Below are 105,480 nucleotides of genomic sequence, written 5' to 3'. Positions count from 1 at the left end.
GAGCCTCCATTGCAAAAAGGTTATTGCGAGCCGCAACAAGCGGGAACGCGTTAAATTTTTGGGACGTTGAATAACGATCCCGTATTATAACCGAGCTTGGAGGCTCCGGTTTCATAGCTTATCTGTGATTAATAGTTTTGTATCTTAGCCTGCCTCGCCATAATCCCTTAGCGGCCCGCAGCCATTTTACGATTTTCTCATCGCGCATAAATCGCTGTTCAGCAAAAAAGATGGAAAATTAACCGCTGATTTCACGGATTTTCGCAGATTTTTTCCCCTAAACCTTATACCCTACACCCTAATTCCTCTTGACAATCACGATAAATCAGGTATCATGTTTATTAGAGAAAAGGAGATTTTTTAGGAGGAAAATAAGATAAAGAGGTTACTGATTTTGATATGCCTGTTAGCTTTATCATCCGCAGCAAACGCTACTCTATCGCTGGTAGTCGATGGTCAGGAGGTCGGCTCAGAAATAACTTTAACACCGGGCGAAACTGTCTGGATTGGTACATACGCAGATATTCCGCCTAATTATGTTCATTATGCAGCTTTTGCCGCTTATGTTATTATGGACACCACACCATTAGGCAGTTGGACGGGGGCCTCTAAGGTTTACGTTCCTCCTGCCGCACCGGGTGTTGCAGGCTGGACTTACTATGGCACCACTGTTGACCCTGCTATGGACGCATGGTTTGAGGATTACACACTGCCAGGTTTTTATGATCTAGGCGGCCCAGGCCTTTATGGTGAAGTAGAATTTCGCTGTGATGCCCCCGGCGATGTCTTTATCAATCTCTACGACGATGCTTTTGATATGGTTGATACGCTCACCATCCACCAAATACCCGAACCGGCAACTTTAATTTTACTTTCTCTCGGCGGTTTGGTATTGAGACGAAAACATTAAAAAACAATCAATTTAACTAAAGGCCGGTTGTAATTCCGGCCTTTTTTGTTTCTTCGCCACGAAGATTTGAAGAACCACGAAGAAAAATTTATATGATAAAAAAGTATTATAACACTTCGTGTCCTTCGTGGTGAAGGTTTCATCTCGAGCTTAATATCATAAAAACGCCGGCCAAAACCCCGCTTAAGGCGAATGCTTTGTAGCCGGGCCGAAGATCTTTAAACAGCAGCACACCGCCCAAAAATGAAACCACTATACAACTGCATCTAAGTGTAGATAGTATCGCAACTAATGAGCCTTGATAGGTCAGTGCCTTAAAATATACGAAGTCGGCTCCTATAAGGAAAAAACCGATTAGCGGAACACTCCATCGCCAGACAAACGGGGCATAATTTTTTCCCTGTCGAAGTTTTGATATGAATACTGCCGGCGCCAGCAGCACGACCAGATATATAAAGAACCATGCCTGTACCAGCAAAGGCGAAAAGCCGCGAGTTTGAATTAAGTATTTATCGTAGAGTGCGCTGCAGGTTCCAATTAAAGTCGCCAAGACAATGAACCAGACCCATTTATCTCTCGAAAACCGGATGCCTTCTTTACTGCCTATTACGGAAAACAGATAATACGAAGCGAGCATTGTCCCCAGCCCTATAAACTGCATCATGGTGGGATGTTCGTGGAATATGAGCATCGCGCCGAGCAGTGTCCATAAAGGTCCTGAAGTGCCTATCGGCGTGGCAATCGATATCGGAAGATGTTTTAACGCCGAAAAACTAAACATCCAGGCACTAAAGGCAATCGCGGATTTGATAAAAAGATACAAATGGTCTTTCAGCGATGCCGATGGAATATACAAACCTATCCGTGTCATATATTCAGGCGATAGTCTGGACAGGACAATCGCCAGCACGGTTAGCCCCGTCGCGCAAATCGAAGAATAAAACAGAACCGGCAGAACGGCGTTTTTTTGAAGCGAATGTTTTTTGCTTATGTCGTACAGCCCGAGAAACAAGGCTGAGAAAACACCAAGATATAGCCACATATATTTTTATCGATTCCGAAAAACCAAATGCATTTTTATGATAACTGTCCGGGTAAATACTAAAACCTTATATTATATAGTACGAAGACGAGATAATCAAGAAGCAATTTGTGAAGTAATGAATCTTTTATGTCTTTAATGTTGCAGGGTATTTGCAAGAAATGGCTGATTTAGTGCAAATAAGGATAAATATATGTAGTTTATCTATATTGTCTATTTATAATAATTTTAAAAAAAATATTTTTTTTAGTTTCTTAATTGCAATTTCTGACGGCATGCTTATACTTGCCTATTCGTTTTTGAAGAAAGTGTTGCAGGGAATCCCTTTGCATTTTTTGCTAAGGGATGTTAGATACAATCGTTTCAGCACTGATAACAGTGTTAATGTGCAGTTGAGAAAAACAGCGGAATGGTTTTTTATCTGTTTCGGCTGGAAATTGTTTCGGCTGAAAACGTATAAACAAGGTTTCGTTGAGTTTGCTGGTGTGTAGCATCCGCTGCTGTAGCTCAGTCGGTAGAGCGCGTCCTTGGTAAGGACGAGGTCACGGGTTCAAATCCCATCAGCAGCTGATTTGAAAACAGGGCTTGTATCGGCAGGCTTAGTTGTTAAAAGCCGATGAAGGCTTAAAATATAAAACGATAAGAGTATTTTTCAACTATTATAAAGACTTAAAGACAAGTTGGAGGTTAGTACAATATGGCTAAGGCAGTATTTGAAAGGAAAAAACCGCACGTTAACGTTGGAACAATCGGACACGTTGACCATGGTAAGACTACTCTTACCGCTGCGATGACAAAAGTTATGGAGCTCAAGGGCTTGAGCAAATTCAAATCTTATGACGACATTGCCAAGGCGTCAGAGTCTCAGGGCAGACGTGACCCGACAAAGATTCTTACTATCTCCACTGCTCACGTTGAGTATGAGACGGAAAATCGTCATTATGCTCACGTTGACTGTCCCGGACACGCTGACTATGTAAAGAACATGATTACCGGTGCCGCTCAGATGGACGGTGCCATCCTTGTTGTAAGTGCTTATGACGGCCCAATGCCTCAGACTCGCGAGCACATCCTGCTCGCTCGTCAGGTAAACGTGCCTAAAGTCGTCGTCTTCCTTAATAAGGTTGACCTTGTTGATGACCCGGAACTTCTCGAACTCGTCGAAATGGAAGTCAGAGACTTGCTCAACAAATATGAGTTCCCGGGCGATGAAACACCGATTATCAGAGGCTCTGCCAATGTCGCTATGAATGCTACAAAGATTGATGACCCTGCCTGTGCACCGATTGTTGCACTGCTCAAGGCGATGGACGAATACATTCCAATTCCGGTACGTGAAGTTGACAAGCCTTTCCTTATGCCCATTGAAGATGTGTTCAGTATTAAGGGTCGTGGTACAGTAGGTACCGGCCGTATCGAACGCGGAATCGTAAAGGTTGGCGAAGAAATCGCCATCATCGGTTTGAATAAGGAAACACGAAAGACTGTCGTTACTGGCGTTGAGATGTTTAACAAGACACTTGACCAGGGACAGGCCGGCGATAACGTTGGTTTGCTTATGAGAGGTGTTGAGAAGAATGAGCTTGAACGCGGCCAGGTTGTTGCAGCTCCGGGTTCGATTACTCCTCACACTCATTTTGATGCGGAAGTGTACGTTTTGACTAAAGAGGAAGGCGGACGTCATTCACCTTTCTTCCCGGGATACAAGCCCCAGTTCTATTTTAGAACCACTGATGTTACCGGCAGCGTCAAAGCGATTAAGAGCCGTGAAGGCAAACCTGCTGAGATGTGTATGCCCGGCGACAACATTGCGATGGAAGTTGAGATTATTTCTCCTATCGCTATGGAAGACGGACTCAGGTTTGCTATCCGTGAAGGCGGCAGAACTGTTGGTGCTGGCGTTGTTATTAAGGTTATTAAGTAACTATTTTGAAATAAAATGGCAGTTCCGACACATCGGAACTGCCGTTTAATAAATGTTTAGACAGGGCAAAAATGGCCAAAGCGAAAAAAAGAGAAGATGTCTGGCTTGAGTGTAAAGAGTGCGGAAGCAGGAATTACCGTACTCAAATTAATGTTGCGCAGGGAACTCCGAAGCTTGAATTGAAGAAATTCTGCAAGAACGAGCGGAAGCGGACGGTTCACAAGTTAAGACGTAAATAGCCGCTGTCTAATTTGTAGTGAAGCGACGAGAGACGCTTGGGAAATATATAATAGGCCAGTAGCTCAATTGGCAGAGCGTCGGTCTCCAAAACCGAAGGTTGGGGGTTCGATTCCTCCCTGGCCTGCTTTCTTAAAGCCGGCGGGGCTGAGGAAAGATAATTAAGATATGGCGGGGAAATAACGAGACTGGAAAGTTGAAGAATACGATAAACGATAGCGGATTTATCTGTTTAAAATTTGAGGGTTTTGATGCTGATAGAAAAATATAAATGGGGTCAGGGCAAAGATACCCGACTCTACAGTGCGGTGGCAGTAGCGGTTTTGGCGGCTATCGGATGCTGGAGACTTTATGATAAACTTCAGGCATCACTGGATGCGACCCAGACAATGGGAGTGTGGATAAGCGCTACAGTACCACTGGGAGTTTTTGCAATAACCGCAGCGTTTCTTTACTGGCTGGTGAACCGGCCGGCAGTTGCGGACTTTTTGATAGCATCCGAAGGCGAACTCAAAAAGGTAAGCTTTAGCTCAAAACGTGAAATTACAGTGTCGACATTCGTAGTAATTGTCGTTGTGGTAATAATGACAGTAATGCTCGGTTTGGCAGATTTCTGTTTTGATTTGTTTTTCACGAACGTTATAGGGATTTAGAATCTTTTTACCCCTAAGGGGGAGGACGCCGATTTATCGGGGTTCGGGATAAGTGATATTTTATGCGATGGTATGTATTAAGAGTAGCCTCCAACAGGGAGGAGCAGGTTAAAGATACGCTTGTGCGTAAGGTTACGCTGGAAGGCCTTGAAAGCGTTATCGGCAGAGTCGTTGTGCCTGTCGAACAGGTCAAGCGTATTCGCAGCGGAAAACAAAAAGTACATAAGCGTAAACTCTATCCCGGTTATGTCTTTATGGAGATTGAGCCCGGAGAAGACGGCAAGATAAGCGAAAAAGCCTGGTTCCTGATAAAAGAGACGGTCGGGGTAGGCGATTTTGTCGGCACCGAAGGTTTGCCTGTTCCGATGAGCGATATGGATGTCGCCAAAATATTGAGCGAAGTTGAAAAAGTCGGCGAACAGTCTACAGCGAATATCAAAGTTGATTTTGTTAAGGGCGATGTCGTTAAAATACGCGAAGGAGCATTCGAAAATTTCGAAGGCGCCGTCGATTCAATCGATTCCGAACGTGGGGTCGTGAGAGTAATAGTTACGATATTCGGCAGAAGCACACCGCTGGATATAGAATATTGGCAAATAGAAAAGGTATAAGATGGCAAAACAAATAACAGGCAAGATAAAATTACAAGCGTCCGGCGGCAAGGCAACACCAGCACCGCCAATAGGACCCGCTCTGGGCCAGCATGGCGTTAACATCGGTCAGTTTGTTCAGCAGTTCAATGAAAGAACAAAAGACCTTGACGGCCTGACGGTTCCAGTGGAAATAACAGTTTATGCCGACAGGACATTCGAATTCATCGTGAAAAGCCCACCTGCGGCAGTACTGCTTAAGCAGGAAGCCCAGGTAGCCAAGGGAAGCGGCACGCCGAACAAGGAAAAAATTGGCAAGGTGACCAAAGAACAGGTTAAAAAAATCGCCGAAAGAAAAATGAAGGATCTTAACGCCTTTGATGTAGACCGTGCATGCAAAATTATCGAAGGCACGGCAAGAAGCATGGGCATTGAGATAGAGAAATAAAAAGAAAACCGCTCATTTACATTCGCGGCTCTGTTGAGTTGCGGATAATTAGGGCGAATTTTAAATTTCGTAAAGCTTACCACGGCTGACAGTGGGAGCGAAAGGTTTTAAAACTTTTTTTCGCGGAGAATAAAAAATGAAAATAAGAAGAAGTAAACGGTACAAAGCGGCGGCAAAGGATTTGCCCCAAACACCGCTCAGTCTGGCCGAGGCGATTAAGAAGGTTAAATCCTTTAATCCGACCAAGTTCGACCAGAGCATCGAATGTGTAGTGCATCTGGGAGTAGACTCCAAACAGGCAGACCAGCTTATTCGCGGGGCTATTTCGCTTCCTCACGGTATTGGAAAGAGCAAGAAGGTAGTAGCGTTCTGCGAAGACTCCGATATCGAAGCAGTCAAACAAGCCGGTGCCATCGAAGCAGGCTGCGATGAACTTATCAAGAAGATTACCGGCGGGTGGATGGATTTCGATGTGGCAATAGCTTCGCCCAAGGTAATGGGCAAAGCCGGCAAGCTCGGCAAAGTGCTGGGCCCACAGGGTAAAATGCCTTCTCCCAAGAATGGTACGGTTACGCTGGATGTTGTTACGGCCGTGAAGGAATTCGTGGCCGGTAAAACAGAATTCAAGAACGATACCGGCGGCAACGTTCATACAGTTGTCGGCAGACACAGTTTTGATGATGGAAAACTGGTTGATAATATTCGTGCATTTATGGAAGTAATGAAAAAGCTGAAACCTTCATCGGCCAAAGGGACTTATATCAAGAAGATATCCATTTGTGCGACGATGAGTCCCGGCGTAATGGTAGATATTTCCGAATTTTAATCTAACCCGTCTTAGACGGGCGAGTTTTTTACAGGTGCAAATATGGGTAAAAGCGTAAAACAACTTCTAACGGACGAGCTTCAGGGTAAATTTACAGGCGTAAATGAATTTCTGGTTCTCGATATTACCGGCGTTGACGGGATTACCAATAATGAATTACGAGGTAAGCTCCGCGACAAGGGTATAAAACTTACAATGGTCAGAAACGCGGTAATGCGTCAGGCTATGAAAATGCTCGAGCAAACCGCGGCGATGGACCTGTTTACAACGGGTTCATGTACAGTCGCTTACGGCGGGGACAGCATAGTAGATTTGGCAAAGGAAATCGAGTCGATTTCCAAGAAGGTCTCGATACAGTTCAAGAGTGCATATGTTGAAGGCACAGCTTTAAATGCCGACGGCGCAAAGGGTCTTGCGAAGATGAAAAACAGGGTCGAGCTTCAGGGAGAGATTATTATGCTTGCCAACTCTCCCGGCAGGAGACTTGCGTCAGCGATTGGTTCACCTGCGGGAATTATCGCGGGCTGCATAAAGACTATTGCCGAAAAGGAAGAGAAACAAGCGGCATAATTTATAATTGAAATGAAACCAGCTTTTACGGTTGCCTCGAAAGGGTTAAACGGGACAGCGTAGTTCCGGCTACCGGAAAGCGAAAAAATTTACTGGAGTAATTAAAATGGCAGATGAAACAACAAAAGAGTTTAGTCCTGAAATCAAACAGCTCGGTGACGCGATTGTCAAGTTGACACTGATGCAGGCAAAAGAACTGGGCGATTACCTGAAAGAAGTTTACGGGATAGAGCCGGCAGCAGGCGGCGCGGTTATGATGGCAGGTCCGGCAGGCGGCGGCGAGGCAGCAGCGGTAGAAGAAAAAACAGCCTTCGACGTTATCCTCAAAGCGGCAGGCGACAAGAAAATCCAGGTTATCAAGGAAGTACGCGCACTTACAGGACTTGGCCTTAAAGAGGCAAAGGACCTTGTCGAGGGTGCCCCGAAGCCGGTTAAAGAAGGTCTCAGCAAGGACGAAGCAGAGGCTGCAAGAAAGCAGCTCGAATCAGCCGGTGCTGTTGTCGAAATTAAATAAATTGAAAATTTAAGAATGAAGAATGAAGATTTACGGATACGTCTCGGACGGGACCTGTTAAATCTTCAAACTTCAATATTCAATCTTAAATTACTTTACGGGAGTCTGTAATGGGCAAGACAATTCGCAATTTCGGTATGAGTTCGGATGCGATGGATATTCCGAATCTTATCGAGGTTCAGCGATCGAGTTATGAAAGATTTCTTCAGGCAGATACTGCACTTTCCAAAAGGAAGCGTAACGGCCTGGAAGCTCTTTTTCAGGAAATTTTTCCGATAGAGAGCTATGACAAGACGATGAGCCTGGAGTTTTTGGGTTATGAGATGGATAAGCCACGCTATACGCCCAACGAGTGCAGGGAATTGCGGCTTACTTATGGTTATCCGCTGAAGATACGCTGCCGGATGAAGCGCAAAGATGCCAATGATATTCCCGAGCAGGTTGTTTACCTGGCGGAAATACCTGTAATGATTGGCGGCGGCGAGTTTATCATCAATGGTGCCGAAAGAGTCATTGTAAATCAGCTCCACCGTTCTCCGGGCGTCGATTTTCTTATCGAAAGCAAAGAGGGCGACAGAGTTCTGCACGGCGGCAGGATTATACCTGAGCGCGGAAGCTGGATAGAAATTTCCGTTACACGAAAAGACGTATTGATTGTCCGGATAGACCAGTCGAGCAAGATTCCGGCGACGCTGTTTCTGCGTGCAATGAGCGAGCAGTATGGCACGATTGAGTCCATTATACGCCTGTTCCATGAGACAAAGATGGTTTCCGTGGACAAACTCGACCCGCTGATGTGGTCGGTAGGGCCTGTAGTAGATACCGAGTCCGGCGAAATTATCGTCGAAGCGGGCACACAGATTGGCGACAGAATAGGACAAATCGAGAGAAGCTCGATAAAGAAACTGGAAGTAATAGCCAAGTTGGCCGACCCGTTGGTACTGAATACACTGGCGGAAGATGACTGCGAAAGTCACGATGAGGCGCTGCTGAAGCTTTATTCGAGACTGCGTCCGGGAAATCCGCCGAATGTAGAAAAAGCGAAAACGCTGTTTAACGAAAAATTCTACGACTGCGACCGTTATCGGCTCGGCAGAGTAGGCAGATTCAGACTTAACCGCAAGTTCAACCAGAATGTCGACGAAAACGAAATGACGCTTCGGCCTGAAGATTTTATCAATACGATGCGTTATATTTTCGGCCTTCGGAACAGTCTTGGTGTTATCGATGATATCGACCATCTTGGCAACAGAAGGCTTCGGACGATAGACGAGCTTGCAGCGGATGAAATACGCAAAGGTCTTTTGAAACTTCGCAGAACAGTACAAGAGCGAATGAGTATGAAAGACCCGAACACGATAGAACGGATTGCCGACCTTGTTAACTCCAAGAGTGTTTCGAGCAGTATCGAATACTTTTTCGGCAGGGGCGAATTGAGCCAGGTCGTCGACCAGACAAATTCTCTAAGTCAGCTTACGCACGAACGAAGACTGTCGGCATTGGGCCCGGGCGGCCTTAACCGCAAACGCGCCGGTTTCGAAGTTCGTGACGTTCATATAAGCCATTACGGCAGAATATGTCCGATTGAAACGCCGGAAGGCACAAACATCGGATTGATTGCGTCACTGGCGATTTTCTCGAAGATTGACGAATACGGATTTCTTTTGACGCCGTATCGAAAAGCGGAAAAAGGGAAACTTACCGGCGAAGTCGTTTATCTCAGGGCCGATGAGGAAATGGAAGTAACCTTTGCTCCGCCGGGCGCGGTGCAGAAGGGCGCTGACAAACTGAATGAAGGAGTTGTGCTTGCAAGGCGAAAAGGCGAGCTTTCACAGGTTGACAGCAAAGAAGTTGATTATGTCGATATATCCAGCAAGCAGATCGTCGGAGTATCTGCCGCATTGATACCGTTCCTCGAACATGACGACGCCAACAGAGCATTGATGGGCTCGAACATGATGCGTCAGGCCGTTCCGCTGTTAAAGACGGAGCCGCCTCTGGTTATGACAGGTATGGAAGAGCACGTTGCGCAGAATTCGAGCATGGTAGTGCGGTCTCGCAGCGCCGGGGCTGTAACTGCTGTTGACGCGAAAAAGGTAGTTATTAACGATACGGATATTTATGAGCTTGAGAAATTTGTCGGGCTTAACGAAAGAACGTGTCTTAACCAGGTTCCGATAGTTTCTCTGGGCCAGAAGGTCAAGAAAAACGAAATAATCGCAGACGGCGGCGGAACCGGACAAGGCATGCTGGCACTGGGCAAGAATGTGCTTGCGGCATTTATGACGTTCGACGGATTCAACTTCGAGGATGCGATTTTAATAAGCGAAAAACTCGTAAAGGAAGACGTATTTACGAGCATACATATTGACGAATTCAGTGTTGAAGTTCGCGAAACGAAACTCGGACGTGAGGAATTTACCCGTGATATACCCAACGTCGGCGAAAAAGCACTGAGAAATCTCGATGAAAGCGGCATAGTACGCGAAGGTACACGTGTCGATGCGGGCGATATTCTCGTAGGCAAGGTTTCGCCAAAGAGCAAAACAGAACTGACGCCGGAAGAAAAGCTGCTTCATGCTATTTTCGGCAGGGCAGGCGAAGACGTTAAAAACGATTCGCTTGAAATTCCGAGCGGATATAACGGCATTGTTATCAAGACAAGCCGCTTTACCCGCAAGGGCGCCGGCAGTGAAGACCTGAAAAAGCTACATAAGCAGAAAATGAAGGAATACGATGTAGAAATGAAACATCGTCAGAGTACGGTTTTTAAGCAGATGATTGCTGAGATTACCGCCAAAGTTGACGAAGTTAATATGGTTGACCCGACGACACGGCAAAAAGTCGGTGCAAGCGAAGATATGGAAGTTATTAACGAGCAGATTCAGAATTTTGATATTTCATGGGTCAAGCCCGCCAGCATTCGGCCGCAGGTTCAGCCGTTCATCGATAAATATATGCCGAAGATTGCCGAACTTGCCGATGACGCAAAAGCGAAACTTGAACGGATGAAGCACGGCGATGAATTGCCGAGCGGTGTGCTTGAGATGGTGAAGATTTATGTCGCTACCAAGAGAACGCTGAGCATCGGCGATAAAATGGCCGGCAGACACGGAAACAAGGGCGTTATCGCAAGGATTATGCCTGAGGAAGATATGCCTTTCCTTGAAGACGGCACTCCTATCGATATATGTCTTAATCCGCTTGGTGTGCCGAGCAGAATGAACGTCGGCCAGATTCTTGAAACGCATTTGGGCTGGACGGCAAAAGTACTGGGCTTCGATGGGGTAACACCAGTTTTTTCAGGTGCCGGCGAAGAAGAAATCAGAACACTTTTGGCTGAGTCCAATGAACATGTGCTTAAACGAGGCAAGGACCTGAAGGAAAGTAAGAAAGCACCGCCTGCCGATGAAATTTTCGCTCAGATAGGCGATGATATGAAAGTCAGACTTTACGATGGCAGAACAGGCGAGCCTTTCGAGCAGACGGTAACGGTCGGATATATATATATGATGAAACTTCATCATCTTGTTGATGATAAGATTCACGCACGTTCGACAGGTCCGTACAGTTTAATTACGCAGCAGCCGCTTGGTGGCAAAGCCAGAACCGGCGGCCAGAGATTCGGCGAAATGGAAGTCTGGGCTCTTGAGGCTTATGGCGCAGCTTATACGCTGCAGGAACTGCTTACGGTCAAGAGCGACGATATCGAAGGCAGAACGAAAATTTATGAATCTATGGTCAAAGGTAAAAATACGCTCGAGGCCGGCACTCCTATATCATTCGATGTGCTGTGCAGTGAAATTCGCGGCCTTGGCTTGAACATTCAGCTTGAAAAGAAACAAGTAGGCACAAAACGCCTTTAAAAATCAGGAGTAAGCTTAAATGGCTGAAAGTATTTATGACAAAATAAACGATTATGGTTCGGTAAGAATAAGTCTTGCCAGTCCCAATGATATCCGGAGCTGGTCGTTTGGCGAAGTTCGCAAACCGGAGACTATCAATTATCGAACTTATCGGCCGGAAAAGGACGGACTTTTCTGCGAGAGAATTTTTGGCCCGGAACGGGACTGGGAATGCTCATGCGGAAAGTACAAAGGCACAAAGTTCAAAGGCATTATCTGTGACCGATGCGGCGTGAAAGTGACGCACAGCAGGGTTCGCCGAAAACGTATGGGACATATCAATCTCGCTGCGCCTGTAGTGCATATATGGTTCTTCAAAGCGATGCCGTCAAGACTCGGTTCGCTTCTGGCGATGAAGACGGTTGACCTTGAGAAGGTTGTATATTTCCAGGACTATCTGGTTACTGACCCGGGGCAAAGCCCGCTGAAGTTCAGGCAGCTTCTGAACGAAGAAGAATATCGTGAAGCCCTGGCCAAGTACGGCAATTCCTTCAAGGCGACAATGGGTGCAGAAGCCGTAAGAGAGCTTTTGGTAAATCTGAATCTTGAGCAGTTGGGCGGTGACCTCAAAGCCGGTATGAGCAAGACCAACAGCAAACAGAAAATAAAGGACCTCACGAAACGGCTGAAAACAGTAAACGCCGTCAAGGGCAGTCCGAACAAGCCGGAATGGATGGTGCTGGATGTAGTGCCGGTCATACCGCCTGATTTGCGGCCGCTGGTTATGCTTGAAAGCGGCAACTTCGCGACAAGCGACCTTAACGACCTTTACAGAAGAATTATCAATAGAAATAACAGACTTAAAAAACTGATGGACCTTAACGCTCCTGAAGTTATTATCCGCAACGAAAAAAGAATGCTTCAGCAGGCAGTTGACGCGCTGTTCGATAACGGCAGATGCAGAAGACCAGTACTCGGCAGCAACAACAGACCGCTGAAGAGTCTGACGGATATGATAAAAGGCAAGCAGGGCAGGTTCCGTGAAAATCTGCTCGGCAAAAGAGTCGATTACTCGGCACGTTCAGTTATCGTCGTCGGGCCTCATCTTAAACTGCATCAGTGCGGTCTGCCGAAGAAAATCGCCCTTGAACTTTTTCAACCGTTTATTATTCGCGAGCTGAAAGACAGGGGTTTCGCCGATACTATAAAAAGCGCAAAACGAATGCTCGAAAGACGTGACGAGCAGGTATGGGATATTCTCGAAAAGGTTATTCATCAGCATCCTGTTATGCTCAACCGTGCACCTACACTGCATAGAATGGGCATCCAGGCTTTCGAACCGGTACTGGTCGAAGGCAACGCCATAATGCTTCATCCGCTGGTGTGCAAAGGTTTCAACGCCGACTTCGACGGCGACCAGATGGCAGTACATCTGCCGTTAAGTATAGAAGCGCAGGTTGAGACGCATACGCTGATAATGGCAACCAATAACGTTTTCTCACCGGCAAACGGCGCGCCAATGGTCGGACCTTCACAGGATATCGTGCTTGGTAATTATTATATCACCGCTGAAAAAAGTGACGAAAAAGGCGAAGGCATGCTTTTCGGTTCTCCGTTCGAAGCGATAACGGCATACGAACTTGGCAAGGCGAGCATTCACGCAAGAGTTAAAGTAAGGATTGCAAAAGGCAGAAGGGTTGTTGCAGATACCGGTACCAGTAAAAGTACAGGAGTAATTACGACCACGCCGGGCAGATGCATTTTCAATGAAGTACTGCCGAAGGAACTGCCGTTCTATAATATTCTGATGACGCAGAAAACACTCAAACTTGTAATTCATGATTGCTTCGCGATGGCTGACGGCAGGAAGAGCCTCGACCTTCTGGATGATTTGAAGGAACTCGGCTTTAAGTATTCGACGCTGGCGGGATTGAGCTTCGGTGTTATGGATTTGAGAGTACCGCCTGAGAAGCAGGATATTATCGACCGTACACAGAAGATAATTGACCGAATTCATAAAAACTACAATGAAGGCGTTCTTACCGAAGGTGAAAGATACAACCAGGTAATCGATGCCTGGACACATGCCCGTGTAGCCGTAACCGGCGCGATGATGCAGGGTTTGAAAAACGACGTTCGCAAAGGCAAACCGTATTTGAACCCGATATTCCTGATGAGCGATTCCGGTGCAAGAGGCAGCGTCGACCAAATACAGCAGCTTGCAGGTATGCGAGCCCTTATGGCAAAGCCGAGCGGCGAAATTATCGAAACACCAATTAAGTCCAACTTCCGTGAAGGTCTTAACGTTCTCGAATATTTCAGTTCAACACACGGAGCAAGAAAAGGTCTTGCAGATACGGCATTAAAGACGGCAGATTCAGGTTACCTGACAAGGAAACTTGCCGATGTCGCGCAGAACGTAATTGTAAATGAAATCGATTGCGGCACACTCCAGGGCATAACAAAGACCACGCTGTATAAAGGCGAGCAGGTTGAAGTGCCATTGAGAGAGCTGATTATCGGCAGAACCGCACGCGATAATATACGTAACCCGATAACGGATGAAATGATTGTCCGTGAAAATGAAGTTATAACACATCAGGCGGCTGAAAAAATCGAATCGCTCGGTCTTGAGTCGATTCGTATAAGAAGCTCACTGACGTGCGACAGCGCTCTGGGCGTTTGTGCAAAGTGCTACGGCTGGGATTTGGGAACTTCCAGACTTGTCGAAGAAGGTATGGCTGTCGGTATAATCGCGGCCCAGTCAATCGGCGAGCCCGGCACACAGCTTACAATGCGTACGTTCCATACCGGCGGTATCGCATCTCGTGCGATTCTCGAAAGCGACCAGAAGTCGCCGAGAGACGGCGTTATCCAGTATCGCGACCTTAACGTCGTTCCTATAAAGATGGAAGACGGCACAGAACAATTGATAGCTCTTAAACGAAACGGCGAAATGGCGCTGGTCGATGAAAAGGGCAGAGAATACGATAAATTCAAAGTGCCTTATGGCGCTACAATTAACGTAAAAGACGGCGAACAGGTCAAGGCCAGAGCGAAATTGTTCGGCTGGGACCCGCACAGAGTTCCTATTCTCGCTGAAATCGGCGGCATAATTCGTTTTGTCGATGTTGTCGAAGGCGAAACAATGCAGGTCGAAGAAGAGCGCAAGGGCCAAAAAGGCAAACCTGTAGTTATAGAGCATAAAGGCGATAAGCATCCGCAGGTTATTATAGAAGACGAAAGCGGCAAGATACTCGACGTTCATTATCTGCCCGCAAAGGCAAGAATTGAAGTTCTCGAAGGCCAGAAGGTTCAGGCCGGTCAGCTTCTCGCCCGACAGCCCCGCGGCCAGGCAGGTACGCAGGATATTACCGGCGGTCTGCCGCGTGTAACTGAAATTTTCGAGGCACGCAAACCGAAAGAACCGGCAGCAATGGCGGAAATCAGCGGCCGTGTAGAGCTTAAGAGCGATAAACGCCGCGGCAAAATGACCATTATTATCCGCAGCGAAAAGATGGAAAAGGAACATCATGTTCCTCGTGACAGACATTTGAATGTTCATACCGGCGATATTGTAGAGGCCGGCGATCCGCTGACAGATGGTCCTCTTGTTCCGCATGATATTCTCAGGATAAAGGGTGAAGAAGCCCTGCAGAAATATCTGCTGGCCGAAGTTCAAAATGTTTATCGTTCACAGAATGTAGGTATCAACGATAAGCATATTGAAGTTATCCTTTCGCATATGCTGCAGAAAGTTGAAATCGAGACAGTCGGCGACAGCAATTTCCTGCCGGGCGATATTGTGCAAAAACACACATTCCGCAAGACTAACGAAGAACTTGCCCAGGGATTGAAGATTGCCGATGCCGGCGAGACAGACCTTGTAGTCGGTCAGGTTTATACCAAGGCTCAAATAGAGCAGGCCAACGAGAAAGTTGAAAAACTCGGCGGATCACCCGCAAAGGGCAAAAAACCGAGACCTGCGACAGCAAAAACGCTTCTTATGGGTATAACGAAGGCTTCTTTGCAGTCTGAAAGCTTTATTTCGGCAGCCAGCTTCCAGGAAACGACCAAAGTCTTGACTGAAGCGGCTCTTGGTGGTAAAGTAGACGAATTGCTCGGTCTGAAGGAAAACGTCATACTGGGACATTTGATACCGGCAGGCACAGCGTTCAGGCCGCACCTTGAAATGAAGGTAAAACACCTTGCCAAGGCTCCGCTGCCAAAAGAACTGGCAGAGCTTAAGGAAACCCACGATGCCGAAGCCCAGGCTGAAGCGGCTGCAAGAGCGGCGTTAGGATTAGAGTAAATTGAAAATTTAATATTGGAATTAACGTTGTAGGTATAGATATCGGTATCGGTAACGTCATGTTTTTGGTTTTGTTGCAGGTGACGTGAACGAAACCGAGACCTATTAACGCGACTTTACCGTTACCTGTACCGAAAACGATATCTTAATTGGAGTAAATAATGCCAACAATAAATCAGTTAGTGAAACAAGGCAGAGGCGGAAAAGGGAAAAAGCGCGTATCTGATATATCCGGATCGCCGCAGAAGCGCGGCGTGTGCCTGATAGTCAGGACGCAAACGCCCAAGAAGCCGAACTCTGCATTGCGTAAAATCGCCCGTGTAAGACTTACCAACGGCAAGGAAGTTACTGCTTATATTCCGGGCATAGACCATAATCTGCAGGAACACAGCACGGTTCTTATCAGAGGCGGCAGGGTCAGGGATTTGCCCGGCGTACGTTATCATATAGTTCGCGGCACACTTGATTCGGCAGGCGTAGCAAACAGAAAACGCAGCCGCAGTAAATATGGAGCAAAGAAAGGTTAATATATGGCAAAAAAGTTTACAGCTTCGGCCAAACAGTTAAAGCCGGACGCGAAATTTAACAGCAAGCTGGCTGCGAAGTTCATCAACTCGATGATGTGGCAGGGCAAAAAAAGCGTTGCTCAGCAGATATTCTACGACGCGATGGAAGCGGTCAGTAAAAAGATAAAAGACGTCAGTCCGCTCGAGATATTCGAAACGGCGATAAATAACGTTAAACCTCATCTTGAAGTTCGTTCAAAACGTGTCGGCGGTGCGAGCTATCAGGTACCTATGCCTGTAAATCCGAAAAGACAGCAGTCGCTTGCTTTTCGCTGGATATTAGCGGCATCTCGCGGCAAAAAAGGAAGAGGCATGAGTGACAAACTTGCTGCAGAACTGTTTGATGCCTATAACAAACAAGGCGGCGCTATGACAACTCGTGAGAATATCCACAAAATGGCAGAGGCCAATAAAGCCTTCGCCCATTTCGCCTGGTAGTAAACATAAAATAATAAATGCCACGGTTGGATTTGAACATTTAACCGTGGCATTTTTACATTCCGTCCCGATGTTCGGGATTAAAATTGTATTTTATAGAAAGAATTAAGATTTATATATGCCAGAGTCACTAAAAAACATTCGTAACATCGGAGTAATGGCGCACATTGACGCCGGCAAAACCACATTTTCCGAACGCGTTCTATTTTATACCGGCAGAACATACAAAATGGGCGAAGTCCACGACGGTACAGCCGTTATGGATTACCTCGAAGAAGAACAGCAGCGCGGCATTACAATTACCAGCGCCGCTACTACCTGTCCCTGGAAGAATTGGGTCTTTAACCTTATAGATACGCCCGGCCACGTGGATTTCACCGCTGAAGTCGAACGTTCACTTCGTGTTCTCGATGGCGCAATTGCCGTCTTCGACGCATCCGAAGGCGTTCAGGCACAGAGCGAAACTGTCTGGCGTCAGGGCCAGAAATATAATCTGCCGACGATTTGTTTTATTAACAAAATGGACAAGCTCGGCGCCGATTTTGAAATGTCCATTACGAGCATAAGAGACAAACTTGCCGCTCATCCGGTCTGCCTTCAGATACCAATCGGGGCCGAATCGATATTCGAGGGTCTTATCGACCTTATTACTATGAAGGCCGTTTACTACAAAGCCGAAAAGCTCGGCGCAAGCTTCGAAGAGCGCACGATACCGGACGATTTAAAAGACAACGCCGAAAAATGGCGTCACGATATGCTCGAACATCTTGCCGAATTCGACGAGCATCTTATGGATAAATACGTTCACAACGAGCATATTGACGAAGAACTGATACATAAAGCGATTAGAAAGGGCACGCTGATAGGAAAGCTTAATCCTGTTTTTTGCGGCTCCGCTCTGAAATATATCGGCGTGCAAAGACTTCTTGACGGTATTGGTAAATATTTTCCTTCGCCTCTCGACAGGCCAGAGATAATCGGACAAAAGCCCGGCGACGCGGAACACAAGATAAAGCTCAAATGCGACCCGCACAAAAGTTTTGTCGCGCTGGCATTTAAAATAATAAACGACAAGCATGGCGACCTTTATTTTCTCAGGATTTATCAGGGCACGCTAAAGAGCGGCACAAGGGTTTTGAATACGAATCGCAACTGCAAGGAAAACATAACCCGGCTTTTCAAGATGCACGCCGGAAGCAGAGAGATTGTGGATTCTGTCAGGGCGGGCGATATCGTGGCCTGTGTCGGACTTAAGGATACTATTACCGGCGATACCGTCTGTGATACGAAGAGCCCTGTAATACTCGAAAGTATTAAATTTCCTGACGCGGTTATAAGTATGTCGATTGAGCCGCAGAGCGGCGGCGACAGGGACAAACTTTCTATCGGGCTTGCCGCGTTGAGAAAGGAAGACCCAACGTTCCAGTGTAAATATGATACTGAAACTGGACAGACAATAATCAGCGGAATGGGCGAACTGCATCTCGAAATTTTGCAGCATCGTCTCACAAGGGATATGAAAATTAATGTTAAGGTCGGAAGACCAAAGGTTGCATACAGAGAGGCGATAACAAAGAAGGTTGAACAGGAAGGTAAATTTGTTCGTCAGACAGGCGGACACGGTCAGTACGGTCATGTGGTTATTACGGCCGAGCCGTTGCTGGACGAGACTGGAAACTATCTAAAACAGGTAGAATTTGTAAACAAAATAATTGGTGGTTCGATTCCGAGAGAATATATACCGGCGGTTGAAAGCGGTGTAAAAGAGGCGTTTACCAGCGGCGAGCTTGCGGGTTATCCTGTTGTTGGAGCAAGAGTTACACTGATAGACGGTTCATTCCATACCGTCGATTCTTCGGAGCTTGCCTTTGAACAGGCCGCGGTTATTGCCGTTCGTGAGGCCTTCAGAAAAGCCGGAAGTATTCTGCTTGAGCCGATTATGAAACTGGAGGTAATAATACCTGATTCCGATTATGGTGCTATACAGGGCAATATTATAAGTAAGCGCGGAATGATAACGGACTCCCGTATGCACGGTAAGATGAGGACGATTGATGCGAAAGTTCCGCTGTCTGAGATGTTTGGTTATTCGAGCGAATTGCGTGGTATGACCAGCGGACGAGGCAGTTTTGTGATGGAGCCGCTGACATACGAAAAAGTTCCTGAACAAATTTCAGAAAAAATATTAACAGGCTATTGACCTTATTAAATATATCTGGTATAAACCTTAATTCCTCAGCCGTAGCGAGCGTCTCGGTTTTATCGGGATGCGTTCCGAGTTGGGCTGATAAACATATCAGAAGTGAAACTACTGTCGATTGAACGGCCCCATAGCGGTTTAGTCGCAAAAGTATCAGACGATATTGTTTATCTCCTTTTGGATAATTATAGCTGAAAAATGCATATTTTTATGAAAAATGCGCATTTTTAGCCCTGAAAATCTGGAATATAGTTGATTTTTTAGTTTTCCAAGAGTATCCTTCTACGTTTTCGCCTCTGGCAGAGCCAGCGGCAATGGGTTTTGTAAATTCCGACGAATCGGAATTTTGCTTTAAGCTTTTCTTTAGAGAGCTGATATGGCAGTTGAAACAGAAAGAATTCGAATAAGAATGGAAGCGTATGACCCGCGGGCACTTGATACCTCCGCTAAAGAAATAGTGGAACAGGCTCGCAGGACGAATGCTCGTGTAAGCGGTCCGATACCGCTTCCGACGCGGATAGAAAGATATACAGTTCTGCGAAGTCCGCACGTAGACAAGAAAAGTCGGGAGCAGTTTGAGATGCGCACACATAAGCGGTTGATAGACATCTACGAAGCCAACGCAAGGACCGTAGAGGCTCTGAATCGTCTTGTTGTGCCGGCCGGTGTGTTTGTAAAGATTAAGGCATAAATAGATAACAGAAAACGTAAAGTGCATAGTGTACTTTACGTTTTTCTTTTTAAGCGACAGCAAAGAGGTCATTTTAAATTATGATGCTTGTTGGAAAAAAAGTTGGAATAACACAGGTTTATAACGAAGCCGGCAAAATGTGGCCTGTGACCGTTATACAGGCAGGACCCTGTACGGTTATGCAGGTAAAGACCGTTGAGACTGACGGCTATAATGCCGTGCAGATGGGTTTCGACGATGTCAAAGCCAGCCGTATAAAAAAACCTGCCGAAGGTCACGCGAAAAAGGCCAATACTGTTTCTAAAAGATTTATCAGAGAGTCAAGACTTGGCCAGACGCCATCTACATACAACGCAGGCGATGTTGTAACAGTTGAGGCGTTTGCGGAAGTGAAATATGTCGATGTTACCGGCACAAGCAAGGGCAAGGGATTCGCAGGCGTTATGAAGCGGCACGGCTTCGGCGGTTTTCCGGCAAGTCACGGCACCGAGCGAAAACATCGTGCTCCCGGTTCTATCGCAGGTCACACAGCCAACAGAGGCTGGGGCGGACATCCGGCAAAAGGCAAACGCATGGGCGGGCATATGGGCGACGTCAGAATAACAAACAAAAATCTCACGCTCGTAAGCGTTGACGCAGAGAAGAATATACTTGTCGTCAAAGGTTCCATACCGGGGCCTTGCGGCGGATACGTAATAGTAAAACAGAGCAAGGGCAAGAAATAGGTATTTTTTTTAAGCTATATATATGATTACAGTCTCTATACATAATAAAAAGGGCCAGGAAATCGAAAGCCTGCAGGTTGATGAGGCGATTCTCGGCGGACGTGTCAGGTACACACTGCTCAAGCAGGCGATTGTAATGTATCACGCCAACAAACGAGTCGGAACCGCAGCGACAAAAAGCAGAGGTATGATCGAAGGCTCAACGAGAAAGATTTACCGCCAAAAAGGCACAGGTAACGCCCGTGCCGGTACTGTAAGAACAGGCGTTCGCAGAGGCGGCGGTGTGATATTCGCCAAGGTTGCCAGAGATTTCGGGAAAGATATGCCGAAGAAACAGAAAAAACTGGCAATGAATTCGGCGATACTTTCCAAACTCCAGGTTGGAAATATAGTTATTATCGACGAATTGAAGTTCGAACAGCCGAAAACAAAGGATTTCGTGAAAATACTGGGGAATCTGAAAATTGACAGAAGCTGCCTTGTGACGATAGGCCAGCCGGATGTGAATATTTATAAGTCGGCAAGAAATCTGCCGGGCATAGCAGTTATAAAAGTGGCGGACCTTAACGCCGGCGATATATGCAACAGACAGAAAATGCTTTTTACGAAAGAAGCATTCCTGGCGTTGATTGATAAAGATAAGCAGAGCAACTAAAGCTTTTAGCGGATAGTAAAATGGATGACCATGAAATAGTAGTGAAGCCGTTAGTAACCGAGCAGAGTACACATTTTGCGAATGTAAAAAATGCGTACGCTTTCGAGGTGAATGTAGGCGCAAACAAGCCACAGATAAAGGCTGCCATCGAACGGCTGTACAGCGTAAAAGTGAAAGATGTTCGCACTGCCAACCGCAAAGGCAAGAAACGCCGTAAAGGCAGATTTATGGGTCAGAAGTCGGACTGGAAAAAAGCGGTTGTCGTGCTGGACGAACAGTATCATATAGATTTGTTCTGATAGGGTCAGGCAGGTAAATAATTATGGGCATTAGAATATATAAACCTACGTCAAACGGACGACGAAATCAGTCGGTGAACGATTATGCAGAACTGACGGCCGAACGTCCGCAGAAGAGTCTCTGTGTAAGAATAAAGAAATACGGCGGCAAAAACAATCAGGGCGTAACAACCTGTCGTTTTCGTGGCGGCGGCGCAAGAAAGCTTTACAGAATTATCGATTTCAAGCGCAACAAAGACAATATGCCCGCGACAGTAGAGACGGTGGAATATGATCCGAACAGAAATTGTTTTATTTCTCTCGTATCTTATGATGACGGTGAAAAACGATATATTCTTTCTCCGCAGGGGTTGATGGTCGGCCAGAAGATAGAGAGCGGCCAGGTAGTTGAACCACAGGTCGGCAATACTATGCCACTCGGTTCGATACCTGTCGGAGTTGAAATTCATAATATAGAGATGACAGCGGGCCAGGGCGGCAAACTCGTAAGAGGCGCCGGTCTTTCAGCGAGACTGATGGCCAGAGAAGGCGCCTGGGCCACAGTGATTTTGCCCAGCGGCGAAATGAGAATGTTACGGGTTGAGTGCCGAGCGACAATAGGCACATTGAGCAATCCCGATTATCAGAATATAAAGATTGGTAAAGCAGGCAGATGGCGTCATACAGGCCGTCGGCCGCACGTTCGCGGCAAAGCCCAGAACCCAGTCGCTCATCCGATGGGCGGCGGCGAAGGCAGAGCCAACGGCGGAAGACATCCGTGTTCTCCGACAGGTCTTCTTGCCAAGGGCGGCAAGACGCGAAGCCCGCGTAAAACAAGCAACAGAAGAATTGTCCGCAGAAGAAAAACCAATCGCGGCGTACAATTAGTAATATAAGTAAATTAAATTGAATTTGAGGCAATAGGCAATAATGGGACGATCGCTTAAAAAAGGGCCGTATGTAGATGCGAAGCTTTTGCAGAAGGTTGTGAAGCAGATTCAGATGGGCAATAAAGAGCCTATCAAAACCTGGTCACGACGAAGCACAGTTGTTCCGGAATTTGTCGGTTATACCTTTCTTGTTCATAACGGCAAGATGTTTCATAAGGTTTTTATTACAGAAGAAATGGTCGGGCATAAGCTTGGCGAATTTTCATTGACACGTACGTTCAAGGGACATTCGGGCAGTAAAGCGGTAGCCAAAGAATAGGACGAAGCGATGTTAAGCGCAAAAAAGCTTGATAAAATTATTAAATCGACAGGTATAAGCGTAGCGGAGCTGGCAGAGAAGATGGTACGGCCCGGACTGGATAAAGCAAAGGCAATAAGCGCTTTGAAAAATTGGCGCAAAGGATTGCTTAGGCCGATTCCGAGAACAGCGGACGTGGAAGCCATATCAAAGGCGCTCGGCGTCGAAGCTGTAAAGATATCCGAATGGCATTGCTCGGTAAAATACGCTCCTACTTCGCCGCGAAAAGCCGGACTTGTTACGCAGTTGATTTCAGGCAGAAATGCACAGGAAGCGCTCGATTTGCTCAAGTTCACCCATAAACGGGCAGCAGCGATGATTGAAAAGGCGCTGAAAAGCGCGGTAGCGAATGCAGATGAAAACTCGGCAGATGTCGAGAGTCTTTATGTTTGTCTTGCTCGTGTTGACGGAGCAGGCCTGAGAGTCGGCACAAAGAGATGGATAGCCAAGGACAGAGGCAGGGCTCATCGAATCAGGAAAATGGCCAGTCACATTCATGTTGCTGTGACTGAGAAGTAGATATAGAACTCGTTAAACGGCTGCGTTTGACGTAAAAAATGTACGAAAGGAATATATGGGTCAAAAAGTACAGCCAATAGGTTTCAGGACCGGCATAAGATTGCCGTGGCAGAGCACCTGGTTTGCACCTAAGGCTAACTATGGCCAGATGCTGGTAGAAGATCAGCGTATTCGTAATTATATCGATAAGAAATTCAACAAGCAGCCGCCTTTTGCAGCGGTGTCTAAAGTTGAGATAGCAAGAACTCGAAATGAAGTGAAAGTTACGCTTCATACGGCCAGACCTGGAATGGTGATAGGACCTCGCGGAGCTGAAGTTGACAAACTCAGGCACGACCTTGAGGAATTGATTGACAGGCAGGTTACGGTCAATGTTATGGAAATAAGAGAACCATCGCTCGATGCGAAACTGACCGGCGAAGCAGTAGCCGAACAGATGAAGAAAAGGGTCTCTTTCCGTAAAGCGATGAAACAGCAGTGCGAGCTTGCGATGCAGGCTGGCGCAAAGGGAGTAAAGATTATCTGTTCCGGACGACTCGGCGGCGCTGAAATGGCCCGTAAGGAAACACAGATGGAAGGCAGTATTCCGCTGCATACAATTGACGCAGATGTTGATTATGCTTCAGTTGGCGCGGTAACGACTTACGGAGTTATCGGAATTAAGGTATGGATTTATAAAGGTAAATACGGCAGCAGCCACGAAGAACAGGACCAAGGCGTTAAAAAGACGCTTCATAGGCCGCGGTCAACGAGAAGGATGTCGAGACAGGCAGGAACTCCATCAGGCGGTCAGGCCGGTTCAAGCCAGCCGCAGGCGGCGGCCCCTGTAACAGAAACTGCCCCGGCACCAGAGATTAAAAAAACTGAAGCATAACAAACTATAGAGTAAGGAAATATACATGGCACTTATGCCAAAAAGAGTGAAGTATCGTAAAAGCCAGCGCGGCCGAATGAAAGGCAAAGCGACGAGAATGAATTACGTTGCTTTTGGCGAATACGGACTGCAGGCACTGGAATTGAGCTGGATAACCGGAAGGCAGATTGAAGCGGGCAGAGTTGCCGCATCTCACTTTTTGCACAGGTCCGGCAAAGTTTATATAAGAATATTCCCGAGCAAATCCATAACCAAGAAGCCTCTGGAAACAAGAATGGGAAAAGGCAAAGCGGAAGTAGAACAATGGGTTGCCTGTGTAAAGCCGGGAACGGTAATGTTTGAAATCGGCGGTATCGCCGAAGATATTGCCAAGCGTGCACTGGCACGAGTGGCACATAAAATGCCGATTAAGTGCAGATTAGTTACCAGAAGGCATTCAGTTTAAGGTGTAATGATGAAGGCATCAGAGATAAGAGAAATGAGACCGGACGAAAGACAGAGCGAGCTGGAAAAGCTCGAAAAGGATCTGTTCAATCTCCGCACAAGGGCTGAAACAGAAAAGCTCGAGAATACTCAGTTACTGCAGAATATGAGGCGAGATATCGCCAGGTTCAAAACAATTATGAAACAGAGCCAGTTGAAGGGCTGATGTAAATGGAAGGCCAAAGAAAACAAAGAAGAACAGTTCGCGGAGTTGTTATCAGCCGCAGCGGCGATAAAAGCATCAGGATTGAACTGAAATACAGGGTCAAGCATCCTGTATATGGAAAGTTTATCAGGAAGAGTACCAAGCTTGGTGTTCATGATGAAAAAAATCTGGCCGGTATCGGTGATCTGGTTGAGGTTACCGAGTGCAGGCCGATGAGCAAGACCAAGAGCTGGCGTCTGGTACAGATAGTGCAAAAGGCACAAGAGCAAGTTTAACTTTTTCGGTATTAAAGGATAGAGCGTTGATTCAACAGAGAACAATGATTGATATTGCTGATAATTCCGGCGCCAAACGGGCACAGTGTGTTCTGGTACCCGGCCGCAGCGCTTCTCGGCTTGGCAAGTTCACGCGCTGTACCGCGTCGATAGGCGACATTATTTGCGTGGCGTTAAAAAAGTCTCTGCCGACTTGTCAGCTTGACAGGAAGAAAGTTTACAGATGCGTGATAATTCGCACAAAGAGACAGATTCGCCGGCCTGACGGCAGTTATGTAAAATTCGATAATAACGCGGCAGTGATTATAGACGCCGACGGCAATCCGGTAGGAACAAGAATATTCGGCGCCGTAGCAAGAGAATTGAGAGAAAAGAATTTTATGAAAATTGTTTCTCTCGCCAGTGAGGTCGTCTAAATGGCAAGACATATTAAAAAAGGCGATATGGTGGAAGTGGTTGCCGGAGCTCATAAGGGAACGACCGGCAAAGTAATGCGTGTTATGCCTTCGAAAAGCAGGGTTATTGTTGAGGGCGTTAACAGGCGTTATAAACACGTAAAGCCTTCGAGAAAATATCCGCAGGGAGGCAGGATTCAGATTGAACAGTCGTTGCATATAAGCAATATTCTTCCGCTGAATCCGAAGACTTCCAAGGGCACAAGAGTGAAGTTTACGACTGACAGTAAGGGCGTTAAAAAAAGAGTTGCCGTAGATGGCGCTGAAATTGGTATTTTGAGAAAGGCTTGACCGGACAGGTTGTCCGCTAAATTAGAAAGTTTTGCATATGGCAAGGTTGAGAGACTTATATAAATCGAAAGTAATCCCGTCACTGCGGGAAAAATACGGCTACAAAAGCTTCATGGCAGTGCCGAGAATGACAAAGATTATTATCGCTATGGGCGTAGGCAAGGCGACGCAGGACAAGAAATTTCTTGAAAGCGCTTTGCAGGATTTGACGCTGATAGCAGGCCAGAAACCTCTTGTCTGCAAGGCCAAGAAGAGCGTTTCTAATTTCAAGGTAAGAGAAGGTGAGTCGACGGGACTCAAGGTTACGCTTCGCGGCATGCGGATGTATGAATTTATGGACAGGCTGATTAACCTTGCGATACCGCGAGTAAAAGACTTTCGCGGACTTAATCCGAACAGTTTTGACGGCCGCGGCAATTATTCGATGGGTATGAGCGAGCAGACCGTGTTCCCTGAGATTGATTCGGCGAAAGTGGAAAATGTTCAGGGAATGCATATAACGTTTGTAACGACAGCCAAAACGAACGACGAAGCAAAAGAAATGCTGAAACTGTTTGGCATGCCATTCAGGGAGAGTATTTAATGACGACAAAAGCTCTTGTAAATAAAAGTAATAAGAAACCGAAGTTTAAAACGAGGGCTTATACCCGCTGTCAACTTTGCGGCAGAGCCAGAGCGGTTTATAAGAAATTCAAAATTTGCAGATTGTGTCTCAGAAAATTAGCGTCTGAAGGCAAGATACCAGGCCTTAAGAAAGCAAGCTGGTAAGTAAATAAACAAGTTAATAAACGAAATTCAGGTTTGATACAGGAATTGTCAAATGCACAGTGATCCGATAGCGGATATGCTTACGAGAATACGAAACGCCGGCAAGGCTGGACATAGTCATGTTATGATTAAAATGTCCAAGATAGCCCGGGGTCTGGCTCAGGTTCTGCAGAACGAAGGTTATATAACAGGCTTCGACAAGATTGACGATGCCTGCAAACAAGGCCTTTTGCGGATAGAGCTTAAATACGCAGAGGACGGATCGCCTGCGATAAGTGAAATCAAAAGGATAAGCAAGACCGGAAGAAGAGTTTATCTTCCAGTTGACAAACTGCCTTGTGTTCTGAACGGTATGGGCATAGTAATTATGTCAACGAACAAGGGCATTATGACTGACGGACAATGCCGCAAGGAAAACGTAAGCGGCGAAATACTTTGTACGGTGAGCTGATGAGTAGAATCGGAAAAAAAGCAATTAATATACCGTCTGGCGTGAAGATTGAAATGGCCGGCCGAACCGTCAAGGTTAGTGGCCCCAAAGGCAGTCTTGAGATAACGCGTCATCCGCAAATCAGTGTCAAGCTCGATGGCGACGGTAAAAAAATTATAGTTGAAAATACCCGTCCTGAAGGCCGGCTGGAAAGAGCGATGTACGGTACGACCAGGGCGCTGCTGAACAATATGGTAACAGGCGTCAGCAAGGGTTTTGAAAAGAAAATGGAAATATACGGGACAGGCTATAATGTAAAAGAGCAGGCCGGCAATCTGGTTTTGACGGTTGGCTTTGCGAATCCTGCCCAGGTGAAAATACCCAAAACTGTCAAGGTTGTAATAGAGGTACCTGCGACAAAGGGAAATGATACGCCGGCGAAGTTTACTATTACAAGTTACGAAAAGCGTGACCTTGGACAGTTTGCCGCCGATGTCAGAAAAGTACGGCCTCCTGAGCCTTATCAGGGCAAGGGAATACGTTATTCCGGTGAGCATATACGCAGGAAGGCCGGCAAGGCCTTTGCCAGCGGTGCAGCATAATCTGGTTCTGTTTTTTATAATGAGATTTGTTTATGCAGATTGATAGAATACAAAAGTCAAGAATAAGAAGGAAACTTCGAGTCCACAAGAAAGTGCTCGGTACACAGGAAAGACCTCGTCTGAGTGTTTTTCGCTCGAATCGACACATCTATGCACAGATTATAGATGATGTAGCGTCTGTTACGCTTGCATCGGCCGGTACCAGGAGCGGAACGGTTCCTGACAGCCTGAAAAAGACAGGCAATATCGCGGCGGCAAAGATTGTCGGCTCTGAGATTGCAAAACAGGCAATGCAGGTTGGAATCAAATGTGTAAAGTTTGATAGAAATCGGTATCGTTATCATGGCAGAATCAAGGCGCTTGCTGAAGCGGCCAGAGAAGCAGGGCTCGTTTTTTAGTAAGCAAAATTTGGAGATATCGAATTGGCAGAAGAGTTAAAAATATCGAATAGTCCGGACAGCCCTATTGAGGATACGGTAATAAAGGTTTTCCGTTGTGCCAAGGTGGTTAAGGGCGGCAGACGGTTCAGTTTCGCAGCGATGGTAGCTGTGGGCGACCGTACCGGAAGGGTTGGAATCGGTTATGGCAAGGCAAAAGAAGTGCCTATGGCCGTTGATAAAGCTGTAAAAGATGCTCGCAAGAGTATGTACAGAGTTACGCTGAACGGTCAAACCATACCGCATCAGATTATGGGTAAGTTCGGCGCGACAAAAATAACGTTAATACCTGCAAGCCCTGGAACAGGAGTTATTGCCGGTGCCGGAGCCAGAGCGGTACTGGAACTTGCCGGCGTTCACGATGTGCTGACGAAAGTCTACGGCAGTACGACTACAAAGAATGTTGTTAAAGCTACATTAGACGGTTTATTGAAACTTCGCGACCCACAGTCGATAGGGCAGGTTCGCGGAGTTGCTGTCGAACCGGTGAAAAGGTGGTGATGAAGTTATGCTAAGTCATGAAATAACTTCAATAGCAGGCGGTAAAAAACGTCGAAAGAGAATTGCTCGAGGCATCGGCTCAGGTCATGGCAAGACCAGCGGCAGAGGCCACAAAGGCAGTCTAAGCAGAGCAGGCGCCAAACGCAAGCTCGGCTATGAAGGCGGCTCAATGCCTCTGTTCAGAAGGCTTCCGAAGCGCGGTTTCAGCAATTTTAATTTTGCCTGCAGATATGAAGTAGTAAACGTATCGCAACTTGACAGATTCGATGATGGTTCTGTGATTGATGCCAAAATGCTTTTCAATGCGGGACTTGTCGACAGTATCACAAGCAGGGTTAAAGTCCTCGGAGACGGCGAGCTTACAAAGAAACTGCAGGTAATCGCTCATAAATACAGCAAGGCCGCCCATGACAAGATATTGAGCTGCGGCGGAGAAGCTAAAATTGTGGCGTAATAAATTGACAAGGAAGACAAATGTTTAGTGCTGCTGCGAGTATATTTAAGATTCCTGATTTGCGGAACAAGGTGTTGTTTACGATAGCGCTGCTGATAATTTACCGTGTCGGGTTTCATATTTCCATACCCGGCATAGATACGCTTCGATTAATAGGCGCTTCTCAGCAGCGGGACCAGGACAGCCCCATCAGCAGAGCGATGGAACATCTGCAGATGCTTAGCGGCGGTGAATTCCGAAAAAGCAGTTTGTTCGGTCTGGGCATTATGCCTTACATCACCGCTTCAATTATCCTTATGCTGCTGGGCGAAGTTATGCCCTCGCTTAAAAAGCTAAAGGAAGAAGGGCAAACAGGATATAAGAAGATACAGGAGTATACCCGGTACCTTACAGTGCCGATATGCCTTGTTCAGTCGATGATGATTGTGAAGATGATGCGGCCTTACGCGTATCCTGAACTCGGAGGTGCGACAATTGTTCTGGGCGTTGTCGGTATGACGACCGGAACGATATTTCTTATGTGGCTCGGTGAGCAGATTGACGAATACGGCATAGGAAACGGAATAAGTCTTTTGATTATGGCAGGTATCGTTGCGAGAATGCCCGGTACATTAGCCGGGGTATGGCAGAATACCTCGTTTACGGTAGGCGCCGGTACTGCAGCGGGAACTTATGGTCCCGGGAAAATTGTGTTTCTGATAGTAGCGTTCGTGTTTGTTGTCGCAGGGGCGATATTGATAACACAGGGACAAAGGCGAATACCGGTACAACAGGCCAAGCAGATGCGCGGTATGAAAATGTACGGCGGCCAAAGGCATTATCTGCCGCTGAGAATAAATCACGGCGGCGTTATGCCAATAATTTTTGCTTCGAGCTTGATGCAGTTTCCGCCGATAGTTTTCGGCCAGCTTTTGAGTATTCCGAAATTTGCCAACTCGGTAGTACTGGGAAATATAGCGATGTCGCTTCATCCCGGTGCTTATATATATAATGTTTTGTATATCGTTCTCATAGTTCTGTTTTCGTATTTCTGGACAACGGTACAGTTTCAGCCCAAGGAAATGGCCAAGAACCTCCGCAACTCCGGCAGTTTTATTCCCGGCCTTCGTCCCGGACACAGGACGGCCGAGTATCTGGAAACAGTAATGGCGAGAATTACATTTTACGGAGCTGCTTTTTTGGCGATTATAGCGGTTGTACCGACGGTCATCGCTCAGCTTCCGGGACTCGATATTGACTGGCAGGTAGCGTCTTTCTTCGGCGGTACAGGCCTGCTGATTGTTGTTAGTGTATCGCTCGATGTGGTGCAAAGAATAGAAGCCAACCTGATAATGCGAAATTATGACGGTTTCAGTTCAGGCGGCAGGATAAAGGGAGCGCGCGGATGGTAATAATCCTGCTTGGTCCGCCCGGAGCCGGAAAAGGCACACAGTGCAAGCGGATTGTGGAAAAGTACAGGCTGGTTCATTTGTCCAGCGGTGATATTTTGAGAAGCCAGCGAGCTTCTGGAACTGAGTTGGGTAAAAAGGCCGCGGATTTTATGGATTCGGGCCGGCTCGTTCCTGACAAGTTAATAATAGAAATGATGGGCATCGCGATAGAATCGGCAAAAGGCAATTGTGTTCTGGATGGTTTTCCGCGCACAGTCGTACAGGCGGCCGAACTCGATGAAGAGCTGACGCGAAAAGATAAAAAAATAGATGCTGTTGTGAATCTGGTTATTGACGACAGTATTTTGGAAAAACGCATAACCGGCAGACGGAGTTGTCCTGCCTGTGGTGCGGTTTATCATATAGATACGTTAAAGCCCAAAGTTGAGGGCGTTTGTGACAAATGCAGCGGACAAAAACTTGTTCAGCGGACAGATGATAAGCCGGAAGTTGTAAAGAAAAGACTGGAAACCTATCATCAGCAGACTGCTGCAGTGGTAGGTTATTATACTGACAAAGGCTGGGAAGTTTTTGATATAGATGCCGGCAGGTCGATTGGCGAGGTAACGGAATTGATATTTGCCGAGCTCGACAGTCTTGCATCGGTTTGACAGAGAAAATGGCTATAACGCTACGAAGTCGTAGAGAAGTAGAGCTTATAAGAAAAGCCGGCGCGGTTGTCGCCGATGTTCTTTTAAAATTAAAGCAGTCCGCGGTTGTTGGAATGAGTACCGCCGAATTGAATCGTATGGCTGAAGATATGACCGTAAGTGCCGGTGCCCTGGCTCTTTTTAAGGGCGTGAAAAATCCTTACGGCTATAAGGCCTTTCCTGCGGCAGTTTGTACTTCAATCAATGAACAGGTAGTTCATGGAATACCGTCGGACAAAGTGAAACTGCGGGATGGTGATATTCTCAGCGTCGATTTCGGTGCAAAGCTGGCAGGTTATTGCGGTGATGCCGCGATGACATTCGCGATAGGGACCATTGACCGGGAAAAGCAGCGACTTATGGATGTTACCGCTGAAATGCTCGATACGGCGGTTAAGTACAGCAGGCCGGGCGAAAAATGGAGCCAGATAGCAAGACGGATGCAGAATATCGCTAAGTCAGCAGGTTTTGCAGTGGTTACCGATTACGTAGGCCATGGAATAGGTACTCAGATGCATGAAGACCCGAAAGTTCCTAATTTTGTGAGCAGAGAACTTTTGAATCATGACATTGTTCTGCAGGAAGGAATGATTCTTGCCGTTGAGCCCATGGTTAATATGGGAACGAGTGAAGTGGTAACTTTAAATGACGGCTGGACGGTTGCCACACTGGACGGTAGGCCGTCGGCTCATTTTGAGCATACGATAGCTATAACAGAAAACGGCTGTGATGTGTTGACATCAAAATAAACAGCCATATGGGTATATGTCAAAAAAGGATGCGATAATAGTTGAGGGCAAAATTCTCGAAGCCCTGCCGAATGCAATGTTCAGGGTTGAACTGCAGAATGGACATGCGATTATAGCGCATGTTTCCGGCAAAATGAGAATGCATTTTATAAGAATACTTGCAGGCGATACTGTTACGATCGAGATGTCGCCTTACGATTTAACAAAAGGAAGAATAATTCTGCGACATTAGCAGAAAGGTGAGTTATGAAAGTAAGAAGTTCTGTAAAACGAATATGCGAGAATTGCAAAGTCATTCGTCGCAAGGGCGTTGTGCGGGTAATCTGTTCTGTAGACCCGCGCCACAAACAGAGACAAGGCTAAGGCTGTTTTTTTATTGGAGTACTGAATATGCCGCGTATAGTTGGTGTTGATATACCGAATGACAAAATAATATTGATTTCGCTGACGTATATCCATGGTATCGGGAAATATCTGGCGGGAAAGATACTTAACGAAGTCGGCGTAAAGCCGGACGTTCGCGCGAACAAGCTTACCGAAGATGAGGTCAGCAGAATCGCCCAGATAATCGACCGTGATCATCCGGTCGAAGGTCAGCTCAGAAGGCAGGTTTCTCAGGATATCGCCAGGCTCAAGGATATCGGCTGCTACCGCGGTATCAGGCATCGTAAAGGATTGCCTGTCAGAGGTCAGCAGACACAGAGTAACGCCCGTACGAGAAAAGGCAAGAGAAAGACTGTTGCCGGCAAGAAGGGTGTAAAAGAAATACGCACATAATAATATTTGAGGTATTTTTGTTAAATGGCTAAAGGAAAAATAAGAAGAAACGTTGCAAAGGCGATCGTTCATATTCAATCGACCTTTAATAACACGTTAATAACAATAACTGATACCGAGGGTGATACTATCTGCCGTGATTCGGCCGGGACTGTAGGCTTCAAAGGTTCGCGTAAAAGCACGCCTTTTGCCGCGCAAAGAGCCGCAGAGAAGTGCGCCAATGCCGCCAAGCGGTCCGGTGTTCGTGAAGTAGAAGTAAGAGTCAAAGGCCCCGGTTCTGGTCGTGAGTCGGCGGTATCGGCGATGCAGGCGGCCGGTTTGAGAATATCTTCAATTGAAGATGTTACTCCTATCCCTCACAATGGCTGTCGTCCGCCGAAAAGAAGAAGAGTTTAATGCTGAATAGATTTTGGAGCAGATAAAAATATGGGTCGTTATCTTGATTCATCCTGTAAGTTGTGCCGTCGCGAAGGTATGAAGCTGATGCTTAAGGGTATTCGCTGCGAAACCAGTAAATGCCCGATTGAAAAACGTCAGCGTAATGTCGCTCCCGGTATGCACGGCTGGCGCCGCGGCAGAGGCAGTGATTACGGTGTTCGTCTTCGTGAAAAACAGAAAGTTAAACGCTATTATGGTCTTGGCGAAACGCAGTTTATGCGGTACATCGAACAAGCTGAACATACCATAGGCAATACCGGCGAAATTCTGCTCGGTATGCTTGAGAGACGGCTGGATAATGTTGTTTATAAACTGAATTTTGCGCCATCGAGAAAGACCGCAAGACAGTTAATTGCACACGGACATATTCGTATCAATGGTAAAAAAGTCGATATTTCCGATTATGTGGTAAGTATCGGCGATAAGATAACAGTCAAGCAAAGTGAAAAAAGCAAAAAGAGAGTAAAGATGCAATTGGATACAAATCCGAACTTTACTGCACAAAGCTGGCTTCAGCTTGACCCGAAAGAGCCTTCAGCTACAGTTGTTGCACTGCCGACAAGGCAGGATGTTCAGTTGCCGATAGAAGAACAGCTCGTTATAGAGTTCTGTTCAAGATAATATTTTAAAATGAAATGATAACCGGGCAGGTTACAGATAGTGGTTTTTAAAGACAGAGGCCTCTGTCGAAATCGCTGAGAACATTTGCCCATTTTTAGGAGGCCAAAAATGAGAATAACCTGGAGAGGAATGGAACTTCCGACACGTGTTGAACTGGACAGCCAGATTTCAACAGACAATTATGGACTTTTTCGCGTTGAGCCTTTTGAACATGGATTCGGCACGACAATCGGCAACAGTCTAAGACGTGTTCTGCTTTCATCGCTTGAAGGCGCGGCGGTAACCAATGTAAAAGTAGCGGGCGCAGACCATGAGTTTGCTTCGCTGAATGGCGTTAAGGAGGATGCAACCGAGATTATCCTTAATGTTAAGAATATTGTTATCAGGAAGACCTGTCCTGAGAGGAAAGTTATTAAAGTCGTCGCAGACAAAGCAGGCGTTGTAACTGCAGGACAGATTCAGTGCGATCCTTCTGTTGAGATTATAAATAAAGACCTTGTCCTTGTGACACTGACCGAGAATGTAAAGTTCTCGATGGAAATGACAGTTGAAACCGGCCGCGGTTATTCGCCTGCCGGCGAAAGACTTGCCGAGTCGGACAGATTCGAACAGGAAGTCGGCAGAATTGAAATTGATGCCGTTTATTCACCTGTCGTACGAGTACGGTATAAAACTGAAGATACGAGAGTAGGACAAAAGACCAACTACGACCGGCTGATTCTTGAAATATGGACTGACGGCTCAATTACTCCTGAGATGGCTCTTGTCGAAGCAGGTAAAATACTCCGCAAGCATGTCAATCCGTTCGTACAGTACTTTGAAATCGGTGCCGAAACAGTTGAAGAGTCGCAGAGCAGCGAAGTAGAGGAAGAAAGTAAAGTAGATGAACAGCTTACCGAAAAGCTGAAGATGGCGATACAGGAGCTTGACTTAAGTGTTCGTGCAAGCAATTGCCTCGAGTCGAGCCATATTGATACAGTAGGGCAGTTGGCCAGGATGACAGAGGCGGATTTGCTGAAGCTTCGCAGTTTCGGCAAGACAAGCCTTCGTGAGATTGTCCGTAAACTTGCGGATATCGGGCTGTCACTCGGGATGACCGATATTGATTAAAATTAATTGATTTTTGAGGTATGAACTAATATGCGTCATAGAATTGCAGGCGGACAACTTAATCGAACCAGTGCACATAGAGTGGCATTGCGCAGGAATCTCGCTGCCTCCCTTTTTGAGCATGAAACCATAAGTACAACACTGCCCAAGGCAAAGCACGTCAGAAGTTTCGTTGAGAAGCTTATAACTCTTGCTAAGAAAGGCGACTTGATTTCCAGACGCCGTGCAATAGCACAGCTCGGTAATCGTGCTATTGTCGAAGAAGTTGACGGCGAGGTAAAGAAAAAAGGCACTATTATCGGTAAACTATTCAGCGAAATCGGCCCAAGATACCTTGACAGGACTGGCGGATATACGAGAATTATAAAACTGGCCAAAACCCGGCTGGGCGATAACAGCCCGCTTGTTCTGCTGCAACTGGTCGGCCAGGAAAGCCAGCCTGAAGCATCGGAAAAGGGCGGCAAAAAGAAAGCCTCTAAAAAGAAAACCGCGAAAAGCGCCAAGGCTGCAAAACCGAAAGATAAAGAGCAATAGAATAAGTATTGCCTAAGATAAACTAAGGCCGAAAGGCTGAAAATTTCTGATATGGATTGTATATTCTGCAAAATTGCCGCCGGTCAAATACCTTGTTCTAAAATATATGAGGATGAAAAGGTTTTGGCGTTTCTGGATATTGGGCCTGTAAGTGATGGCCATACCCTTGTAATACCAAAACAGCATTATACGAAGATACATGAATGTCCGCCGGAAGTTATGGCCGGTATTTCATCGGTTTTGCCAAAGGTTGCCGCTGCGGTTTTTGCCGCTTCAGAAGCGGATGGCTATAATGTTTTGTGCAATAACGGCAGGGCGGCAGGACAGCTTGTTGAACATTTGCATTTTCATGTGATACCGAGAAAAACCGGTGATGGCGTTTTTAACCATTGGCCGGCGTTTAAATATCCGCAAGGCAAAGCCGAAGAACTTGCTGAAAAGATTCGTGCCAAACTGTAATTGATTTATTTATTGCAGTCTGGTAGATTATAAAATGAAAATGATCGCGGGGTAGAGCAGTCTGGTAGCTCGTCGGGCTCATAACCCGGAGGTCGTAGGTTCGAATCCTGCCCCCGCTATTACATAAGTCACACAGGGACAGACAATTAGGTCTGTCCCATTTTTATGCGCTTATGGCGACTGTAGCAAAATTGTAGCAATAATTGAAGTGTAATTCAGTCGTCAGCCCTGATGGGGCAGGCCATGGTATAGTTTTGTATGGAGTTATTACCATGGCTAGCATTTACAAAAGAGATAAAATTTGGTGGGTGCATTACCTTGTCGCAGGCAAGTCAGTTTGTAAGTCTCTCAAGACTGCAAATGAAAGAGTTGCTTTAGACAAGAAGCAAAAACTTGAAGCATTGGAAATAACAGGCCAGCTTATGCAGCCATCCAATACGCCAGTTGTTACATTTCTTCAGTCATTCTGCGAATACCTTGCCAAGACCAGAACCAAAAAGAGTGCGAAAAATGATTTCTCATATCTTCGCGGGTTCTTCGGGCCATGCTGTCCGGCACTTCACCTTGGAAGCAATGTTCCTAAAAAATTCCGGCGTGAGAATCAGGATTTTCCCATGATTAAAGACAAGCTCAAAAAAAGGCATATCCCTGTCAGAAACCTTGAGGATATATCTTCGGCGATGGTCAGTAATTTTATCCAGGACAGGATTGTTTCTGATAATATAAAAGCCAAGACAGCAAACAGGATGAGAGAAGTTCTTCATAAGATGTTCTCGCATGCGATTGAGCATAACGATTATATATGCCCTGACCGAAGATATAGAAACCCAATCGAGGGAGTAAAAAGGCTGAAAGAAGATTCAAATCCAATCACATGGCTTGAAGATGATGAAATTGCCAAACAGCTTGATGCTTTAAAAGAATATCCTGTGATACACGCACTTGTTGCTGTGTATATTTATGCAGGCCTAAGAAGAGAAGAAGCACTTTGGTTGACCGATGGTGATGTTGATTTGAAGGAGCGGTTTATAAGAGTTGTCGCAAAAAATATTGATGGAGAATACTGGCAGCCAAAAACAAAAAAGAACAGGGTTGTTCCTATAAGCAATGCACTGTATGAAATATTGAGTAAATACGAGCCGCTTATAAAATCTGTTTGGTATTTTCCTTCACCAACAGGCAAGAGATGGGATCCTGATAATTTTTCCCAGACCTTGCAGGAAATAAACGATAAAAAACAGTTGCAGTGGTCGTGCCTTGATTTCAGGCATACATTTGGAAGCCATCTGGCACAAAAAGGAGAATCGCTATATAAGATAGCGGAACTGATGGGTAACTCTCCTGAGATTTGCAGGAAGCATTATGCGGCATTGATTCCTGAAAAGATGCGGGATACTGTTGAATTTGCAAAAAAGCCGTTAGAACAGAAAAGTGAAAATGTTGAGGAAATGTTAAAACAGATTCTTTTAAAACTTGATGGTGATAATTCAAAGCTGGCCTCTAAAATACGATTGGTGAAATAATTTAGTTGATATGTTCCATAGAATCAAGCCAGCCTTTTACTTCCTCCCATTTATAACGTATTGCCCCATTCTTCCCTCTTCCAATACTTACAGGTTTTATTCCGGCCTGTGTAAGCCATCTGCGGACAGATGTCCTGTGTGCATCAAGCATTGCAGAAAGAGATTTTAAGCTGACTGCCAGTCTTTGTGTTTCAGCGTTATTTGTTTTTGTATTTTCCATATTTAAAACTATTCACTGCAACTTGGACAAAATCGGTAACCACATTTAACACAAAATGCGTTGAGTAAATCACCGGTTAGTATATTTCCGCATCTTGGGCATAAAAAATCTGTTGGAATTTCCTTTTCCAAATCTTCAGTTTTGTTTTCTTTCATAAAATATATGCTACCAGATTTCGTATAAAGCCGACGGATGTAACAATTACCAGCCACTTATTTCTGGCTAACACTTTGGTTTTCAGATAGAGAAACCAAAGTGTTTTTTGGGAGGCAAGAAAAATGAAATGCAAATGTAAGTTATGCGGAAGGAAAAAGAGAAATCTGAATTGTTGGGCAATTTTTGTATTCGCTGCGATTCAATAGCAGGGGACGTAATGATTGCAGAATTGGAACAATGTTAAGGATTATGCCAACTTCCTGACGCCCAATGCTTTAAAAATTTCTGTTTGTTTACAGCAGCTTGGAGCAGCGGCCATAGAAAACCGGAAATAGCTTTAATAATTTCTTCTAGGCTTGCAGAAGATTCTGGCTGCCTGTTGCGTTTGATAAATGCGTTCCACTGTGAAATCTTATCAGGATTTTGTGAGAATTGGGACGTCAATGCGGCTGGGATTTCAGCAGGGACTGGTGTATTTCTTCGCTGGAATGTAGCTTTTATTGCATCAAGAAGCAATTGTCCGTTTATCTCAAAAGAGCGACAAATAATCCAAAGGTCATAAAAATCTTTCATCCTGCTGATAGCCATATCAAAAGCAACCAACGCATGAAGCTTTTCAGCGACAACGGTTTCAAGTGGATATGCCTTTATCTGCGGTTTCGGCATATCAAGAAGTGTAGGAAATATAACATTGGCAGGGTTGGGAGTAATCGCATCACCAAAACCAATATCTACCTGCAGTTTTAACTTGGCATTGCCCAGGGAGCCGGAAAAACCAATGCGTTTGCCGGGATATTCCTGTGCCCCGCGGATGTCCTGTATAGTTACAGAAGCAGGGTCGAACTGCAGGCCATCCGGCTGGACAGATATTTCCAATATTTCCTGAAAGATGGTTTTAAGGTAATATTCTGAATCAATGCCAAAACCGAGCAAATCCAAATCACGTGTAGGCCTGTATGGTTTATCCATCCAAAGTGCAAACAGCATAGCGCCTTTAAGAATAAATTGCTCAGCATATGGGGATTGGCTCAAGCGGTAAAGAAAACGCTCAATAGCGTAGCGGATCAGTATATAGTTAGGGTCTTCTTTTTGCTTATGGCTGAGATTGACAAGTTTACGGTGGACAGAATGTGCCAAATTTGAAGGAGTTTTATCTTTTACGCAACTGCTTCCATATAAGGCTTAATGACATTAGTTATCCTGCATATCTTTGCAAATCGCCATATCTCTGCATAAGAGGCTTTTTTTTGTTTGATGCAGTCACGCAGTGCTTCTATGGCAACGTCAAGACCGATTTTATTTCTGTACTTAAAGCAATCAGCAACAGTTTTGGCGGGGCTGTAAATCTTGACTGGAAAACCTTCCAGAATATGTGTCTGAATGCCTTCGGTAAAAGCTTTGCCGGAATTGCGGGCAAACCGGATTGGAATATTTTTAAGCTTGGGCTGCCATGCTTTCGCTTCAATTGTCATCCAGATTTCAGAGGGAAGCTGTGTTGTCAGGCCGTGAAACTGAAGGGCAGACAGAAGGCAGATTACGCCATGAGGGACTTTTCTTGCTGCCATTACAAGGCCATGGTTTTCAGTTGGTTCAATGTCTGTCAGAACATAAGTACCGCGTTCTATCTGTTCCAGTTGGCCGGATTGCACAAGGTCTTTAAGGTGTTGGCGGTGAATGCCCTTAGCTGCCAGGTCTTTGGGCCGGACAACGCCGTCTTTCCGGGCAATTTGAAGAATTATTTGTATTTGTCCTTCTTTGAGCATGACTAAATTATGACAAATCCTCGGAAAATGTCAATATCTTCCGAGTGATTGTACAATGATTTTTAATTTATATCTGTATAGTTCTTAGGCATAAAATTCCAAAAAACGCTTATATTATAGGAATTTTACTTATAAATTGGCTATTTTCGAGAAAAACACTTACAAAAATGCCAAAATCTTAATTGATTTTATGTCAAGAGCTAAAAAGCCCGCCGGATTTATTCCAACGGGCTTATGCTTCAGACAGCGGTAATACTCTTAATCAAAGACTTCTTCTTGTCTTTGGTGTACTACGGATTTGGGAATTTTAGGAGGTTTTGACGGCTTAGGTGGTTTGGGCTAATACACCACAGGAGGCGGATTTGGCAGCCGAATCTGCAAGATTCCTTTTGCCAGCACAGGCAGGGTTTCAAGCTGCCCAGCTTGAGGTTTTTCAGGCATCACAGTTGGAAGATTTACTATCGCAGGCGGCCTGAAAAGTAAAGAATTTACATTTGATTTAACAATTGCTCTTTCTTTAACTATCGTGTCCATATGCTTTTTCCCTTCAAAAAATTATTCAGATTAGCATATGATGCCCCGCTATTCGTTATAGATAAAGGACTTGCGTTAAATCGCAGGTCCTTTTTTTATGGGTTTTTGGGCTGTTTTGTACATTACATGGTGATAAAGAAAGGGGACTTCTGGAAAGTAAACTTCATACTTTTTTGGAGGCAGGTCAGCAACTCGCAGCCATTGCATTGTATGTTTTCATTGATATTAGAGGGCGACAATTTTCCAGAACTTAATAGTTCGCAGGAAAATATTTTATTATAATGTCATAATAGCATTGCCATTGACCGGCGACCGAAGCACCAAGGCCTGTTTCATTACTTCTAACCCATTTGATATGACCGTCTTCGTAAAGAAAATTACCGCCTTCAGGTACGCCTTTTGAGCCTGCATGACTGGAGATTACGATGCCATTATTATACCAGGATGCTGCTTGCCCAGTAATAAATTTTTGTTTTATGTCCATAACAATAGGCAGGTCTCTGTGTTTTTCGCCAATTCTTTTCTTCGATACCCAATAATCGCCGCCGAATACGTTCCCGTTGCGGCCGAAGTTCCATCCACCAGGAAGATTTCCGGTGTCCCATGAAGCTTTGCTTGTCAGGAAATAATATCCGCACAAACCACTATTAAGGACATTATCAGCAGATTCAGGTTTGGAAGGGTCATACGAAGAACGATGCCATTTTTGTGTAGGGCAGTAAAGCACATTGTTTTCGCCTGCTATTATTTTTTTATCTCTTTTAAGAATGTATTTGTCCCAAAACCGTTGAACGATTATTCCGCCATAAGCAATATCGGTACCGGCTTTCCATCCATGTGTTTTACATTCACCGTCGCTGTCCAGGGATGAATTAGCAGGGCACCAGGGACATGAGGTTCCATTATATGGGAAATATCCGTTATTGTCGTTGCCGTATGAAGCAATCGCGATGGTCCATTGACGAAGATTAGAGGCACAAATTGTTCTCTTGGCCAGCCCTCTTGCTTTGTTCAGTGACGGCATAAGAACAGCCAGAAGGATTGCGATTATGGAGATTACCACAAGAAGTTCAACAAGCGTAAATGCTTTACCAGTTCTTTTCATTAATAAGACCCTCAACAAAATAATTATACCTTATTTTAGAACAAAAAGCAAAGCTGTTCAATGGATTAGATTGCGTATTTAATGCATTATATTGTGAAGGGTTATAATCGTGTATAAATCGAGTTTTTGGAGGATGAGTCGTTTTTACGGCCGATAATGATGTGCCTTAAAAAGCATTGAAAAGGAGCTAAAAAAATTCCGGATTTAAGACAAAATAATGCATTAAATAAACAATTATGTCTATGGTAATGTCTGACGGCTGGAACTATAAGCATAATAGATTGCCGCACCTGATGTTTTAATGCAAACAGCCCAACAGGATCCACGGGTTTTAGGAGTACATTGTAAAAAAATATCAATCAAGATTTAGGAGATGCAAAGGATGTGTAATAAATTCCTAATATCAAGTCTGTCCATACTTTTTCTAATTGGGCAAGCGTCAGCGGTTAATGTGTCGTGGGATAATGGAGGAGCGGGAAGTTTGTGGAGCACCGCTTACAACTGGGACACCGATTCGGTTCCGACAAGTTCAGACCACGCCTTGATTAATCTTTCCGGTTCGACAACTCTGATAGACTCATCAGTATCGGCACAATGTAATATGATGTGGGTAGGCTGGACTGGTAATCCCTGTTACTTAAAAATAACAGGCGGTTCGCTCGGCATTCAATATCCTTACGGCGGAGGCTGTTTAATAGGTGTGAGCGACGGCGGATATGGCAAAGTAACAATGACAGGCGGGTCGGTCAGTACCGGCAGCGATATGTCTATTGGGCAAAATTCCGGCAGCACTGGTATTTTTGAAATGTCCGGCGGAACATGGAATTGCGGCGGCTGGATGTATCTGCCTTATCAGGGCAATGGTACGTTTTATCTTCTCGGCGGAACGGTTTATACCGGCGGTCTTTATATGACAAGCCAGGGATGTCTGGATATTTCAAAAGGCGAACTGGTGATCAACGGCGACCAGAGACAAACGATTCAGGAATATCTCGATTGGATCATAGCTTATGGCGGAAGTGACAGGGCTACAGTCAACTACGATTACAATGTAACACACAGCGGCAAAACAACTGTCAGCGCATCAATAACTGCTGGTAATGTTTCGTGGAACGGTAACGGTTGGGATTCTCTATGGAGTACGGGGTTGAACTGGGATATTCATTCCTATCCGGAAAGCGGAGACCACGCGCTTATCAATACCAATAATGCAACTTGCGTAATCGATAGTTCAGTATCGGCACAATGCAGCCAGCTCTGGGTGGGCTGGACGGCAAATCCATGCACACTGCAGATAACAGGCGGTTCATTAGATGTTCTTAACAGCACAAGTGCCGTTATTGTCGGCGTTTCAAGCGGCTCGCAGGGGTATCTAACCGTCAGCGGCGGCACAGTGGATATCAGCGGTGATATGTCTGTCGGTCAGCTTTCCGGCAGTTCCGGAGATATGACAATGACCGGCGGCCAGTTCACTGTCGATGGAGCTTTTTATCTGCCTTACGCCGGTTCAGGAAGTCTCTCGCTTGAAGGCGGGACATTGTCCTGTGGCAGTTTGTCTATGACTTCTGCCGGCAGCCTTGATATATGCGGAGGTATATTGATTCTGGGCGGAGATGCGAGAACTGCAATAGCATCTTACATCGCCAATGGCTGGATTACCGCGTACAGCGGCAATGCAAGAGCGAGTATCGAATACGATTACAACCTGACTAATTCCGGTAAGACCACGGTTTACGCGACAATCGAAGACCTCGGGAAAGCATGGAACCCGAGTCCGGCGATTGACATTAAAGCAGCGACTGATGCTGTTTTAAGCTGGACCGCGGGAGACTATGCGACAAATCATAACGTTTATCTCGGAACGTCTTTCAGTGATGTAAATGACGCGGATACGTATTCACAGTATTGTGTGTCACAAAATCAGCAGGGCACAAGTTATAATCCCGGCGGGCTCAGCACAAGTACGATGTATTACTGGCGAGTCGATGAGCTTAACAGCGGCAACCCATTAAGCCCGTGGAAAGGAAATGTCTGGAGATTCTTTACCGGGCCTCTGGCTGTTTCAGCAAATAAGAGTTCCGTCGGACAATACGACGCGATATTCATTGATATCGGCACATCGGCACAATATACGTCCAACCCGTATAATCCCGACGATATAAAAGTCGATTTGAAAATTACCTGTCCCGATAGTTCACAGCTTACGGTTCCGTGTTTCTATTTGAGCGGTCAATCGGGTGATTCTATGTGGCAGGGACGTTTCGCTCCGAAACAAACCGGTCAGTATTCCTATTATGTGCAGGTATATCTGAATAATTCGCTTAATCAGACTTGTTCGACATACTATTTTACCTCGAATTCTTCCAGTACAGACGGTTTTGTTAAAGCAAATGGAGGTTCTTACTATACCTTCTTACTTGACTCTGGCAGGAGATTCAGAGGTATCGGCGAAAATGTTACAATCAGCCTGCCTGGATATTCATTCGAGCAAATGTTCGATGGACTGGATTCCTACGGCTGCAATTTTGGGAGAGTATGGATTGCAGGTCCTTATGATGAGGAACTCGAATGGAGCGATTTAGGTCTCGGCGTTTATAATGAGCAGACTGCCGAAGATATTGATAATATGCTTGTATCGGCTCGAAATCACGGCATATATATAATGCTTTGTTTCGATAATTTCTATAACATATCAACACAGGACGAAGCCCGCTGGTACGATAATCCTTATAATGACGACAACGGCGGTATGTGCGCGACCGTTTCAGATTTTTTCACCAACTCTTCGGCTAAAGCGCAGTACAAGAAAAAGCTCCGCTATATAGTCGCACGCTGGGGCTACAGCAGCAATCTCGCTGCGTGGGAATTCTGGAACGAAGTTAACGCTGCGAATGTTTTCGAGGGCGTTTCTGCATCAGCTATAACGAACTGGCACAGTGAGATGTCAACTTATCTTAAAGGTTTGGACCCATTCGACCATCTGGTTACAAGCAGTATATCATGTACACAAATCAGCGGTCTTTGGAGCGTAGGCGATCTGGATTTCTCACAGGCACACGATTATGACAACCAGACGGAACTGGACGATATTTACAGCAGAATCGTTTCTTATGAGAGTAGTTACTACAAACCTCATGTAGTTGGCGAGTTCAGTTATGTTTCCACAGAGCCTCGTGATGAAAATCCTGCAGTTATGGAAAAGGAACTTCATATGGGATTGTGGCGAGGCATGTTCAGCCCGACCCCGATTCTGCCTTTAACATGGTGGTGGGATTATCATAAGGACGAAGGACACGATTATCATTTTGAGGCGGCAGCTACTTTCTACAAGGAAATGCTGACTAACAACAGCGACGTTATAACCAATATGAGCGTATCGGCACCTGCAACTGTCGAAAAAATGGGCGTAAAATCAGGCAAAGACAGATTTATATGGGTAAGAAATAAACAGACTTACACCATTTCAAATGTCAGCCTGAGTGTATCGAGTGTAACTAACGATACTTATACCGTTCAATATTACAACACCTGGACAGGCAGCTACTATGATACTCAAAATGTTGCAGTTTCCAATGGAACACTGTCATTGACAATTTCGAGTATGACGGCCGGCCAGGATATTGCCATCTGGATTTATCCCGCTGCTTATGAAAATGGTTATGAATCGTATACCGCAGGATTAGTGACCCAGGGCAACGGCAGTCAAACCGGACTTGGCGTTTATTACGATGGATATATCGGAACCGGAGGTTCTTATGGAGTCTCTGATTCGATAAGTTATGAAGAAAGTAAATCTTTGCAGTTCAATTTCAAAACTCATTATGAATATAGCGCATGGTGGGCGGCTTTGATGCTTAACCTCGGCGACAGTTACGATGGTACAAATCCGACGTATTATGACGACTGGAGCTATTACAGCAAGCTTGAATTTTGGTATAAAGGCAGTTCTTCGAATCCGCAGCAGGATTTGGAAATAGATATAGATTGTGCAGCTAATGGAAGCGTTTGTTACAGGATTCAGTTGAGCGATGCTTCAGTACCAATGTCTCAAAGCACTATATGGAGAAAAGCTACAGTTGACCTGAGTGGAATTCCTGCCAGCGATTTGGCACATGTTTATTTCCTGCGTTATCTTGTTCAGGACTGGAGTAATAATTACGGTTCCAGTGGCGACGGTTCAGGAACGATATATCTGGATAGTTTCAAACTTGTAAAATAAAACTGGAATATCAGGATGATTTTTTCAGGATAGCGGCTGTTTTATCGGCCGCTATCCTTCTTTATTTGATTGTTGAATCAATTTAACAGGGTACAGCTTGACTTTTGAGTGGCAAAAAAAGTATAGTGAATAAATGAATATCGGAGATGGTATGAAAAAGAGAATATTGTGGAAGACTATGTATATAAATATCTTCTTTGTCCTGCTTTTGTGCACTTCCAGGAGTTTTGGATGGATAGAATGGCACTACGCAGGGACAAGTCCTAACTGGAACCAAACCAATAACTGGACGCCGACGGCAGTGCCTACTGCAAGTCAGGACCCGATAATGCGAGGCTACGGCGTGAATGACTACGCTGTCATTGGCAGCGGTATAAACGCTGTTGGCCATATGATGTGGGTGGGCTATAGCGGCAGGGCGGACCTTAATATTACAGGCGGAAGCCTTACGCTGAGCAATCAGTTTCGTTTTGGTCAGGCCGGTGGTATAGGCAACGTAAACGTCAGCAGCGGTACGATTTCAGTCGGAAGCGATATGGTCGTTGGTGACGGGGGAACCGGTGTTGGCACACTCAACATGACTGGCGGCAGTCTCAACCATCTGCTCGGCTGGCTTTACATCGGCTATAATGGCGCTGCGGGTACTATTAATCTCGACGGTGGAACTCTTTCCACTCTAAAGGTTGTAATGGGCACAGGCAGTCCTCATTTGAATATCACAGGCGGCAAACTTGTTATTACTAATACAGATGCCGCGGGCGTTGCAAACGAACTTAACGGTTATATCCAGGCAGGTCAGCTTACTTTTTATAACGGCGACCCTCGTGCTACTCATACTTTTACAGTTAACGGCTCAGGTTTCACCGAGGTTACAGCGAGCCTTCCAAATGCCGAATACGCCTGGAATCCAAATCCCGCCAATCTTTCAGCGGGAGTAAATCTTAATTCAAATCTTACATGGTCTGCCGGAATCGGCGCAATTAGTCATGATGTATATTTCGGAACAAGTTTTGACGATGTCAATAATGCTTCGCGGCAGAGTCTGGATTTCGATGGAGATGGTATTATCAGTTGGTCGGATTTGGATAGAATCGCAGAGCAATGGTTAACTTCATATAATTTTATTGATTTCGCCCAGTTCGCTGAGCAATTTTATACGGAAGCAGTTCCGGAATTTGCCGGTAATCAAACTGCGATGACATTTGACCCCGGTACTCTCAGTGCTGATACGACTTACTACTGGCGAATCGATGAAGTTACAAATTCTGCCACTTACAAAGGTTTTGTATGGGGTTTTACCACAGGCCCGATTATCGCAGCACCTGAAAAAAACAGCGTAAACAAATACGATGCTCTGTTTGTAAATATCGGCAGTTCGGCAACGTGGTCTAACCCATACAATCCGGACGATATACGAGTAGATGCTATTATTACGCCGCCGAGCGGACCTGATATGGTTTTGCCGTGTTTTTATACCGGCGGTCAATCAGGCAATTCGCAGTGGCAATGCCGGTTTACTCCCAGACAGGTTGGAACTTATTCCTATCGTATCGATATTTATCAGTCATCTGTATTAACAGCGTCATCGCAGAATTTTTCTCTTAATGTAAGCGATTCTACGGGCGATGGCTTTGTTCTAAAAAATACATCATCGTATTATACGTTCATTCACGATTCAGGAAAACGTATCCGCGGCATCGGCGAAAATATCGGCTGGGAACAGGGCGGCTATATGTACGACAGATTGTTCCCGCTTCTGAATTCTCTTGGCTGTAATTATGTTCGGCTCTGGGTAGCCAATCCTTACAACGTTCAGCTCGAAGGAGTTGTTTACGGTTTGGGACGATATGACGAACAAATTTCGCAGAGACTCGATAATACGGTAAATCTTGCACGTCAAAATGGAATCTATTTAACGGTTTCGATTGATGGAGCCGGAGAACTTGACCCGAATCCGACGGACCCTTTGTGCGGCTGGCCGAAAAATCCATACAACACGGTTAACGGCGGAATGTGCTCAACGCAGACGGATTTCTTTACATCCACTTCTGCCAAAGCGCAATATAAAAAGAAACTTCGCTACATCATTGCACGCTGGGGATACAGCACCAATGTCGCGGCATTAGAATTCTGGAATGAAATCGATGGAGCATGGGTTCATTATGGCGTTAACAGAGATGCAGTGGAGAACTGGCACAATGAAATTGCGGCCTATTTGAAGAATATCGACCCGTTTGACCACATTGTCACAACCAGTTGCACGGGCTATCAGGATTCCGGTTTCTGGGATATGCCTGACATAGATTTTTCACAAACTCACCCGTATCGGACGCAGCAGGGCAGTACCATATTCGATCCCGTAAATTTCTATAATCTGATTACTAATACTTATGAAAACGTATATGGCAAACCGCATGTGCTGGGCGAATTTGGTTATACGAGCGGCGAACCGACTATCGAAACGCATGCCAATATGGTGGATAATTTGCACCGCGGCCTCTGGTTCGGCATGTTTAGCCCGACGCCGATACTTCCACTGACGTGGTGGTGGGATTATTTTGAACGGAACAATGACGAATCCCAGTTCTCAGTGGCGGCAGCGTTCCTTAATCAGATGATGTCAAGAAACGCAGATATTGTCAGCAGAAGCGCAACTATTGGTAATTCCAATATTACCGTAATGGCCGTAAAAACGATGAACGATCAATTTGTTTTCCTGCGAAATAATTCGAGCAGTACACAGAGCAACAATATGACTCTAACGCTCACCGGTATGACCAGCGGCAGCTATACATACAAGTTTTACAATACAGCGACAGGCGTATGGGGCAGTCCAACGACGAAGTCAACGAGCGGCACAACATTTACCCTGATAGTTCCAAGCATGAGTGGTTATCTGGATGAGGCACTTTGGATTGCACCTAATTTCTAAAGCGATGCTTGACCCCCATTACTGCAAAAATAAAAAAAAAGGGGCAGACACACAGGTCTGCCCCTTAATTATTTGTTTACTTTTCCTGTCTAATCAATCGAACAGGTCCAACCATACCTTCGGATACGGGGTCTCTCGAATTGCCTTTTTCCTGTGTCCATACCTTGGCAACAGGGTTGTCCCATATACGGAAGAAATTGGAAAGTGTGGTTACAACTTTAACTTCGAGAATATTCTTTCCTGCTTTCAATACGCCGGAGGCGTCATAATTATGTTCGCCCCACCAGCGATTGCCGAGGCTTTTGCCGTTGAGCGTGACATCTGAAATACCATAAATGGTACCCAGTGAAAGTAATGTACGCTTAACATCCGAAATTTCAAATTCGGTACGATAAATTGCGGTACCGCTGAATTTGGCAAGGTCAGGATTTTCCCTGAAGTCAACCAATGCGGTAAGCGTCAGTTTGCTTGTGCATCCGCTGACGTGCTTAAGCGTCAAATCCCATGGTGTATCAATCTGGAAATAATCATCAGCATAAACAACGGGCTGTTGTGCAGGTTTTTCAGACAAATCAGGCTCGAAAATAATCAGCAGTGATTCAGCCGGCACAAGTTTGATATCGATTGATGAGCCGTTGTGCGGCATTACCGAACGAGTGCCGGTAATCGGGTCCCATCGCCACGGAGTTTTATCCGCGATATCGAAAGTCGCGGTAAAGGTCTTTGAATTAACAACATCAAGATTGGCAAAGAAGAATATATCTTTGTTGTCCTTTACCTGGTGTATCTGATAGAGCAGATTGTCGGGTTTTGATATCTGGACAGCCGGTTTAATGCCGGTTTTGGCGATATTGACAGTTACCCAATCGAGCCATTCATTCTGCCCGACGCCCGGAATTATAAAAATTCTGTCTCTATATCGCTCGATGATTTCATCTATGGTTTCTTTGGTTTGCCTGCTTCTTTCAGCGGCATTTGTGAGACCCGGAGCGTAACTCGGTGCATGGTCGATGAAGATGATTTTGCCGCCGGCTTCAGCGAAGTCCTTGATGGCTTTTGCGGTTTGCGGTTCGATTGCATCGACGCGGTTCATTATGAGAATTTCATAAGATTGCAGGCCGTAGATAAGTTTTTTGCGGTCGGATTTTGCATCGCAAAGAATCTTTTCATTTACGTAATCGACACAGTAACCGTTCTGATGAATTGCTTCCCACAGGAATGTTTCCCATGAAATCAAAGCGACCTGCGATTTCGAAACGGATTTTTGCAGTACATAAGAAACACGGGCATTGTATGTATTTACTTCCTTGAAATACGGCCACCAAAGTTCCTTTTCATCGATGTACGAGCCGCAGTAGAACCAACCCGGATAACCGGCCTGCGGAGTTGATAAATTGTAACCATGATAATAAGTGTGATTGATGCCGGCCATAAAACTTGTATCAAGGCCAAGTTTTATATCCTGCAGGCGAAGGCAAAATGCTCCGCTGCCGCTGGTCATTGTTTCGCAGCTTACATTCGGTCTGCCGGACAGGTGAGCACCTGAAGAAGTGTATTTATTCGACATACAGCTCCATATACCGAAATTGCGTGGAGACCTTTCCTTTCCGACAGGTATCAGGACTTCAGTTTTTGGAATTTCATATTCCATCGAAATCCATGTTTCGCCCATCGGTCTGTCAGGAACCAGTTTTGCCTCTACCTGGTCAGTTGCATAACAGCCGTACGGTTCGATTCTGCATTCTGTTCCCTGTTTGTGGCACCAGTCATAAAAAGTTGTAAGGAATCGTTCGCTAAACAGCTCTTTCTGAGTTTTCCAAAAATCGTATTGAACTTTGTTGATTATTTCGTTAAAGCCCGGTCCGCCTGATACAGGGGGCCATTCGATAACGAAGGGCAGATACGGTTCAAGTGAATAACCGCGGCGTTTTTCAAATTCCTGTGCCAGGTCCGCAGTCCAGTTTGCGCCGGTAAATTCAAAACTATCACAGTGCAGTGAACGCAGGTTTTCCCCAATCTCTTTGCCGAGGTAAGGCTCAAGTGCTTTTTCGAAGTTTGCCAGGTATTTATCCAAAGCCGGTTTGCTGAGGTGGTCAATCACGGGACCTTCGCCGCCGGGAGCTGAAATATTGACGACAATAAAACCTTCCCGATATGTACCGGTATAAAGAATATGTTCTCCGGCGGGAATTTCGAATTCAACCGAACCATCCGGCTGGATTTTATCTTTCAGCTCTATGCCCGGCTGAAAATCCTTCGGATTTTTTGGAAGGAGCCGTAAAAATTTAATTTCAGGTTCGGAGCCGTGCGTTGTTTCGCCGTACGCTCCGGGCGGTAAAGCCATAAAATCTTTTATATTGCCTTTGAATGTGCCCGGTCCGGCAAGTTCTTTTTTTGCAAGTTTTATAATTTTGATGCCGTCGCCGTCTTCTACAGATGGTCCGCCGAAAGGCCAGCCGGTGCCGACGAGCAAATCAATATACATATCACGTTTTTTAGCGGCTTCAGTCGTAAACTTAAGCATTTTCGACCATTCAGGACTTAGCCACTGCAAGTACTTGTCATCAATTTTAGTCGGTGCGAGCGGGGCCTGAAGGGGGAATATAAGCGCGCCCTGTATGCCTGCATCTTTCAGTACGTCAAGCTCACGGCTGATTTCTGTTTCGCTCAAGGCATTTGCGTTCCACCACCAATATACGTCCGGTCCGACTTCGGAAGGCGGATTGACGAAACCTTCGTAGAATTTATCTGTTTGTTTGGAGGCAAAGGATGTCAGTGCGGCCAAAAAAATGACTGTGAAAACTAAAATTAGGGATGTTTGTTTCTTTCTCATTTCAAATTTTCTCCGATAATAAATTCTGTTTTAATTAATTTTCTCTCCGGGCTTGAAGAACTCAATTTCCCAAAGAGAAACCCCTTGTTCGAAATATCTTGCTTTTTTACCTGCAAGTTTATCTGTTTGGTGTTTTTTCTTATCTGTTCCGACAATCAGCGGATACCAGCTTCCGTCTTTTCTTAATAACTGCGGCTCGGACCAGCCTGCCGGATTGTCGAGATTTTTATTGAACGATATATAAATCCCTTCCTGCCAAAAATTAGGGTCAATGGCATGATTCAGAATCATCACGTATGATTGCAGATATGTATTCCAGTGTACCGAAGGCCCCCAGAACGCATCGGGCTTTGTGCTGTGCCAATCGCCGACTGCGGGGAATATAGGACTGTTCCTGCCGTTGATGCCGGGCTGGGTCCATCCGTTGTCGCACCATCTCCATACTTTTCCGCCCGGTTGTTTTCTGTCGTTATACAGCATGCGAGCCGTGGAGATGCCTTGCTGCTCAATATCCCCGCCATATGTGCCGAAAAGAAAATAAATATATTCTTTTTTCTGATCGACAATTACCGAACAATCTCCTGAACCGCCCGGGAAATATTTATTTAGGGTATCGCAGTTGAAACTATTCGGCTCGTCGTCTATGACAAACCCCATATCAAACCAGGTTGCTCCATTATCATGAGATACGCCTTGTCCGATTGCGGGAGCGGCGTAATATTTTGGCAGTCTGTTCCTGCACACAGGTCCTTTTTCGTGATGATACCAGCCGTAAAGCGTTCCGTCTTCATCCTGATATGTCGCCTCTATCCACCGGCTTTTCTTTTCATCACTGTCCCATTTTACAAAGCCGTCATCCTTCAGATTAAAAAGACTGGGCCCGCTAAGCCGTTTGGCAAATTCAGAAGAAGCGAAAATATAGAAAACATTGTCGCTCCAGTGTGCCGGACAGCCGCTGTCGGTTGGAACTGAGAATTTCAGCTTATTTGCGTTGTGGATTTTAAAGCCGGGCTGTTTATTTGAAATAAGGGCATTTTGAGAACAGCCGGATAAGAATAATACGATAACCGTTAAGAAGACGCTTTTGTGAATCATTTTAAGTCCTGTAATAACCATGCCCATTTTTTTATATTAAATACAGGTGTGCGTCCATAGACAAAATGGTAGTTTTCATTAACTATATTGCTTAAACAATATAATACAGGAAATAAGCAAGTGAGTCCATTGATTAAAAACAGGCAAAATTCTACAATAAATTAAATGGCTGGGATGTAAGTTTCCCCGGAAGGAAAGGATTGGAGGAAATTATATACTATCGCCGCCTTGTTTCTTTTAATAATTTTAATTTGTAGAAGGTTGTTTGAATATGAAGCTTGAGAGATACCAGGGTAATCCGATACTTGCACCCGCCCCAGGTAGTTGGTGGGAGAGCACAGTAACGACCAATCCCGCAGCCTATTATGACGAGAAAAGTGGCGAGATTTTGATGCTTTATCGTGCGGCCGGCAATGATGTTTTTCACAAAATACATTTCGGACTGGCGAAAAGCACAGATGGATATAATTTCGAGAAGGTTTCGTCCGAACCTGTTTTTTCACCAAGTGGCAATGGATATGACAGCGGCTGCGTAGAAGACCCGCGTATAGTAAAAATCGGCAGACATTTTTATATCACTTACGCATCCCGTTTCTTTCCGCCCGGCGAATACTGGCTTGGCGACAAGGCCAGGTATAAATACCCCAAATGTCCTGAGCATTTTCCGAAATATATGAGAGAAAACAGTTCGATAAGCAGTCTTGTTATTACAGAAGATTTCAAAAGTTTTGTAAGGGCCGGAGTGTTGACGGACCTGAGCATTGACGACCGTGACGTGATTATCTTCCCTGAGAAAGTTAACGGTAAATACGTTATGCTGCATCGACCTTCTCAATGGTGCGGTAACGGCTACGGCACACAATGGCCCGCTATCTGGATATCAATGGCAGATGATTTATTTTCTTTCAGACGAAGCAAACTCCTGATGAAAGCTGAGTATGAATGGGAACTGAAAATCGGCGGCAGCACTCCTCCCATAAAGACGAAATACGGCTGGTTCGCGTTATATCACGCCGTTGGGCCGGATAATCATTACAGGCTTGGCGCGTTTCTGCTGGATTTAAATGACCCTTCCAAAGTTCTTTATAGAACGCCGGACTGGCTTATTGAGCCGCAGGAAGATTACGAACTTGACGGTTATTATAAGGGCTGTATTTTCCCATGCGGCACAGTTGTGCTTGACGACCAGCTTTTTGTTTATTATGGAGGCGCCGACAAATACGTTGCATTGGCAACCTGTTGTTTCAGCGAACTCCTCGAACATTTGCTGTCCTGTCCGGCGCAAATGGTCGTTTGATGAAATTATTAACAATACTACGGACGGTTTGTTTTCTTATATGTATAAGTTTTGTTCTGACTTCATGCAAACATCAGGCTCCCTGCGATAATAATGAGTCTCAAATGAATTCCAATCACCAATCAGACAGCAATAAACCTTTTAATTATGTTCTCGGCACTCAAACATTCGGCCCAAAGTATCATTTCACAGACGAAACAAGACTTGTTGAAACGGCACAGGCGATTATGGATATGGGCTCGAATGTATTGAAATGCTATTTAGGCCCCAAGTCCATCGAACATTATAAACTTGGCGGCAGTGATGACAGCTACACAAACCTGACAGATTTGGCATCGAAAGAACCTTCTTGTCAGAAGATTTTAGATATGCCTTTCAATTATTATCTTTTCTGGGTTTACAGTTTCGTAGAGCCTAACGATGTGCTGCGCAAGGGATGGACGCAGCAGCAGAAGAAAGACAGTTATGATGAAATATATAAGCTGGCCTGTTTTCTTCTCACAAAATACAACGGTTCGGGGAAGACTTTTTATTTCGGCCAATGGGAAGGCGACTGGGCGATGATGGGTCCGCCGTTAAAATACGAAAACGAACCAACTGAATTGGCGATCGCTTCAACAACTGACTGGCTTAATACCCGTCAGGCCGCCATTGATGCCGCAAAAAAAGATACACCTCACGAAAATGTTGAAATCTATAATTATCTTGAAGTTAACATTGTAATCGAAGCAATGAAAGGTCATAAGACAATAACTAATTCAGTCCTGCAGAATACTAATATAGATTATGTCTCGTATTCCGCTTATGATGCGATTTACCCTTATGATGCTAATCTTACTTTTCAGCAGCGACTGGATGCAGTTGGCGATAAATTGACTTCCGCTCTTGATTATATCGAATCGAAACTGCCTCCGAAAAATATTCCCGGCAAACGTGTTTTTATAGGGGAATACGGCTATCCGCTTGATTGCGTCGGTACTCCGCAGGCTCAAAAAGAAGCATCTCTGGCGGTTGCTATACCCGCTTTACAGTGGGGCTGTCCTTTTGTTTTGTACTGGGAAATATACGATAATGAAGCCGAGGAGGGCGGAGCCAATCCCAAAGGCTATTGGATGATTGACAATAAAGGCGTTAAACAGCCTATATATCAGATACATTATGATTATTACAATTGGGCCAAACGATTCGCAGCGGACTTTTTGCGCCAAAATCAAAGACAGCCATCTGACAGGGAATTTCAGACCGCCGCGGCGGAATATCTGAAAAAGGCAAATTAAAAAACATCTCGGCTGGTAAAACCGTCCATTGTTTGTTAGAATAATAAGCTATAATTTTTGTTCGGGAATTCAATGAAAAAGACAAGCCTTTATTTTATTTCAGCCTTTCTTGTTATTATATTTGCGCAATTCTGCCCGGCCGGAACCGCTGTTTTTTACGACCGGACACTTCCTTCCGACAGCAAAATCCCTGCGGCATTTATTGATTTGCTTAAAGAAGCTCAGGTGGATTTTGAACTTCTTGACAGCCCAAAATTGTGCGATTCGAATATATTTAATATAAAAAAATATGACAGTTTAATAATTCCGGATAGTTCGGTTTTCCCTGTTTTAGGGGCCGGGCCATTGACTGATTTTGTTCAGAACGGCGGCGACCTTATTCTTTTGGGCGGACCGGCTTTTGCGAATTGTTACGATTTCATTGACGGCCAATGGGTAAGACAGGGTTATAAAAAGTTTAATGGTCAATGGCTCGATATAAAAGATGTCAGAGATAAAATTGCTCTGGACGCCTCGGGCAAGGCCAATAATCTTTTCACATTTGAAGAGCAGTCTTTCGCTGATTGGGAGCACATATCACGTTATCAATCGGTATCGTCGCGGATTTATTCGGAGGAGGGTGTTTCCGGTAAAGCAGCTCGTTTCGAATTAAAATATTTTAAAGTCAGCGGCTGGAATTTATGGCAGACAAAAATTGCGAAAAAGACAAAGAGAAATGATAACTGCATATCTTTCTGGGCAAAGGGCGACGAAAACACACCTCAGGTGGTAATTGAGATAATCGAAAAAGATTTGTCGACCTGGATAGCGGTAATTGATTTAAAGAAATCCTGGAATAAGTATGCCTTGACGTGTTACGATTTTAAATTTCATCCAACTCCAATCGAACGAGGCCGTGGAGGTAACGGAGATTATGTTAAAATCGGAAACGCCGACAAGCTTCTTTTAGGCCTTTCAGCGTATGCGACGGCAGGAAATGGCGACCATAATATCTGGCTTGATGAGATAGGGACATCGAAGTGCGATATCCCGGACAATTTGCCTGCGGCCAAAAGCTGTTCAATCAGATTTTTCGCTGATTACGTTCCATATCTTTTGCAGTCGCCTGTGGAATTGACATCAAACAGCAGTGAAAATATTTTATGCAATTTGCCCCGGGTTAAAACTATTGTTAACGCTCCTGTTTATGCGGCCCAGGGGTTTACATCGGCGGATAAATCGTTATTCGTACCTTTGCTGCTTTCCGGGCAGGACAGGCTTGGCGGCCCATCCTATGCCGGAGGAATGGTTGTAAACTATAGCGGCCGATATAAAGATTCAGCGTGGATATACTTTGGAATAACCGCCCCGGATTTTTATCGAAGCAGCGCTTTTGGTGAATATATTAAATCTTTATTAAATCTCACTAAAGACCCTCAGTTATTCAGTTCGGCCGAAGGTTTTAATGATCGGCAAAAAACACTGGATAAAAAATACGGCGCGTTTAATTATGCGATTGGAACTCAGGCGTTTTCGGCCATGTATCAACTGACGGGAGATGATTTGCTTGTCGAACAGGCAAAGGCGATAGCTGATATGGGTTCTAATGTGCTAAAATGCGAAATATCCAGCAGGTCAGCGTATATTTATAATTTTAAGGAAAAAATCAGGCCCCAAAATCTTCGGCAGTTTATCAGCACATCGCCGTCTTATAAAAAGATACTGGATATGCCTTTTGATTATTATTTGTTCTGGACGTATGAATGCGGCCTGGAATTTGGCGGCGGCGACTGGCGGAATGGAATGACAGATAAGGAAAAAGAAACGCTCTATAATGAGTTTTATGACTTCTGCTGCTATCTGCTCCAGCAATACAATAATACCGGCAAGACTTTTTACCTCGGCCACTGGGAGGGCGACTGGATGCTGCTGAAAGGTTATACGGGCGATCCCAAGCCCAAAGCGATTAAAGGTATGATTGACTGGCTTAATATCCGCCAGAAAGCTGTGGATGACGCGAAGAAAAATATTGTGTATTCAAATGTTGAAATCTTCAATTACACCGAAGTTACCCGCGTTATAGATTCGATGAAAGGGCTCGATACTTTAACAAATAATGTTCTGCCTTTTACGAATGTCGATTACGTTTCATATTCGAGCTATGATTCTCTTGACCGCGACCAGGGCGACGAAGCAATCGGCCTGCGTTATAAAAAATCTCTGGATTTTCTTGAATCAAAACTCCCCGCTAAGGATATTCCCGGCAAGAGGGTATTCATCGGCGAATACGGTTTTCAGCGAAGTTATCTTTCCGATGCTTTCGAGCAGGAGCGATTGAGCCGGATTGTTACCTGTTCGGCATTTGAATGGGGCTGTCCATTTGTATTGTACTGGCAAATGTACTGCAATGTCGGCCAGTCAAGCAGGAACGATTTTGCCGGTTTTTGGCTGATTGATAATAAAGGTATAAAACAGCCGACATATCTTATGCATTATAACTTTCTTCAGAAATCCAAGGCTTTTGTGAATAAATTTCGCGAAAACAATGGCAGGAATCCGACTCAAAGCGAATATCGAAATTCAGCTCAAAAATGGCTTTGTACGGGTAATTAAAGGTTGTTATAGGCCTTTGGGGGCCGCAAGCAATTTTGTCAATTAAAAACACAATCTTGTCCATTGTAGAAGATTAGCCCTATATGTTAGTATTTATGAGGATAATAGATAATATTTTTATAAGGAGGTTACAAGATGATTAGACGGACATTTTTATTCTCATTGTTTTTATTGGCAGCAATTACAGTTCAATCTTATGCGGTGAATATTTATTGGACGGGATTTGGTGCAGACCCTAACTGGAACACGGGCGACAACTGGGATGCTTACGAGCCGCCATATCCCGGAGATTTGGCAGTGATTGACCTGCCGGATATAGATGGTTCTGAGCCAAATTGTACAGTTGACGCAACTGTTGATGTAAGTATTGGCAGTCTTTGGATGGGTTTTAGCCAAAGGCCATGTTATCTGGATATGACCGGAGGCCACTTGACCACAACAAATGCGGGCGAGGGATTCCGCATAGGCATTGATAATGGAACAGGTATCCTCAGAATGAGCGGCGGCGAAATTACCGTTAATGGCGATATGTCCGTAGGACAAGGGGCCAATGCTGTAGGCAATGTCGAAATTGCTGACGGAAATATTACAGTAACCGGAACTGCTTATCTTTATGTTGGTTTTGGCGGCGGTACAGGAAGGATAGACATATCAGGCGGTACCTTAAGTGTATTTTATCTTCAAATGGATGCTGACGGCTCACAGGTTGTAAATCTTACCGGTGATGGTCAACTTATTATAAGAGACCCGCGGCCAGTTGATATTGGATATCAAGTCTTAAGCTTTTATGCGGCACCCGAGCGTAATTGGATAACATCCTATGATGGAGCCGGTACTCTTGACGTTGCGGTTGGACCAAATTCGGAAACAATCGTAACCGCTGTTCCGCCTGCTTGCTGGCCGGCTCCGATAGCTGACCTGACAGGTGACTGTATAGTTAATTTTGATGATTTTGCCGTGATGGCAGGCGAATGGCTTGACTGTAACAGGACTGATGGAAGCTGTCCTGAGTAATAGAACGATTATGTTTTGAAATGAAAACAGGCTTGTACAGTAGAAGCGTACAGGCCTGTTTTGTATTCATTGCAAAGGAGTGTTTATGGTTGCTTTAGGTATATTTTTTCATGCGATTGGCGGTTTTGCCGCAGGTAGTTTTTATATCCCATTCAAGAAGGTCAGGCAATGGGCATGGGAAAGCTATTGGCTCGTAGGAGGATTTTTTTCATGGATAATCGCTCCATGGCTCGTGGCTTTTCTGACAGTTCCCGGACTGATGGAACTATTCAGGCAGTCGCCCAAACAAAGCGTTATCTGGAGTTATTTATTCGGCCTGCTTTGGGGCATCGGCGGCCTTACTTTCGGCCTTTCGATGCGTTATCTCGGAATGTCTCTTGGATATGCGATAGCTCTCGGATTTTGCGCTACATTCGGCACGATTATGCCGCCGATTTATAATGGAACATTTGTAGAATTATTCCACAGTGTTTCAGGAATTGTAACACTTGCGGGAGTGCCCGTCTGTCTGCTTGGGATAGTGGTTTGCGCATGGGCCGGGCTGCTGAAGGAAAAAGAACTGTCTGTAGAGCAGCAAAAGGCGTCGATTAAGGAATTCAGCCTCGGCAAAGGAATTCTTGTCGCGGTATTTGCAGGCATTATGAGCGCCTGTATGGCTTTTGGATTCGCAGCCGGTAAGCCAATCGCGGCATTGGCTGTTGAAAAAAATGTACCGCCGCTGTTTCAAAACAGTGCGGTGCTGATTGTAATTCTTGCCGGCGGCTTTACGACGAATTTTATATGGTGTGCCTTTTTGAACATTAAAAACAAGACCGGCTGTGATTATCTCAATAAGAAAAGCCCATTGCTCAGCAATTATATTTTCTCTGCTTTGGCAGGTATTACATGGTATCTGCAGTTTATGTTCTATGGAATGGGCACCACCAAAATGGGAAAATACGACTTCTCAAGCTGGACCATTCATATGGCATTCATAATTGTATTCAGTAATATCTGGGGTTTGCATTTCAGGGAATGGAAAGGCTGCAGCCGGCGGACATTGAAGATAATAATCCTGGGCATCTTTATTGTGTTTATGTCAACAATAATTGTAGGTGCCGGTAATTACCTCGCTGCGATTGGCAAATAAAGTTTAAGAGAATATGAAGGGTAAAATAATGAAAGAAACAATGACTTCAAGGCAGCGCGTTCTCAAAGCGCTCAATCATGAAATACCAGACCGTGTACCTATCGACCTCGGCGGCAATCAGACCGGAATACATAAAGTAGCGTATGAAGGGCTTATTAAAAAACTTGGCATAAAGGATAACATTGAAATAATGGATGCGGTTCAGCAGTTGGCTCGGCCCTGCGAAGCTGTTCTTCAGTGTTTTCACGTGGATTTTCGTTATGTTTCAGCAGGGGCTCCGGCAAGCTGGAAGGGCGGCATAGTCAAAAATGAACGAGACGGCAAAACATGGTACGACCTGAAAGATGAATTTGGTGTGGTTTGGTCGATGCCCGAAGATGCGCCTAACTATATGGATATTAGTTTTCATCCTCTTGCAAATGCTTCGATTAAAGATATAGCGGATTATCCTTTTCCCAAAGGTAATGACCCCAGCCGATTCGATGGTTTAAGACAGAGAGCTTTAGCTCTTAAAAAGGAAACGCCTTACGCTGTTGTCAGCGGAATATCCGGCGTAGTTTATGAGATTTGCTGGTACCTTCGAGGCTTGGAGCAATGGTTTATTGACCTTCATACGCAACCTGAATTTTGCCAGGCTTTAATTGACCAGACGCTTAAATTCTGGATGGACTGGTTTGAATTGTTTTTGAAGGAAGTGGGCGATGTGGTTGATGTTATAATGATCGGCGATGACCTTGCCGGTCAGAACGGTCCGCTTTTCAGGCCTGAACTATACAAATCAATTGTAAAACCAAGACATAAAAAACTTGTTCAGTTCATCAAATCCAGGACTAAGGCAAAAATCTGGTATCATACCTGCGGCTCCTGTATGGAATATATACCGGAACTGATTGACAACGGAGTTGACATTTTAAATCCTGTTCAGATAAGTGCTGAACGGATGGACCCTGATGTCCTGAAATCCAAATTTGGCTCAAAAATTGTCTTCTGGGGCGGCGGCTGCGATTCTCAGCATATACTGCCTTTTGCAAGTCCCGAAGAGGTCGAAGAAAATGTCAGATTGAACATGAATAGCTTCAAAAAAGAGGGCGGTTATGTCTTTAATAACGTCCATAATATCCAGGCAGGCGTACCGGCCGATAATATCATTGCTCTTTTCGATAGTGCTTATAAATACGGATTTTATGAATAAAAGCGTAATGGCAATTTTGTGCAGTAAAAAGGCAATCTTATCCATTGCGTTAAACCCCTGAAATTTAGTAATATAGGCAAAGAAGAAGTAGCTTGTTTTAATCGTAAAAAACCAGCAATAAATTGGTTTTAAAGATTGTAACATTTTTTTTCGGGAGGAAGAAGTTATGAAGAAAACACTTTTGGTAGCAGTTATTTTACTGGCTGCAGCCGCTAATTCATTCGGTTGGGCCGAATGGAATTATGCCGGCGGAGATCACAGTTGGAACACCGCGGCAAACTGGGGCGGAGCAGTTCCGACAGCTTCAGATGACCCCATTATGCGAGATGCCGGTACTGCCGGATATGCCGAAGTTGGTTCGGGCGTAAACGCGGTAGGCAACATGATGTGGATGTATGGCGGCGGAGTAGCAACTCTTAACGTCAATGGCGGCAGCCTGGCATTAGGCCAGTTGCGTATTGGTGTTGATGCCGGCGAAAAAACTGTAAACGTCAGCGATGGCGGCACAGTTACTCTCGGCAGCGATTCTACAGTTGGTCAGGGCGGCAACGGTACTCTGACTGTCAGCGGCAGCGGCTCATCAGTAAATCAAACTGGTGGATGGATGTTTCTCGGCATGGGCGGTTCGGGCAATATCGCGCTGAGTAATGGTGCAGCAATGAGCGTTCCCTGTATTCGTGGATGGACCGGTGCTATTACGGTAGAAAGCGGTTCCACTTTAACGCTAAACGGCGACACAACCATTGGCGAAAGTGGTAATGTCGATATGATTATTAACGGCGGTACAGTAAATCAGACAGCAGGTTGGATGTATGTCGGCTTTGGCGGCACAGGCAGTATCGAAGTTGGCGATGGCGGACTTCTGAGCGTCATTTCCCTGTCAATGGACAATGGTGCGACTGATAGTGTTGACATCAGCGGCACTGGTGCAATTGAAATCAAAGATGCCAGACCGGAAGATATAGCTTATCAGATGAATTGGTATGCCGGTAATGGCTGGCTGACAGCAAACGGCGAGAGCGCGGTTGGTAAACTCTTTTTTGCAGTGGATGAAAATGGGTTCACAACTGTGACAATTCCAGAACCAGCTACTTTGGCTCTTTTAGCCATTGGCAGTTCCTTGCTGATTCGTCGCAAGAAATAGTATCCAGTTAGAATTAGTTATTTTAAGCGTCCCGGTAGCAAAAAGCATCGGGACGCTTTTTTAAAATGCCTAATATATTTTTCAGACTTCCGTAAAATTTGTAGCGTTTTTGTGTCGCCTATTTATGAACCGGCCGGAGCGGGCGGTTTTTTTGCAATACAATGGATTGATTTTATGATGTACCTGTTATATAATTTATACAGTCTGATATTATTGGGGTTTTGTGCAGAATAAAGAACCAATCTATATCCAGAATTTGGATATGAATGAAGTCGATACCATTGCGTACGACTACATAGGTAAATATTTGCGTATCTATACTCTGCCTCGATTCGACTCCGTCTCGCGGGTTAATACAAAAAGACCCTGGCGGTGGAAGAAACATCAGCATTTGAATCATGAATGGATAGTGATTAACCGAGGCAAGGTTCGCTGCTGGATCGATGAAAAGGAATTTATTATATCTGCCGGCGAATTTTATTTTGTTCAGCCCGGCCAGTACCATTGCGAGGAAAGCATTGAATTACCGCTGGATTTCTATACTATTTCTTTTGACCTTATAGAAGCCAAAAATAAACATGTTTATTTTGCTCCTCCGCCTTTTGTTCCTGAAAAACAAATCATAAAGGGTTTCGGCCGTAAACTTATCCCTCTGTTCAAAAGAATTTTTGAGGAAGTACAGGAACAGGAACACTATTGCGAGGAAATAGTGGAAGCTATGATTTTGCAGATGATATGGATTGTCAAACAAAGGCTTTGGAAAGACTATGCCGTTGCTGACGATACGAATGTTTCCGAACGCGATGCGGCCATAGTGAAAAAATCTCAGGATTATATTAATCAGAATCTCAATAGAAGTATATCCCTGGGAGAATTGGCCGATGTGTGTTATGTTTCGAGGTATCATTTGGGGCATGTTTTTACAAAGGCCGTAGGCACATCTCCGCTGCAGTACGCCCTTGGACAGAGGATGGAAAAGGCCAAAAATCTTCTGATGCAGAAAATGAAATGTGTTTACGAGGTGGCAACTGAACTCGGTTTTGAAGACCCTTACTATTTCTCCCGCCAGTTCAAAAAAGTTGTCGGCGTAAGTCCGAAGGTATTTCAGCGTGATTTTAAGAAATAATTGATTCGCGTCCGGCCTTTTTAAGTGCAATAATCTACATTGAATTCGCAATATTCTATATTGTTATAATCCTCCAATCATTTAAAATAGAGTTTTATATTGTTTCGCGAAATAATGAGTCATAGAGCTATAAGAAAAACGCTGATTTTTTGTATTTCGTTTTTTGCACTTTTACCCTCAACAATTTCGAAAGCCGATGTTTTTGAGGACACTTCTTATAAAGGGCAAAAAACAAAGGTAAGATATGCGCTTTTCGGAGGAGCCGGAGAACAGCAGATAGCCGGTCAGATAGCCGGGCTTTTTATAGCTGAAAATCCCGATGTTTGTCTTGAAATCAATGTTTATCCCTGGGCCCAGTATTGGACAAAGCTTCAGGTTCAGGCCGCTTCCGGTTTGGCTCCTGACGTTATAACCCTTTATTCCGAGAACATGGGCGTTTGGATAGAGCAGGGTGCGCTTCTTGAGATTGACAAATATATACAAAGTTCCGAGGTGAATTTCTCCGACTACTATTCGGCGGCATTGGAAGTTTGCCGCTGGAAAAATATTTATTATACAATGCCGATAGATATATCCGCCCGCACGGTTGCTTATTCGGTCGACCGGCTGCAGGAAAGGGGAATACCCCGTGAAAAGTGGCCCAGGGCTGACAAGCCCCTTACCTGGCAGGAATTTAAAGACCTCAGCAAATCGCTGACTCTGCGTAATGCCGATGGGACATTTGCTCAATACGGATTCGGTATAGGTCAAATGTGGAACCAGACGATGTACCGGATGTACGGCGGCAGTATTTTTGACAGGCAGGTCAATCCGCAGTCTTCCACGGCTATCGTCAACGACGACCTTTCCAGTGCCGTTTGCGAGGTATTTAAGATGCAATACGCCGACCGCACCGCACTGGGATTTATAGGTCTTGCGTCCGGGGCTTTTGACAATCTTGAAACTCTTTTGATAAGTCCGAAATTCGGGATGTGCACGACAGGGCCATGGGCACTTGCGAGTATGAAAGAGGCAGGCGTTAATTTCGGATTGACACCGATGCCAAGGGGGACAAGTCCTGCGCAATTGATACATGTAAATTCCCTCGGCATTTATCGTTTCAGCAAAAATCCAGATGCAGCGTGGAGATTTATAAAGTTTGCCACTTCAAAACCAGCACAGGATATAATAGGACGAAAATTGAAAAACCTTCCAGCACTGATTGCATCGCAGGACGCCTTTGTAAATAACGATCTTGGTATTAAGGGCTGCGAGGCATTTTTGTATGATATGCCTATATCCCATCCGTCCGAAACAACATCCAACGCATTTTTGAGAACGGAAATAACAAAATTCGGCCAAAGACTCGAACAGGATATGTCGGAAGAATACGAAAAGAGAATGAGTCAATTACCCAGAAATAATGGGAAAATATCCGAACAGGATTATGCTGATTTTGTCGCGGGTATGGGGAAATATATAGACGCCATGGTTCCGGTCAGGCTGCAGAAGTTCGATGAAAATGCCAAAAAAGCCTTTGCCAGGGCAAATATGCCTGCCGGCGGGATTGGTGTTAAGTATGTTTATCCCGCGATTTTATTTTGCGCCTTTGTATTTTTTGTTTTGCTGTATTTCAGAAACATCGGAAAGAGTTCCGCAGGAAACGCCGGCGGGGGATTCAGACGCAATAATAAAGCCGGGTATTTCTTTATATCGCCATGGCTGATTGGTTTTATTTGCCTGTCGATGCTGCCGATACTGGCCTCGATAGTTATTTCGTTTACCCAGTGGAATATGATTATGCCTCCGAAGTGGGTAGGCATGAGGAACTACATACATCTTATCGGTGATGAATATTTTATCCTCGGTCTTTCCAAAACATTCAAATATGCACTGCTTGTAATTCCGATATCACTTATCGGCGGATTGTTTACGGCAGGACTTTTAACCTGCAATATTAAATTCTCCGGTACTTTCAAGGCGATTTTTTATTTTCCATCTTTGTTTACCGGGGCGGCAGCGGCGGTTCTATGGTTCAATATGTTTAATAAGGATTACGGCATAATAAATCATATTCTTTCATATTTGGGCATAGAGGCTGTAAACTGGATAGACGCAACTCATGCTTTTTATGCGGTGGTTTTGATGAATTTTTTCTGGATAGGCAGCGCGATGATAATTTACTACGCCGGTATGAAGCAGATACCCCGTTCGTATTATGAAGCTGCGGATGTCGATGGGGCCGGCCCTGTAAGGAAATTTATATATATAACCATACCGATACTGTCGCCGGTAATAATGTTTACGGTAATAATAAATACGATAGGAGCTTTCCAGGTTTTTACGCCGGCTTTGTTTTTCGCGCAGGATTCTTCGAGAATCGGCGAGCCGGGCGATTCATTGCGATTTTACGCGGTCAATATTTATAACGAGGCGTTCAATAGCCTGAGAATGGGCAATGCCTGTACTTATGCGATAATTCTTTTCATTTTAATATTTGCCATAACAATGATTCAGTTAAAAATTTCGAAAAAATTTGTTCATACGGACTGATATGATTCTTCCGACCAAAAAAATATTTGTTTACATTGCTCTTGTTTTAACGGGAATATTTTTTATATTTCCGTTTTACTGGGTTTTGTCGTCATCATTGAAATCACGCGAGTGTATGTCTATGGTTCCGCCGGCGTATTATCCCTGTGAAGACAGCACTGTCGATATAAAAGTACCGGCAAAGGGCAGGATTTTTTCCGCGACCGGTTCGTTATGGCTTAAATTATGCGAATCGCCGGATTTGGTTTCCAAATCTGCCGGCAGCGGCGGATATTATCTGAAACTTAATCAGAATCAGCCGACCTCGCTTGTTGAGTGGCTTTCTGACGACCAGGTAAAGAGTGAAATTGTACCGCAGGACACGGTTGATTTTTCCAAGACGGCTTCTCATCGAGTTAAAGGAATAAAACAGCCTGTAGCGGTACTGGCCAGACTTGTCAGGACCGGCAGCAATGGCTTTGATGAGATTATTTTCACAGCACCGTTAGGAGTTTCGACATTAACAGAATATCTTAAACCTCTTTTGAATGTAAAGCATAAGCCGATAAGAGATTTCAGTCCACGCTGGGCCAATTACAAGGAGACGATGAAGGGGCCTGAAGCGACTTTTGGTGAGAAATCAACCGGCTTTGCGGTATTTATGCGCAACAGTCTGTTTATAAGCATTTTTGCGGTAATCGGTCAAATCTTTTCCAGCAGTTTTGTTGCTTATGGTTTTTCGAGAATAGAGTTCAAAGGCAGGGAATTCCTTTTCGTATTAGTACTGGCGACGATGATGATTCCAATGCAGGTAACTTTAATTCCGCTTTTTGCGATATATAAATCTTTGGGCTGGATAGATACATTTCTTCCGCTGATAGTTCCACATTTTACTGCCGGCGCGTTCAATGTGTTTTTAATGCGTCAGTATATGCTGACTTTGCCGAAGGAACTTGACGAATCAGCGGAAATAGACGGCTGCGGCGCGATAAGAAGATATTTTTATATAATTCTCCCCAACAGCATTCCTGTACTGATAGTTGTTGCGATATTTACATTTGTTTATACATGGCAGGATGTATTGGGGCCTCTGATTTATCTCGATAATCCTGCTTACAGAACTGTTACGCTGGGACTTGAATATTTTCGTTCTCCGTATATCGACAACAGGCACCTGCTTATGACCGGTGCCGTATTGGCAATGCTGCCCGTCGCAATATTATTTATTTTTCTGCAGAAATATATTATGTCCGGTATCGCTACTACCGGAATCAAAGGCTGATTTTTATTAGGATATAATTATGACTTCAAGAGAACTCGTTTATCAAACATTAAACAAACAATGCCCTAAACGCATTCCCCGCCAGTTATGGCCGCTGCCCTGGGCAAAAGAACATTATGCGCAAAGATATGAACAGATAAAACAAAAGTATCCGGACGATATTGTTGGTCCTGACGTTTGTTATTTTAAACCGCCTGTCGTCAAAGGCGATATGTTCAAGGGAACGTTCATCGATGAATGGGGCTGTGTCTGGGAAAATGAACAGTCGGGAATAGTCGGCCAGATAAAAAATCCGATTATTAAAAGCTGGGACGACTTGAAAAATATCAAACCTCCGCAGGAACTTCTCGGCGTTGATGTCGAAGCTGTTAACGCTTTTTGTCGCAAAAGCGATAAATTTGTTCTTGGCGGAGCCTGCCCGCGTCCTTTTGAGAGAATGCAGTTTTTAAGAGGCAGTGAAAATTTCCTTATGGATATGGCATTACTGCCGGACGGTTTATTCGAATTGTTTAAAATAGTACATCAATTCAATGTCAGGGAATTGCAGGCATGGGCAAAAACGGATGTCGATGCTTTGTGGTTTATGGACGACTGGGGAAGCCAAAGGTCGCTTCTAATATCGCCGCAAGCGTGGCGAACGTATTTTAAGCCTCTTTATAAAGAGTATATCGACATTGCTCATAACAGCGGTAAAAAAGCTTTTATGCATTCTGACGGTTATATAATTGATATTCTTCCTGATTTGATAGAACTTGGTCTTGATGCGATAAACAGCCAGATTTTCTGTATGGATATTCAAAAACTCGGCAGCCTGTTCAGGGGCAAAATTACTTTCTGGGGCGAGATTGACCGCCAGCAAATATTACCTTACGGCAGCCGTGAAGATGTTGTTAATGCCGTCAAGCTGGTCAAAGATTACCTTTATGATAATGGCTCCGTTATCGCACAGTGCGAATTCGGCGCTGAAGCCAATCCTGACAACGTTGAAGCAGTTTTCGAAACATGGGACAGTTTTTCGGTCTGATTGAAAATGAAAATGACTCCTCGGCAACGCTTACAAACAGTTCTTTCGGGCCAATTACCCGACAGAGTTCCCGTATCTCCGGATTTTTCAAATATGATGCCTGCCAGACGCACCGGCAAGCCGTTTTGGGATTTATATCTCTATAACGACCCGCCTATATGGGAAGCGTATATCGACTGCGCAAAGCATTTCGGAATTGATGCGCTTATGGACGGGTATTTCCCGCTTAACTTTCCGGAAGAGAAAGACCCGCAGGACTGGCTCACTGCGATAGTGCACAAAGATGACGATAGAATAGTAACTCAAAGATATCAGCAGGCCGGCAATAAGATTTTTTGGGAACCGTTTATAAATATTTATCCGAAAGATAATCCTCCAAATTTTAAGGTCTCTCCGGATAAAATCGGGTTTCCGGTTGAGCCATTAAAGTGGGAAAAACTTTCAGGCGTTAAGCCAATTGATATCGGCACTGAAGGTCTCAGGAAAATAAAAACGATGATGGGCCAGCAGGGACTTGTCGGCGTGTTTGTTACATATACCATCGCGTTTGCATCGCAGGAAGATATTTTCAAATATTATGACGGTCAATTCGACTTGGAAAAGATGGCGCAGCAGCGTCTGGAACAAGCCGAAAAAAGATTCCAGAGAATTATGTCTCTCGATGTAAAGCCTGATTTCCTGTGCGTCGGCGGCTCAGGTACTCTTATTTATCAGACTATGGATATGTTTCTTAAAGTCGCTTATCCTGCCGTTAAAAGGGTAATAGAGCTTGCCTCTCAGGCCGGTATTCCAACGCATGTTCATTCCTGCGGCCCGGAAAAAGAACTCGTTAAGCTGTTTGCCGAGCAGACTTCTCTTACAGTTATCGACCCATTGGAGATTCCGCCGGCGGGAGACTGCATTCTTGCTGAGCTTAAAAAAAATTACGGCGATAAAATAGTTTTAAAAGGCAATCTGCATACGACAAATACGATGCTGCTTGGAAGCAGAGACGATGTTATAGCAGCAAGCCGAAAAGCCATAGAAGACGCCGCTGAAGGTGGTCGTTTTATTCTTTCGACCGGCGACCAGTGCGGCAGAGATACGCCGGATGAAAATATTTTCGCTATGATAGAAGCTGCCGAGCGTTACGGCAAATATTAATGAAAGGAATTTATGCCAACCTCTGATTATAAATGGAAAGGGCCTGTAAAAAGCCCGCCCGATTTCGAAAATATTGTTAAGGTACTGAAAAAACAAAAGCCGAACAGGGACACTCTTTTTGAATTTTATATGAATCCGCGGATATACTCGATACTGGCTGATTCGCAGATAAATTCCTATTCGTTCGATAAAAAATTTCATGAAAGATTCCGTTCGGTATTGGCATTTCGAAATGCCGGATATGATTTCGCGGTTATCAATGCCTCAGATTTTTATTTTCCGGTTGATTTTGCGCATACTGAAAAGCAAACCATTTCGTTGAACCGTTCCTGTATGATAAGCGACTGGAAAAGTTTTGAAACGTACAAATGGCCTGACCCTGATAATTTTTCTTATGACTGTCTTGAAAATATTCTTTCGCCGATTGACGGCAATATGAAACTTATCATTCCCGGCCCTTATGGCGTTCTCGAAACTACGATTCAACTGATGGGATATAATAATCTTTGTTATTCACTCGTAGATAAACCCGATTTAGTGAAAGCCGTTTGTGATGCCATTGGCCAGCGGCTTTTAAAGCATTATCAAATCTGCCTGAAATATGAAAGTGTCGGCGCTATTTTCGTAAATGACGATTGGGGCTTCAAAACCCAAACGATGATGTCGCCGGATGATATGAAGAAATACATCACTCCCTGGCACAAAAAATTTGTCGCCTGCGCTCACCATGCGGGCAGATACGCGGTAATGCATTCCTGCGGCAACCTTAAGGATGTTATGGATGTTATTATCGATGATATCGGCTTTGACGGCAAACATTCATATGAGGATACTATTTTGCCTGTAGAAGATGCTTACGAAAAATATAATCCTCGAATAGCGATTGTGGGCGGAATAGATTTGGATTTCATCGTTCGTTCAACGCCCCAGCAAGTATATACAAGGTCTGCAAAAATGCTCGAGCGTACAAGGGACAGAGGCGGCTATGCCCTTGGCACAGGAAATTCCGTGCCGGAATATGTTCCCGATGAAAATTATTTCGCTATGATATTAGCTGCCGTAAATAATCGCTGATTAATCTTTTGTGAATATTTCACCGATAGCGAAAGCCGCAGGTTTAGGATTTCCTTCAAAGTCAATGATGGAAGTATTTGAAGGGCACGGAAAACAATCGTGTCCCATCCATATAAAGATTCCGCCGCAGGCAGGAAATCTTTTTTTGCAGGCGCTGACGGCTATTTTTAATGCTTCGGCTTGTCGTTTCTGACCCCACTTGACGTATTCTTCAAGGTTTTGCGGTTCTTTGCCGTTCTCATTTATGAACTCATGCCAGTCAATCCACCACGGCGCTCTCCGCCAGAGAGGATTTTCAATCGTGGCGGGCATTTCACTGCAGGTGCCTTTATATTTTCGTATCATTTCCGCTGAACAGGGCCCCGGCGAACCGACTTCGGACCGCAGCAGGGAATCGTCGCCGTTCCAGTATTCGGTCCAATCTTTACTGATTTTTCCAACCGCTTTCCAGGGGCCGTTTACGGCCCAATGGACGCCTTTGCCGAAGTCTTTGCTGTCGGCGCTGAATTTTGGTCCCGTCGGCATGGTAACGACAAATCTTCTCCCAGGGTCGAGAGTTTTTACCATTTTATTAATAGCTTTTAACATTGGATGTTTAAGATTTGCTGTAGGGGAGTCTTCAGTTTTAGCGGATAGTAATTCATTTCCGCCGCACCATACTGCCAGAGAGACGTGATGCTGCCGTCTTTTAATAAAATCTTTTGCGATGCCGGTCATTTGCTTTATGCTGTCTTTGTCATCGGGTGCGTAACGGTCGCCGCCGGACGCGGATAATGGAAATTCCTGCCAAACCATAATACCGAGTTCATCGCAGAGATTATAAAAACATTCTTTTTCGAGAAACGCTCCTCCCCATACTCTCATCATATTGAAACCGAGTTTTTTATAGAGTTTAAGTAATCTTGTATAATCTTCAATTTTCACATCGGCAAAGTTGGGCCGAATCGGCGTCCAGTTTAATCCCTGAATGAAAACCTTTTGTCCGTTTACCACACAAAGCCACGGGTCTGCTTGCGGTGGGGCGTTCAGGCATTTTTCCCATTTGATATTTTTAAAACCTATTTGTTTTTCAATCTGGTCGATAGTCGTTTTATTTGAATCCAGCAATTCAACAGTCAGGGTATATAATTGCTGTTTGCCTTTGCCATTCGGCTGCCAGCATTCGATATTAAGCCCGTTCCATAAAAATGATTGATTTTGCACAGGGTGTTCTTCGGTTTTTATGATTTCTTTGCCTTTTTTCAGGCATATTCTTAGATGCGAGTCTGGGGCAGCCTGAATTTCTGTTTCAAGATTCAGTATTCCGGTCTTTTTATTTATATCGAAATCAGTGGTGATTTTTGTTTCCCTGATTTCCATACCATCAGTTGCTTTAAGCAGGATATCATCCCATATCCCGATTTGAACAAGCCTGCTGACCCAGTCCCAGAAATAGTTGAACCGTACTTTCCATTCTGTCATTTTGGAAGTATAGCCGAATTGTCCGAGCCACCGCGGCGGACATTCGAAGATGATTTCGAGAAGATTCTGCTTTTCTTTCAAATACTCCGTTATATTGACATTGTGGGCGATATGAGAATTTTCAAAGGTGTAAACCGTTTTGCTGTTGACTCGTATTTTGCCGCAATAGTCCAGTCCGAGAAAAGTAATGCTGAAATTTTTATTATTTTTAAACCATTCATCCGGCATAACAGTTTGGAATATCCAATGCCTGTTTTCCACCCATTCGCATAGTCTGCCGTTGAGACCTTTAGTCCAGTCTTCAATCAGTCCCGCATTAAGCAGTGCAGTTTGTACCGAACCGGGCACCTGTATCGGGATGGCTGGAATTTCAGCTCTTGAATGAGTGCTTATATTAATATATTCATCAAGATTCCATTCGAACGGATTAAAACCCGCCAGTTTCCAGTCCAGCGATGCGAGTGAAAAATATTTAGTCATATTTACTTATCCTGTTTGTTTGTTCTGAATCAATAAACCGCTTCGAGTGAACCTTTAAGTTTTATATTATCAGAGGAACTTCCAATCATAATATCGAATCTGCCCGGCTCGACGGTGAATTTTTTATTTTTTACATCATAAAACGCAAGGCTGTCCCATGGCAATTGAAATTCTAAGGTTTTTCTTTCGCCCGGCTTCAAAGCGATTTTCCTGAATCCGCATAACTGTTTCAGCGGACGAGGCACACTTGCTTCGACGTTATGGATGTAAAGCTGAACGACTTCCTGCCCGAAGCGTTTACCGGTGTTTTTTATATCTACATAAATTTTAGCAGAATCTGCGGGCTCTATTTTTTCCTGGCCAATTTTTAAATTACTGTACGAAAAAGTCGTATAACTAAGACCATAGCCGAATGCATACAGCGGTTCGTCTTTAAGGTACATATAAGTACGGCCTTTCCTGATGTCGTAATCGTCGAATGGCAGCAGTTGTGACATCGAGGCGTAAAAGGTCAGAGGTAATCGAGCGCTTGGGTTATAATCGCCAAATAGAACGTCGGCAACGGCGTTGCCGCCTTCCTCGCCGCAATACCATGCATCAAGAATAGCAGGTATATTGTCTTTTATCCAGTTAATCGTTACGGCACTGCCGTTGATGAGAACTACTGCGGTACGAGGATTGGCTTTATAGACAGCCTGGATAAGTTCGTTTTGAGCCTGCGGCAAATCAAGGTCTGCCCGGTCGTGCTCTTCACCTTCCAAAGTATCATCAAAGCCAAGTACGACAACGGCGATATCAGAGGAGGCCGCCGTCCGCGCAGCTTCGGCGATTGCCTGGTCCTTGTCAATACCGGCACTCCATCCAAGCGAAACTCCTGCATCTTTTTCATTTTCAAAATATTCGAGTCTTATGGAATATTCCTGACCTTTGTTCAGCTTTATTTCAGCCCTGTCAGTCGTGAAACCTCTTACGAGCCAGCTGTCAATAATTTTTTGGTCGTTTATAAACAGCCGAATACCGTCATCGCTGCCGGCACTTATTGTAAATGTGCCTGTTGTCGGAGAAATGATTTTGCCTGTCCAGCGGACAGAAAAATAATCTTTCGGCATCTGCGGCACAGGAGAAGTATCTGCCCAATCAAACTGTACTTTCTCATCGACACGAACAAGTTTTGGCGTTCCTTCCAGATTTTTATTGTCAAAGTATTCTGCCTTTAGGCCGTGTTTGTTTGAATCGCCGCCTTCGGGCCGCAGATAGATTGATTCAATCGGCTCAAGACTTCCGGTTCTGGCGCAGCCGGGGGCATACCTGACCTGAACTTTAGAACCAATTTTGTTTTTGATTCCCTCAAGCATAGTAACACCTTTTGTCGGCTTGCCTGAATAGTTGCCAAGGCACAGTATGTCCGCGTAAGGGCCGATTACGACTAAGCTTTTCAATTTATTTTTATCAAGCGGTAAAAAGCTCTTGTCATTTTTCAGAAGTACTATCGATTCGCAGCTTGCCTGCCGTGCGAGCTTCCTGTGCTTCGGCGAATCGACAACGCTTTTTGGAATGCGATTGTACGGCACCGATTCGAACGGGTCGAACATACCGAGCATAAATCTTGCTCTCAATACCCGGCTAAGTGCAAGGTCGATCTCGTCCTGTGTAACGAGTCCCTTATTCAGTGCCTTGAGCAGATAATCATCGACATATTGTTTCGGGGGAATTCCGCAGTTAAGGTCGCAGCCGGCTCTTAACGCAACGGCAGCGGCCTGTTCCGATGTGGCTGTATAATGATGATTTAGATGAATATCGGAAATAGCTCCGCAGTCTGAAACCACGCATCCATTGAAACCCCATTCGCCCCGAAGTATGTCTATCAGTAATTTTGTGTTTGCGCAGCAGGGAATGCCGTTAACGGCGTTATAAGCGCCCATTATTGATTGAGCTTTGCCTTCCATTATGCAGGCTTTGAAGTGGGGCAGATAATATTCACGCAAAACTTCTTCCGGTACTTCGGATGAACCGCTATGCCGGCGATACTCTTCGTTGTTGGCGGCAAAATGTTTTGGTGTCGCAACGAGCTTGAGATATTTGGGGTCATCGCCCTGCAAACCTTTTACGAAAGCTACACCCAGACGCGAAGCAAGATATGGGTCTTCTCCGTAACTTTCCTGCGTTCTGCCCCATCGCGGGTCACGTGCCATATTTATCATCGGGCTCCAGTATGTCAGGCCGCCGCTGGCTATGCCGCCGTTACTGCCGTCTGGTCTGTAGATTGCGCGTGCTTCGTCAGAAATTACCACAGCGATTTTATTCAGCAAGTCGGGATTCCACATCGCCGCAAGAGCTATAGCGTGCGGAAATACTGTTACATCACGGCCCATAACGCCATGTACGCATTCGTTCCACCAGAAATAGGGTGGGATACCGAGACGGTCAATTGCGGGCGAGTCGTTGCATAACTGGGTAATTTTTTCTTCGATAGTCATTCGCGAAATCAAATCATCGATACGTTTTTCAATCGGCAGAGATGTATCACGGAACGGAAAGTCTTTACTGCTATTTTCCGATACTGCAAAAGTGAAAGAACTTGTAAGAATAATTCCCGACACCATAGCCAGGATGATGCTAAGTTTTGGCACTATATTTTTCATTTTTACCTCCAAATTTGTTTCTCTCCATATTATCCTGAATTACAGCGGCGCCAAACAGAAATCTTAAATTGACGATTTTGTCCATCAAAAAGCAATCCTGTCCATTGTTTAGTCTGGTATTGTTTCGTACTATATATAAAGCAAGAAATGGGAGGTATTATCGTCCCTTTTAGAAAGCAGAAAATGAAAAGGCTCATATACTGGTTATCCTGCCTTTTGGCCATATCGTGCGCCAATACTTTGTTCGCATGGGTTGAATGGAATTACACAGGCGGCAGTCATAGCTGGAATAACGTGGCTAACTGGGGCGGGGCGGTTCCAATCGCTTCAGGCGACCCTATAATACGCGGCCAGGGTGCTGGAAATGAAGCCCTGATTGATTCGGGCGTTGCGGCTGTCGGCAACCTGATGTGGGTGGGGTTCAGCGGACAGGCTGACCTTGATATCGCCGGCGGAAGCCTGACACTTAATGCGTTTCGCGTAGGCGTTGATAACGGACCCGGTAATGTGAATTTGAGCAGCGGGGCCGTAACGATAAATGGGGATACGGTTGTCGGGGACAGCGGCAGCGGTGTCGGTACGCTGACTATGAGCGGCGGCACTTTTACCGTGAGCAATCCCTCCTGGCTTTACATCGGATATAATGGTGCCACCGGTACAGTTAATCTCGATGGCGGAACACTTACGACTTATAGAGTCGTAATGGGCAGCGGCAATCCTCACTTGAATATTACGGGCGGCAAACTTGTGATTGCCAATACAGATGCGGCAGGTGTCGCCAACGAAATTAACAGTTATATTCTGGCAGGACAGCTTGCCTTTTACAACGGCGACCCGCTTGCCACTCACACATTGACGATAAACGGTTCAGGTTTTACCGAAGTTACAGCTTCACCGCCGAGCGGTATATACGCATTTGACCCTGCTCCGGCAAACCTGACAACAGAAGTCGCGCTTAACTCGAATCTATCGTGGTCTGGCGGCGCAGGCGCTGTAAGTCACGATGTCTATTTTGGAAACTATAGTCCCGGTTCGTTCAGAGGTAATCAGACTGCTGTAACATATAATCCGGGCGAGCTTCTGCCGAACAGGACATATTACTGGCGTATCAATGAGAAATCCGGCGCAGGGATAACTACAACTGGCAATGTCTGGCAATTCACAACGGTTTCGCTGCCGTGGTCTGACAATTTCAATAGTATCAGCTTTACCGCAGGCGGCTGGATAGTTGCAGGTTCCGGCGTGACTCTTTCGAGCAACGCAGGATATCCGAGCGGTTACGGGGCAAGACTAAAAGGCAGCAGCGGCACAAACTACATACGGAAAAATAAAAGCACTGAAGGTTATAATGCCATCACTATACAATATGACCGACGGGTCAGCAGCAGTATCAGCGTGACATTGACCGTTGACTTCTCTGCTGACGGCGGGGCGAACTGGACTACTCTTGAAACGGTGAGCGGTTCAGCCGGCACTGTATGGGCAAACAAAAACTGGAATCTGGGCGTGACTGCCGATAACAATCCTAATCTTTGCATCAGATTTCGCACCACCGCAGGTTCAACAAACTACGCATATATCGACAACGTCCAGATTACCGGAACAGAACTTACATCGGTCACTGTGCCGACGGTTGCGGGAATGACCCAGGCCGAGGCACAAACAGCAATTTCAAATGCCGGATTAACTATCGGCGTTGTGACTCAACTTTACAGTGATACAATTGCTGCCGGAGTTGTCATCAGTCAAAACCCGGCCGCGGGAACGGGCGTCTCTTTAGACTCGGCTGTTGATCTTGTAGTATCACTCGGCCCTCCGATTTCTGGCGAAGCATTGTATCAGGGATTTGTAAATCCTCCTTCTGAAGTCGGCCCCGATGTTTATTGGTTCTGGAATGCCAATGCATTGAGCGAAACTGAAATCAGTCGTGAGCTTGATGTGCTGAAAGACGCCGGCATACAAGGTGTTCTGATATTCCCGCTGATGGAGCCGATGGGCGCAGCGAAAATCGATGAACAGCCGCTGCAGTGGCTAAGTCCCGAATGGGTTTCGATGCTCAAGTTTACCACAGAAGCTGCTCAACAGCGCGGAATGTATGTAGATGTTCTGGTTGGTACAGGCTGGCCTTTTGGCGGGCCGTCAGTTCAGCCGGGAGATGGAATAAAGATTATAAAACTTGGCACAACTGAACTTACAGGCCCCGGAACTTTTAATGGAAATATTCACGACCTTATGGTGCTTCCGCCCGGAGCTTATGGCGAAACAACACATGGTTTGACTCCTGAACTGAAATTTTTACGCCTTGTACCGAAAAATCCGCAAAATTTCGATGCCGGAACGGAATTAAAAAATTTAGTTCAGCCGGATGGTTCGATTACATTTACGATTCCATCAGGTCAATACGTTCTTTATACCGGCACTTATCGTGAAGGCTTTATCATTGTCAATATCGCCGCACCCGGCGGTGAAGGTACTGTTATTGACCATTTAAGCAGGACTGCTCTTGAAAATTATCTGGTGAATTTTGAAAACGCGCTGAAACCAATCATGGGTAATCAGATTGGTTTGAATATGCGAACTTTGCACTGCGACAGTTTCGAAGTTACCAACGCAAACTGGACAAGCGATTTCGCCCAGGAGTTTCAGAATCGCCGCGGTTATTCAATCGAGCCATATCTGCCTTTCATTATCGAATGGCCTCCGGCTTCCGGCGGCTATGGATTTAACGATACTGTCAACCGTGTTCAATACGATTTCTGGAAAACACAACAGGAACTCTTCAACGAGCGATTCCTTGTTCCGTTCTATCAGTGGACCCACAATCAGGGAACCCAATGCCGCACCGAAGGTTACGGATGCTACGAGATAGACCAGCTGCAGAACAAGCTCATCGCCGACCAGCCTATGGGCGAGACATGGATAGCGTTGAATCGTGATATTCCGACATCAGAATTGCTTATACCTGTGGATAAACAGGCATCGCCTACCGACGTCGGTATCTGGAGCTGCAAGGCAAACAAGTATGAATCTTCCGCGGCTCATTTGACAGGCAGACGGCAGGTAAGCTGCGAGACTATGACCAGCGGCTCTTCGGCATTTCGTCTTAGGCTTCAGGATATTAAAATCGGCCTCGATATAGATTTTGTTTCAGGCATCAATCATACTTATTTTCACGGGTTTAACTGGTCTCCGCCCAAAGCAGGCTTTCCGGGCTGGTTCTACTGCGGTTCATACATAGACGATAAGGAACTCTGGTGGCCGTATTTTAATGAAATCAATAAATACAATTCGCGGCTGTCGTGGGTGCTGCAAAATTCTGTTTCTCAATCGCAGGTCGCATTGATGTCGTGGGAAAGTTTCCTGTGGGAAGCACTTGCTCAAAACGGCTACTGTGTCGATTACGTCAATGAAAAGATTATCCGGGACGCAGATTACACCGGCGGCAAACTTAACTATGGTTCTCAATCGTATGATATTATAATTTTAAATCGAATCGATGCCATCGAACCTGAAACAGCTACGGCTCTTCAGAATTTCGTTGCGGCAGGCGGGAAAATTATTTTCGTGGATTATCCGCCGGTCACTGCTCCGGGTCTGGCCGATGCTGTCAACAGGAGTAATTTTGTTACGAGCACCATCGCTGCAATGAGACAGCAGTATCCTGACAGAATAATTGTAGTTGCCGGTACCGATTCCGATGGATGGTTCAACTGGGTTCCAGCTACGCTTGCTCAAACTGGTATTAGCCCGATGGTGCAAATTTCGCCGCCTGACAGGCTTTTCTACCAGATACATCAAAGCGTCGACGGCAAAGATATCTTTTTCTTCGCGAACCTTGATGTAAACAACGCGAAAACTTTTACAGCTAATTTCAATATCGCCGGTAAAACACCATGGAAGTGGGACGCTATGACCGGCAGCCGTTCTGTAATGCCTCATAATGGTTCAACGCTTAATATCACGCTTCAGCCGACCGAATCTTTGCTGATTGTATTTGAACCGGAACTGGGCGGCGTGCCTGAAACTGAGCCTGTTGTTCATTATGATGATTATTTAGAGATTAATTCGCAATGGGATTTGACGCTGAATCGTGTCAGTGAATATGGACCTCTCAGTTCTGTCAGTTATAATATTTATTTCGGAACAAATTACAATGCCGTTGATACTGCCTCGCGGCTTCCTTTTGATTTCGATGGTGACGGCATCGTACAGTGGTCCGATTTGGCTGAACTTGCCGGGCAATGGCTCAAATCAAATACAGTTTTCGATTTGAACGGAGACGGCAGCGTTGATTTCGCGGATTTCGCGGAATTTGCCGGGCAGTTCAATACCGAAGCTGTTCCTGAGTTTTACTGCAATCAGGCCGAGCCGACTTTTAACCCAACGGGGTTAAATCCCAATACGACATATTACTGGCGAGTCGATGAAGTAACCGATTCTGCTACGTTTAAAGGACCTGTCTGGAATTTTGCTACAGAACCGTAAAAAATTAGAGATTTAAAAATGCGAAAAATGAAAACATTTATATACGTTTTATCCTGCCTTTTGATTTTGGCATTCGCCAATGGCGCTTTTGCCTGGGTCGAATGGAGATACGCCGGAACAAATCATAACTGGAATCAACCGAATAATTGGACTCCGGCACAAATTCCTGCTGCTGGTCAGTACCCGATAATGCGGGGATATGGTTCGGACGATTATGCGGTTATCGGCAGCGGAGTAAATGCTGTCGGCCATACTATGTGGGTTGGTTTCAGCGGACAGGCTGACCTCAACGTTGCAGGTGGAAGTCTGACTCTTAACGCTTTACATGTCGGTGTTGATGGCGGGCCGGGAAACGTAAATTTAAGCAGCGGCATAATAACCATAAATGGCGACCCGGCTATTGGTGACGGCAGCGGAACAGGCAATCTCAATATTACCGGCGGCTCATTTATAGTAAATGGCGGCTGGCTTTACCTGGGCTATAACGGCGGAACAGGTACAATTAATCTCGATGGCGGCACACTGACCACATTCAAAGTTTTCATGAGCAGCGGCAATCCGCATATGAATATCACCAATGGCAAACTCATTATCACTAATACCGATTCGGTTGGTGTTATCAATGAATTTAATGGTTACATTCAGGCAGGTCAGGTTACTCTTTTTGGCGGCAATCCGCTGGCAGAATATTCAGCGGTCGTCAATGGCTCAGGATATACTGAGATAACCGCGTCAATTCGCAGCGCAGATGTCTGGAATCCGACCCCGGCAAATAATTCCACAGGCATCAGCCGTAATCCTACTATTTCGTGGTTTGCCGGTACCACAAGCGAGCGAACGCTTCCTATACTCATTGATTTCAAAAACGACCCCTGTCTCGCTCAGTTCAGCGGCACTGCGATATATCGTACGGAATTTAATGTAACCGATATGCAGCATACGCTTCTTTCGCTTGGCACCGTCTATGGCATCGCGGAAGTTACACTCAATGGCATAAATCTCGGTCATAAATGGTATGGCGAGTATACTTATGATGCCGCCAGTGCGATGATAATCGGTACGAATGTATTGGAAGTAAAAGTAACGACAACACTTTCTAACTTTTTCAGTGTTTGGGATAACCCTGTCGCGCAGATGTGGACACGAAACAGAGAGCCGATATCTGAAGGTATGGTTGGGCCTGTCCGACTGCTTAGACAGGAATAGTAAAATTTTACTTATCAGGCATTTCGGATTCTTTGTATAAGAAACCAAATGAAAGGATTCTGCTATATGAACATCAAACAAATCTTTTTCATGTACCTGTTATTCACACTTCTAATCAGCACCGGCAATGCGGTAACGAATAATGAATTGTATCTGGGTTTTATCAACCCGCCTGCCGAAGTCGGGCCGGATGTGTATTGGTGGTGGAACGCCAGCGCCTTAAGCGAATCGGAAGTAATCCGGGAACTGGACGTTCTTAAAGGGGCGGGGATTCATGGAGTGTTGATATTTCCGCTGATGGAGCCGATTGGGGCCACGAAGATTGACGATAAATATCTCAAATGGCTCAGCCCTGAATGGGCGAAAATGCTCAAATTCACTGTTGATGCCGCTAAAGAGCGTGATATGTATGTCGATTTGCTTGTCGGCACCGGCTGGCCATTTGGCGGACCGTCTGTAGAAAACGGCGATGGAATCAAAATAATAAAGCTTGCGAAAAAAGAGCTTACCGGGCCGGGTACATTCCAGGGCAATATAAAAGATTTAATGGTACTGCCGCCCGGGGCGTATGGCGAGACCACGCACGGTTTGGAGCCGAAACTTCAGTTTTTACGGCTGGTGCCAAAGAAGCTGGAAAAATTCGAGCCGGGCATTGAACTGAAAGATAAGGTAAAAGCCGACGGCTCAATTCAATTTGAAATTCCCGCAGGCCAGTATGTACTTTATACCGGAACGTATCGTGAAGGTTTTATCATTGTCAATATTGCCGCTCCCGGCGGCGAAGGTCCGGTGATTGACCACCTCAGTAAACCGGCTCTCGACAAATATCTGGCAACTTTTGAAAATGCCCTAAAGCCATATATGGGCCAGCAGATTGGCAAAAATGTTCGCGCTCTGCATTGCGACAGTTTTGAATTTACCGGCGCCAACTGGACTGCTGACCTTGCACAGGAGTTTGAAAAACGCCGCGGTTATTCGCTCGAACCGTATCTGCCATTTGTAATTGAATGGCCCCCTGTTTATTTGGGCGGCAGTTTCGATGAGACTGTAAATCGTGTTCAGTATGACTTATGGAAAACGCAAAAAGAGCTTTTCTACGAACGATTTATGATGCCATTTAAAGACTGGTGCCATAAGCAAGGTGCGGATTTCCGCAATGAGGCTTACGGCTGTTATTCAACGGAGAAACTTAGTGCCAACCTGCTGCCCGACGTTACGATGGGCGAGACATGGATTGGGCTCCTGAACGAATTGCCTCCTGACGAAATAAGAATCCCTTTGGATAAAGACAGTTCGCCGGGCAGTTACGGGCTATGGAACCTCTGGTGTAATAAATATGCTGCTTCCGGCGCACACCTTAACGGCCGAAACACGATTGCCTGCGAGACTATGACAAGCGGCTCGGCAGCGTTCAGGCTCAGACCTGAAGATATTAAAACAGGACTGGATACTACATTTGTTTCCGGACAAAATCATATTTTCTACCACGGATATAATTCTTCGCCGCCGGAGGCAGGTTTTCCGGGATGGTTCTACTGCGGTTCATATATTGATGAGAAGGCGTTATGGTGGCCGTATTTTAATGAGATAAATCTTTATACTGCCCGGCTATCATGGATACTTCAGAAATCGACTTCCCGCTCGCAGGTTGCAGTTATGACATGGGAGAATTTTTTATGGCCGGCTTTGCATCAAAACGGCTACTGTGTCGATTATGTAAATGAAGATATTCTTCAAAATGCAAAAATGAGTAAAGGCAAACTGATATATGGGCCTCAGGAATACGAAATTCTCATTATGAACAGGGTCGATGCGATCGAGCCGCAAACCGCAAAAGCCATCAAAGACTTCGCCGAGGCCGGCGGAAAAATTATTTTCGTTGACCATGCACCGGGTTACGCTCCGGGCCTTACCGATGCTGTCAGCAGGAGCAAACAAACCAACGATACTATCACAGAAATTGTGAAGCGGTTTCCTGACAGGATATTTGTTATACCGGGAGCCGAGTCGAGTGAATGGTTAAATTGGGTACAAGTCAATCTCGCCAAAACCGGCATCAAACCTGTTGTTCAGATATCGAAACCTGACAAGCTGCTTTATCAAATTCATCAGAGTTTCGAGGATAAGGATATTTTCTTCTTTGCGAACCTTGACGTAAACAACTCTAAGAATTTTACAGCTAATTTCAATATCTCCAATAAGACAGCATGGCGATGGGACCCTGCGACCGGCAAGCGTTATGTGATGCCGTATAATAAAAATGCAAACACTCTTGATATCGTGCTTAAGCCCAGAGAATCGCTGCTGCTGGTTTTTGAGCCTGACCTGACCGGCAAACCTGTCCGGACTCCTGTTGTTCATGCAGACGATTTTTACCAGATAGATACGCCGTGGAATTTAACACTCAAACACGTTAGCGGATGCACTATTCGGCGGGAACTTACGACCCTCATAGATTTCAAGGATGACCCTGAGCTGTCCAAATTCAGCGGAACGGCAATTTATCAAACGCAGTTCGAAGCACCGGATTTGAAACGTACATTTTTATCGCTCGGAATAACGTATGGCATTTCAGAAGTAAAACTTAACGGCAAAACACTGGGTCATACATGGAACGGCGATTATACATACGATGCCCGCGGCGTACTGAAAAGAGGTAAAAACAATCTCGAAATCTCAATCATAACGACATTATCCAATTTCTTCAGGGTATGGGATAATCCGGTCGCACTCCGCTGGACTACCGATAAAGGCGTCAAACGTCTGATTGTTTCCGAAGGTTTGATAGGCCCGGTGAGACTGCTCAGACAGGACTAAACAAGACAGTTGTTGATTTTAAGATTGAGATTCCACAGTGAGTAAACTATGCGGAAAGCTTTTCAGCAGATAATACCTCAATTTTAGCGTGTCACCATTTGGATGACCGATGACCTTCCCCCATTTATATTATTGTATGAAGTAAGGACAACCAACGCCCATTGCCAGCCCTCGCAATTATGGAAGTATTTCACTGACTTTTTCTATGTTAATTGTAACTGTTCTTTTTGCAGCCATAGAAAATATTTTCGAAAATTATAAAAAAATATTATTTTAAAAGTGTCTAAACATCATCCTTCTAAGTGTATATTTCAATCTGTAACCTATTTAATTTACTACACTTAAAGCTTCTCAATCTGAATCGCCTTACTGGTTAAAAGGTTTTAACCTGTGCAAAACTGCCGTTAAAATGTTTTAACCGGCAAAATTATATTGAAAATGTCACAAAGGCATGATAATTTATATATGGATGATAGATTAGGAGTGCTTATTTTGGCAGTGACATTTGTACAAATTTGAAAAATGCTTTATCTTTGAAAATGCTTTTAGATGAAAATCGGTTTTAAGGAAATCGGTACATGAACCAAACATCCGAACAATGGGCTGATGAACTGCTTGGCAGGATGAATCTTAATCAGAAGGTTGGTCAACTTCTGGTTTTCGGATTCTGCGGTCCGGTTATAACGCCGGATATAATAGAACTGATAACCAAATATCACGTAGGCGGTTTGCGAATAAGCCAGAAGTTTCGTACGATGACACTTGCAAATGACCTCAGGCCAGGAACAGAACCTGATTCGAATATGCTGCGTTCCATTCGTATGCCCACCGGCAAATGCCGCGATTTTTCCTATAACAGTCAGTGCACTTTTTGTACGGCGCAGGAATACGCCGAGACGCTTAATCAACTCAGAGATTTTGCTCTTGAACGTCCGCTTGGGATAGGCCTTCACTTCACAATCGACCAGGAAGGTAGCGCCTGCGATGATCTTTTAAGCAATCAAAGGCTTTTCCCGCACCCAATGGGCTATGTTGCCGCCGATGATATTGATCTGGCGTATCGAAGTGCTTTATGTATTGCCAGACAGGCACATGCGGTCGGGGCCAACATGATTCATTCTCCGGTACTCGATGTAAATACAAATAGTAAAAATCCCGAAATAGGTACGCGAGCTTACAGTAATGACCCTGCGATAGTAGTTAAATACGCACTCGCTTCGATGCGGGGGCTGCATGAAGGCGGACTTATCGCTACTGGCAAACACTTCCCAGGCAGAGGAGAATCCGATACTGACGCGCACTGGGGATTGCCCTCAGTTAATATTGATTTTCGTACCCTTAAAGATGTCCATCTTGCCCCATATTACGCATTAATAAAAGCAGGCTTATCGGCAATTATGATTGCACATTGCTCATATTCCGCAATAAACGGCAACAGGCCTGCCTGTGTTTCTGATGAAATTGTTACAAGTATCCTGAGAAAAGATATGGGTTTCGATGGAGTAATCACAACGGATAATCTGACTATGGGCGGTATTCTGCAGCAGTATGAAATGGCCGATGCGGCAGTAATGGCAATTTCAGCAGGATGCGATTTGATACTATGCAGAGATGAGGGGCCGGTCAGATATGAAATAATCGACAAGATTATTAAAGCTGTCAAAAGCGGTTATTTGAAAGAATCTCAGATAAATAAATCCGTTCATCGCATTTTGGAAATGCGGTGGAATATGGGGCTGGCTCATAATGGCGGAAAGGTCGATGCTGCCAAAGCCGGCGATTTATTCTCTGACCCGGTGGTTATGAATACCGCTCAGGAAGCAGCGAATAAGTCTGTGCTGCTCCTTCGGAATAAAGCGAAATTACTGCCATTGCAGAAAAACACGAAAGTATTGCTTATCGAGCAGATATTCCCAACTCACGCTTTCGCCAACAATATGTATTCTCATCCGGGTCTGCTCTGGGAGCAAATGTGTCAGTGCTCCGACAATGTCGCTTCTGTGGAAATTCCGTATGTTCCGACTGATACGGATCTCAAACGTGTTCTTAAGAGACTTCCCGAAGCTCAGGTTGTTGTAGCCACGAATTATTATTATCACAAGGCTGCAACATCAATAAGCAATTTTATTCGTGAAGTTAAACAGGTAATACCGAATCTTATCGTAGTAACCAATACGCCGTATGATTTTGGCGCACCTGCTGATTTTGATACAGTAGTTACCTGCTTTAATCCCGGAGCAAAAGAACATATGCGGGCTGTTGCGGAGGTTATTTTTGGGAAACTAATTCCGACAGCCGGTATGCCGATCAAACTATCCCGTCATGATGACTCTAAAACAGCAATGAAGAAATAGTCCATTAAATGTGTTCTTAGCAGGATTAGATACATTTTTTAGAAAGGTTTTACGTAATGTTCGGTCTTCCCATACTTGATATTCTGGTAATCGTTGTTTATTTTGCCGGCATGCTCGCAATAGGCTTTTGGGCAATGTATCGCATTAAAAACCGTGAAGATTATTTTCTCGGTGGCAGACGTTTCGGCAAGATGATTCAGATATTTGCTTCTTTCGGACAGGCCACATCGGTCTCAAATGCTACCGGTACTATCACCACGACGATGGTGAATGGTATTTCAGGTATATGGAGTTCGCTGCTGTATGTCTTTGGCACTCCCGTGTACTGGCTGACTACGATATGGTATCGACGCCTTCGGATTCTGACGATGGGCGATTTTTTTGTAAACCGTTATGGTTCGAAAGTTATGGCCGGTGTGTACTCTGTCATCAGCGTAGTAGGGCTGATGGTAATAATTTCCCTTGGCTTCAATGCCATGGGCAAGACGGCAATTGCGATGGTGCCCAAAACGGTTAATGAACTTACCCGGCAGGAACGAATCGAATATGATGCTTCAGTTGAGCTTGGCGAACTCGAGGCGTCAGATTATGCATTGCTCACTGACCAGCAAAAAACGAAACTCGACGAGCTGCGATTAATGCGGCCCCGAAATTTGTTTCCTCATATCAGTAAAGAAATGACAGTACTTATCGTTTGTGTGATAACATTGATATATTCTGTCGCGGGCGGTCTGGAAGCGGCATTTGTAACCGACCTCATACAGGGGATATTTATCATTCTGCTCTCTGTCCTGCTGGTGCCGTTTGCATGGGTCAGAATAAATGCACTCTATGGAGGAAGCGGATTTTTGTCCGCGATGAAAACAGTTCATGTTGAACTGCCGGAATCTTTTTTTGAGGTACTGGGGACGCCGACGACGATAGATTTTACATGGTATTATATATTGGCGGTAACAGTTATGGTAACGCTGAATCTCGGCATTCAGGCGAACCAGCTCACGACCAGCGGTTCTGCAAAAGATGAATATACCGCGCGTTTCGGGTTCATTACCGGTTTGTATATGAAGCGGGTTGTGGTGCTGCTGTGGGGATTGTTCGGACTTTTCGCAATACTGCTGTACAATAACGTACGTGACCCGGACCTTGTCTTCGGAGTCGCAACAGTGGATTTACTGGGCGGACTGAAACTCGGTCTTGTCGGATTGATGATAGCGTGTTTAATGGCGGCGCTGATGTCAACGGCAAGTTGTCTGATGATTTCCAGTTCTGCACTGTTAACACATAACCTGTATCGGCCGCTTTTTTCCCGCATCAGCGAAAAGCATTATGTTCTGGTCGGAAGGTTTAGCGGCGCAATCGTTCTTTTGGGCGGAGCATGGATCGCATTACAGTTTGAAAGTATTTTTCAACAGCTCAAGTTTTCATGGGAGATAACCGCAATATTCGTTGCGTGTTTCTGGTTAGGTATGGTATGGCGGCGGCCCAACCGTATTGGCGCATGGGCATCTATCATAGTAACGAGTATTCTGTTCTTTTTGCTTCCTGTTATTTTGCCTGCAATATTTCCATCTTTAAGGTCAAACCAATATTTGGCTAAACAGACCGACCCGCAGCCAATAGTCCGGCAATACCGTGCCCATCAGATGGATTTACAGATTCGCGATAAACAAATTGAAACATGGGACAAACTAAATTTAATCGGCAAAGCCCGGGGCACGCGTCCTGCGCCGCTTGTTGCGGGTCAGCGGTTCGAAAGGGTGTACCAGATAAAGCCGAAATCTGTTTTTTGGATGCAGGGAGTTAAACGCAATGATAACGGCGAAATAACGGGCTGCGGTATGCTAAATATTGACCTGGTATTACTTGACAAAATGGGCATCGATCTTTCAAAATTCCCGTACGCATTAAATGAATCTATCCGCGTATTGTTCAGAGTTATTATTCCTTTTGGCGTTTTGATTATTTTCTCGCTTGTTACCCGGCCCGATGACAAGGAACGGCTTGACCGCTTTTTTGTTAAGATGAAAACGCCTGTGCACAAAGACCATGATGCGGACAAACAGGAAATCGAACTGTCGTACGCAAATCCGCAGCGATTCGACCATCTGAAGCTGTTTCCAAATTCCCAATGGGAATTTTCAAAGTGGGACAAGACTGACGTAGTCGGATTCTTAATCTCAGTGGCAGTGGCGGTTGCTATTGTAGGGCTGCTGTATTTGATAGCGACAATAGGGTCATAAATAATAGTATATGTTCAAGGGGATTCGAGATGAATAGATTTTCATTACAATCAATAGTGATATTTTCTTTAATCATATTTTGCCAAATTTCCTGTTTTGGGATCAGTCAGTCCGGCATAGACGCTAATAATTCAAAGCCGGAATATATTTGGGTTGATGCCAAAGCGAAACCAACTGACAGCAACTGGAAGCCATTTGAAACAAGGACATTGGAACAGCTATATGACTTTAAGCCGGGTCAGAAATCGATAAAATTGGATAAATATGGCGGCAGGACGGACGAAAAATTCGAAGCGAAAGGCTTTTTCTATCCGCGTAAAATAAAAGACAGATGGTGGCTTACCGATCCGAATGGACATCCTTTTATTCATGTTGCTATTGTCAGTGTTTATACAGGCATTACAGAACTTGACAGGAAAACAACTTCGGAGGTATTCGGCTCGATAGAAAAATGGGCCAATTTTTCCACAAAGCTGCTTTCCGATTATGGCTTTAATGGAACCGGCGGCTGGTCGGAAGCACAGTATTTGAGAAAAAGCGACAAACCTTTAGTATACACACTATCATGGGATTTTATGGCTGATTTTGCAACGAGTAAAGGGCTTGCCTGGCAGGTGTCAGGGCACAAGGGCTATCCGCAGGAAGTATGGCCGGTGTTTCATCCTGAGTTTGCAGCGTTTTGTGATGAGTATGGCAAAAAACTGACTGCGACGAAAGATGACCCATACTGTCTTGGACATTTCAGCGATAACGAACTTCAGATGCAGGTTGATATGCTTAACCGTACGCTCAATCTTGATTTGACCAAATATCCTGAGATGAAGTACAATGTTGAAGAGGCCAAACGATGGCTTAGCGAGCGAAAAGGCAAACCGGCAGGACTTGCGGATTGTAACGATAAGGATCGGGCCGAGTTTATCGGTCATATGTTTGACACATATTTCAAACTAACGACGGCAGCTATTCGTAAATATGACTCGAACCATTTGTGCCTCGGTTCGAGATTTAACGGCAGGGCGCTGAAATGTCCGGAAGTTTACAGGGCAGGCGGTAAGTATCTGGACGTGATATCGTCAAATTATTATCGTGCGTGGACGCCTGACCCGAAATTAATGATGATGTGGTACAGGGAATCAGGCGGTAAACCTTTTATGATTACAGAATGGTATGCAAAAGGTATGGATTCCGGCCTTGCCAATAATTCCGGTGCGGGATGGGTTGTAAAAACACAAACGGACAGGGGAAAGTTCTATCAGAATTATGCGATTGGACTAATGGAATCAAAAAATTGTGTCGGTTGGCACTGGTTTAAATATGTGGATAATAATCCCAAAGCTATTGCGCCGGACCCTTCCAACGCTGATTCTAATAAGGGAATTGTTGATTATAAATACAAACCTTATTATCCTCTTCTTAATGAAATGAAAAAATTAAATGAAAATGTGTATCAGCTTATAGATTATTTTGATTCGAAGTGATTTTAGGAAAACATTTAGGAGTTTTAGAAATGAATAAACACAATAAATATTTCAGTTTCATATTTATTGTATACGCGTTTTCATTTTTATTTGTTGTTTCATTCTGCCGGGCAGAAAAAGCGAACTATCCTCGCCCGCAATTGTATGAACATTCCCAGCAACTTACGAAAAACTGGGAATTTGTCCGCGGCGATTTGGGGGGAGTATGGGAAACATTGAGAAGCGTGAAACTTTCGAGGGATTTACCTGTATGGCAACCGGTTGAACTGCCGCATTGTTATAATGCCTTTGATTGTGTGGACCCGGATGCTGCATATTATCAGGGGCCTGCATGGTATCGTACTAAGCTGAAAATTGAAAACCCATATCCTAATGGACGAACGCTGCTGCATTTTGAAGGTGCCGGCCAGAAAACAGAAGTCTATATTGACACGCAAAAAGCAGGTTCGCATATCGGCGGGTACGATGAATTTGTGATAGATATTACAGACGCGGCGGAAGCGTTTAAAGCCAATCCTGTTTATAAAGAAAATTCCGAAGAACATATTCCCACGAAAGGGATGATTCCCTTGTCGATTCGGTGTGATAACTCACGCGATGTAGAAATGATTCCTTCCGATTTAAGTGATTTTTGTTTGTATGGTGGAATTTACCGCAATTTAAATCTTGTATATGTGCCGGCGATCTCACTGGAACGTGTTCATATTCAAACCCAGCGTCAGGCAAATGGCGACTGGTCGCTGAAAGTCAGCGGACAATTGTATAATCCGCAATTGCTCAAAGACAAACTTTCAATTGCTATTCAAATTTTAACGCCGGACGGCAGCAGGGAATATCAGTCAGAAAAAACGCTGGAACCATGGAGCCAATCTGCTGAGCTTTTTGAAACCAACATTGCAACACCTGTGCTCTGGTCTCCCGGCAGTCCGAACCTTTATCAATGTGTTGTTACTTTGAAAAGTTCACAGGGACAAAATGTAGTAAGCGAGCGATTCGGTCTTAGACAGTTTGAGTTTGTCGAAAAGGGACCTTTCAAATTGAATGGCGAAAGATTATTGCTTCGCGGGACTCACTGGCAGGAAGATTCCGCCGGTTTCGGTGCCGCTCAACCTGATGAACTGGTTCGTAAAACTTTCCAGTTGATGAAAGAAATGGGCGTTAACTATATCCGTTTGGGACATCATCAGCAGTCGCAGCTCGTTTTAGATTTGTGCGACCAGACAGGTATTCTCGTCTGGGAAGAAATTCCCTGGTGCCGCGGCGGTCTCGGCGGAGACCGATATCAGCGGCAGGCGAAAGATATGCTGACCGCGATGATTGACCAGCATTTCAATCATCCATCGATAATCATCTGGGGATTAGGAAATGAAAACGATTGGCCGGGTGATTTCGAGACTTTCGATAAGGAAAAAATCAGGGCCTTTATGAGTGAACTGAATGACCTGAGTCATAAATTAGACCCGCAGCGTAAAACAGCTATTCGCCGGTGCGCTTTCTGCAGCGATATTGTCGATGTGTATTCGCCGTCGGTCTGGCCCGGCTGGTACTCAAAAGGAAGTTTTACAGGATACAAACAAGCTTCCGAAAAAGAGATGGCCAAGGTGAACCGTTTTGTGCACATGGAATGGGGCGGTGACAGCCAGGCACGACGCCATTCAGAAACACCTTATAAATTGCTTGAGAAATCCGGAAATGAAATTGGCGCAGACTATTTAAATATCAGGCCGGATGTTCGAGTGGTGGACGACGGCGACTGGTCTGAAACTTACATTTGCGACTTGATGGACTGGATACTAAAAGAGCAGGAAACCATGGATTGGCTGGCAGGGACAGCCTTGTGGACATTTACAGATTTTTCAACACCGCTTCGCCCGGACAATCCGATTCCTTTTGTGAATCAAAAAGGTGTTGTTGAACGTGACCTGACTCCGAAGGAGTCGTATTATGTATTTCAATCTTACTGGACTGACAAGCCGATGGTTCGGATATATGCACATACCTGGCCGGTGAGATGGGGAAAGAAAGGCGAGAAAAAATTAGTAAAGGTTTATTCGAACTGTAACGATGTTGAACTTTTTGTAAACGGCGAATCAGCCGGAATAAAAAAACGAAACAGTCAGGATTTTCCCGCAGCAGGATTGCGATGGGAAGCGGTATTTAAAGAAGGAATGAATAATTTAAAAGCTGTGGCTGTCAAAGGTGACGTTAAAATTGCAGACGAAATAACCTTACGATATGAGACTTGCCAATGGGGCGCCCCGGCTAAATTGATATTAAATGAGACGCTTCGTGATGGCGATACTTCAACTGTCAAAGCAACTCTTCTCGATGCAAATGGCGTTATTTGTCTGGATGCGCGAAATTTTGTGCGATTCGGTCTTACCGGTGACGGGAAATTGCTGGACAATCTCGGAACTTCGAGAGGTTCACGAAAAGTCCAGTTATATAACGGCGTCGCAATGATTGATGTAAAATTCAATCAGGGTTCTTCTGTTATCAGTGTGTCGTGCGAAGGACTTTCGACGGCTTTTCTGACTCTCGAAAAAAAAAAGAATAACGATGCTGCAAATGTTCTGACGCAGAAAACTTCACATCAGAAAGCATTGGAAACAGCTCAAATCGACCGGGATAGAATTATTCGATTGGCAGATTTTTATCTGAATATAAAACCGATTTCTATTCGGGATTATCCGGCTCCTTTCGATCAGGCAAGGCCCGGTGATTATTATTCTATGGGTGATTACTGGTGGCCTAATCCCAAAACGAAAGATGGGCTGCCGTATATACAAAAAGATGGTCAATCCAATCCGGATAATTTTACGAAGCATCGAATGCTTGTAATGAAACTTAAAGATGCGGTGGCATCACTTGCGGCCGGTTATGCCCTGGAAGGCAATGAGAAATATGTCAAAAAGGCGGTACAGCTTTTGGAAGTTTTTTTCCTTAATGAAAAAACTAAAATGAATCCGCATCTGCTTTATGCTCAGGCCGTTCCCGGAAAGGCAACCGGCCGCGGCACAGGAATCATAGATACGCTGCATCTTGCCGAAGTTACATTGGCAATAGAAGTTCTTCAAAAATCCACAGCAATGAAACCTGAAATTCTGTCCGGCCTGAAACGCTGGTTTGCCGACTATACTGAATGGATGACAACCCACCCTTACGGCCTTGCCGAGATGAACGCAAAGAACAATCACAGCGTTGCATATTTTCTTCAACTGGCTGCTTTCGCGAAGTTTACAGGAGATGAGAAAAAACTGGAAATGGCTCGTAAATTTTATAAAGAAATACTCCTGCCTTATCAGATGGATATGGACGGCAGTTTTCCGCTTGAACTTGAACGAACAAAACCCTACGGGTATTCGATATTCCAATTAGATAATATAGTCCTGCTATGCCAGTTGCTCAGAACTCAGGGTGATGATATATGGAACTATACTTTGAAAGACGGACGCTGCGTCGAAAAGGGTATGGAATTTCTGTTTAAATATCTAAAGGACAAAGACCGATGGCCCTATCCTCATGATGTTTTGTATTATGACCAATGGCCGGTTCGGCAGCCTTGTCTGCTGTTTGCCGGATATGCGATGGGACATCCGGAATACCTGAATTTATGGAAAACGCTGGATACTGATCCTGCTAATCCCGAAGTCCGGCGTAATATGGCGGCGACCCAACCGCTTCTGTGGTTTATGAAAATGGAAGAAGTGCCATTATTTAAGACATCTCCCAATCTTTAGGCACAGATTAATTAATCATCCATGAAAAAGTTAATACTGCTCAAAATTCCCCTAAAAAAGTCCGCTAAAATCACAAAATTATTATTTAAAAACCGTCCAAACTTCATCCTTTTGTGTATACATCTACAGCCATAACCTATTTAATTTAAGGCACTTAGTGTTTGTAGTCCGAATTAGTATATTAGTTAAAAGGTTTTAACCTCTATGAAAGTGCCGTTAAAATGTTTTAACCGGCAAAATTGTATTGACAACTTTACAATGGCATGATATTTTATATATGAATTTAAAGTAGCAGATTAGGAGTTTTTATTGTGGCGGTAACATTAGTACAAATCGCGGAACGAGCGGGTTTATCTCCTGCAACAGTTTCTCTTGCACTCCGTAACAAAAACGTCGGCAAGAAACAATTCTCATTAAAAACAGTCAGTAAAATACACCGTATAGCCAAAGAAATGGGGTATCGGCCCAATGGCATGGCGGCAAGTCTTGTTTCAAATAAATCCAATGCTATAGGTGTGTTACTCAGTTCTCTGTCCTTCGGTTCGGAATCACTGCTGGATGGAATTAAAAAAGAGTTAGTCTCCGATTACAGCGCTCTGCTTTGTGTCTATAATTCAGATGGAGAAAACGAGCGAAACAAACTCGACCTTTTAATGAGGCAGCGCGTTGGCGGTGTCATAGCTGCTTTTTCCGGCGACCCGGAAAGCATACCGGTTTATCGTGAACTGGTAGAAAAATACGATATGTCGATTGTTTTAATAGACCGTGCTATTCCCGGATTACATCTCCCGGTTGTTCGATATGACCATTTCGCAAGTACCTATCAGGGGACAAAAGCTCTTTTGGAACTTGGGCACAAACGCATTCGCTATGCAAGTGTGAGTATGGCCAAGATGCTCGAAAGCACTCAATTACGTGCCGGAGGATATATGAGAGCAATGCAGGAAGCAGGGCTTGGCAAAGAGATTCGCGTTACGGAGGAAATGAGCTATAAGGACTGGACAAGGGAAGAGAGGATTAAATTAATCGCCCTGGAAATACTTGATATATGGCGAAAAGATACCGGAGTAACGGCACTGTTCGTGGATAACGACTGGCTGGCTTATGAGATTCTCGACGAGTGCGGACGTCAGAATATACGAGTGCCCGAGGATGTTTCTATACTTGGGATTGGTGATTATCATTTCAGTTCGCTTTCCTATGTAGGCCTGAGCAGTGTAGTTTCGCAGCAGCAAAAATTCATGGGAGCAGCGGCGGGAAAATTGCTGATGGATATTATGGACGGAAAACCCTGGGATGAGAAGCCGATAATATTACCTATCGAAGTAAAACTAAGGAGGACAACACGAGTTGTCTGATAATTAATATGTACCGGGCATGTTGCTCGGTGCCGTTCGGCATACAGATAGATTGGAAGAAGTTAAGTTAACTTAATGTTTTGTTAGGAGGTAGAAGATGAAAAAATGTTTAGGTGTATTAATGTTATGTATTTTTTTGCTTACGCTTGGCTCGACAGCCAGTGCATCGACCAGAACATGGATTGCTACCAGTCCCGGCGACTGGAGCGTAGCGGCTAACTGGAATGGAACGCTTACTACTGCGGATACTGCGAGGATTATCACCGGCGATGTGACACTTGATTCAAGTCAGACTGTTTCCGTCGTTCAAATGGGCAATACTTCCGGTCCTGCGTCGAATTGTACGTTGAATATCAACTCGGGTGCCGATCTGACTGTCGCATGTGTTGCCACTACCACTGAGGTTTTTGGACTCGCAAGGTATTATGGCAGCGGTTCAGCAGTGACCGTTAACCACAGTGCCGGTACTGTAAAGGTCTCTAATACAGCAGGCACCGGTGAATTACGTTTTATTACGGGCAGCAGCGTGACAGGTGCTACGGTAAATTACAATCTGTCCGGTACAGGTGTCATTGATACGGAGATATTCAGCAGGGGTGTTAAACTCGTCGGTACTATCAATTTCAATGCCACTAGCGGAACGGCGTTGATTGTCCGGAACAAAATCAACAAGTTTGGGAAAATTTCCGAAGGCGGCGGCTTTAATCAGAGTCAGGCCAAATTGGAAATAGGCGCTGTTGATACTATCGCCGCGATAACAGTAGGTGATGGCTCCAATTCTATGGATTATACCGTTGGTACAGGCGGAACGCTGGCAATCGATATTGCTTCGGCAAGCTCGTACGATACGGTTCTTCAGTACGGAGACATTTGCAATACAGCAGGAGCAACCTTGAGCATTGACCTGCTTGGCGGCTATACGCCGGAATTGGGAAGCTTCTTTGATATATGGAAACTCAACGACCTGTCCAAAATGGGCAGCGGCATATTTGCTGTTGTTCCAGCGGGCTTCAGCGTTGCCTGGGTTGATACCGGCAGTACTGTAGAAGGTGTAACGACTTCTGATCTTGATGGGATAACGGATACTCTCCGTGTAACTGTAATCCCGGAACCGACAACAATCGCGTTACTTGGCCTCGGCTTACTTGCTGTAAGACGTAACAAGAAGTAGTGAATTAAGTTTTAATCTCAGGGTCAACCCGTCTGGCTGACCCTGAGAAAGTTTTATCAGGCTTTTAGTTTTCTCGTGTTTGGTCTATGTTCTTTGGGAAATTTAAGGCGACAGTCAGTATTGGTATAATTTGTTATTTTTTAATGAAAATAGGCTGGTGCGAATAATTAAGGTATAGGGAATTAAAGGAGTTTATGATGATGAAGAAATTAATATATTCAGTTATTGTCCTGCTTTTAGCTCAGTGCGGCTATGGCGCAGCTCTCTTTGATAATTTTGAATCCTATTTGCTCGAAGATATATTTGGAAACCCCGTATCTATCCGTCCCGCTGAGGAAGCTACCGGGATGATATGGAATGATTCTTTAAGCGGCGTCGATATTACTTACGTTCAAATTTCTGTTGATCCTTTCAGTTCATCAAATCAGACCATTAGAGGGTGTACCTACCGGGACGATCACAAATTCTTTTCCCTGACTGACCCCGGTGCAGGGCCGAGACCTAAAGCTGCTCATGCAGTTCTGCCGACAGACCTGCAAATCGGCCCAAGTGATAAAAAAACGGTTTTTTTCCGTGTCTATCGTCAGACGAACCGAATGGGACTGGGGTATGTAGGTTTGGCGGAGGATAGTTATCAGCCTTCCGGAAATGACGTTAACATGTATGCCCCGTTTTGGCCGGCGGAACCAAATTATTGTGCTAATTTTTGTGTACCATTGAGAATATGGTCGCATACTTCTTCATATCCTGAAATAACTGTTTCTTATGGTGAAGATAGTAAGGCGTGGATCAAGGATCACAGGCTTACCGACGTTCGGCCCGCTGACCCTAATATCCGTCTGCCTAAAGACACATGGTTTAATGTCTGGATGATAATCGACAATGCGACGGAAAAAGTTGATATATATATAAAATCAGCTTCAGGCCCCGCAGATAACAGCAATTTACTCGTGGCAGGTGCTGATTTTCTGAATCCGGTGACAGAGGCCAACGGATTAACAAAATTTGTGGTGGCATCTCCATTTGGAAGTACATCAGGCGAAATCAAACCCTGGATTTATGTCGATGACATCTATGTCTTTGACGGCAATATGCTTGTCAATCCGAAAGAGGCGATAGCTCCTTATAATCCAACTCCGGCTTATGGCGCAAAGGACCAGCCTTTGAGCATTACATTTAAATGGGATACAGCTATTGAGATTGAGCCCAATGGAACTTCGCGTACAGAACCCAATGTTACGGGACACTATATTTATTACGCGGCCAATTCGACAAATTATGGTCCTTATTTTGTCGATGCAACGGATGGTAATCCGGAGCCAAATGCAAGTTATGGGCCGGTTTCATTTAATTATGACGATGTTGTAACATGGCATGTAGAAGAACAGATAGACGGCAGCAGTGCAGGGGCCGGGAAAAATATTGTGGGGCCGATATGGTCGTTTGATGTATTCAAGAACATCCCGACAATTGTTCGCGGACCCTGGGATAAGGCAGCAAATGTAGGCGATTCTGTGGTCTTTACTGTAGATGCCTGTGATCCTGCCGGAGCGACTACTTTGCAATATCAGTGGTTCCAGGGGATTTCAGGTGACACGAGCAATCCGGTTACTTCGCAAGCCACCAGTCCCGATTATACTACTGACCCAATAATTGTCAGTGATTTTAACAGTTACTACTGGTGTCAGGTTACCAGCCGGGCGGCTTTGAATTCAAGTGCGGCTCAGTTGGTTGAAAAGAAAATTTTGGCGAAGTGGACTCTGGATGCGATTGGAACTCCGATAAACGCAATAGATGTTACCGGCAATGGTTATGGCGGTACAATTACCGCGGGAACCGGAAACATTGCTGACGTTACTGTTGTACCCGGTAAAATCATCAATGCGTATGATTTTAACGAAGGTAAATATGTTGTAATAGACAAGAAAATGGCTCGTCCGAATCTGTTTACGGTTACAGCGTGGATAAAGATACGCAATTTGAATTATGGAGACAGTACTGTCTTCGGATGGAATATACCTTCAGGGTCGTCTTCGAATCGAGCTTCGTTGTATGTTGAAAGCGCAGCCGGTGCTACTTACCCAATAGGCGTAGTCAGGTTCAGCCAGTATATTCCCACGGCAATAGATGTCTCTCAGGGGCCTAACGGCAATGTTCGTGTTGATGACGGTAATTGGCATTTTGTTGCGGCAACGTTTGATAACGGCTGGACATCTATATATGTAGATGGTGTAATTGATGTCAATTCGAGCATTACAAATTATAATGACTGGCCGGCAGATACAAACATGTGCATCGGAACAAGTCTTATCAAAGACGCCAATAGTCGTTTCGATGGAGCCATTGATGATGTACGGCTGTACAGTTATCCGCTGGACAAAAGCGAAATAGCCGCGATCTACCTCGAAACAGAACCTTTTGTTTGTACGGCAAGTAAAGCGGCAGATTTAAATGGCGACTGTGATATCAATTTTAAGGATTTTGCGATATTTGCTCAGAACTGGTTGGTTACGGTCGATTATCTTGATTTGTCAGTGCTTACTCAGGAATGGCTGGACTGTAAGCGTTATGCTACTACTGATCCTCCATGTCCAGGTCTGGTACTTCCTTAGTGTTTGATGTGATTTATGGTTTGAAATATTTAGAGTATGGCGGTCAGCCGTTAAGTAAAAGACAGGTAATTGTTTATTGTCAGCGGAGTACGATTATGAATAGAAAAAAGGGATTTACATTAGTTGAATTATTAGTGGTAATCTCGATTATTGCGCTGTTGCTGTCGGTTATGCTGCCTGCTTTGCGTTCTGCAAGAGAAAAGGCGAAACAGATAGTGTGTGCATCTCAACAAAAGCAATGTGGTTCAGGTTTTTTCTTATATGCACAATCAAATGATGATAAACTTCCGCCATCTCGATTTATGAGCGGACAATTTACAACCTCTAACCTGCCGTATTGGTCTTATTTTGCCTTCGAGATAGACCTCGACAAAAAGAGTGATCCGACACTTAGATTTCCCGATTATCTGAAAGATTATCCCGCTACTTCGTCTAAGCCGGCCTATGGCAATTCGTGGGGATATGGCAGCCTGTTTTATACGGGTATCATTAAAGAACCTAAAACCTTTTACTGTCCGAGTGCCCCTTCAGACCGTTATCGATTTTCTTCGTATGCCCCTCCGGGTCATCCCTGGCCATGGAGTTTTAATGACCCGACAGATACAGATGCACAGGAAAAACAAGTAAGAGTCGGTTACAACTATATTCCTCAGGCAAAAATCGAAAAAGATGCTGATGGTTTTCCTGCAATAGCTAAAAATCTGACAAAACTTGACAATACAAAAATAATAGGCACCGATGCTCTTATAACATTGGGTAATTTAGCGCATAAATTGGGCAGTCGTAAAGGCGTCAATATGCTTTTTGGAGATGGAAGTGTTGATTTTCGTAATAATTCAATAGCATTTGATTCCGGTTTATGGACTCCAAAAAGTTATCCGGATCTTAACCACTATAGATTGACCTTTCGTTCCGTCATACAGGCACTTGAAGGGGATGATCGTAATGCGAGACGGATTTTGAAATTGCCATAATGGGAATCAGGGGCAAGTGCGAATGTGCTGTCTGCAGCGAGTTCATACTTGTTCGAATTGAGGGTATAGAAGGGACGACGAAGAAGGCTCTATGTATAAAATTGCTAAAACAGCAATAAAAATCACATTATTATTTGTGTTTTTAATGCCATCCGTCCTATACTCCGATGTTTTGTTAGAGGCTGATGGTCCCGGCGATACCTATTCACTTATTGAATCAAAGGGATATGGAATCGAAGTTCCGGATTGCGGTCATCCGGTTGAGCATATTTCAGAGATATGGGATAATGAGCTTAACAAAAATGCTTTTGTCTTTTCTATTCATCGAGACCTTGACGATGATCGCTGCCTCTATTTTGACAGGCAGCGCAACGAGATAAAAACCTGGGGGCCATCCGGCGCATCAATGTACGCGACCAATGGCGAAACACATATCTACACCTGGAAGTTCAAACTGGATAGTGCATTTCAGACTTCGTCCAGTTTTTGCCATATCCATCAAATCAAACCCAGCGGCGGTGATGATGACGGCATGCCCAGTATTACGTTATCGCCGCGAAAGAACAGTCCTGACAAACTTCAGCTTTTATATTGTCCGGGCGGCGACGACCAGTCGCAGACTGAAATGGCCTCTGCTGCTTTGTCGCTGTTTAAAGGCGTGTGGGTTGAAGTGTACGAGCGATACCTGAATACTGATACCGGAACATACGAAATTGTCATTCGCAGAGTCAGCGATGGTGCGATACTTCTTTTCTGGAGGAGTAATAACATCGATATGTGGCGACTCGGTGCGGATTTTAACCGGCCCAAATATGGTATTTACCGCAGTCTGGCTAATATAGCCGACCTTCGCGACGAAGATGTTCGTTTTGCTGATTTTTATCTGTCGGAATCGCTGCTTTTAAATCCAGGAGGTCTGGAAGCGACTGCGGGCAATGGAACAGTCCGTCTGACCGGGGCGAATAATAATTCCCAAATAGATTTTGCCGGCTATAATGTATATCGTTCGACAACGTCCGGCAGCGGTTACAGCAAACTTAATACTTCGCTTCTGGGAAGTCCGGATTACACCGACAATAATGTTACTAACGGCATAACTTATTACTATGTCATTACAGCGGTTGACATATTCTCAAATGAATCCGGGTATTCAAACGAAGTCTCGGCTGTGCCGAGTGACAGCGGCCCGGCCGTTTACACTTACAACTTTGTGGGTATAACACAGTCAAATACTAATTATAATGCTTATGCCTGTGATGTAGACCTCTTCCCATTTTCCGGGAATTCCAGCAACAGGAATACAATGATCGAAGCCACAGACGCACAGTATGCAAATATTTCTGCTAACAATACAGCCGAATGGACTCCTGCTAATCCCGGTTCCGGTGACCAGACGTTGCTCTGGGTTGAAATGAAAATCAATCAATCACCGGCCAATATCAATAAAATTGACCTGACCTTCAGCGGCAATACAGAAGGTTCCGCCGCCGCGACCTACAGAATATATGTTATGAAAGCAGGTGCCGACTGGACACAGAATGCTTCATGGGTGAAGCTTGGCTCTGACGACCAGACTGTTCTGCCTGGTGTAGATACGAGGATAACCCGCTCAATTACCTCAAACATTAGTGATTACATCGATGGTACGGGCAAAATAGTCTGGGCAGTGTATGAAACTACAACTAACCAAATCTCGCATATCAATTATCCTGAAATGGCAGTTACAGGCAAGACCTGTCAGGATATTCAGACCGGCGGATATGGGCTTATCTCGGATATCAACGGCGATTGTTATGTGGACTTTGAAGATGTTGGCATAATAGCATCCTACTGGCTCCATAATGACTGTGCCGTTCTAAATGATTGTCAGGGCGCAGACTTTGCACCGACCGATGGCACTGTTAATTTCGTTGATTTCAGTGATTTTGCTGTAGACTGGATGCAGTGTAATAACCCGCAGGATCCAAACTGTACACCAACTTGGTAGTAGTATTAAGTTTGCAGTTTTGTTAAACAAAGCTAATATAATAACAGTCGAATCTCAGGGAATCTAAAAAAGGACAAAAGAGAATTATGACTTTACGTCAAAATAGATTTGATGCGTTTTTATGGCTGGTTGTATTGCAGGTGTTAACCTGTGCTATTAATGTTTACAGTAAAATCCCTGACGATGTAAAAGATGTATCAACTTTGCCGCGTGTGTTTTATCTGAATGGCGCATGGCTGGCGGAAAATAAAGTCCAAATCCAAAAAGGGGATAAAACATTACTGCCGGCCTATAAGCAGCTTCTCGTCGAAGCCGATGAATCCCTGAAAACAGGTCCTTTTTCGGTCATGGACAAAACATCAATACCGCCGAGCGGCGACAAACACGATTATATGAGCCAGGGTAAATACTGGTGGCCCAATCCTAAGACTGCCGATGGCCTGCCGTATGTCCGGAAAGACGGCTATGTCAATCATGAGAGTGGAACTGGAGCATACGATTATAATAGATTAAGCAGTATGAGGAATTCTGTGGAAACACTGGCGCTGGCTTATTATTTCAGTGATGAAGAAAAATACGCCGAACACGCCGCCGATCTTTTACGGATATGGTTTATCGATCCGAATACTCGAATGAATCCCAATTTAAATTTTGGGCAGGGAATTCCGGGTCGGGTCAAAGGCCGCGGAATCGGGATTATCGATACGGCGAGGTTGATTTCTATTATCGATTCCATTGGCTTACTGGAGTCAAGCCGTCACTGGAGCAGGAACGATCAGTCGGCCATGCAGGCATGGATGGAAGAATATCTGAACTGGCTCCGCAGCAGTCCGAATGGACGGGATGAAGCCTCTGCACGCAATAATCATGGTACCTGGTACGATGCGCAAGTAGTATGTTTCGCACTGTTTGTTGATAAACCTTCCATTGCAGAAGAGGTGCTTGCCAAAACAACAAAATCACGGATTGACTCTCAAATCAAACCTGATGGCCGTCAGCCATACGAACTTGAAAGAACAAAATCATTGGGCTATAGTCAGATGAATTTGAGGGGATTCTTCACGCTGGCACGGCTCGGAGAACATGTTTCTGTCGATTTGTGGAATTACCGGAGTGCAAAAGGGGCGAGTTTACGAAAGGCACTGGATTTTCTGGCAGGATATATAAATAATCCCTCGTCATGGCCGTATAAGCAGATTAAGAATGTCGACAGTGAATCGATTTTTGATCTTTTGAAGTGGGCGCAAATCAAATACGATGAAAAGATTTACGGACAATGGATTGAAAAACTGCCGAAAGATAATATTATTACCAAACGTGAGAATTTATTCTTTATGGCAAATAAAAAAGTTCAACTCCCTGATGTTATGCAGCCAAAACAGATTAAGGCCGTTTTAACTGCTGTTGCTGACTGGCAATTGAATCATCCCGACAATAGAGAAAAACACAAAGATACAGGCTGGGTGCATGCAGTAATGTTTACAGGGATGACCGCATGGAGCTCAATAAGCGATGATGTGAAATGTCAAAATTTTCTGAAGGAGGTCGGCCGGAAAAATCAGTGGCAGTTGGGGCCGCGCATATATAATGCGGATGATCATTGTATCGGGCAGGTGTATCTCGAATTGTACGGCAAAGATAAAAATCCCGGGATGATAGCCCCTTTGCGTGAAAGATTCGATTATATCCTCGCAAATCCCTGCAAGAGTCAGCTTGTTTTTAACCAGGAGAACATAAAGGATCGATGGTGGTGGTGTGATTCTTTATTTATGGCGCCCCCGGTCTGGACAAGACTTTCGGCAGTCACCGGCGACAGCAGATATATCGATTTTATGAATGCAGAGTTCAGGTTAACTACAGATTATTTATATGACAAACAAGAACATCTTTATTACCGTGACAGCCGTTATTTTACAAGGCGCGAAAATAACGGTAAGAAGATATTCTGGGGACGCGGCAATGGCTGGGTCATAGCGGGTCTGGCAAGGATATTGCAATATATGCCGGCCGATTTCCCCGACCGTCAAATATATGTAAAGATATATAAGGAAATGGCTGACAAAATTGCCTCGATTCAATTATCTGACGGTATGTGGCGGGCAAGTCTGCTCGATCCGAATTCTTACCCGATGCCTGAAGCAAGCTGCAGCAGTCTTTTTTGCTATGCAATAGCGTGGGGAATTAATCAGGGCATTCTCGATAAGCAAAAGTACCCGCCTGTGGTTGCAAAAGCCTGGGATGGGCTGGTAAAATGTGTTCATCCGGACGGAAAATTAGGCAGCGTGCAGCCTATAGGCTTCGATCCTAAAGAAGTTACCAGTGATACGACAGACCTTTACGGCGTGGGTGCGTTTTTGCTTGCCGGAACAGAAGTATATAAGTTATCACGATAGAAGGATGAAGAAGTGACTGACTATGCAAAACCTCTGAAGGAGTTAAAGCCGACAAAGAAATATCTTGTAGCGATAGACTCTGACGGTTGTGCATTTGACGCGATGGGCATAAAGCAGAGAGAATGTTTCTGCCCGTGGATGATAAGCTGTTTTGGATTGCAGCCGGTTGCAGAAGCTGCCAGAGAATGTAAAGAGTTTGCCGATTTGTTCAGCAAGACTCGCGGTGCAAACAGGCATAAAACTATTGTCAGAATTTTAACCGAACTTTTGCCTTCGCATCCGAAAGTAAAAGAGAGTGGTTTTGATGTGCCGAAGTTTGAGTATTACTGTAAATGGGTCAATAATCCCGAAAGTCTTTTGAGTAATCACGGTCTTGAACAGGCAATTGCGAAATCCGGCAATCCGCAGGAAAAAGCTGAGCTTGAAATTGCTCTCGACTGGAGCAAAAGGGTTAATCAGGCAGTTGCTGATATCGTAAAAAATATTGCACCGTTCAAATATGTCCGCGAAAGCCTGGAGAAAGCTTCAGCAAATGCAGATATTATTATTTGTTCAGCCACGCCGACAGAGGCTCTTGAAAGAGAATGGGCCGAACACGGCATAGACAAGTATGTGAAAGTGATAGCAGGGCAGGAGATGGGTTCCAAGGCGGAGCATCTTGAAATCGTCAGCAACGGCAAATATGACAAGGATAAAGTCCTGATGGCGGGGGATGCTATTGGGGATATGAATGCTGCGAAGCAAAATAATGTTTTGTATTATCCGATAAATCCCGGCAATGAAGTTGCGAGCTGGAAGAGGTTTCACGATGAAGCATTTGATAAATTTATCAGCGGCCAATATGCAGGCTCTTATGAGAAAAAACTCATAGAAGAATTTGATAGCTGCCTGCCTGAGAATCCGCCGTGGAGAAAATAGTGAATTGGAGTTTGACTAAGTTCCGCATATTTTACCATTCGCAGGCCAGATATAGATGCATCTGAACACAAATTGGTCTTTTAGCGCCTTGATTTTAGTGTGTCGCTATTTAAACGACCGATAATCACTAAGTCTTTATTTGATAAAGACTTGAGAAAAAACAACTCCTCTGGCTCCCGACAACACCGACAATCATTAAGGTTATTTTTAGCAAAATTTGCATCTCATATTAAGGTTAATATCAAGCTGTGTTTGTATCTTCAGGTTAGCGTATAATGCCCCCGCTATTTTGGTAATTTCTTTAAGGCCGTTACTTACGACTGGTTTTTTTTATTCGCAAAAATTGAGATTTTCCGGTCATGCTTGCCGAGCTAAATGATTGTCACTCGCATTTCGCTGCATTAGCTCGATGCGGGAACCAGCTTCAAAATTGCGATGAGTTTGTATAAGTAGGGATTAATGAAAATATTTAATTAGTCGTTAGGCGGTTTAGATGTGGTGCCTCTTACAATAAGCCGTTCGGGCAACTTAATTATTTGAGGCGATATTAGTTCAGAATGTTCCAATTGCCTTATTAATAATTCCGCGGCAGCCTGGCCCATTTCCTCAGACATCAAATCGATAAAGCTCATACTTGGGCTCATAATATTACAGGCATGCTTGTCGCAAAAACATATAATGCTTAGTTGTTCCGGGACAGAAATATTCAAGGCCTGAGCAATCTGCAGAAGATTAAGAGCCTCCATATGACCGTAAACTATGATAGCGGTTGCCTTGTCCTGTAAAACAGTTTTCTTTATGTATCTTACGGCGGAATTATGTAAATCTTTATAAGCTTTTTCTTCGGAATCATTCAAATTTTTATCAGTTTTTTCTGTCGAGGGCAGTCTTTCATGGCCGGACATAGGTGTTAATCCGTAAGCCTTCATTTGCTCTAAATATGTCTGATGCCTGTCGTATACGCTGCTGTGTCCTTTCAAAAACGCAGGAATAGGCACGACATTACTTTCGGCCCACCAATAATCCACGGCAACGCATTCCGGACCGGCATAAGCTATTCTTTTATGTCCGAGCTCAACAAAATATTTAATGGCTAATTTCATGCCATTGACATCATCCGGCAGAACCTGAGAACCCAATTTTCCGGCAGGACCGTTAATGACAATGTAAGGAATGTTTGTTCGCTCCAAATCCTCAACAGTCGCCGGATTGCAGCGAGCGAGAATTACAGCAGCGCTGACATGCCAGGGTGGGAGCTCGCTTTTATTTTCGTGGTGGAGAGAC

At 44.8% G+C, this 105,480-nt stretch carries 87 protein-coding genes and 3 tRNA genes (1 of these 90 cut by a window edge); 79 read left to right on the top strand and 11 right to left on the bottom strand.

What is annotated here, in order from left to right; all coding sequences use genetic code 11:
• Positions 1-394 precede the first annotated feature (394 nt).
• Positions 395-910 (top strand): PEP-CTERM sorting domain-containing protein, encoded by a 516-nt coding sequence (locus WC496_07180; GenBank protein ID MFA5292801.1) that lies wholly within the window; start codon positions 395-397, stop codon positions 908-910.
• Between the two features lie 139 nt (positions 911-1,049).
• Here the strand turns inward: WC496_07180 and WC496_07175 are convergent, their stop codons facing one another.
• On the bottom strand, positions 1,050-1,952 hold the full coding sequence (locus tag WC496_07175; GenBank protein ID MFA5292800.1) for an EamA family transporter: 903 nt from the start codon (positions 1,950-1,952) through the stop codon (positions 1,050-1,052).
• 161 nt (positions 1,953-2,113) lie between these two features.
• Here WC496_07175 and WC496_07170 point away from each other — a divergent pair, with 161 nt between their 5' ends.
• The 49 genes from WC496_07170 to WC496_06930 all read left to right on the top strand — a co-directional run bounded on the left by WC496_07170 (position 2,114) and on the right by WC496_06930 (position 37,218).
• The gene (locus WC496_07170; GenBank protein MFA5292799.1) at positions 2,114-2,443 is read left to right on the top strand and encodes a hypothetical protein; all 330 of its coding nucleotides are present in this window, start codon (positions 2,114-2,116) and stop codon (positions 2,441-2,443) included.
• Positions 2,444-2,448: 5 nt separating this feature from the next.
• A tRNA-Thr gene (locus WC496_07165) sits at positions 2,449-2,521 on the top strand.
• Positions 2,522-2,649: 128 nt separating this feature from the next.
• Positions 2,650-3,876 (top strand): elongation factor Tu, encoded by a 1,227-nt coding sequence (gene tuf, locus WC496_07160; protein ID MFA5292798.1) that lies wholly within the window; start codon positions 2,650-2,652, stop codon positions 3,874-3,876.
• A 71-nt stretch (positions 3,877-3,947) separates the two neighbouring features.
• The gene (gene rpmG, locus WC496_07155) at positions 3,948-4,115 is read left to right on the top strand and encodes a 50S ribosomal protein L33 (protein MFA5292797.1); all 168 of its coding nucleotides are present in this window, start codon (positions 3,948-3,950) and stop codon (positions 4,113-4,115) included.
• A gap of 52 nt (positions 4,116-4,167) precedes the next feature.
• Positions 4,168-4,240 (top strand) — tRNA-Trp (locus WC496_07150).
• A gap of 124 nt (positions 4,241-4,364) precedes the next feature.
• Positions 4,365-4,766 carry a preprotein translocase subunit SecE gene (gene secE, locus WC496_07145; GenBank protein MFA5292796.1) on the top strand — a complete coding sequence of 134 codons (402 nt, stop codon included), beginning with the start codon at positions 4,365-4,367 and terminating at the stop codon, positions 4,764-4,766.
• Between the two features lie 62 nt (positions 4,767-4,828).
• On the top strand, positions 4,829-5,377 hold the full coding sequence (nusG, locus tag WC496_07140; protein ID MFA5292795.1) for a transcription termination/antitermination protein NusG: 549 nt from the start codon (positions 4,829-4,831) through the stop codon (positions 5,375-5,377).
• 1 nt (position 5,378) lies between these two features.
• Positions 5,379-5,804, top strand: a complete 426-nt coding sequence (gene rplK, locus WC496_07135; GenBank protein ID MFA5292794.1) for a 50S ribosomal protein L11 — start codon at positions 5,379-5,381, stop codon at positions 5,802-5,804.
• Positions 5,805-5,940: 136 nt separating this feature from the next.
• Positions 5,941-6,630 (top strand): 50S ribosomal protein L1, encoded by a 690-nt coding sequence (gene rplA, locus WC496_07130; GenBank protein MFA5292793.1) that lies wholly within the window; start codon positions 5,941-5,943, stop codon positions 6,628-6,630.
• A 42-nt stretch (positions 6,631-6,672) separates the two neighbouring features.
• Positions 6,673-7,200 carry a 50S ribosomal protein L10 gene (rplJ, locus tag WC496_07125; GenBank protein ID MFA5292792.1) on the top strand — a complete coding sequence of 176 codons (528 nt, stop codon included), beginning with the start codon at positions 6,673-6,675 and terminating at the stop codon, positions 7,198-7,200.
• A gap of 106 nt (positions 7,201-7,306) precedes the next feature.
• On the top strand, positions 7,307-7,714 hold the full coding sequence (rplL, locus tag WC496_07120) for a 50S ribosomal protein L7/L12 (protein ID MFA5292791.1): 408 nt from the start codon (positions 7,307-7,309) through the stop codon (positions 7,712-7,714).
• A 110-nt stretch (positions 7,715-7,824) separates the two neighbouring features.
• Positions 7,825-11,580: a DNA-directed RNA polymerase subunit beta gene (rpoB, locus tag WC496_07115; protein ID MFA5292790.1), complete on the top strand. Its 3,756-nt coding sequence runs from the start codon at positions 7,825-7,827 to the stop codon at positions 11,578-11,580.
• Between the two features lie 19 nt (positions 11,581-11,599).
• Complete coding sequence (gene rpoC, locus WC496_07110) at positions 11,600-15,871, top strand: DNA-directed RNA polymerase subunit beta' (GenBank protein ID MFA5292789.1); 4,272 nt, start codon at positions 11,600-11,602, stop codon at positions 15,869-15,871.
• A gap of 161 nt (positions 15,872-16,032) precedes the next feature.
• Complete coding sequence (rpsL, locus tag WC496_07105) at positions 16,033-16,398, top strand: 30S ribosomal protein S12 (GenBank protein MFA5292788.1); 366 nt, start codon at positions 16,033-16,035, stop codon at positions 16,396-16,398.
• A 3-nt stretch (positions 16,399-16,401) separates the two neighbouring features.
• A complete protein-coding gene (rpsG, locus tag WC496_07100) occupies positions 16,402-16,875 on the top strand; it encodes a 30S ribosomal protein S7 (protein ID MFA5292787.1) in 474 nt (157 codons plus the stop codon).
• A gap of 118 nt (positions 16,876-16,993) precedes the next feature.
• Positions 16,994-19,075, top strand: a complete 2,082-nt coding sequence (gene fusA, locus WC496_07095) for an elongation factor G (protein ID MFA5292786.1) — start codon at positions 16,994-16,996, stop codon at positions 19,073-19,075.
• A gap of 376 nt (positions 19,076-19,451) precedes the next feature.
• Entirely contained in the window at positions 19,452-19,766 is a 315-nt protein-coding gene (gene rpsJ / locus WC496_07090) for a 30S ribosomal protein S10 (protein ID MFA5292785.1), read from the top strand.
• A gap of 80 nt (positions 19,767-19,846) precedes the next feature.
• A complete protein-coding gene (gene rplC / locus WC496_07085) occupies positions 19,847-20,491 on the top strand; it encodes a 50S ribosomal protein L3 (GenBank protein MFA5292784.1) in 645 nt (214 codons plus the stop codon).
• A 22-nt stretch (positions 20,492-20,513) separates the two neighbouring features.
• Positions 20,514-21,146 (top strand): 50S ribosomal protein L4, encoded by a 633-nt coding sequence (gene rplD, locus WC496_07080; GenBank protein MFA5292783.1) that lies wholly within the window; start codon positions 20,514-20,516, stop codon positions 21,144-21,146.
• 20 nt (positions 21,147-21,166) lie between these two features.
• Positions 21,167-21,445, top strand: a complete 279-nt coding sequence (gene rplW, locus WC496_07075; GenBank protein ID MFA5292782.1) for a 50S ribosomal protein L23 — start codon at positions 21,167-21,169, stop codon at positions 21,443-21,445.
• Between the two features lie 23 nt (positions 21,446-21,468).
• Positions 21,469-22,320, top strand: a complete 852-nt coding sequence (rplB, locus tag WC496_07070) for a 50S ribosomal protein L2 (GenBank protein MFA5292781.1) — start codon at positions 21,469-21,471, stop codon at positions 22,318-22,320.
• A gap of 34 nt (positions 22,321-22,354) precedes the next feature.
• Positions 22,355-22,633 carry a 30S ribosomal protein S19 gene (rpsS, locus tag WC496_07065; protein MFA5292780.1) on the top strand — a complete coding sequence of 93 codons (279 nt, stop codon included), beginning with the start codon at positions 22,355-22,357 and terminating at the stop codon, positions 22,631-22,633.
• A 9-nt stretch (positions 22,634-22,642) separates the two neighbouring features.
• Positions 22,643-23,191, top strand: coding sequence for a 50S ribosomal protein L22 (gene rplV, locus WC496_07060; GenBank protein ID MFA5292779.1), 549 nt, complete (start codon positions 22,643-22,645; stop codon positions 23,189-23,191).
• Between the two features lie 55 nt (positions 23,192-23,246).
• Positions 23,247-24,065 (top strand): 30S ribosomal protein S3, encoded by an 819-nt coding sequence (rpsC, locus tag WC496_07055; protein MFA5292778.1) that lies wholly within the window; start codon positions 23,247-23,249, stop codon positions 24,063-24,065.
• A gap of 25 nt (positions 24,066-24,090) precedes the next feature.
• Positions 24,091-24,510 carry a 50S ribosomal protein L16 gene (gene rplP, locus WC496_07050; protein ID MFA5292777.1) on the top strand — a complete coding sequence of 140 codons (420 nt, stop codon included), beginning with the start codon at positions 24,091-24,093 and terminating at the stop codon, positions 24,508-24,510.
• Positions 24,511-24,516: 6 nt separating this feature from the next.
• Positions 24,517-24,714 (top strand): 50S ribosomal protein L29, encoded by a 198-nt coding sequence (gene rpmC, locus WC496_07045; GenBank protein MFA5292776.1) that lies wholly within the window; start codon positions 24,517-24,519, stop codon positions 24,712-24,714.
• A gap of 5 nt (positions 24,715-24,719) precedes the next feature.
• Positions 24,720-24,989 carry a 30S ribosomal protein S17 gene (gene rpsQ / locus WC496_07040; protein ID MFA5292775.1) on the top strand — a complete coding sequence of 90 codons (270 nt, stop codon included), beginning with the start codon at positions 24,720-24,722 and terminating at the stop codon, positions 24,987-24,989.
• 26 nt (positions 24,990-25,015) lie between these two features.
• Positions 25,016-25,405: a 50S ribosomal protein L14 gene (gene rplN, locus WC496_07035; protein MFA5292774.1), complete on the top strand. Its 390-nt coding sequence runs from the start codon at positions 25,016-25,018 to the stop codon at positions 25,403-25,405.
• Positions 25,406-25,735 (top strand): 50S ribosomal protein L24, encoded by a 330-nt coding sequence (gene rplX, locus WC496_07030; protein MFA5292773.1) that lies wholly within the window; start codon positions 25,406-25,408, stop codon positions 25,733-25,735.
• Positions 25,736-25,772: 37 nt separating this feature from the next.
• Complete coding sequence (gene rplE, locus WC496_07025) at positions 25,773-26,318, top strand: 50S ribosomal protein L5 (GenBank protein ID MFA5292772.1); 546 nt, start codon at positions 25,773-25,775, stop codon at positions 26,316-26,318.
• A complete protein-coding gene (locus WC496_07020) occupies positions 26,318-26,503 on the top strand; it encodes a type Z 30S ribosomal protein S14 (GenBank protein ID MFA5292771.1) in 186 nt (61 codons plus the stop codon). The genes rplE and WC496_07020 overlap by 1 nt, the downstream gene beginning before the upstream one ends.
• Positions 26,504-26,555: 52 nt before the next feature.
• Positions 26,556-26,954, top strand: a complete 399-nt coding sequence (gene rpsH / locus WC496_07015) for a 30S ribosomal protein S8 (GenBank protein ID MFA5292770.1) — start codon at positions 26,556-26,558, stop codon at positions 26,952-26,954.
• Positions 26,954-27,535, top strand: a complete 582-nt coding sequence (gene rplF, locus WC496_07010) for a 50S ribosomal protein L6 (protein ID MFA5292769.1) — start codon at positions 26,954-26,956, stop codon at positions 27,533-27,535. Before rpsH ends, rplF begins: the two co-directional genes overlap by 1 nt.
• Before the next feature lie 32 nt (positions 27,536-27,567).
• Positions 27,568-27,933 carry a 50S ribosomal protein L18 gene (gene rplR / locus WC496_07005; GenBank protein MFA5292768.1) on the top strand — a complete coding sequence of 122 codons (366 nt, stop codon included), beginning with the start codon at positions 27,568-27,570 and terminating at the stop codon, positions 27,931-27,933.
• A gap of 24 nt (positions 27,934-27,957) precedes the next feature.
• Positions 27,958-28,473 carry a 30S ribosomal protein S5 gene (rpsE, locus tag WC496_07000; GenBank protein ID MFA5292767.1) on the top strand — a complete coding sequence of 172 codons (516 nt, stop codon included), beginning with the start codon at positions 27,958-27,960 and terminating at the stop codon, positions 28,471-28,473.
• Between the two features lie 7 nt (positions 28,474-28,480).
• Positions 28,481-28,927: a 50S ribosomal protein L15 gene (gene rplO / locus WC496_06995; protein ID MFA5292766.1), complete on the top strand. Its 447-nt coding sequence runs from the start codon at positions 28,481-28,483 to the stop codon at positions 28,925-28,927.
• A gap of 20 nt (positions 28,928-28,947) precedes the next feature.
• Positions 28,948-30,318, top strand: a complete 1,371-nt coding sequence (gene secY, locus WC496_06990; protein MFA5292765.1) for a preprotein translocase subunit SecY — start codon at positions 28,948-28,950, stop codon at positions 30,316-30,318.
• Positions 30,312-30,968, top strand: a complete 657-nt coding sequence (locus tag WC496_06985) for an adenylate kinase (protein MFA5292764.1) — start codon at positions 30,312-30,314, stop codon at positions 30,966-30,968. The genes secY and WC496_06985 overlap by 7 nt, the downstream gene beginning before the upstream one ends.
• 8 nt (positions 30,969-30,976) lie before the next feature.
• On the top strand, positions 30,977-31,756 hold the full coding sequence (gene map, locus WC496_06980; protein ID MFA5292763.1) for a type I methionyl aminopeptidase: 780 nt from the start codon (positions 30,977-30,979) through the stop codon (positions 31,754-31,756).
• Between the two features lie 16 nt (positions 31,757-31,772).
• A complete protein-coding gene (gene infA, locus WC496_06975; GenBank protein ID MFA5292762.1) occupies positions 31,773-31,988 on the top strand; it encodes a translation initiation factor IF-1 in 216 nt (71 codons plus the stop codon).
• 14 nt (positions 31,989-32,002) lie between these two features.
• A complete protein-coding gene (gene rpmJ / locus WC496_06970; protein MFA5292761.1) occupies positions 32,003-32,119 on the top strand; it encodes a 50S ribosomal protein L36 in 117 nt (38 codons plus the stop codon).
• 27 nt (positions 32,120-32,146) lie between these two features.
• Positions 32,147-32,533, top strand: a complete 387-nt coding sequence (gene rpsM, locus WC496_06965) for a 30S ribosomal protein S13 (GenBank protein ID MFA5292760.1) — start codon at positions 32,147-32,149, stop codon at positions 32,531-32,533.
• Between the two features lie 24 nt (positions 32,534-32,557).
• Complete coding sequence (gene rpsK / locus WC496_06960; protein MFA5292759.1) at positions 32,558-32,929, top strand: 30S ribosomal protein S11; 372 nt, start codon at positions 32,558-32,560, stop codon at positions 32,927-32,929.
• 30 nt (positions 32,930-32,959) lie between these two features.
• A complete protein-coding gene (rpsD, locus tag WC496_06955; GenBank protein MFA5292758.1) occupies positions 32,960-33,592 on the top strand; it encodes a 30S ribosomal protein S4 in 633 nt (210 codons plus the stop codon).
• Positions 33,593-33,700: 108 nt separating this feature from the next.
• A complete protein-coding gene (locus tag WC496_06950; GenBank protein MFA5292757.1) occupies positions 33,701-34,702 on the top strand; it encodes a DNA-directed RNA polymerase subunit alpha in 1,002 nt (333 codons plus the stop codon).
• 30 nt (positions 34,703-34,732) lie between these two features.
• Positions 34,733-35,236 carry a 50S ribosomal protein L17 gene (gene rplQ / locus WC496_06945; GenBank protein MFA5292756.1) on the top strand — a complete coding sequence of 168 codons (504 nt, stop codon included), beginning with the start codon at positions 34,733-34,735 and terminating at the stop codon, positions 35,234-35,236.
• Between the two features lie 51 nt (positions 35,237-35,287).
• Positions 35,288-35,695 (top strand): HIT family protein, encoded by a 408-nt coding sequence (locus WC496_06940; GenBank protein MFA5292755.1) that lies wholly within the window; start codon positions 35,288-35,290, stop codon positions 35,693-35,695.
• Between the two features lie 45 nt (positions 35,696-35,740).
• Positions 35,741-35,814: transfer RNA gene (locus tag WC496_06935), tRNA-Met, on the top strand.
• Positions 35,815-35,967: 153 nt separating this feature from the next.
• On the top strand, positions 35,968-37,218 hold the full coding sequence (locus tag WC496_06930) for a site-specific integrase (GenBank protein MFA5292754.1): 1,251 nt from the start codon (positions 35,968-35,970) through the stop codon (positions 37,216-37,218).
• Between the two features lies 1 nt (position 37,219).
• Here the strand turns inward: WC496_06930 and WC496_06925 are convergent, their stop codons facing one another.
• The 5 genes from WC496_06925 to WC496_06905 form a co-directional block, all read right to left on the bottom strand.
• Positions 37,220-37,438 carry a hypothetical protein gene (locus WC496_06925; protein MFA5292753.1) on the bottom strand — a complete coding sequence of 73 codons (219 nt, stop codon included), beginning with the start codon at positions 37,436-37,438 and terminating at the stop codon, positions 37,220-37,222.
• 396 nt (positions 37,439-37,834) lie between these two features.
• Positions 37,835-38,731: a nucleotidyl transferase AbiEii/AbiGii toxin family protein gene (locus tag WC496_06920; protein ID MFA5292752.1), complete on the bottom strand. Its 897-nt coding sequence runs from the start codon at positions 38,729-38,731 to the stop codon at positions 37,835-37,837.
• Between the two features lie 20 nt (positions 38,732-38,751).
• Complete coding sequence (locus WC496_06915) at positions 38,752-39,357, bottom strand: AbiEi antitoxin N-terminal domain-containing protein (GenBank protein MFA5292751.1); 606 nt, start codon at positions 39,355-39,357, stop codon at positions 38,752-38,754.
• A 339-nt stretch (positions 39,358-39,696) separates the two neighbouring features.
• Positions 39,697-39,891, bottom strand: coding sequence for a hypothetical protein (locus tag WC496_06910; protein MFA5292750.1), 195 nt, complete (start codon positions 39,889-39,891; stop codon positions 39,697-39,699).
• 250 nt (positions 39,892-40,141) lie between these two features.
• Positions 40,142-40,996, bottom strand: a complete 855-nt coding sequence (locus WC496_06905) for a type II secretion system protein (protein ID MFA5292749.1) — start codon at positions 40,994-40,996, stop codon at positions 40,142-40,144.
• Positions 40,997-41,378: 382 nt separating this feature from the next.
• Here WC496_06905 and WC496_06900 point away from each other — a divergent pair, with 382 nt between their 5' ends.
• Together WC496_06900 and WC496_06895 are read left to right on the top strand one after the other, a co-directional pair.
• Positions 41,379-45,215 carry a DUF5060 domain-containing protein gene (locus tag WC496_06900; GenBank protein ID MFA5292748.1) on the top strand — a complete coding sequence of 1,279 codons (3,837 nt, stop codon included), beginning with the start codon at positions 41,379-41,381 and terminating at the stop codon, positions 45,213-45,215.
• A gap of 151 nt (positions 45,216-45,366) precedes the next feature.
• The gene (locus WC496_06895) at positions 45,367-48,147 is read left to right on the top strand and encodes a cellulase family glycosylhydrolase (GenBank protein ID MFA5292747.1); all 2,781 of its coding nucleotides are present in this window, start codon (positions 45,367-45,369) and stop codon (positions 48,145-48,147) included.
• Positions 48,148-48,223: 76 nt separating this feature from the next.
• Here WC496_06895 and WC496_06890 read toward each other — a convergent pair whose 3' ends face one another.
• Together WC496_06890 and WC496_06885 are read right to left on the bottom strand one after the other, a co-directional pair.
• A complete protein-coding gene (locus WC496_06890) occupies positions 48,224-50,980 on the bottom strand; it encodes a glycosyl hydrolase (protein ID MFA5292746.1) in 2,757 nt (918 codons plus the stop codon).
• A 30-nt stretch (positions 50,981-51,010) separates the two neighbouring features.
• Positions 51,011-52,075 carry a hypothetical protein gene (locus WC496_06885; protein MFA5292745.1) on the bottom strand — a complete coding sequence of 355 codons (1,065 nt, stop codon included), beginning with the start codon at positions 52,073-52,075 and terminating at the stop codon, positions 51,011-51,013.
• 271 nt (positions 52,076-52,346) lie between these two features.
• On the opposite strand from WC496_06885, the gene WC496_06880 reads away from it, so the two are divergent.
• The 13 genes from WC496_06880 to WC496_06820 all read left to right on the top strand — a co-directional run bounded on the left by WC496_06880 (position 52,347) and on the right by WC496_06820 (position 69,880).
• Positions 52,347-53,372, top strand: a complete 1,026-nt coding sequence (locus WC496_06880; GenBank protein ID MFA5292744.1) for a glycosidase — start codon at positions 52,347-52,349, stop codon at positions 53,370-53,372.
• A gap of 104 nt (positions 53,373-53,476) precedes the next feature.
• The gene (locus WC496_06875; protein MFA5292743.1) at positions 53,477-54,649 is read left to right on the top strand and encodes a hypothetical protein; all 1,173 of its coding nucleotides are present in this window, start codon (positions 53,477-53,479) and stop codon (positions 54,647-54,649) included.
• A 72-nt stretch (positions 54,650-54,721) separates the two neighbouring features.
• Complete coding sequence (locus WC496_06870) at positions 54,722-57,241, top strand: hypothetical protein (protein ID MFA5292742.1); 2,520 nt, start codon at positions 54,722-54,724, stop codon at positions 57,239-57,241.
• A gap of 135 nt (positions 57,242-57,376) precedes the next feature.
• On the top strand, positions 57,377-58,255 hold the full coding sequence (locus WC496_06865; protein ID MFA5292741.1) for a hypothetical protein: 879 nt from the start codon (positions 57,377-57,379) through the stop codon (positions 58,253-58,255).
• 85 nt (positions 58,256-58,340) lie between these two features.
• Positions 58,341-59,384, top strand: coding sequence for an L-rhamnose/proton symporter RhaT (gene rhaT, locus WC496_06860; protein MFA5292740.1), 1,044 nt, complete (start codon positions 58,341-58,343; stop codon positions 59,382-59,384).
• 28 nt (positions 59,385-59,412) lie between these two features.
• The gene (locus WC496_06855; GenBank protein MFA5292739.1) at positions 59,413-60,576 is read left to right on the top strand and encodes a uroporphyrinogen decarboxylase family protein; all 1,164 of its coding nucleotides are present in this window, start codon (positions 59,413-59,415) and stop codon (positions 60,574-60,576) included.
• 166 nt (positions 60,577-60,742) lie between these two features.
• Complete coding sequence (locus WC496_06850; GenBank protein MFA5292738.1) at positions 60,743-61,720, top strand: PEP-CTERM sorting domain-containing protein; 978 nt, start codon at positions 60,743-60,745, stop codon at positions 61,718-61,720.
• 223 nt (positions 61,721-61,943) lie between these two features.
• Positions 61,944-62,846 carry an AraC family transcriptional regulator gene (locus WC496_06845; GenBank protein ID MFA5292737.1) on the top strand — a complete coding sequence of 301 codons (903 nt, stop codon included), beginning with the start codon at positions 61,944-61,946 and terminating at the stop codon, positions 62,844-62,846.
• 114 nt (positions 62,847-62,960) lie between these two features.
• Entirely contained in the window at positions 62,961-65,378 is a 2,418-nt protein-coding gene (locus WC496_06840; protein MFA5292736.1) for an extracellular solute-binding protein, read from the top strand.
• A gap of 1 nt (position 65,379) precedes the next feature.
• On the top strand, positions 65,380-66,639 hold the full coding sequence (locus tag WC496_06835) for a carbohydrate ABC transporter permease (GenBank protein MFA5292735.1): 1,260 nt from the start codon (positions 65,380-65,382) through the stop codon (positions 66,637-66,639).
• Between the two features lie 19 nt (positions 66,640-66,658).
• On the top strand, positions 66,659-67,663 hold the full coding sequence (locus WC496_06830) for a uroporphyrinogen decarboxylase family protein (protein MFA5292734.1): 1,005 nt from the start codon (positions 66,659-66,661) through the stop codon (positions 67,661-67,663).
• A 93-nt stretch (positions 67,664-67,756) separates the two neighbouring features.
• Entirely contained in the window at positions 67,757-68,806 is a 1,050-nt protein-coding gene (locus WC496_06825; GenBank protein MFA5292733.1) for a uroporphyrinogen decarboxylase family protein, read from the top strand.
• Positions 68,807-68,818: 12 nt separating this feature from the next.
• On the top strand, positions 68,819-69,880 hold the full coding sequence (locus WC496_06820; protein ID MFA5292732.1) for a uroporphyrinogen decarboxylase family protein: 1,062 nt from the start codon (positions 68,819-68,821) through the stop codon (positions 69,878-69,880).
• On the opposite strand, the gene WC496_06815 is transcribed toward WC496_06820, so the two are convergent.
• Positions 69,881-71,821 carry a glycoside hydrolase family 2 TIM barrel-domain containing protein gene (locus WC496_06815; protein ID MFA5292731.1) on the bottom strand — a complete coding sequence of 647 codons (1,941 nt, stop codon included), beginning with the start codon at positions 71,819-71,821 and terminating at the stop codon, positions 69,881-69,883.
• Positions 71,822-71,850: 29 nt separating this feature from the next.
• Positions 71,851-74,463 carry a glycoside hydrolase family 3 C-terminal domain-containing protein gene (locus tag WC496_06810; GenBank protein ID MFA5292730.1) on the bottom strand — a complete coding sequence of 871 codons (2,613 nt, stop codon included), beginning with the start codon at positions 74,461-74,463 and terminating at the stop codon, positions 71,851-71,853.
• Positions 74,464-74,646: 183 nt separating this feature from the next.
• Here WC496_06810 and WC496_06805 point away from each other — a divergent pair, with 183 nt between their 5' ends.
• The 14 genes from WC496_06805 (at position 74,647) to WC496_06740 (ending at position 104,196) form a co-directional block, all read left to right on the top strand.
• A complete protein-coding gene (locus WC496_06805) occupies positions 74,647-78,948 on the top strand; it encodes a glycosyl hydrolase (protein MFA5292729.1) in 4,302 nt (1,433 codons plus the stop codon).
• A 27-nt stretch (positions 78,949-78,975) separates the two neighbouring features.
• On the top strand, positions 78,976-80,154 hold the full coding sequence (locus WC496_06800) for a glycosylhydrolase-like jelly roll fold domain-containing protein (GenBank protein ID MFA5292728.1): 1,179 nt from the start codon (positions 78,976-78,978) through the stop codon (positions 80,152-80,154).
• Between the two features lie 66 nt (positions 80,155-80,220).
• Positions 80,221-82,971, top strand: coding sequence for a glycosyl hydrolase (locus tag WC496_06795; protein MFA5292727.1), 2,751 nt, complete (start codon positions 80,221-80,223; stop codon positions 82,969-82,971).
• A 578-nt stretch (positions 82,972-83,549) separates the two neighbouring features.
• Positions 83,550-85,325 (top strand): glycoside hydrolase family 3 protein, encoded by a 1,776-nt coding sequence (locus tag WC496_06790; protein ID MFA5292726.1) that lies wholly within the window; start codon positions 83,550-83,552, stop codon positions 85,323-85,325.
• Positions 85,326-85,381: 56 nt separating this feature from the next.
• On the top strand, positions 85,382-87,565 hold the full coding sequence (locus WC496_06785; protein MFA5292725.1) for a sodium:solute symporter family protein: 2,184 nt from the start codon (positions 85,382-85,384) through the stop codon (positions 87,563-87,565).
• A gap of 29 nt (positions 87,566-87,594) precedes the next feature.
• Complete coding sequence (locus tag WC496_06780) at positions 87,595-89,043, top strand: agarase (protein ID MFA5292724.1); 1,449 nt, start codon at positions 87,595-87,597, stop codon at positions 89,041-89,043.
• A gap of 29 nt (positions 89,044-89,072) precedes the next feature.
• Positions 89,073-92,783 carry an alginate lyase family protein gene (locus WC496_06775; GenBank protein ID MFA5292723.1) on the top strand — a complete coding sequence of 1,237 codons (3,711 nt, stop codon included), beginning with the start codon at positions 89,073-89,075 and terminating at the stop codon, positions 92,781-92,783.
• 311 nt (positions 92,784-93,094) lie between these two features.
• Positions 93,095-94,141 carry a LacI family DNA-binding transcriptional regulator gene (locus WC496_06770; GenBank protein ID MFA5292722.1) on the top strand — a complete coding sequence of 349 codons (1,047 nt, stop codon included), beginning with the start codon at positions 93,095-93,097 and terminating at the stop codon, positions 94,139-94,141.
• Between the two features lie 97 nt (positions 94,142-94,238).
• Entirely contained in the window at positions 94,239-95,312 is a 1,074-nt protein-coding gene (locus WC496_06765) for a PEP-CTERM sorting domain-containing protein (protein MFA5292721.1), read from the top strand.
• Positions 95,313-95,506: 194 nt separating this feature from the next.
• Positions 95,507-97,924, top strand: a complete 2,418-nt coding sequence (locus WC496_06760; GenBank protein ID MFA5292720.1) for a LamG-like jellyroll fold domain-containing protein — start codon at positions 95,507-95,509, stop codon at positions 97,922-97,924.
• 95 nt (positions 97,925-98,019) lie between these two features.
• Positions 98,020-98,898 (top strand): type II secretion system protein, encoded by an 879-nt coding sequence (locus tag WC496_06755; protein MFA5292719.1) that lies wholly within the window; start codon positions 98,020-98,022, stop codon positions 98,896-98,898.
• Positions 98,899-98,989: 91 nt separating this feature from the next.
• Positions 98,990-100,885, top strand: a complete 1,896-nt coding sequence (locus WC496_06750) for a hypothetical protein (protein ID MFA5292718.1) — start codon at positions 98,990-98,992, stop codon at positions 100,883-100,885.
• Positions 100,886-100,971: 86 nt separating this feature from the next.
• On the top strand, positions 100,972-103,278 hold the full coding sequence (locus tag WC496_06745; GenBank protein MFA5292717.1) for a glycoside hydrolase family 88 protein: 2,307 nt from the start codon (positions 100,972-100,974) through the stop codon (positions 103,276-103,278).
• Positions 103,279-103,290: 12 nt separating this feature from the next.
• Positions 103,291-104,196, top strand: a complete 906-nt coding sequence (locus WC496_06740) for an HAD hydrolase-like protein (GenBank protein ID MFA5292716.1) — start codon at positions 103,291-103,293, stop codon at positions 104,194-104,196.
• 473 nt (positions 104,197-104,669) lie between these two features.
• Here the strand turns inward: WC496_06740 and WC496_06735 are convergent, their stop codons facing one another.
• Positions 104,670-105,480: the 3' portion of a LacI family DNA-binding transcriptional regulator gene (locus WC496_06735; protein MFA5292715.1), read on the bottom strand. It continues 329 nt past the right edge of the window; 811 of the gene's 1,140 nt are visible here — the last part of the coding sequence; its start codon lies off the right edge, out of view; it ends in the stop codon at positions 104,670-104,672.

Source organism: Phycisphaerae bacterium (assembly GCA_041652575.1).
Lineage (GTDB): Bacteria > Planctomycetota > Phycisphaerae > Sedimentisphaerales > UBA12454 > UBA12454.
This window is presented reverse-complemented; position numbering and strand designations above follow the sequence as displayed.

What these genes read in the sequence shown, in the direction of transcription:
- WC496_07175 (MFA5292800.1), bottom strand. Translation starts at nt 1,952, where the DNA reads ATGTGGCTATATCTTGGTGTTTTCTCAGCCTTGTTTCTCGGGCTGTAC.
- WC496_07170 (MFA5292799.1), top strand. Translation starts at nt 2,114, where the DNA reads ATGGCTGATTTAGTGCAAATAAGGATAAATATATGTAGTTTATCTATA.
- tuf (MFA5292798.1), top strand. Translation starts at nt 2,650, where the DNA reads ATGGCTAAGGCAGTATTTGAAAGGAAAAAACCGCACGTTAACGTTGGA.
- rpmG (MFA5292797.1), top strand. Translation starts at nt 3,948, where the DNA reads ATGGCCAAAGCGAAAAAAAGAGAAGATGTCTGGCTTGAGTGTAAAGAG.
- secE (MFA5292796.1), top strand. Translation starts at nt 4,365, where the DNA reads ATGCTGATAGAAAAATATAAATGGGGTCAGGGCAAAGATACCCGACTC.
- nusG (MFA5292795.1), top strand. Translation starts at nt 4,829, where the DNA reads ATGCGATGGTATGTATTAAGAGTAGCCTCCAACAGGGAGGAGCAGGTT.
- rplK (MFA5292794.1), top strand. Translation starts at nt 5,379, where the DNA reads ATGGCAAAACAAATAACAGGCAAGATAAAATTACAAGCGTCCGGCGGC.
- rplA (MFA5292793.1), top strand. Translation starts at nt 5,941, where the DNA reads ATGAAAATAAGAAGAAGTAAACGGTACAAAGCGGCGGCAAAGGATTTG.
- rplJ (MFA5292792.1), top strand. Translation starts at nt 6,673, where the DNA reads ATGGGTAAAAGCGTAAAACAACTTCTAACGGACGAGCTTCAGGGTAAA.
- rplL (MFA5292791.1), top strand. Translation starts at nt 7,307, where the DNA reads ATGGCAGATGAAACAACAAAAGAGTTTAGTCCTGAAATCAAACAGCTC.
- rpoB (MFA5292790.1), top strand. Translation starts at nt 7,825, where the DNA reads ATGGGCAAGACAATTCGCAATTTCGGTATGAGTTCGGATGCGATGGAT.
- rpoC (MFA5292789.1), top strand. Translation starts at nt 11,600, where the DNA reads ATGGCTGAAAGTATTTATGACAAAATAAACGATTATGGTTCGGTAAGA.
- rpsL (MFA5292788.1), top strand. Translation starts at nt 16,033, where the DNA reads ATGCCAACAATAAATCAGTTAGTGAAACAAGGCAGAGGCGGAAAAGGG.
- rpsG (MFA5292787.1), top strand. Translation starts at nt 16,402, where the DNA reads ATGGCAAAAAAGTTTACAGCTTCGGCCAAACAGTTAAAGCCGGACGCG.
- fusA (MFA5292786.1), top strand. Translation starts at nt 16,994, where the DNA reads ATGCCAGAGTCACTAAAAAACATTCGTAACATCGGAGTAATGGCGCAC.
- rpsJ (MFA5292785.1), top strand. Translation starts at nt 19,452, where the DNA reads ATGGCAGTTGAAACAGAAAGAATTCGAATAAGAATGGAAGCGTATGAC.
- rplC (MFA5292784.1), top strand. Translation starts at nt 19,847, where the DNA reads ATGATGCTTGTTGGAAAAAAAGTTGGAATAACACAGGTTTATAACGAA.
- rplD (MFA5292783.1), top strand. Translation starts at nt 20,514, where the DNA reads ATGATTACAGTCTCTATACATAATAAAAAGGGCCAGGAAATCGAAAGC.
- rplW (MFA5292782.1), top strand. Translation starts at nt 21,167, where the DNA reads ATGGATGACCATGAAATAGTAGTGAAGCCGTTAGTAACCGAGCAGAGT.
- rplB (MFA5292781.1), top strand. Translation starts at nt 21,469, where the DNA reads ATGGGCATTAGAATATATAAACCTACGTCAAACGGACGACGAAATCAG.
- rpsS (MFA5292780.1), top strand. Translation starts at nt 22,355, where the DNA reads ATGGGACGATCGCTTAAAAAAGGGCCGTATGTAGATGCGAAGCTTTTG.
- rplV (MFA5292779.1), top strand. Translation starts at nt 22,643, where the DNA reads ATGTTAAGCGCAAAAAAGCTTGATAAAATTATTAAATCGACAGGTATA.
- rpsC (MFA5292778.1), top strand. Translation starts at nt 23,247, where the DNA reads ATGGGTCAAAAAGTACAGCCAATAGGTTTCAGGACCGGCATAAGATTG.
- rplP (MFA5292777.1), top strand. Translation starts at nt 24,091, where the DNA reads ATGGCACTTATGCCAAAAAGAGTGAAGTATCGTAAAAGCCAGCGCGGC.
- rpmC (MFA5292776.1), top strand. Translation starts at nt 24,517, where the DNA reads ATGATGAAGGCATCAGAGATAAGAGAAATGAGACCGGACGAAAGACAG.
- rpsQ (MFA5292775.1), top strand. Translation starts at nt 24,720, where the DNA reads ATGGAAGGCCAAAGAAAACAAAGAAGAACAGTTCGCGGAGTTGTTATC.
- rplX (MFA5292773.1), top strand. Translation starts at nt 25,406, where the DNA reads ATGGCAAGACATATTAAAAAAGGCGATATGGTGGAAGTGGTTGCCGGA.
- rplE (MFA5292772.1), top strand. Translation starts at nt 25,773, where the DNA reads ATGGCAAGGTTGAGAGACTTATATAAATCGAAAGTAATCCCGTCACTG.
- WC496_07020 (MFA5292771.1), top strand. Translation starts at nt 26,318, where the DNA reads ATGACGACAAAAGCTCTTGTAAATAAAAGTAATAAGAAACCGAAGTTT.
- rpsH (MFA5292770.1), top strand. Translation starts at nt 26,556, where the DNA reads ATGCACAGTGATCCGATAGCGGATATGCTTACGAGAATACGAAACGCC.
- rplF (MFA5292769.1), top strand. Translation starts at nt 26,954, where the DNA reads ATGAGTAGAATCGGAAAAAAAGCAATTAATATACCGTCTGGCGTGAAG.
- rplR (MFA5292768.1), top strand. Translation starts at nt 27,568, where the DNA reads ATGCAGATTGATAGAATACAAAAGTCAAGAATAAGAAGGAAACTTCGA.
- rplO (MFA5292766.1), top strand. Translation starts at nt 28,481, where the DNA reads ATGCTAAGTCATGAAATAACTTCAATAGCAGGCGGTAAAAAACGTCGA.
- secY (MFA5292765.1), top strand. Translation starts at nt 28,948, where the DNA reads ATGTTTAGTGCTGCTGCGAGTATATTTAAGATTCCTGATTTGCGGAAC.
- WC496_06985 (MFA5292764.1), top strand. Translation starts at nt 30,312, where the DNA reads ATGGTAATAATCCTGCTTGGTCCGCCCGGAGCCGGAAAAGGCACACAG.
- map (MFA5292763.1), top strand. Translation starts at nt 30,977, where the DNA reads ATGGCTATAACGCTACGAAGTCGTAGAGAAGTAGAGCTTATAAGAAAA.
- infA (MFA5292762.1), top strand. Translation starts at nt 31,773, where the DNA reads ATGTCAAAAAAGGATGCGATAATAGTTGAGGGCAAAATTCTCGAAGCC.
- rpmJ (MFA5292761.1), top strand. Translation starts at nt 32,003, where the DNA reads ATGAAAGTAAGAAGTTCTGTAAAACGAATATGCGAGAATTGCAAAGTC.
- rpsM (MFA5292760.1), top strand. Translation starts at nt 32,147, where the DNA reads ATGCCGCGTATAGTTGGTGTTGATATACCGAATGACAAAATAATATTG.
- rpsK (MFA5292759.1), top strand. Translation starts at nt 32,558, where the DNA reads ATGGCTAAAGGAAAAATAAGAAGAAACGTTGCAAAGGCGATCGTTCAT.
- rpsD (MFA5292758.1), top strand. Translation starts at nt 32,960, where the DNA reads ATGGGTCGTTATCTTGATTCATCCTGTAAGTTGTGCCGTCGCGAAGGT.
- WC496_06950 (MFA5292757.1), top strand. Translation starts at nt 33,701, where the DNA reads ATGAGAATAACCTGGAGAGGAATGGAACTTCCGACACGTGTTGAACTG.
- rplQ (MFA5292756.1), top strand. Translation starts at nt 34,733, where the DNA reads ATGCGTCATAGAATTGCAGGCGGACAACTTAATCGAACCAGTGCACAT.
- WC496_06940 (MFA5292755.1), top strand. Translation starts at nt 35,288, where the DNA reads ATGGATTGTATATTCTGCAAAATTGCCGCCGGTCAAATACCTTGTTCT.
- WC496_06930 (MFA5292754.1), top strand. Translation starts at nt 35,968, where the DNA reads ATGGCTAGCATTTACAAAAGAGATAAAATTTGGTGGGTGCATTACCTT.
- WC496_06925 (MFA5292753.1), bottom strand. Translation starts at nt 37,438, where the DNA reads ATGGAAAATACAAAAACAAATAACGCTGAAACACAAAGACTGGCAGTC.
- WC496_06915 (MFA5292751.1), bottom strand. Translation starts at nt 39,357, where the DNA reads ATGCTCAAAGAAGGACAAATACAAATAATTCTTCAAATTGCCCGGAAA.
- WC496_06910 (MFA5292750.1), bottom strand. Translation starts at nt 39,891, where the DNA reads ATGGACACGATAGTTAAAGAAAGAGCAATTGTTAAATCAAATGTAAAT.
- WC496_06905 (MFA5292749.1), bottom strand. Translation starts at nt 40,996, where the DNA reads ATGAAAAGAACTGGTAAAGCATTTACGCTTGTTGAACTTCTTGTGGTA.
- WC496_06900 (MFA5292748.1), top strand. Translation starts at nt 41,379, where the DNA reads ATGTGTAATAAATTCCTAATATCAAGTCTGTCCATACTTTTTCTAATT.
- WC496_06895 (MFA5292747.1), top strand. Translation starts at nt 45,367, where the DNA reads ATGAAAAAGAGAATATTGTGGAAGACTATGTATATAAATATCTTCTTT.
- WC496_06890 (MFA5292746.1), bottom strand. Translation starts at nt 50,980, where the DNA reads ATGAGAAAGAAACAAACATCCCTAATTTTAGTTTTCACAGTCATTTTT.
- WC496_06885 (MFA5292745.1), bottom strand. Translation starts at nt 52,075, where the DNA reads ATGATTCACAAAAGCGTCTTCTTAACGGTTATCGTATTATTCTTATCC.
- WC496_06880 (MFA5292744.1), top strand. Translation starts at nt 52,347, where the DNA reads ATGAAGCTTGAGAGATACCAGGGTAATCCGATACTTGCACCCGCCCCA.
- WC496_06875 (MFA5292743.1), top strand. Translation starts at nt 53,477, where the DNA reads ATGAATTCCAATCACCAATCAGACAGCAATAAACCTTTTAATTATGTT.
- WC496_06870 (MFA5292742.1), top strand. Translation starts at nt 54,722, where the DNA reads ATGAAAAAGACAAGCCTTTATTTTATTTCAGCCTTTCTTGTTATTATA.
- WC496_06865 (MFA5292741.1), top strand. Translation starts at nt 57,377, where the DNA reads ATGATTAGACGGACATTTTTATTCTCATTGTTTTTATTGGCAGCAATT.
- rhaT (MFA5292740.1), top strand. Translation starts at nt 58,341, where the DNA reads ATGGTTGCTTTAGGTATATTTTTTCATGCGATTGGCGGTTTTGCCGCA.
- WC496_06855 (MFA5292739.1), top strand. Translation starts at nt 59,413, where the DNA reads ATGAAAGAAACAATGACTTCAAGGCAGCGCGTTCTCAAAGCGCTCAAT.
- WC496_06850 (MFA5292738.1), top strand. Translation starts at nt 60,743, where the DNA reads ATGAAGAAAACACTTTTGGTAGCAGTTATTTTACTGGCTGCAGCCGCT.
- WC496_06840 (MFA5292736.1), top strand. Translation starts at nt 62,961, where the DNA reads ATGAGTCATAGAGCTATAAGAAAAACGCTGATTTTTTGTATTTCGTTT.
- WC496_06835 (MFA5292735.1), top strand. Translation starts at nt 65,380, where the DNA reads ATGATTCTTCCGACCAAAAAAATATTTGTTTACATTGCTCTTGTTTTA.
- WC496_06830 (MFA5292734.1), top strand. Translation starts at nt 66,659, where the DNA reads ATGACTTCAAGAGAACTCGTTTATCAAACATTAAACAAACAATGCCCT.
- WC496_06825 (MFA5292733.1), top strand. Translation starts at nt 67,757, where the DNA reads ATGATGCCTGCCAGACGCACCGGCAAGCCGTTTTGGGATTTATATCTC.
- WC496_06820 (MFA5292732.1), top strand. Translation starts at nt 68,819, where the DNA reads ATGCCAACCTCTGATTATAAATGGAAAGGGCCTGTAAAAAGCCCGCCC.
- WC496_06815 (MFA5292731.1), bottom strand. Translation starts at nt 71,821, where the DNA reads ATGACTAAATATTTTTCACTCGCATCGCTGGACTGGAAACTGGCGGGT.
- WC496_06810 (MFA5292730.1), bottom strand. Translation starts at nt 74,463, where the DNA reads ATGAAAAATATAGTGCCAAAACTTAGCATCATCCTGGCTATGGTGTCG.
- WC496_06805 (MFA5292729.1), top strand. Translation starts at nt 74,647, where the DNA reads ATGAAAAGGCTCATATACTGGTTATCCTGCCTTTTGGCCATATCGTGC.
- WC496_06800 (MFA5292728.1), top strand. Translation starts at nt 78,976, where the DNA reads ATGAAAACATTTATATACGTTTTATCCTGCCTTTTGATTTTGGCATTC.
- WC496_06795 (MFA5292727.1), top strand. Translation starts at nt 80,221, where the DNA reads ATGAACATCAAACAAATCTTTTTCATGTACCTGTTATTCACACTTCTA.
- WC496_06790 (MFA5292726.1), top strand. Translation starts at nt 83,550, where the DNA reads ATGAACCAAACATCCGAACAATGGGCTGATGAACTGCTTGGCAGGATG.
- WC496_06785 (MFA5292725.1), top strand. Translation starts at nt 85,382, where the DNA reads ATGTTCGGTCTTCCCATACTTGATATTCTGGTAATCGTTGTTTATTTT.
- WC496_06780 (MFA5292724.1), top strand. Translation starts at nt 87,595, where the DNA reads ATGAATAGATTTTCATTACAATCAATAGTGATATTTTCTTTAATCATA.
- WC496_06775 (MFA5292723.1), top strand. Translation starts at nt 89,073, where the DNA reads ATGAATAAACACAATAAATATTTCAGTTTCATATTTATTGTATACGCG.
- WC496_06765 (MFA5292721.1), top strand. Translation starts at nt 94,239, where the DNA reads ATGAAAAAATGTTTAGGTGTATTAATGTTATGTATTTTTTTGCTTACG.
- WC496_06760 (MFA5292720.1), top strand. Translation starts at nt 95,507, where the DNA reads ATGATGATGAAGAAATTAATATATTCAGTTATTGTCCTGCTTTTAGCT.
- WC496_06755 (MFA5292719.1), top strand. Translation starts at nt 98,020, where the DNA reads ATGAATAGAAAAAAGGGATTTACATTAGTTGAATTATTAGTGGTAATC.
- WC496_06750 (MFA5292718.1), top strand. Translation starts at nt 98,990, where the DNA reads ATGTATAAAATTGCTAAAACAGCAATAAAAATCACATTATTATTTGTG.
- WC496_06745 (MFA5292717.1), top strand. Translation starts at nt 100,972, where the DNA reads ATGACTTTACGTCAAAATAGATTTGATGCGTTTTTATGGCTGGTTGTA.